The 115,343-nt window shown below is 62.8% G+C and carries 100 protein-coding genes, 1 tRNA gene and 1 pseudogene (2 of these 102 cut by a window edge); 48 read left to right on the top strand and 54 right to left on the bottom strand.

Features of this window, described 5'->3' with window-relative positions; all coding sequences use genetic code 11:
- The 12 genes from trpC to AC6I6U_RS06535 all read right to left on the bottom strand — a co-directional run.
- A protein-coding gene (trpC, locus tag AC6I6U_RS06590) for an indole-3-glycerol phosphate synthase TrpC (protein WP_497881226.1) crosses the window boundary here: on the bottom strand, positions 1 to 264 show its 5' end (the start). Its footprint begins 576 nt before the window's first position; 264 of the gene's 840 nt are visible here — the first part of the coding sequence; the start codon lies at positions 262 to 264; its stop codon lies beyond the left edge, outside the window.
- On the bottom strand, positions 261 to 1,310 hold the full coding sequence (gene trpD, locus AC6I6U_RS06585) for an anthranilate phosphoribosyltransferase (protein ID WP_497881225.1): 1,050 nt from the start codon (positions 1,308 to 1,310) through the stop codon (positions 261 to 263). The genes trpC and trpD overlap by 4 nt, the downstream gene beginning before the upstream one ends.
- 9 nt (positions 1,311 to 1,319) lie before the next feature.
- A complete protein-coding gene (locus AC6I6U_RS06580; protein ID WP_497881224.1) occupies positions 1,320 to 1,913 on the bottom strand; it encodes an aminodeoxychorismate/anthranilate synthase component II in 594 nt (197 codons plus the stop codon).
- 13 nt (positions 1,914 to 1,926) lie between these two features.
- On the bottom strand, positions 1,927 to 3,414 hold the full coding sequence (gene trpE, locus AC6I6U_RS06575) for an anthranilate synthase component I (RefSeq protein ID WP_497881223.1): 1,488 nt from the start codon (positions 3,412 to 3,414) through the stop codon (positions 1,927 to 1,929).
- Positions 3,415 to 3,485: 71 nt separating this feature from the next.
- Positions 3,486 to 4,304: a phosphoglycolate phosphatase gene (locus AC6I6U_RS06570; protein ID WP_497881222.1), complete on the bottom strand. Its 819-nt coding sequence runs from the start codon at positions 4,302 to 4,304 to the stop codon at positions 3,486 to 3,488.
- Entirely contained in the window at positions 4,301 to 4,975 is a 675-nt protein-coding gene (gene rpe / locus AC6I6U_RS06565; protein ID WP_497881221.1) for a ribulose-phosphate 3-epimerase, read from the bottom strand. The genes AC6I6U_RS06570 and rpe overlap by 4 nt, the downstream gene beginning before the upstream one ends.
- Positions 4,976 to 5,256: 281 nt before the next feature.
- The gene (locus AC6I6U_RS06560) at positions 5,257 to 6,081 is read right to left on the bottom strand and encodes an ABC transporter permease (protein ID WP_497881220.1); all 825 of its coding nucleotides are present in this window, start codon (positions 6,079 to 6,081) and stop codon (positions 5,257 to 5,259) included.
- A gap of 13 nt (positions 6,082 to 6,094) precedes the next feature.
- Entirely contained in the window at positions 6,095 to 7,342 is a 1,248-nt protein-coding gene (locus tag AC6I6U_RS06555) for an ABC transporter permease (RefSeq protein ID WP_497881219.1), read from the bottom strand.
- Positions 7,343 to 7,546: 204 nt separating this feature from the next.
- On the bottom strand, positions 7,547 to 8,590 hold the full coding sequence (locus AC6I6U_RS06550) for an ABC transporter substrate-binding protein (protein ID WP_497881218.1): 1,044 nt from the start codon (positions 8,588 to 8,590) through the stop codon (positions 7,547 to 7,549).
- Between the two features lie 70 nt (positions 8,591 to 8,660).
- Entirely contained in the window at positions 8,661 to 9,785 is a 1,125-nt protein-coding gene (locus AC6I6U_RS06545; protein WP_497881217.1) for an ABC transporter ATP-binding protein, read from the bottom strand.
- A gap of 248 nt (positions 9,786 to 10,033) precedes the next feature.
- Positions 10,034 to 10,663 carry a response regulator gene (locus tag AC6I6U_RS06540; RefSeq protein WP_497881216.1) on the bottom strand — a complete coding sequence of 210 codons (630 nt, stop codon included), beginning with the start codon at positions 10,661 to 10,663 and terminating at the stop codon, positions 10,034 to 10,036.
- Positions 10,664 to 10,666: 3 nt separating this feature from the next.
- Entirely contained in the window at positions 10,667 to 13,102 is a 2,436-nt protein-coding gene (locus AC6I6U_RS06535; RefSeq protein WP_497881215.1) for a PAS domain-containing sensor histidine kinase, read from the bottom strand.
- Positions 13,103 to 13,166: 64 nt separating this feature from the next.
- On the opposite strand from AC6I6U_RS06535, the gene AC6I6U_RS06530 reads away from it, so the two are divergent.
- Positions 13,167 to 14,159: an alpha/beta hydrolase family protein gene (locus tag AC6I6U_RS06530; protein ID WP_497881214.1), complete on the top strand. Its 993-nt coding sequence runs from the start codon at positions 13,167 to 13,169 to the stop codon at positions 14,157 to 14,159.
- 12 nt (positions 14,160 to 14,171) lie between these two features.
- Here AC6I6U_RS06530 and AC6I6U_RS06525 read toward each other — a convergent pair whose 3' ends face one another.
- The 3 genes from AC6I6U_RS06525 to AC6I6U_RS06515 are packed head-to-tail and all read right to left on the bottom strand — an operon-like array spanning position 14,172 to position 16,637.
- Positions 14,172 to 14,939 (bottom strand): TerB family tellurite resistance protein, encoded by a 768-nt coding sequence (locus AC6I6U_RS06525; RefSeq protein ID WP_497881213.1) that lies wholly within the window; start codon positions 14,937 to 14,939, stop codon positions 14,172 to 14,174.
- 1 nt (position 14,940) lies between these two features.
- Positions 14,941 to 15,615: an N-acetylmuramate alpha-1-phosphate uridylyltransferase MurU gene (gene murU / locus AC6I6U_RS06520; protein WP_497881212.1), complete on the bottom strand. Its 675-nt coding sequence runs from the start codon at positions 15,613 to 15,615 to the stop codon at positions 14,941 to 14,943.
- Positions 15,612 to 16,637: an aminoglycoside phosphotransferase family protein gene (locus AC6I6U_RS06515; RefSeq protein ID WP_497881211.1), complete on the bottom strand. Its 1,026-nt coding sequence runs from the start codon at positions 16,635 to 16,637 to the stop codon at positions 15,612 to 15,614. Before AC6I6U_RS06515 ends, murU begins: the two co-directional genes overlap by 4 nt.
- Before the next feature lie 130 nt (positions 16,638 to 16,767).
- Here AC6I6U_RS06515 and AC6I6U_RS06510 point away from each other — a divergent pair, with 130 nt between their 5' ends.
- From AC6I6U_RS06510 to AC6I6U_RS06460, 11 genes are all read left to right on the top strand, one after another.
- Positions 16,768 to 19,593 carry an LPS-assembly protein LptD gene (locus AC6I6U_RS06510; protein ID WP_497881210.1) on the top strand — a complete coding sequence of 942 codons (2,826 nt, stop codon included), beginning with the start codon at positions 16,768 to 16,770 and terminating at the stop codon, positions 19,591 to 19,593.
- The gene (locus tag AC6I6U_RS06505; RefSeq protein WP_497881209.1) at positions 19,568 to 20,890 is read left to right on the top strand and encodes a peptidylprolyl isomerase; all 1,323 of its coding nucleotides are present in this window, start codon (positions 19,568 to 19,570) and stop codon (positions 20,888 to 20,890) included. The genes AC6I6U_RS06510 and AC6I6U_RS06505 overlap by 26 nt, the downstream gene beginning before the upstream one ends.
- A complete protein-coding gene (pdxA, locus tag AC6I6U_RS06500) occupies positions 20,887 to 21,876 on the top strand; it encodes a 4-hydroxythreonine-4-phosphate dehydrogenase PdxA (protein WP_497881208.1) in 990 nt (329 codons plus the stop codon). The genes AC6I6U_RS06505 and pdxA overlap by 4 nt, the downstream gene beginning before the upstream one ends.
- Entirely contained in the window at positions 21,873 to 22,691 is an 819-nt protein-coding gene (rsmA, locus tag AC6I6U_RS06495; RefSeq protein ID WP_497881207.1) for a 16S rRNA (adenine(1518)-N(6)/adenine(1519)-N(6))-dimethyltransferase RsmA, read from the top strand. Before pdxA ends, rsmA begins: the two co-directional genes overlap by 4 nt.
- Positions 22,692 to 22,812: 121 nt before the next feature.
- Positions 22,813 to 23,193, top strand: coding sequence for a Co2+/Mg2+ efflux facilitator ApaG/CorD (gene apaG, locus AC6I6U_RS06490; RefSeq protein WP_497881206.1), 381 nt, complete (start codon positions 22,813 to 22,815; stop codon positions 23,191 to 23,193).
- Positions 23,193 to 24,068 (top strand): symmetrical bis(5'-nucleosyl)-tetraphosphatase, encoded by an 876-nt coding sequence (locus AC6I6U_RS06485; RefSeq protein WP_497881205.1) that lies wholly within the window; start codon positions 23,193 to 23,195, stop codon positions 24,066 to 24,068. Before apaG ends, AC6I6U_RS06485 begins: the two co-directional genes overlap by 1 nt.
- Positions 24,069 to 24,104: 36 nt before the next feature.
- Positions 24,105 to 24,434, top strand: coding sequence for a thiosulfate sulfurtransferase GlpE (gene glpE / locus AC6I6U_RS06480; RefSeq protein ID WP_497881204.1), 330 nt, complete (start codon positions 24,105 to 24,107; stop codon positions 24,432 to 24,434).
- Positions 24,435 to 24,735: 301 nt separating this feature from the next.
- The gene (locus AC6I6U_RS06475) at positions 24,736 to 26,658 is read left to right on the top strand and encodes a PrkA family serine protein kinase (protein ID WP_497881203.1); all 1,923 of its coding nucleotides are present in this window, start codon (positions 24,736 to 24,738) and stop codon (positions 26,656 to 26,658) included.
- Positions 26,659 to 26,797: 139 nt separating this feature from the next.
- Positions 26,798 to 28,069, top strand: coding sequence for a YeaH/YhbH family protein (locus tag AC6I6U_RS06470; protein WP_497881202.1), 1,272 nt, complete (start codon positions 26,798 to 26,800; stop codon positions 28,067 to 28,069).
- Positions 28,066 to 29,637 carry a SpoVR family protein gene (locus AC6I6U_RS06465; protein WP_497881201.1) on the top strand — a complete coding sequence of 524 codons (1,572 nt, stop codon included), beginning with the start codon at positions 28,066 to 28,068 and terminating at the stop codon, positions 29,635 to 29,637. The genes AC6I6U_RS06470 and AC6I6U_RS06465 overlap by 4 nt, the downstream gene beginning before the upstream one ends.
- A 62-nt stretch (positions 29,638 to 29,699) precedes the next feature.
- Positions 29,700 to 30,929 (top strand): multifunctional CCA addition/repair protein, encoded by a 1,230-nt coding sequence (locus AC6I6U_RS06460; RefSeq protein ID WP_497881200.1) that lies wholly within the window; start codon positions 29,700 to 29,702, stop codon positions 30,927 to 30,929.
- 65 nt (positions 30,930 to 30,994) lie between these two features.
- On the opposite strand, the gene folK is transcribed toward AC6I6U_RS06460, so the two are convergent.
- Together folK and folB are read right to left on the bottom strand one after the other, a co-directional pair.
- Entirely contained in the window at positions 30,995 to 31,558 is a 564-nt protein-coding gene (gene folK / locus AC6I6U_RS06455; RefSeq protein ID WP_497881199.1) for a 2-amino-4-hydroxy-6-hydroxymethyldihydropteridine diphosphokinase, read from the bottom strand.
- Complete coding sequence (folB, locus tag AC6I6U_RS06450) at positions 31,549 to 31,902, bottom strand: dihydroneopterin aldolase (protein WP_054057027.1); 354 nt, start codon at positions 31,900 to 31,902, stop codon at positions 31,549 to 31,551. The genes folK and folB overlap by 10 nt, the downstream gene beginning before the upstream one ends.
- A 74-nt stretch (positions 31,903 to 31,976) precedes the next feature.
- Here folB and plsY point away from each other — a divergent pair, with 74 nt between their 5' ends.
- Positions 31,977 to 32,546 (top strand): glycerol-3-phosphate 1-O-acyltransferase PlsY, encoded by a 570-nt coding sequence (gene plsY, locus AC6I6U_RS06445; protein ID WP_497881198.1) that lies wholly within the window; start codon positions 31,977 to 31,979, stop codon positions 32,544 to 32,546.
- A 42-nt stretch (positions 32,547 to 32,588) separates the two neighbouring features.
- Here the strand turns inward: plsY and tsaD are convergent, their stop codons facing one another.
- A complete protein-coding gene (tsaD, locus tag AC6I6U_RS06440) occupies positions 32,589 to 33,614 on the bottom strand; it encodes a tRNA (adenosine(37)-N6)-threonylcarbamoyltransferase complex transferase subunit TsaD (RefSeq protein ID WP_497881197.1) in 1,026 nt (341 codons plus the stop codon).
- A gap of 194 nt (positions 33,615 to 33,808) precedes the next feature.
- Here tsaD and rpsU point away from each other — a divergent pair, with 194 nt between their 5' ends.
- The 14 genes from rpsU to pqqE all read left to right on the top strand — a co-directional run bounded on the left by rpsU (position 33,809) and on the right by pqqE (position 51,706).
- Positions 33,809 to 34,024 carry a 30S ribosomal protein S21 gene (gene rpsU / locus AC6I6U_RS06435; RefSeq protein WP_002551877.1) on the top strand — a complete coding sequence of 72 codons (216 nt, stop codon included), beginning with the start codon at positions 33,809 to 33,811 and terminating at the stop codon, positions 34,022 to 34,024.
- 434 nt (positions 34,025 to 34,458) lie between these two features.
- Positions 34,459 to 36,447, top strand: a complete 1,989-nt coding sequence (dnaG, locus tag AC6I6U_RS06430) for a DNA primase (RefSeq protein WP_497881196.1) — start codon at positions 34,459 to 34,461, stop codon at positions 36,445 to 36,447.
- Positions 36,448 to 36,514: 67 nt separating this feature from the next.
- Positions 36,515 to 38,365: an RNA polymerase sigma factor RpoD gene (gene rpoD, locus AC6I6U_RS06425; protein ID WP_497881195.1), complete on the top strand. Its 1,851-nt coding sequence runs from the start codon at positions 36,515 to 36,517 to the stop codon at positions 38,363 to 38,365.
- Positions 38,366 to 38,481: 116 nt separating this feature from the next.
- Positions 38,482 to 42,225 (top strand): EAL domain-containing protein, encoded by a 3,744-nt coding sequence (locus AC6I6U_RS06420; RefSeq protein WP_497881194.1) that lies wholly within the window; start codon positions 38,482 to 38,484, stop codon positions 42,223 to 42,225.
- 15 nt (positions 42,226 to 42,240) lie between these two features.
- A tRNA-Ile gene (locus tag AC6I6U_RS06415) sits at positions 42,241 to 42,317 on the top strand.
- A gap of 215 nt (positions 42,318 to 42,532) precedes the next feature.
- Positions 42,533 to 42,994 carry an Lrp/AsnC family transcriptional regulator gene (locus tag AC6I6U_RS06410; protein ID WP_497881193.1) on the top strand — a complete coding sequence of 154 codons (462 nt, stop codon included), beginning with the start codon at positions 42,533 to 42,535 and terminating at the stop codon, positions 42,992 to 42,994.
- 326 nt (positions 42,995 to 43,320) lie between these two features.
- The gene (locus AC6I6U_RS06405; RefSeq protein ID WP_497881192.1) at positions 43,321 to 45,003 is read left to right on the top strand and encodes a flavin monoamine oxidase family protein; all 1,683 of its coding nucleotides are present in this window, start codon (positions 43,321 to 43,323) and stop codon (positions 45,001 to 45,003) included.
- Between the two features lie 14 nt (positions 45,004 to 45,017).
- Entirely contained in the window at positions 45,018 to 45,812 is a 795-nt protein-coding gene (locus AC6I6U_RS06400) for a carbon-nitrogen hydrolase family protein (RefSeq protein WP_497881191.1), read from the top strand.
- Positions 45,813 to 45,860: 48 nt separating this feature from the next.
- Positions 45,861 to 48,338, top strand: coding sequence for a pyrroloquinoline quinone biosynthesis protein PqqF (gene pqqF / locus AC6I6U_RS06395; protein ID WP_497881190.1), 2,478 nt, complete (start codon positions 45,861 to 45,863; stop codon positions 48,336 to 48,338).
- Between the two features lie 131 nt (positions 48,339 to 48,469).
- A complete protein-coding gene (gene pqqA, locus AC6I6U_RS06390; RefSeq protein WP_054057055.1) occupies positions 48,470 to 48,544 on the top strand; it encodes a pyrroloquinoline quinone precursor peptide PqqA in 75 nt (24 codons plus the stop codon).
- 75 nt (positions 48,545 to 48,619) lie between these two features.
- Positions 48,620 to 49,531 (top strand): pyrroloquinoline quinone biosynthesis protein PqqB, encoded by a 912-nt coding sequence (pqqB, locus tag AC6I6U_RS06385; protein ID WP_497881189.1) that lies wholly within the window; start codon positions 48,620 to 48,622, stop codon positions 49,529 to 49,531.
- A gap of 12 nt (positions 49,532 to 49,543) precedes the next feature.
- A complete protein-coding gene (gene pqqC / locus AC6I6U_RS06380; RefSeq protein ID WP_497881188.1) occupies positions 49,544 to 50,296 on the top strand; it encodes a pyrroloquinoline-quinone synthase PqqC in 753 nt (250 codons plus the stop codon).
- Entirely contained in the window at positions 50,293 to 50,568 is a 276-nt protein-coding gene (gene pqqD / locus AC6I6U_RS06375; protein ID WP_497881187.1) for a pyrroloquinoline quinone biosynthesis peptide chaperone PqqD, read from the top strand. The genes pqqC and pqqD overlap by 4 nt, the downstream gene beginning before the upstream one ends.
- A complete protein-coding gene (gene pqqE, locus AC6I6U_RS06370; protein WP_497881186.1) occupies positions 50,540 to 51,706 on the top strand; it encodes a pyrroloquinoline quinone biosynthesis protein PqqE in 1,167 nt (388 codons plus the stop codon). The genes pqqD and pqqE overlap by 29 nt, the downstream gene beginning before the upstream one ends.
- 20 nt (positions 51,707 to 51,726) lie before the next feature.
- Here the strand turns inward: pqqE and AC6I6U_RS06365 are convergent, their stop codons facing one another.
- The 4 genes from AC6I6U_RS06365 to AC6I6U_RS06350 all read right to left on the bottom strand — a co-directional run bounded on the left by AC6I6U_RS06365 (position 51,727) and on the right by AC6I6U_RS06350 (position 54,593).
- On the bottom strand, positions 51,727 to 52,047 hold the full coding sequence (locus AC6I6U_RS06365; protein ID WP_497881185.1) for a helix-turn-helix domain-containing protein: 321 nt from the start codon (positions 52,045 to 52,047) through the stop codon (positions 51,727 to 51,729).
- The gene (locus tag AC6I6U_RS06360; protein ID WP_497882996.1) at positions 52,031 to 52,396 is read right to left on the bottom strand and encodes a type II toxin-antitoxin system RelE/ParE family toxin; all 366 of its coding nucleotides are present in this window, start codon (positions 52,394 to 52,396) and stop codon (positions 52,031 to 52,033) included. The genes AC6I6U_RS06365 and AC6I6U_RS06360 overlap by 17 nt, the downstream gene beginning before the upstream one ends.
- A 218-nt stretch (positions 52,397 to 52,614) precedes the next feature.
- Positions 52,615 to 53,898: an aspartate aminotransferase family protein gene (locus tag AC6I6U_RS06355; RefSeq protein WP_497881184.1), complete on the bottom strand. Its 1,284-nt coding sequence runs from the start codon at positions 53,896 to 53,898 to the stop codon at positions 52,615 to 52,617.
- Entirely contained in the window at positions 53,895 to 54,593 is a 699-nt protein-coding gene (locus AC6I6U_RS06350) for an MOSC domain-containing protein (RefSeq protein ID WP_497881183.1), read from the bottom strand. Before AC6I6U_RS06350 ends, AC6I6U_RS06355 begins: the two co-directional genes overlap by 4 nt.
- A 102-nt stretch (positions 54,594 to 54,695) precedes the next feature.
- Here AC6I6U_RS06350 and AC6I6U_RS06345 point away from each other — a divergent pair, with 102 nt between their 5' ends.
- Positions 54,696 to 55,625 carry a LysR family transcriptional regulator gene (locus tag AC6I6U_RS06345; RefSeq protein WP_497881182.1) on the top strand — a complete coding sequence of 310 codons (930 nt, stop codon included), beginning with the start codon at positions 54,696 to 54,698 and terminating at the stop codon, positions 55,623 to 55,625.
- Positions 55,626 to 55,855: 230 nt separating this feature from the next.
- Here AC6I6U_RS06345 and AC6I6U_RS06340 read toward each other — a convergent pair whose 3' ends face one another.
- The 10 genes from AC6I6U_RS06340 to bioB all read right to left on the bottom strand — a co-directional run bounded on the left by AC6I6U_RS06340 (position 55,856) and on the right by bioB (position 68,506).
- On the bottom strand, positions 55,856 to 57,634 hold the full coding sequence (locus AC6I6U_RS06340) for an acyl-CoA dehydrogenase C-terminal domain-containing protein (protein ID WP_497881181.1): 1,779 nt from the start codon (positions 57,632 to 57,634) through the stop codon (positions 55,856 to 55,858).
- A 226-nt stretch (positions 57,635 to 57,860) separates the two neighbouring features.
- Entirely contained in the window at positions 57,861 to 59,657 is a 1,797-nt protein-coding gene (locus tag AC6I6U_RS06335) for an acyl-CoA dehydrogenase C-terminal domain-containing protein (RefSeq protein ID WP_497881180.1), read from the bottom strand.
- Between the two features lie 90 nt (positions 59,658 to 59,747).
- A complete protein-coding gene (locus tag AC6I6U_RS06330; protein WP_497881179.1) occupies positions 59,748 to 61,043 on the bottom strand; it encodes a GGDEF domain-containing protein in 1,296 nt (431 codons plus the stop codon).
- A 244-nt stretch (positions 61,044 to 61,287) separates the two neighbouring features.
- Entirely contained in the window at positions 61,288 to 63,093 is a 1,806-nt protein-coding gene (locus tag AC6I6U_RS06325; RefSeq protein ID WP_497881178.1) for a phenylacyl-CoA dehydrogenase, read from the bottom strand.
- Between the two features lie 365 nt (positions 63,094 to 63,458).
- Entirely contained in the window at positions 63,459 to 63,752 is a 294-nt protein-coding gene (locus AC6I6U_RS06320; RefSeq protein ID WP_497881177.1) for a pyrroloquinoline quinone biosynthesis protein PqqE, read from the bottom strand.
- 126 nt (positions 63,753 to 63,878) lie between these two features.
- On the bottom strand, positions 63,879 to 64,559 hold the full coding sequence (gene bioD, locus AC6I6U_RS06315; protein WP_497881176.1) for a dethiobiotin synthase: 681 nt from the start codon (positions 64,557 to 64,559) through the stop codon (positions 63,879 to 63,881).
- Complete coding sequence (gene bioC, locus AC6I6U_RS06310) at positions 64,556 to 65,368, bottom strand: malonyl-ACP O-methyltransferase BioC (protein ID WP_497881175.1); 813 nt, start codon at positions 65,366 to 65,368, stop codon at positions 64,556 to 64,558. Before bioC ends, bioD begins: the two co-directional genes overlap by 4 nt.
- A complete protein-coding gene (locus AC6I6U_RS06305; protein ID WP_497881174.1) occupies positions 65,361 to 66,092 on the bottom strand; it encodes an alpha/beta fold hydrolase in 732 nt (243 codons plus the stop codon). The genes bioC and AC6I6U_RS06305 overlap by 8 nt, the downstream gene beginning before the upstream one ends.
- Positions 66,085 to 67,275 carry an 8-amino-7-oxononanoate synthase gene (gene bioF, locus AC6I6U_RS06300; protein WP_497881173.1) on the bottom strand — a complete coding sequence of 397 codons (1,191 nt, stop codon included), beginning with the start codon at positions 67,273 to 67,275 and terminating at the stop codon, positions 66,085 to 66,087. The genes AC6I6U_RS06305 and bioF overlap by 8 nt, the downstream gene beginning before the upstream one ends.
- Before the next feature lie 175 nt (positions 67,276 to 67,450).
- A complete protein-coding gene (bioB, locus tag AC6I6U_RS06295) occupies positions 67,451 to 68,506 on the bottom strand; it encodes a biotin synthase BioB (protein WP_497881172.1) in 1,056 nt (351 codons plus the stop codon).
- Between the two features lie 88 nt (positions 68,507 to 68,594).
- Between bioB and AC6I6U_RS06290 the strand changes: the two genes are divergently transcribed.
- The 5 genes from AC6I6U_RS06290 (at position 68,595) to rarD (ending at position 74,521) form a co-directional block, all read left to right on the top strand.
- A complete protein-coding gene (locus tag AC6I6U_RS06290) occupies positions 68,595 to 69,335 on the top strand; it encodes a double zinc ribbon domain-containing protein (RefSeq protein WP_497881171.1) in 741 nt (246 codons plus the stop codon).
- Positions 69,336 to 69,390: 55 nt separating this feature from the next.
- Entirely contained in the window at positions 69,391 to 70,155 is a 765-nt protein-coding gene (locus AC6I6U_RS06285) for a TOBE domain-containing protein (RefSeq protein WP_497881170.1), read from the top strand.
- A 146-nt stretch (positions 70,156 to 70,301) separates the two neighbouring features.
- Positions 70,302 to 72,203, top strand: a complete 1,902-nt coding sequence (locus AC6I6U_RS06280; RefSeq protein ID WP_497881169.1) for a PhoX family protein — start codon at positions 70,302 to 70,304, stop codon at positions 72,201 to 72,203.
- A 255-nt stretch (positions 72,204 to 72,458) separates the two neighbouring features.
- Positions 72,459 to 73,433, top strand: a complete 975-nt coding sequence (locus tag AC6I6U_RS06275; protein ID WP_497881168.1) for a serine/threonine protein kinase — start codon at positions 72,459 to 72,461, stop codon at positions 73,431 to 73,433.
- Positions 73,434 to 73,633: 200 nt separating this feature from the next.
- Entirely contained in the window at positions 73,634 to 74,521 is an 888-nt protein-coding gene (rarD, locus tag AC6I6U_RS06270) for an EamA family transporter RarD (protein ID WP_497881167.1), read from the top strand.
- A gap of 216 nt (positions 74,522 to 74,737) precedes the next feature.
- Here rarD and AC6I6U_RS06265 read toward each other — a convergent pair whose 3' ends face one another.
- Complete coding sequence (locus tag AC6I6U_RS06265; RefSeq protein WP_497881166.1) at positions 74,738 to 75,256, bottom strand: glycine cleavage system transcriptional repressor; 519 nt, start codon at positions 75,254 to 75,256, stop codon at positions 74,738 to 74,740.
- 443 nt (positions 75,257 to 75,699) lie between these two features.
- On the opposite strand from AC6I6U_RS06265, the gene AC6I6U_RS06260 reads away from it, so the two are divergent.
- Positions 75,700 to 77,877 carry a malate synthase G gene (locus AC6I6U_RS06260; protein WP_497881165.1) on the top strand — a complete coding sequence of 726 codons (2,178 nt, stop codon included), beginning with the start codon at positions 75,700 to 75,702 and terminating at the stop codon, positions 77,875 to 77,877.
- 65 nt (positions 77,878 to 77,942) lie between these two features.
- Here AC6I6U_RS06260 and AC6I6U_RS06255 read toward each other — a convergent pair whose 3' ends face one another.
- Positions 77,943 to 78,386 (bottom strand): response regulator, encoded by a 444-nt coding sequence (locus AC6I6U_RS06255; protein ID WP_497881164.1) that lies wholly within the window; start codon positions 78,384 to 78,386, stop codon positions 77,943 to 77,945.
- Between the two features lie 309 nt (positions 78,387 to 78,695).
- On the opposite strand from AC6I6U_RS06255, the gene AC6I6U_RS06250 reads away from it, so the two are divergent.
- The 8 genes from AC6I6U_RS06250 (at position 78,696) to AC6I6U_RS06215 (ending at position 88,843) form a co-directional block, all read left to right on the top strand.
- Positions 78,696 to 80,630, top strand: a complete 1,935-nt coding sequence (locus AC6I6U_RS06250; protein WP_497881163.1) for a putative nucleotidyltransferase substrate binding domain-containing protein — start codon at positions 78,696 to 78,698, stop codon at positions 80,628 to 80,630.
- The gene (locus AC6I6U_RS06245) at positions 80,627 to 81,334 is read left to right on the top strand and encodes a 3'-5' exonuclease (RefSeq protein WP_497881162.1); all 708 of its coding nucleotides are present in this window, start codon (positions 80,627 to 80,629) and stop codon (positions 81,332 to 81,334) included. The genes AC6I6U_RS06250 and AC6I6U_RS06245 overlap by 4 nt, the downstream gene beginning before the upstream one ends.
- Positions 81,335 to 81,590: 256 nt before the next feature.
- Positions 81,591 to 82,109, top strand: coding sequence for an RNA polymerase sigma factor (locus AC6I6U_RS06240; protein WP_497881161.1), 519 nt, complete (start codon positions 81,591 to 81,593; stop codon positions 82,107 to 82,109).
- Entirely contained in the window at positions 82,106 to 83,086 is a 981-nt protein-coding gene (locus tag AC6I6U_RS06235) for a FecR family protein (RefSeq protein ID WP_497881160.1), read from the top strand. Before AC6I6U_RS06240 ends, AC6I6U_RS06235 begins: the two co-directional genes overlap by 4 nt.
- Before the next feature lie 314 nt (positions 83,087 to 83,400).
- The gene (locus AC6I6U_RS06230) at positions 83,401 to 85,830 is read left to right on the top strand and encodes a TonB-dependent siderophore receptor (RefSeq protein ID WP_497881159.1); all 2,430 of its coding nucleotides are present in this window, start codon (positions 83,401 to 83,403) and stop codon (positions 85,828 to 85,830) included.
- Positions 85,831 to 85,898: 68 nt separating this feature from the next.
- The gene (locus tag AC6I6U_RS06225; RefSeq protein WP_497881158.1) at positions 85,899 to 87,023 is read left to right on the top strand and encodes a PepSY-associated TM helix domain-containing protein; all 1,125 of its coding nucleotides are present in this window, start codon (positions 85,899 to 85,901) and stop codon (positions 87,021 to 87,023) included.
- A complete protein-coding gene (locus AC6I6U_RS06220) occupies positions 87,020 to 87,205 on the top strand; it encodes a hypothetical protein (protein ID WP_497881157.1) in 186 nt (61 codons plus the stop codon). Before AC6I6U_RS06225 ends, AC6I6U_RS06220 begins: the two co-directional genes overlap by 4 nt.
- 345 nt (positions 87,206 to 87,550) lie before the next feature.
- Entirely contained in the window at positions 87,551 to 88,843 is a 1,293-nt protein-coding gene (locus tag AC6I6U_RS06215) for an MFS transporter (RefSeq protein WP_497881156.1), read from the top strand.
- 188 nt (positions 88,844 to 89,031) lie between these two features.
- Here the strand turns inward: AC6I6U_RS06215 and creD are convergent, their stop codons facing one another.
- The 4 genes from creD to rloA2 all read right to left on the bottom strand — a co-directional run bounded on the left by creD (position 89,032) and on the right by rloA2 (position 93,151).
- Entirely contained in the window at positions 89,032 to 90,405 is a 1,374-nt protein-coding gene (gene creD / locus AC6I6U_RS06210) for a cell envelope integrity protein CreD (protein ID WP_497881155.1), read from the bottom strand.
- 87 nt (positions 90,406 to 90,492) lie between these two features.
- Positions 90,493 to 91,911 (bottom strand): two-component system sensor histidine kinase CreC, encoded by a 1,419-nt coding sequence (gene creC / locus AC6I6U_RS06205; RefSeq protein ID WP_497881154.1) that lies wholly within the window; start codon positions 91,909 to 91,911, stop codon positions 90,493 to 90,495.
- Positions 91,911 to 92,591 (bottom strand): two-component system response regulator CreB, encoded by a 681-nt coding sequence (creB, locus tag AC6I6U_RS06200; protein ID WP_497881153.1) that lies wholly within the window; start codon positions 92,589 to 92,591, stop codon positions 91,911 to 91,913. The genes creC and creB overlap by 1 nt, the downstream gene beginning before the upstream one ends.
- A 59-nt stretch (positions 92,592 to 92,650) precedes the next feature.
- Positions 92,651 to 93,151 (bottom strand): retropepsin-like aspartic peptidase RloA2, encoded by a 501-nt coding sequence (gene rloA2, locus AC6I6U_RS06195; protein ID WP_497881152.1) that lies wholly within the window; start codon positions 93,149 to 93,151, stop codon positions 92,651 to 92,653.
- 196 nt (positions 93,152 to 93,347) lie between these two features.
- Here rloA2 and yihG point away from each other — a divergent pair, with 196 nt between their 5' ends.
- Positions 93,348 to 94,235 (top strand): 1-acylglycerol-3-phosphate O-acyltransferase, YihG family, encoded by an 888-nt coding sequence (yihG, locus tag AC6I6U_RS06190; protein ID WP_497881151.1) that lies wholly within the window; start codon positions 93,348 to 93,350, stop codon positions 94,233 to 94,235.
- A gap of 68 nt (positions 94,236 to 94,303) precedes the next feature.
- Here the strand turns inward: yihG and AC6I6U_RS06185 are convergent, their stop codons facing one another.
- The 4 genes from AC6I6U_RS06185 to AC6I6U_RS06170 form a co-directional block, all read right to left on the bottom strand.
- Complete coding sequence (locus AC6I6U_RS06185) at positions 94,304 to 94,846, bottom strand: DUF2780 domain-containing protein (RefSeq protein WP_497881150.1); 543 nt, start codon at positions 94,844 to 94,846, stop codon at positions 94,304 to 94,306.
- Positions 94,847 to 94,968: 122 nt separating this feature from the next.
- Positions 94,969 to 95,628 (bottom strand): ATPase, encoded by a 660-nt coding sequence (locus tag AC6I6U_RS06180; RefSeq protein ID WP_497881149.1) that lies wholly within the window; start codon positions 95,626 to 95,628, stop codon positions 94,969 to 94,971.
- Complete coding sequence (locus AC6I6U_RS06175) at positions 95,628 to 95,972, bottom strand: type II toxin-antitoxin system Phd/YefM family antitoxin (protein ID WP_497881148.1); 345 nt, start codon at positions 95,970 to 95,972, stop codon at positions 95,628 to 95,630. The genes AC6I6U_RS06180 and AC6I6U_RS06175 overlap by 1 nt, the downstream gene beginning before the upstream one ends.
- 175 nt (positions 95,973 to 96,147) lie before the next feature.
- Entirely contained in the window at positions 96,148 to 96,393 is a 246-nt protein-coding gene (locus AC6I6U_RS06170; RefSeq protein ID WP_497881147.1) for a hypothetical protein, read from the bottom strand.
- A 211-nt stretch (positions 96,394 to 96,604) separates the two neighbouring features.
- On the opposite strand from AC6I6U_RS06170, the gene AC6I6U_RS06165 reads away from it, so the two are divergent.
- The gene (locus AC6I6U_RS06165) at positions 96,605 to 97,183 is read left to right on the top strand and encodes a hypothetical protein (protein ID WP_497881146.1); all 579 of its coding nucleotides are present in this window, start codon (positions 96,605 to 96,607) and stop codon (positions 97,181 to 97,183) included.
- Between the two features lie 408 nt (positions 97,184 to 97,591).
- On the opposite strand, the gene fdhA is transcribed toward AC6I6U_RS06165, so the two are convergent.
- From fdhA to AC6I6U_RS06130, 7 genes are all read right to left on the bottom strand, one after another.
- Positions 97,592 to 98,791, bottom strand: coding sequence for a formaldehyde dehydrogenase, glutathione-independent (fdhA, locus tag AC6I6U_RS06160; RefSeq protein ID WP_497881145.1), 1,200 nt, complete (start codon positions 98,789 to 98,791; stop codon positions 97,592 to 97,594).
- Positions 98,792 to 98,927: 136 nt separating this feature from the next.
- The gene (purU, locus tag AC6I6U_RS06155) at positions 98,928 to 99,785 is read right to left on the bottom strand and encodes a formyltetrahydrofolate deformylase (protein WP_497881144.1); all 858 of its coding nucleotides are present in this window, start codon (positions 99,783 to 99,785) and stop codon (positions 98,928 to 98,930) included.
- Between the two features lie 178 nt (positions 99,786 to 99,963).
- Positions 99,964 to 100,596 (bottom strand): sarcosine oxidase subunit gamma, encoded by a 633-nt coding sequence (locus AC6I6U_RS06150; protein ID WP_497881143.1) that lies wholly within the window; start codon positions 100,594 to 100,596, stop codon positions 99,964 to 99,966.
- 160 nt (positions 100,597 to 100,756) lie between these two features.
- On the bottom strand, positions 100,757 to 103,774 hold the full coding sequence (locus tag AC6I6U_RS06145) for a sarcosine oxidase subunit alpha (RefSeq protein ID WP_497881142.1): 3,018 nt from the start codon (positions 103,772 to 103,774) through the stop codon (positions 100,757 to 100,759).
- Entirely contained in the window at positions 103,771 to 104,106 is a 336-nt protein-coding gene (locus AC6I6U_RS06140) for a sarcosine oxidase subunit delta (protein ID WP_497881141.1), read from the bottom strand. The genes AC6I6U_RS06145 and AC6I6U_RS06140 overlap by 4 nt, the downstream gene beginning before the upstream one ends.
- Before the next feature lie 156 nt (positions 104,107 to 104,262).
- Entirely contained in the window at positions 104,263 to 105,513 is a 1,251-nt protein-coding gene (locus AC6I6U_RS06135) for a sarcosine oxidase subunit beta (protein ID WP_497881140.1), read from the bottom strand.
- Between the two features lie 23 nt (positions 105,514 to 105,536).
- The gene (locus AC6I6U_RS06130) at positions 105,537 to 106,790 is read right to left on the bottom strand and encodes a serine hydroxymethyltransferase (protein ID WP_497881139.1); all 1,254 of its coding nucleotides are present in this window, start codon (positions 106,788 to 106,790) and stop codon (positions 105,537 to 105,539) included.
- Positions 106,791 to 107,205: 415 nt separating this feature from the next.
- Between AC6I6U_RS06130 and AC6I6U_RS06125 the strand changes: the two genes are divergently transcribed.
- Positions 107,206 to 108,246: a threonine aldolase family protein gene (locus tag AC6I6U_RS06125; protein ID WP_497881138.1), complete on the top strand. Its 1,041-nt coding sequence runs from the start codon at positions 107,206 to 107,208 to the stop codon at positions 108,244 to 108,246.
- Between the two features lie 119 nt (positions 108,247 to 108,365).
- Here AC6I6U_RS06125 and AC6I6U_RS06120 read toward each other — a convergent pair whose 3' ends face one another.
- Together AC6I6U_RS06120 and AC6I6U_RS06115 are read right to left on the bottom strand one after the other, a co-directional pair.
- Positions 108,366 to 108,668: a cell division protein ZapA gene (locus tag AC6I6U_RS06120; protein ID WP_497881137.1), complete on the bottom strand. Its 303-nt coding sequence runs from the start codon at positions 108,666 to 108,668 to the stop codon at positions 108,366 to 108,368.
- Positions 108,665 to 108,895 carry a hypothetical protein gene (locus AC6I6U_RS06115; protein WP_497881136.1) on the bottom strand — a complete coding sequence of 77 codons (231 nt, stop codon included), beginning with the start codon at positions 108,893 to 108,895 and terminating at the stop codon, positions 108,665 to 108,667. The genes AC6I6U_RS06120 and AC6I6U_RS06115 overlap by 4 nt, the downstream gene beginning before the upstream one ends.
- Positions 108,896 to 109,174: 279 nt before the next feature.
- Between AC6I6U_RS06115 and AC6I6U_RS06110 the strand changes: the two are divergent.
- Positions 109,175 to 109,897: pseudogene (locus tag AC6I6U_RS06110) on the top strand (MCP four helix bundle domain-containing protein); the annotation flags it as partial.
- Between the two features lie 30 nt (positions 109,898 to 109,927).
- Positions 109,928 to 110,800 carry a methyl-accepting chemotaxis protein gene (locus AC6I6U_RS06105; protein ID WP_497882995.1) on the top strand — a complete coding sequence of 291 codons (873 nt, stop codon included), beginning with the start codon at positions 109,928 to 109,930 and terminating at the stop codon, positions 110,798 to 110,800.
- Between the two features lie 125 nt (positions 110,801 to 110,925).
- On the opposite strand, the gene gbcB is transcribed toward AC6I6U_RS06105, so the two are convergent.
- A complete protein-coding gene (gene gbcB / locus AC6I6U_RS06100; RefSeq protein ID WP_497881135.1) occupies positions 110,926 to 112,026 on the bottom strand; it encodes a glycine betaine monooxygenase reductase subunit in 1,101 nt (366 codons plus the stop codon).
- 310 nt (positions 112,027 to 112,336) lie between these two features.
- Between gbcB and gbca the strand changes: the two genes are divergently transcribed.
- Entirely contained in the window at positions 112,337 to 113,629 is a 1,293-nt protein-coding gene (gene gbca / locus AC6I6U_RS06095) for a glycine betaine monooxygenase oxygenase subunit (protein WP_497881134.1), read from the top strand.
- 144 nt (positions 113,630 to 113,773) lie between these two features.
- Here gbca and AC6I6U_RS06090 read toward each other — a convergent pair whose 3' ends face one another.
- Both AC6I6U_RS06090 and AC6I6U_RS06085 read right to left on the bottom strand, forming a co-directional pair.
- Positions 113,774 to 115,018: a metallophosphoesterase gene (locus tag AC6I6U_RS06090; protein ID WP_497881133.1), complete on the bottom strand. Its 1,245-nt coding sequence runs from the start codon at positions 115,016 to 115,018 to the stop codon at positions 113,774 to 113,776.
- A 10-nt stretch (positions 115,019 to 115,028) separates the two neighbouring features.
- Positions 115,029 to 115,343 carry the 3' end of a c-type cytochrome gene (locus AC6I6U_RS06085; RefSeq protein ID WP_497881132.1) on the bottom strand. The gene runs 1,557 nt beyond the window's last position, so the window shows 315 of its 1,872 coding nt (coding positions 1,558-1,872); its start codon lies beyond the right edge, outside the window; its stop codon occupies positions 115,029 to 115,031.

Raw genomic sequence — 115,343 nt, 5'->3', positions numbered from 1 at the left:
ACCCTTTTCGTAGCTGGCGGCAATTTCCGCCGGGATGAAGTTCTCACGGATCACACCCTTGCTCGGCGAGGCCTTCTTGATTTCGGCAATGACCGCCGGCTGCTTCAGCTTGGCCTGCTCAAGCAGCGCCCTGGCGAAACCGCGAGGTGCATCGGCGGCACGAGCCAGGTTTTCCAACTCGGCCAGGCTCAGGCGCGCACTGCGCTCGGCAACTTCCTCGGCCTTGCGGGCGAGGATCTTCTCCAGAACGGTTGGCACACTCATGCTTCATTCTCCTGCTTGAATACCGCGGTGAACGCGCCCAGCTCCTCGAGTTTTTCCCGGGCAAGGCCGGTATGCAAGGCATCATGGGCCAGGGCGACGCCTTCCTTGAGGCTGCTGGCATGGTCGGCGGCATACAGCGCGGCACCGGCGTTAAGCACGATCATTTCCGCAGCCTTCTGGCCATTCTCGGTCTTGCGGCGCCCCAATGCATCGCGGATCAGCTCCAGCGAGGCCGCCGGGCTTTCCACCACCAGGCCGAACAGACTCTGGCTCTTTATACCCAAGTCCTCGGGCTGGACCCAGTACTCGGTTATTGCACCATTTTTCAGTTCGGCGACGTAGGTCGGCGCCGCCAGGCTGAACTCGTCCAGGCCGTCCTGGGAATGCACCACCAGCACATGCTTGCTGCCCAGGCGATGCAGCACTTCCGCCAGTGGCCGGCACAACGCCTGGGTGAATACGCCCACCACCTGGTGTTTCACGCCAGCCGGATTCGTAAGCGGGCCAAGCATGTTGAACAGGGTGCGCAGGCCGAGGTCCCGACGCGGACCGGCGGCGTACTTCATCGCGCTGTGGTGGGTCTGGGCGAACATGAAGCCGATACCGACGTTATCGATGCAGCGGGCCACCTGGACCGGCGTCAGGTTCAGGTAGACCCCCGCCGATTCCAGCAGGTCGGCGCTGCCACTCTTGCCCGACACGGCGCGATTGCCGTGCTTGGCGACGGTGCAACCGGCAGCGGCCACGACAAAGGCCGACGCGGTGGAAACGTTGAATATGTTGGCGCCATCACCGCCTGTACCCACCACGTCGACCACGCCATCGAGGCTCTGCAGCTCGACCTTGTCCGCCAGTTCGCGCATGACCGAAACCGCGCCGACGATTTCGTCGATGCTTTCGCTCTTCATGCGCATGGCCATCATGAAGGCGCCGATCTGCGCCTCGGTGCATTGCCCGGTCATGATTTCACGCATGACATCGCGCATTTCCTCGGTGCTCAGGTCCAGATGACCGACGATCCGGCTCAGGGCTGTCTTGATATCCATGAAAACTCCTTAGCGCACGCCGCCGGTCTGTTTGAGGAAGTTGGCGAACAGCTCGTGACCCTGCTCGGAGAGAATCGACTCGGGGTGGAATTGCACCCCTTCGATATTCAATGTCTTGTGACGCAGGCCCATGATCTCGTCGACCGAGCCGTCTTCCAGCTGGGTCCAGGCGGTCAGCTCCAGGCACTCGGGCAGGGTCTCGCGCTTGACCACCAGCGAATGGTAGCGCGTCACGGTCAGGGGCAGGTTCAGCCCCTCGAAGACACCCTTGCCTTCATGGATCAGCGGGCTGGTCTTGCCATGCATCACCTGGCGCGCGCGCACCACGTCACCACCAAAGGCCTGGCCGATGGACTGGTGGCCAAGGCAGACGCCAAGAATCGGCAGCTTGCCAGCGAAATGCTTGATGGCTTCCAGGGAAATGCCCGCCTCGGTCGGCGTGCAAGGGCCGGGCGAGACCACGATGCGCTCGGGCTTGAGGGCTTCGATTTCGGCCACGGTCAGTTCGTCGTTACGCACGACCTTGACGTCGGCGCCCAGCTCACCGAGGTATTGCACGACGTTGTAGGTAAACGAGTCGTAGTTATCGATCATCAGCAACATGACAAAGAGTTCCTCAGGCGTCGGACGCGGGGGTTTGTTCAGCAAGGGCAACCGCACGGAACATCGCGCGACGCTTGTTCAGCGTTTCTTCCCACTCCAGCGCCGGCACCGAGTCGGCGACGATGCCACCACCGGCCTGCACATGCAGTTCGCCGTCCTTGATCACCGCAGTGCGAATGGCAATCGCGGTGTCCATGTTGCCGTTCCAGGCGTAGTAGCCGACCGCGCCGCCATACACGCCGCGCTTGACCGGTTCCAGCTCGTCGATGATTTCCATGGCGCGGATCTTCGGCGCGCCGGACAGCGTACCGGCCGGCAGGATCGCTCGCAGTGCGTCCATGGACGTCAGGCCGCTCTTGAGCTGGCCGGTGACGTTGGAAACGATGTGCATCACGTTGGAGTAACGCTCGATCACCATCTTCTCGGTGAGTTTGACCGAACCGATCTCGGAAACCCGGCCGGTGTCGTTGCGACCCAGGTCGATCAGCATCAGGTGCTCGGCGATTTCCTTGTCATCCGACAGCAGGTCATCTTCCAGCGCCCGATCGGCTTCCTCGGTAGCACCGCGCGGACGGGTGCCGGCGATCGGCCGGACGGTGATCAGGTTGTCCTCGACCCGCACCAGCACTTCCGGCGAACTACCGACCACGTGGAAATCACCGAAGTTGAAAAAGTACATGTACGGCGTCGGGTTGAAGCAGCGCAACGCCCGGTACAGATCGATGGGCGCAGCCTTGAAGTCGATGGACATGCGCTGCGACGGAACCACCTGCATGCAGTCGCCGGCCAGGATGTACTCCTTGATGGTATCGACTGCGCGCTCGTAGTCACCCTGGGTGAAACTGGAGCGGAACACCGGATCGGCCGCCGGTGAACGGTCGAGCTCCAGGCCCCGGCGCGGAGTGATCGGCTGGCGCAGTTGTTCGAGCAACTGCTGCAGGCGCGCCTGGCCCTGCTCGTAGGCGTTTTCCTGCGCCGGGTCGGCAAGGACGATGGCGTGCATCTTGCCGGCCAGGTTATCGAACACCACCACGGCGTCGGAGACCATCAACAGGATGTCCGGCACGCCCAGCGGATCAGGGTTCGGACACTTGCCCAGGCGTTTTTCCACATAGCGTACGCAGTCATAGCCGAAGTAGCCCACCAGGCCACCGTTGAAACGCGGCAGGCCGGGGATGGTCGGGACGTTGTAGCGTGCCTTGAATTCCTCGACGAAGGCCAACGGGTCTTCGGCTTCGCAGACTTCGATCTCGACGCCATCGTGGGTCACCCGGATCTGGTGGTCATGCACTCGCAATACGGTGCGGCATGGCAGGCCGATGATCGAGTAGCGGCCCCACTTCTCGCCGCCCTGCACCGACTCGAGCAGGTAGGAGTTGGGCTGGTCGGCCAGTTTCAGGTAGATCGACAGCGGGGTATCGAAGTCGGCCAGGGTTTCGCAGGCAAGCGGGATGCGGTTATAGCCGGCAGCGGCCAAACGCAGGAATTCTTCGCGGGTCATCATGTGCCTCGTGGCTTGAGGTTCAAACGGTCAGGTATGCAAACGCGCCGCACGGAGCGGCCAGGGAAATGTCAGGCGCGCCAACGCCAACGGGCCAAGGCCTTGATGACTTTCATCCAGAGTTTGCGAGTGACCACCACGATGGCGTTTCCAGGAGGGGATTGAGTACAGTCCGCCGACATTAGCTCAGCGCCGCCCTCCAGGCAACCGGGAATCAATGCGCGCAGGTCATCGATGACCAGTGCCGGCTGCTCTTCGGCGATCGGCCGGCCATGGTTGTAGCCATAGCTGAGGGCAATGCAGGCAACCCCGGCGGCCTTGGCCGCTTGCACATCGCTGCGAGAATCGCCGACGAACAGGCTCTGCGCCGCCGGAATACCGGCCATTTTCATCACATGAAACAGTGCCGCCGGATCGGGCTTGCGTTGCGGCAGGGTGTCGCCGCCAATGATCCAGCGGAAGAACCGTCCCAATTGCATCTCGTCGAGCAGGGGCGCGACGAAACGTTCGGGCTTGTTGGTGATCAGGGCCATTTCCACGCCCTGCTTCTGCATCCAGCCCAAGGCTTCCCGCACGCCGGGATAGACCGTGGTCTGGTCATGGCCGCCGTCATAGGCTTCCATGAACAACTCCAGCGCCTGTTCGGCGTCACTCTCGCTCACCGTCGAGTGATCGAGGCCACCGGCCAACGCCCGGCGCACCAGTACGGGGGCGCCGTTGCCAACCCATTCGCGTACCGCCCCCAGGCCGGCGGCGGGCCGTCCCAGGGCGAGCAGCATCTTGTCGACAGCGGCAGCCAGGTCCGGTACCGAATCGATCAACGTACCATCCAGATCGAACATCACCAGCTTGGGCAGCCCTCCCGCGAAGAGCTGCGCGAAGGCGCTCATGATCGAGCCAACGCCAGTTCCGCACGCATCTTCTCGATGACGTCACGGTAGTTCGGAGCGTTGAAGATCGCCGAGCCGGCGACAAAGGTGTCGGCACCGGCAGCGGCGATTTCACGGATGTTGTTCACGTTCACCCCACCGTCGATTTCCAGGCGGATGTCGCGGCCGGAAGCATCGATCAGCGCCCGCGCTTCACGCAGCTTGTCGAGGGTGCCGGGAATGAACTTCTGCCCGCCGAAGCCTGGGTTGACACTCATCAGCAGGACCATGTCGACCTTGTCCATCACGTACTTGAGCACATCCAGCGGGGTTGCCGGGTTGAACACCAGGCCGGCCTTGCAACCGCCGTCGCGGATCAGTTGCAGGGAGCGGTCGACGTGCAACGTGGCTTCTGGGTGGAAGGTGATGTAGGTCGCACCGGCCTCGATGAAGTCGCCGATGATGCGATCCACCGGGCTGACCATCAGGTGCGCGTCGATCGGCGCGGTAATGCCGTACTTGCGCAGCGCCGCGCAAACCATCGGGCCGATGGTCAGGTTGGGGACGTAGTGGTTGTCCATGACATCGAAGTGCACGATGTCGGCGCCAGCGGCGAGAACGTTGTCCACTTCCTCACCCAGGCGGGCGAAATCGGCGGAAAGAATCGACGGAGCAATTGCGAAGGGCTGCATGACGCACCTTTTTGAGCAGAATCACGGTGGCGCGCATTGTATACCTCATGTTTCGCCAAGCGCACCGTGACCGCGATAATTGGCCGCACATACAGCAGGCTCTTTTCTACGACTTTAGTCGTCCTCGCGCCGAACTCCCCGATGTTTGCACTACTCTTCCGTGGGAGCCGGCCTGCTGGCGATAGCGGCCCCCTGGACACCGCGATACTGACTGAATGGCCGCCTTTGGCGGATCGCCAGCAAGCAGGCTCCCACAAGAAGTTGAGTTCTTTCGGGCACCGTCAGGCCTGGGTGGTGCGCAGCTTCTCGCTACGCCCACGCAGCCACTCCAGGGTCAACAGCAGGACTACCGAGAAGGCGATCAGCAAGGTCGCCGCGGCGGCGATGGTCGGGCTGAGGTTCTCGCGGATACCGCTGAACATCTGCCGTGGCAGCGTCGCCTGCTCGGGGCCGGCGAGGAACAGCGTCACCACCACTTCGTCGAAAGAGGTGGCAAAGGCGAACAGCGCCCCGGAAATCACCCCCGGCGCGATCAGCGGCAGGGTCACCCGGCGGAAGGTGGTCAGTGGCGATGCCCCCAGGCTGGCCGCGGCACGCACCAGGTTGTGGTTGAAACCCTGCAAGGTCGCCGAGACGGTGATGATCACGAACGGTACACCCAGTACCGCATGCACCACGATCAGCGAAGTAAAGCTGTTGCCCAACCCCAGCGGTGCAAAGAACAGGTAGCTGGCCACGCCGATGATCACCACCGGCACCACCATCGGCGAAATCACCAGGGCCATCACCAGCGGCTTGCCGGGAAAGTTGCCGCGGGTCAGGCCGATGGCCGCCAGGGTGCCGAAGACCATCGCCAGCGCCGTCGCCGCCGGGGCGACGATGATGCTGTTCTTCAACGCCCGCATCCACTCGGCGGAGGCGAAGAAGTCCTGGTACCAGTGCAGGGAGAACCCTTGCAACGGATAGACCAGGAAGCTGCCGGCGTTGAACGACAGCGGCACGATCACCAGCACCGGCAGCACCAGGAACAACAGGATCAACCCGCACAGGATGCGCAAGCTGTAGAACCAGACCCGCTCGACGGGCGACATGTACGGACTGAGCATTTCGATTCTCTCCTTAACCCAGGCTCAGGCGGCTCGCGCCCACCAGCCGGCTATAGATCAGGTACAGCACCACGGTCGCCAGCAGCAGCAGGCCACCCAGCGCCGTCGCCATGCCCCAGTTGATGCTGGTGTTGGTGTAGAAGGCGACGAAGTAGCTGACCATCTGGTCGTTCGGGCTGCCCAGCAGCGCAGGGGTGATGTAGTAGCCGATCGCCAGGATGAACACCAGCAGGCAACCGGCGCCGACACCGGCATAGGTCTGCGGGAAGTACACCCGCCAGAAGCTGGCGAACGGGTGGCAGCCCAGGGAGATCGCTGCACGCATGTAGGTGGGCGAGATGCCTTTCATCACGCTGTAGATCGGCAGGATCATGAACGGCAGCAGAATATGCACCATGGAGATGTAGACACCGGTGCGGTTGAACACCAGCTCCAGCGGCTTGTCGATCACGCCCATGGCCATCAGCGCGCTGTTGATCAGGCCGCCCGACTGCAGCAGCACGATCCAGGCCGCGACCCGCACCAGGATCGAGGTCCAGAACGGCAGCAGCACCAGGATCATCAACAGGTTGCTCTTGCGCGCTGGCAGGTTCGCCAGCAGGTAGGCCAGCGGATACGCCAGGAGCAGGCAGATCGCGGTGATCACCAGGCCCATCCAGAACGTGCGGGCGAAAATATCGAGATAGATGGCCTGGTCAGGGGTGGCCGGGGCCAGCTCGCCGAGGTCGTCGATGCGATGATCGACAGCCGCCAGCAGGTAATAGGGGGTGACGCTACTGGTATTGCGGCGAATCGCCTGCCAGTACGCCGGATCGCCCCAGCGTTCGTCGAGGGCTTCCAGGGCTTCCTTGTAGGAAGCTGGTTCCGTCTTGAACGGCAGGGAACGGGCAGTCTTGGTCAGCAGGCTGCGGTAGCCGGCCAGTTCCATGTTCAGGCGCTTGGACAGGTCGCCCAGGTTCTGATTCTTGCGGGCTTCGCCCAGCTCTTCGCCGAGGGCCTTGTACACCGCCTCGCCAGGCAGGCCCTTGCCATCCCAGGCCGACACCGCCGCCACGGTACGCGGCAAGGCACTGACCACCTCGGGGTTGCCAACACTCTTGTAGAGCAGCGCGACGATCGGTACCAGGAACACCAGCAACAGGAACAGCACCAGCGGCGCGATCAAGGCCTGGGCCTTCCAGCGGTTGACCCGCTCGGCGCGCGCCAGGCGCTGCTTCAGGGTGGGACTGGTCCCCTCGTTCAGAGGAACGGTGATGGCCATGACGAACTCCGGAAATCTTTGATCAATCGAGAATGCAGCGACGGCGAGGGGGCTTGCACCCGTTCGGCTGCACAGCAGCCGTAAAACCATGGAATGCGGTGTACCTGATACACCGCAGGCACCGGTTTCAGGGCCGCTTCGCGACCCAACGGGGGCAAGCCCCCTCGCCACCCCGCTCACGCCTGCAAGAGGACGAGTTTGGGGTTACTTGGCCGCCCAGGCGTTGAAGCGCTGCTCCAGTTGCTCGCCGTTGTCAGCCCAGAAGCTGACGTCGATCTGCACCTGGTTGGCGATGTTTTCCGGAGTGGTCGGCATATCCTTGAGAATGTCCTTGGCCAGCAGCGGTACCGCCTGGGTGTTGGCCGGGCCGTAGGCGATGTTTTCCGAGTAGGTCTTCTGCTGCTGCGGCATGACCGAGAAGGCGATGAACTTCTTCGCCACGTCCGCCCGAGCCTTGTCCAGGCCCTTCGGAATGGCCCAGGCGTCGAAGTCGTAGATGCCGCCGTTCCATACCACCTTCAGGTTGCTTTCCTTCTGCACTGCGGCGATCCGGCCGTTGTAGGCCGAGCTCATCACCACGTCACCGGAAGCAAGGTACTGCGGCGGCTGGGCACCGGCTTCCCACCACTGGATGTACGGCTTGAGCTCGTCGAGCTTCTTGAACGCGCGATCCTGGCCATCCTTGCCGGCCAGCACCTTGTAGACATCCTTCGGCGCAACGCCGTCCGCCATCAGGGCAAATTCCAGGGTGTACTTGGCGCCCTTGCGCAGGCCGCGCTTGCCCGGGAACTGCTTGGTATCCCAGAAATCGGCCCAGCTGGTTGGCGCGGACTTGAGCTTGTCGGCGTTATAGGCCAGCACAGTCGACCAGACGAAGAAGCCTACGCCGCAAGGCTGGATGGCGCCTTTGACGTAGTCTTCGGTCTTGCCGAACAGCGCCGGGTCCAGTTGTTCGAACATGTCTTCGTCACAGCCGCGGGACAGCTCAGGCGACTCGACCTCGACCAGGTCCCAGGACACGCTCTTGGTGTCGACCATGGCCTTGATCTTGGCCATTTCGCCGTTGTACTCGCCGGCGACGATCTTGCCGTTGCCTGCCTCTGCTTCCCAAGGGGCATAGAACGCCTTGACTTGGGCCGCCTTGTTCGCGCCACCAAAGGACACCACGGTCAGGTCGGTCGCCGCCATGGCATTTGCCGCGCACATCAGCCCTACTGCGAGGGCACTGAATTTCAGGGATTTGAGCATTTATTCTTCTCTCCACGAGTGCAGGTTGGTGAAGCACGGGGCGATGAATTCGCCTCTTGGGGTACAGCAGTCAGCTGGCGTCGAGCAGCGGATCCAGCGCGCGAACGTGCTCGACCTGCCAGCCAAGGGGGACGACATCGCCGACCGCCAGCGCCGGATCGAGCTCGGCGATAGGCTGTTTCACGAAGAAGTCGGTTTTGCCGCAGACTTCCAGGCGCACACGAACGTGGTCGCCCAGATAGATGAATTCGGCCACCCGTCCGGAGAATCGGTTGACGCAGGATTCGCTGGAACCGTTGAGGCTGATGCGCTCGGGGCGGATCGACAGGGTTACCGGCTCGCCGGGCTTGCCGACATTCACCGCCAGGGCCTCGACCTTCTCGCCACGCCCCAGCTCGACCACGCAGCGATCACCACTGTGGCTGTGCAGGCGCCCGCTGAGGCGGTTGTTCTCACCGATGAAGTTGGCAACGAAGGTGTTGCGCGGCTCTTCGTAAAGCGTGCGCGGCGGCGCGATCTGCTGGATCTCGCCCTGATGGAACACCGCCACCCGGTCGGACATGGTCAGGGCTTCGCCCTGGTCGTGGGTCACGTAGACCACGGTCACGCCGAGACGCTGGTGCAGGTGCTTGATTTCCATCTGCATGTGTTCACGCAACTGCTTGTCCAGCGCGCCCAGCGGTTCGTCCATCAGCACCAGTTGCGGTTCGAACACCAGCGCCCGGGCCAAGGCCACCCGCTGCTGCTGGCCACCGGACAACTGCGCCGGGTAGCGCTGGGCGAACTTGTCGAGCTGGACCATGCCCAGTACGCGCTTGACCCGCTCGCTGATGTCGGTTTTGCTCAGGCCGCGCACGGTCAGCGGGAACGCCAGGTTCTCGGCCACGGTCATGTGCGGGAACAACGCATAGTTCTGGAACACCATGCCGATGTCGCGCTTGTGCGGCGGCACATTGTTGATGGAGCGACCGGCCAGCTGGATCTCGCCGGCGGTCGGGGTTTCGAAACCGGCCAGCATCATCAGGCTGGTGGTCTTGCCGGAACCGGAAGGCCCGAGCAAGGTCAGGAACTCGCCCTTGCGAATGTCCAGGTTGAGGTCCTTGACGATCAGGTTCTCGCCATCGTAGCTCTTCTGCACACCACGAAAGCTGACCAGGATGTCCTTGGCCCCAGCGCTTGAATCAACCTCGCTCATACCCACACCTTTTTGTTTTTGACTGCCGTGGTCTAAGCCTAGTGAAGGCTGCACACAGCGCAAATCGGGGGGCGAGAGAGATTGTCCTCAGCAGTCTGGAAGAGTTGCTGTAGGGATTGCCCTACAAGAATGACGCGATTGGATAAGTCAGCAGGCACTTTGCCACGTTCCGCCCTGTAGCCGCGCCAGACACCCACGCATCGTTGTCGCAAATGGATATGCTTGGGTTGTTTCCAGCGGAATCCATCTCAGAGCAACTTGTGCTCCATGGCGTACTTCACCAGTTCGGCCAGGGAGGTGATGTTGAGTTTCTGCATCAGCCGGGCCTTGTGGGTGCTGATGGTCTTGCTGCTCAAGGCCAACTGCTGGGCGATATCGTTTACGTTGGCGCCTTGGGCCAGGCGCTCGAACACCGAGAACTCACGCTCCGACAGCAGCGCATGCAAGGGCCGGGAATCGGTCAGGCCAACCTCGAATACCATCCGATCGGCCAGCTCGGGGTCGATGTAGCGCCCACCCGCCGCCACTTTGCGAATGGCTGTCAGCAGCAGCGACGGATCGCTGTCCTTGGTGGCGTAGCCGGCAGCACCCACCTTGAGGGCGCGGGCAGCCATCTGCGCCTCGTCATGCATCGACAGCACCAGGATCGCCGGTGGATCACTCAACGCCCGGATCCGCGGAATCGCCTCCAGGCCATTGACCCCCGGCATGGAAATGTCCAGCAGCACCACCTCGCAGGGTGTATGCCGCAAGGCTTCCAACAGTTGCTCGCCATTACTCGCCTCGCCCGCCACTTGCAGGTCCTTGGCCAGGCCGATCAATTGCTTGATGCCCTCGCGGACGATGGTGTGGTCTTCGGCTACCAGTACGCGGATCACGTCTTACTCCTGCTCGGTCAAAAGGCTCGCGGCCTGCGGCGGGTCCAACGGTACACGAACGCTCAGGGTCGTGCCTTCGCCGACATCGCTTTCCAACGACAGGCTGCCGCCCAACATCAACACACGCTCGCGCATGCCGACTACCCCGAATGAAGTTGGCCTACCGCTCGGAGTGACGAATCCCACCCCATCGTCGCTGATGGTCAGGCACAGGTCCTGCCCCTCGATGGCCAGCGTCAGTTCCACAGTATGCGCCTGGGCATGACGCATGACATTGGTCAGCGCCTCCTGGAGAATCCGGAACAGCCCGGTAGCCTTGGCATCACTGAGCGCCGGCAGGCTTTCCGGTACCTGCACCAGGCACGGGATCTGCGTCCGCGCCTCGAAACGCCGCGCCTGCCACTCGATAGCCGACGCAATGCCCGCATCGAGAATCGGCGGACGCAAGGCGGTCGCGACATCGCGCACCAACTGGAACAACTGCGCGATCAGCTTCTTCATGCTGTTCAGCCGCTCATTCAGGCCAGGGTCCAGTTGCGCATAGGCCAGCTCGCACATGGACGTTTCCAGCTTGAGCACCGTCAGCATCTGCCCCAGTTCATCATGAACCTCTCGGGCGATACGGGCCTTTTCCTCTTCCCGGACACTTTCCAGATGTGCCGACAGTTCGCGCAGTTGCTCACGGGAACTGGCCAGTTCCAATTCGATCCGCTTGCTTTCGCTGATATCCCAGACGATTCCGTCCCAGACGACCGTACCGTCTGTCAGCCGACGAGTGATCGCCTTGATCTCGGCCCAGCGCTGCCGGCCTTCGCGAGTCATGATCCGGCCCTGCCAGGCCCAATCGCTGTCCGAATCGATCGCATGGTCCTGGACCCGATGATAGTCGGCCCGGTCGTCCGGATGAACCAGGCTGCGCAAGCCTATATCCTGCTGGCGCAGGGTCGCGGGTGCATAGCCCACCAGGCTTTCGCTGCCTTCGCTGATATACGGGAAGTACAGCTCGCCAGTCTGCGGCACCCGCTCCAGGCGAAACACCAGGCCCGGCACATTCGCCGCGATCCCCTTGAGCCGCGCCTCGCTCTCCTGCAGCGCCGCCAGGGCCCGGCGGCGTTCGGTGACGTCATTGAGATAGACCACCAGGTACTCGCCATCGCGAAAACGCAGGAAACTGAGGGAGACATCGGCCGGCAGGATGCTGCCATCGGCACGCAGGCATTGGGTTTCGAAACTCTGCGCCGCTTCGTCGCTGGCGCGGGCCCGCTTCCACAGGTTCAGCCAGCGGTCCATGTGCAGGTTCGGCTCAACATCGATCAGCGGGCGGTCGAACAAGGCGCCAGGGGGATAACCGAGCATCTCCTCGGCCGCGCAGTTGGCATAACGCACGTGGCTGTCCCAGTTGACCCAGAGAATGCCCACGGTGCTCTGGTCGATGGAGAACTGGGTCAGGCGCAGCGCCTCCTCGCTGGCCTCGCGCCGGGCCAGGTCCTCGCGGGCGGCAAGCAGGGCCTGTTCCAGGCTGCGCTGCTGACGGCGCAACCAGAACACGATCGCCAGGCAGGCCAAAAACATCACCGCCAGCAACAGGCACAGGTTCTGCCAGAATCCAGGCGATGCCGACAGCCGCGGATACTTGGGCTGCAGCCAGCGCAGGTGAAGTTGATCGAGATCACGGGCCGCAATCGCGTGCAGCGCCTTCTCGACAATCCCGGCCAGCTCCGGCCAGTCGCGTCGACTCCCCACCCGCAGCAGTTGTGGCAACCCGATATCACCGACCACCGCCAGCCCGGCAAACTCCTCCTCGCCGGATAGCCGGCTGAGCTGCGCCTCGTCGACCACCGCATAACGGGCCTGCTGGCTCAGCAACAACTGCAATGCCTGGCGCTCGGCAGGCACACCCTGCAGGTTGAGATTGCTATAGGTGCTGCGCAGGTAATCGGCAATGGTGCTGGGCATGCGCACGGCAACACGGGGCTGGCTGTCGAGTTTTTCCAGCTCGACCGCTCCGGCACCATTGCGCTCGCCGACGACCAACTGCGGCACGCGCATGTAGGGATCGGAAAACGACCACAGGCGCAGGCCCGCTGGCGTCTGGGTCAAGCCCGGGGCGAGATCGATTTCGTCGTCGGCCAGGGCCTTCTCCAACTGCGCCTGGTCTGGAAAATTACGCCAGGTCAATTCGACATTCATCGCCTTGGCCAGCCACTGCATCAACTCGACATTGGCCCCCGACAGCCGCTGCAGGCGCCGGTCATACTGTGCATAGGGCGCCTGCAACACCAGGCCGACGCGCAGCTCCCGGTGTTCGTCGAGCCAGCGATGCTGCTCGGTGGACAACGCCAGGCCGTTGGCCGGTGGTGCCGGCACGGCCCAGGCCATCAAGGGGAGACACAGCCAGCCGATAACCCAAAGACAGCAAAAACGCATGATTCGACTCATCCACACTGACAAATACTGACCAACCCATTAGGCTGCCAGGATTACCTCTGGCCTGGAAAATCCGATGCCCCCTGTCTACCGCTCGGCACTGCCTGCGCTGTGCCTGTCGATGATCCTACCGCTTGGCACGCCGGTCCTGGCGGCAGACCCGGCACCTGCACCGGCGAAAGAAGCACCGGCCGAAAAACCGGTGGAACGCCAGTCATTGCCGGAACGCAGCCAGGAAGACGCCACCGCCCTGGAACGGCAACTGCCGCAACAGGAGCAACAACAGTTGCAGGCGGCCGGCGACACGTTCCTGGCCTTGTGGAAACCGGCCAACACGCCAACACCCAATGGCGCGGTGATCATAATCCCCGGAGCTGGTGAAACCGCTGACTGGCCTCAAGCCGTCGCGCCCTTGCGCAATAAATTGCCGGACGCCCACTGGAGCAGCCTGAGTCTGACACTCCCGGACCTGCAAAGCGACGCCTCCCTGCCGCGGGCCGTCGAAGCACCAAAACCCGCGGAACCGGCCTCGAGCAACAGCAAGGACGCCAGCACCACCAGCAAACCGATCGAACAGGCAGCCAGCGCGGAGGCCGAGGTACCCGACCAGGCTCCCGCAGCGACTGCGGAAGATCCGCTCAAGGGCGATGCCGAGCGGATATTTACCCGCATCGATGCGGCCATCGCCTACGCGCAGCAGCAGAACGCACACAGCATCGTCCTGCTGGGACATGGCACTGGTGCCTACTGGATAACCCGCTATCAGGTCGAGAAAGCCTCGCCACAAGTGCAAAAGCTGGTGTTGGTGGCCGCTCAGACTCCCGTCAGTGCCAAGGCGGACCTGGCACAACTGACACCTGAGCTTAAACAGGCGACTGCCGATTTCTTCTACCAGGACAAACCACTGGATCGCAAAGCCGCCCTCCAGCGCCTGCAAGCGAGCAAGCGCCAGAAAACGTCCCACTACACCCAGGTTGGACTCAAGGCGCTACCGGGCAACCCAGGCCAGGAACAGTTGGTACGTCGGGTTCGCGGCTACCTGAACCCGCAGGACCAGGATAGCCAGTAACCCTTTCTCGCTTCAGCGGAACGCCCGGCGCTCGCGGATCAGCGCGTAGGCCTGGTGCAGCTCGCGGGTCTTCTCGGTTGCGTCCTGCACCTGGGTCGGCGTGGCTCCGGCGCCAGCTACCTTGTCCGGATGATGGCGGCTCAACAGCCGCCGGTAGGCTCGCTTGATCTGCGCCGGTTCGCTGGTCGGCGTCACGCCCAGGACGCGCAAGGCATCCTGGTAGCTGCCGGCACTGCTCATCAGCGGTTTGCGACTGGGCTCGTAATCGCTGGCCAACGCCTGGATCTGTTGCGTTGTCCAACCCAGCCACTTGCCCCAGAGCATGATCAGTTCACGCTCTTCGCGCCCCGCGCGGCCGTCGGCCCAAACCATCCGCCAGCACGCCCGCAAGACACCTTCGGCCGCATGAGGCTGGGCCTTGAGATGGCGCAGGTAGCCGCGCAGGCTGTCCTCCCCCGACTTGCCGCGATTGAACGCGGCAATCGCGCGGCGCTGAGCCGCTTCCCCCATGTCCAACTGACGCATCTCCTGCCGGGCCTGTTGAATATGGCCGTCGACCACCCGCCCATCACTCTTGGCCACGCGACCGAGCAGGACGAACAACAGTTCGTCATTGCGCAACGCCGGCTTGCCCCCCAGTCGCTCGCGCAGGTGTGCCCAACTGTGCAATTGCAGGCGCCGATCCAGTGCCTGTCCTAGCAATGCGCCCAACATGGCCCCCGGAATGCTGGCGATGGCAAAGCCCGCCCCGGCTCCAATCAGAGTCCCTGGCCACAACATATCAGTGTCTCTCTTCCAACAATTGCTCGACTTGTGCGAGGCGTTCCACAGTACCGACGTCCACCCAATGTCCGTCGAGGCGCTCGCCGCTTACCTGCCCCTTGGCCATGGCCTCGCGCAGCAACGGTGCCAGCTTGAAGGCTCCGGCGGTACAGCCGGCAAACAGTTGCGGATGCAGCACGGAAATGCCGCTGAAGGTCAATTTAGGCACCTGCGGCTGGTCGTTGAAGATTCGACCGTCCAGCAGCGCAAAATCTCCCCCAGCCGGATGATGCGGCGGATTATCGACCATCACCAGATGAGCCAAAGCATCCAGGGGACGGCGCAACGCCGAGAAATCGCAATCGGTCCAGATATCGCCATTGACCACCAGGAAAGGCTCTTCGCCCAACAACGGCAGTGCGCGGAAGATTCCTCCACCGGTTTCCAGCGGCTCGCCTTCGGGCGAATAGGCGATACCCAGGCCATAACGTGAGCCGTCACCGAGGTAATCCTCGATCTGCTGCCCGAGCCAGGCGTGGTTGATGACAACTTCCCTGAAACCGGCCGCCGCCAGCGCTCGCAGGTGGTAGTCGATCAGCGGAACGCCGTTGGCCCGGATCAGCGGCTTTGGCGTGTGCAGGGTCAGCGGGCGCATGCGCTCGCCCTTTCCCGCCGCCAGGATCATCGCCTTCATGACACCGCCCCGACAGGCAGGCGCAGGCTATCGAGAAGCTCGCCCAACTCGACCAACTCCGGACGGCGCGCCATGACCGCCTCTATATAGGCAAAGAAACGCGGCACGTCCGCCAGGTAGCGGGGCTTGCCATCGCGATGGCAGATACGGGCAAAGATACCGATCACCTTCAAGTGACGCTGCACGCCCATCAGGTCGCTGGCCCGTCGGAAATCTTCGAAATCCGCCTGGACCGGAATGCCTTGCTGGCGAGCCCGCTCCCAGTATCCATGCAGCCAATCGGCGACCCGGGCTTCGGGCCAACTGAGGAAAGCGTCCTTGAACAGGCAGGTGATGTCATAGGTCACGGGACCGTAGACCGCATCCTGGAAGTCCAGCACACCCGGATTCGGCTGGCTCAGCATCAGGTTGCGCGGCATGTAGTCGCGGTGCACCAGCACCTGCGGCTGTGCCAGGGCACTGTCGATCAATAGGGTGCTGACCCGCTGCCACAGCTCCACTTGCCGTGGGCTGAAGCTGGCGCGCAACTCATGCCCCACATACCACTCGGGGAACAGTTCCAGCTCGCGACGCAGCAAGGCAACGTCGTAACGGGGCAGTTCGGCATCCATCGGCAGTTGCTGAAAGGCCAGCAAGGCGTCGATGGCATCGGCAAACAATGCATCGGCGTTTTCGCCGTCGATCACATCCAGGTAGGTCTGGTTGCCCAGGTCATTGAGCAACAGAAAGCCGTTTTCCAGATCCTGCGCGTAAATTTCCGGCACGTTTATCCCGGATTTCGCCAGCAGATGGGCGATATCCACGAAGGGCCTGCAGTTCTCCCGAGGCGGTGGCGCGTCCATCACAATGAAGCTGCGGGCATCGCCCCGCCAGCGGAAATATCGGCGGAAACTCGCGTCGCTGCTGGCCGCGATCAATGTGGCAGCAGGGACCGCGCCCCAGCCCCTGGCCAGGAACAGGGCTGCCAGTTGTTCATCCAGCCAAACTTTCAGGTGTTGCAAGCGTAGATCTTGGTCGGGCATTACAAGGGTCTCCGACGGCGCTAGCCGTCAAGCGGGTCATGCTTTATTATCCAGCATCTTTTTCAGACCATCGATAGGCGTGCGGCCCTTACCGCGGGCAGATGGCACGCAGGAAGCCCGGACTAATAAGATGGCATTGAAATCCCCCGCGTTTCGTAGAAAGTTTCCGTTGCTGGTTACCGGCAGTTTGCTGGCCATGCAACCTCTGGCCACTTCGTTCGTCGTTGCTGCTGAACAGTATGACTGTTCAGCCTCCGCTTCGGGCGCCTGGAATTGTGCGCCGAAGTCGACCACAGCCCAATTGCCGCCGCGCCCGGTGCATGACGCCGGCTCGGTCGGCGGCACCTCCCAGGCCACGGCAGACAGCGGTTCCGGCAGCGACAGCGCACCGGCGACCAAGCTGGTCACCGAGGCCAAGGGCCGCGGCCTGAAGTCCCGCAGTGCCGACTACAGCCACCTCGACTGGGTTCCCCGCGAGAAGCTGACGCCTGCCCAGTTGGCCGAGACCGGACCGTACTGCTCTGGTGCCTATATCGAACCGATTCGTCCTGGCATGAATGACAAGACGAATAAAAATGATGCGCCGACCTTCATCGGTGCCAAGGCATCGCGCTACGAGCAGGAACAACAGGTCGCCAGCCTGGCCGGTGACGTGGTCATGCGCCAGGGCAGCATGCAAGTCGAGGCCGACGAAGCGAACCTGTACCAGGCGGAAAACCGTGGCGAGCTGAGCGGCAACGTTCGGGTACGCGACAACGGCGCACTGCTGGTCGGCGATCACGCCGACGTCCAGCTGGACACCGGTGAAGCCAAGGTCGACAACGCCGAGTACGTTCTGCACAAATCGCGCATACGCGGTAGCGCGCTCTACGCCAAACGTGCCGAGAACGCGATCATCCGCCTCAAGGACGGTACGTACACCACCTGCGAACCGAGCAGCAACGCCTGGCAGCTCAAGGGCAACAACATCACCCTGAACCCGGCGACCGGCTTCGGTACCGCGACCAACGTGACCCTGCGTGTCAAGGACATCCCAGTCCTGTACACCCCGTATATCTACTTCCCGATCGACAACCGTCGTCAGTCCGGCTTCCTGCCACCGAGCTTCAGTTCGGATAGCGATAACGGCTTCACGCTGGTCACGCCTTACTACTTCAACCTGGCACCGAACTACGACGCCACGTTGTACCCGCGCTACATGACCAAGCGCGGCCTGCTGATGGAAGGCGAATTCCGCTACCTGACAGAGTCCAGCGAAGGTCAGTTCGGTGGCGCATACCTGAACGACGACAGCAATGATCGCTCGAAGCAGACCGACTCCGAAAAAACCCGCTACATGCTCAACTGGCAACACAAGGGCGGCCTGGATTCGCGCGTCCTGACCGAGGTCGACTACACCAAGATCAGCGACCCCTACTACTTCCAGGACCTGACCAGCGACCAGGTCGGCGTCAAGGATGCCGGTGCCTACGTCAACCAGCAGGGGGCCGTCAGCTACCGCGGTGACAGCTTCACTGCCAGGCTGAACCTGCAGGCCTACCAGATGGCCAGCGTGTCGAACATCACGCCTTACAACCGACTGCCGCAGATCACTTTCAACGGTGAACTGCCTTACCACCCTGAAGGTCTCGATTTCACTTACGAGACTGAGTCGGTGCGCTTCGAGCGGAGCCTGGAAAACGGCAATTATTTCGATAAGGATGGCGGTCCGTTCGATGCCGACGGAAACTCCGTGGGCACCCCGCGCCTGGACACCAACGTCGTTGGCCTGGCCCGCGCAAACGGCAATCGCCTGAACCTGAAGCCCGGTGTCAGCCTGCCGCTTAACTGGACCTATGGCTACGTGAAGCCATCGCTCAAGTACCAGTACACCAAATATGACCTGGACTTGGGCGCCAAGGGCCGGGACGACCTGGTCAACAATACGGGCAATGCCTCAGCACTCGGCGAGACCTTCAACAGCTCGCAAAGCCGTGGCGTACCGATCGCAAGCATCGACAGCGGCCTGTACTTCGACCGCGACACCAGCATGTTCGGCACCCACTATCGCCAGACCCTGGAACCGCGCCTGTTCTATCTCTATGTTCCAGAGAAAGACCAGAAGGACATCCCGGTCTTCGATACGGGTGAATACAGCTTCAACTACGCCTCGCTGTTCCGCGAGAACCGCTTCTCCGGTTCTGACCGTGTAGGCGATGAAAACAAGTTGTCCCTGGGCGTGACCAGCCGCTGGATCGAAGACAACGGCTTCGAGCGTCAACGCATCAGCGTCGGCCAGGCCCTGTACTTCAAGGACCGTACCGTCCAGCTGCCGGGTGTCGACTACCGTACCCGTGACGATGCCAAGGCCAACGTTTCGCCGTACGCTCTGGAATATGCCTACCGCTTCAACCGCGACTGGCGTGCGACAGCCGACTACAACTGGGACCCGGACAGCCACAGCCCACGCTCGGGCAGTGCGATGTTCCACTATCAGCCTGAAGACAACCCAAACAAGGTGGTCAACGCCGGCTATCGCTATCGCAACGACCAGGTCATCTACAACCAGAACACCGGCCAGTGGCAATTCGGTGGCGACTACGGCACTCCGGGCACCGCTGGCTACGTGAAGGACTACTACAAGATCCAGCAGCACGACTTCTCGGTCATCTGGCCGGTGCTGCCGCAGTGGAACCTGATCAGCCGCTGGCAGTACGACTACAACCGCAACCGCACGCTGGAAGCCTTTGGTGGTTTCGAGTACGACAACTGCTGCTGGAAACTGCGCCTGATCAACCGTTACTGGGTCAAGTATGACGAGTTCAGTCAAGAAGCCCCGCAGAACGAAAAAGGCGACCGCGGCATCTTCCTCCAAATTGTCCTGAAGGGTCTGGGCGGCGTTGTTGGCCAGAAAGTAGAAACCTTCCTCGACAAAGGCATCCAAGGTTATCGTGAACGTGAAGATCAAGCTTTCTGATTGTCTGCGCCCGCTGATGCTGGGCGCGCTGGCCCTGAGTGCCGCGGTTCACGCCGCGGTACAACCGCTCGACAATGTCGTGGCGATCGTCGACAACGACGTGATCATGCAGAGCCAACTGGACCAGCGTGTCCATGAAGTCCAGCAGAGCATTGCCAAGCGCGGCGGCGGCGTGCCGCCCAGCAGCGTCCTGGACCAGCAGGTCCTCGACCGCCTGATCGTCGAAAACCTGCAGCTGCAGATCGGCGAACGCTCCGGCATTCGCATTTCCGACGAAGAACTGAACCAGGCCATCGGCAGCATTGCCCAGCGCAACAACATGTCGATCGATCAGTTCAAGGCCGCCCTGGCCCACGACGGTCTCTCCTATGAGGACGCCCGTGACCAGGTCCGCCGTGAGATGGTTATCAGCCGCGTGCGTCAGCGCCGGGTAGCAGAGCGGGTGCAGGTGTCCGAACAGGAAGTGAAGAACTTCCTCGCCTCGGACCTGGGCAAGATGCAGCTCTCCGAAGAACTGCACCTGGCCAACATCCTGATCGCCACTCCGGACAGCGCCAGCTCGCAAGCCATCCAGGCTGCGGCGAACCAGGCCCAGGACATTTACCGGCAGCTCAAGCAAGGCGCCGACTTTGCCCAGTTGGCCATTGCCAAGTCCGGTAGCGACAACGCCCTGGAAGGCGGCGACATGGGCTGGCGCAAGCCTGCACAACTGCCACCGCCGTTCGACCACATGCTCAGCAACATGCCGGTTGGCGATATCACCGAACCGGCCCGCGCACCCGGTGGTTTCATCATCCTGAAGGTCCTGGACAAGCGTGGCGGCGAGACCCAGATGCGCGACGAAGTGCATGTGCGTCACATCCTGATCAAGCCGAACGCCATTCGCAGCGAAGCCGAAACCCAGGCCCTGGCCCAGAAACTCTACGAGCGCATCCAGGGTGGCGAGGACTTCGCTACCCTGGCCAAGAGCTTCTCGGAAGACCCTGGGTCGGCCCTCAACGGCGGCGACCTGAACTGGATCGATCCGAAAGTGCTGGTCCCGGAATTCCAGGAAGTGATGGCCAAGACTCCGCAAGGCGTACTGTCCAAGCCGTTCAAGACCCAATACGGCTGGCACGTGCTGGAAGTCCTCGGTCGTCGCGCCACCGACAGCACCAATCAGGCTCGTGAGCAACAAGCCATGACCGTGCTGCGCAACCGCAAGTACGATGAAGAGCTGCAAACCTGGCTGCGTCAGATCCGCGACGAAGCCTATGTCGAGATCAAGCTCCCTGGCGCAGACCAGGCAGCCAAGTGAAACCCAAGCGTTTCGCGCTGACCCCCGGCGAACCAGCGGGCATAGGTCCAGACCTTTGCCTGCTGCTGGCCTCGCAGCCACAGCCCCACCCCCTGATTGCCATCACCAGTCGTGACCTGCTCGCCGAGCGGGCCGCGCAACTGGCGGTGGCCGTCGACCTGCTGCCGGTAGGTCCGGACAGCTGGCCCGAGCATGCGGCTCCCGCAGGCAGCCTCTATGTCTGGGATACGCCACTGGCGGCAGCGGTGGTGCCTGGGCAACTGGACAAGGCCAACGCGGCCTTTGTCCTTGAAACCCTGACTCGCGCGGGTGAAGGCTGCCTCAGCGGCGATTTCGCCGGCATGATCACCGCCCCGGTCCACAAGGGCGTGATCAACGACTCCGGCATCGCCTTTTCCGGGCACACGGAGTTCCTCGCCGACCTGACCCATACCAGCCAGGTGGTCATGATGCTCGCCACCCGCGGACTGCGAGTGGCGCTGGTCACCACGCACCTGCCGCTGCGCCAGGTCGCCGACGCGATTACTCCACAGCGACTGGAGCGCGTCACACGAATCCTGCACGCCGATCTCAAGGAAAAATTCGGAATCGCCCAGCCGCGAATCCTGGTGTGCGGGCTCAATCCCCACGCCGGCGAGGGCGGCCATCTGGGCCACGAAGAGATCGACGTCATCGAACCCACCCTGGAGCGTCTGCGCAGCGACGGCATGGACCTGCGCGGTCCGTTGCCCGCCGACACTCTGTTTACCCCCAAATATCTGGAGCATTGCGATGCAGTGCTGGCGATGTACCACGACCAGGGCCTGCCCGTACTGAAATACAAAGGCTTCGGCGCGGCAGTCAATGTGACCCTGGGCTTGCCGATCATCCGCACTTCGGTCGACCACGGCACCGCCCTGGATCTGGCTGGCAGCGGCAAAGTCGAGACCGGCAGCCTGCAGGTCGCCCTGGAAACCGCCTACCAGATGGCCGAGACCCGTTTATGAGCGAGCAATACCAACACCGGGCGCGCAAGCGCTTCGGCCAGAACTTCCTGCACGATGCCGGTGTGATCGATCGCATCCTGCGGTCCATCCACGCCAAATCCGAAGACCGCATGCTGGAAATCGGCCCAGGACAGGGTGCCCTGACCGAAGGACTGCTGAGCAGCGGCGCGCAACTGGACGTGGTGGAACTGGACAAGGACCTGGTCCCGATCCTCAACCAGCAGTTCGCCAACAAACCGAACTTCCGGCTGCATCAGGGTGATGCGCTGAAGTTCGACTTCACCACGCTGAATGCCGCGCCGAACAGCCTACGGGTAGTCGGCAACCTGCCCTATAACATTTCCACGCCGCTGATTTTCCACCTGCTGGGCAATGCCCACCTGATCCGCGACATGCACTTCATGCTGCAGAAAGAGGTCGTCGAGCGCCTGGCAGCAGGACCGGGCGGCGGCGACTGGGGTCGCCTATCGATCATGGTCCAGTATCATTGCCGCGTGGAACACCTGTTCAATGTCGGTCCTGGTGCATTCAATCCTCCGCCCAAGGTCGACTCGGCAATTGTCCGCCTGGTACCGCATGCGGTGCTGCCACACCCGGCCAAGGACCACCGCCTGCTCGAACGCATCGTTCGCGAAGCCTTCAACCAGCGTCGCAAGACCCTGCGCAATACGCTCAAGGCACTGCTCAGCAGCGCCGAGATCGAAGCTGCCGGCGTCGATGGCGGCCTGCGCCCGGAACAGCTGGACCTGGCAGCCTTCGTGCGCCTGGCCGACAAGCTCAGCGAGCAGTCCATCGAGCAGCCGGCAACCGACTGACAACCCAACTCATCGCGCCCGGGTACTGCGCCGACGACCACGTCTGGCCTACTACCCGGCACTTGACCTAGACTGAGTGCCACCAGTCGCGTCTTTCGCTTTTGTTTCCAAGGCCTCTCGCATGTCCGATCCTCGCTATCAGGTCGACGTCAGCGTCGTCACCCGGTTCCTTGCTGAACAATCCCAGCCCGAACAGAACCGCTTCGCCTTTGCCTACACCATTACCGTGCAGAACAACGGCCAACTCCCCGCCCGGCTGCTTTCCCGTCACTGGGTGATCACCGACGGCGATGGTCATGTGGAGGAAGTCCGGGGCTCCGGCGTGGTGGGTCAACAACCACTGATCGAAGCCGGGGAAAGCCATACCTACAGCAGCGGCACGGTCATGACGACCAAGGTCGGCAACATGCACGGCAGCTACCAGATGCTGGCCGAGGATGGCCAGCACTTCGAAGCCATCATTGCCCCGTTCCGCCTTGCCGTACCTGGGGCGCTGCACTGATGGCAGTGTACGCCGTCGGCGACCTGCAAGGCTGCCTGGAGCCACTCAAGTGCCTGCTCGAACGGGTCGGCTTCGATCCCGCCAGTGATCGTCTGTGGCTGGTCGGCGACCTGGTCAACCGCGGCCCGCAATCCCTGGAAACCTTGCGTTACCTCTATCGCCTGCGCGACTCGCTGGTCTGCGTGCTCGGCAACCACGACCTGCACCTGCTGGCCGCTGCACAGAACGTCGAGCGCCTGAAGAAAAGCGACACGCTGCGCGAAATCCTCGAAGCCCCCGATGCCGCCGAACTGCTCGGCTGGTTGCGCCAGCAGAAGCTGCTGCATCACGACCCGGAGCGCAACGTCGCCCTGGTCCATGCGGGCATACCGCCGCAGTGGTCGCTCAAGAAGGCCCTCAAGCTTGCCGCGGAAGTCGAAGCCGCTCTGCGCGACGACCAGCAGTACCCGGTGTTCCTGGCCGGCATGTACGGCAACGAGCCGAACAAGTGGGATGGTGACCTGGAGGGCGTCACGCGCCTGCGGGTGATCACCAACTATTTCACCCGCATGCGCTTCTGCACCGCCGAAGGCAAGCTCGACCTCAAGGGCAAGGAAGGCGCCGATACCGCGCCGGCCGGCTATGCGCCCTGGTTCAGCTTCAAGGAGCGCAAGACCCGGGGCCTGAAGATCATCTTCGGCCATTGGGCGGCACTTGAAGGCCAATGTGACGAGCCAGGCATCTTCGCCCTCGACACTGGCTGTGTCTGGGGCGGAGCCATGACCCTGATGAACGTCGACACCGGCGAGCGCCTGGACTGCAAATGCGACAGCCAGGGTGGAGTCGCCCCCCCGCCGACCCTGGCCGAGCGATTCCGCGCCTGGCTCTATCGCTGACCCCCAAGACCTACACGCCCCAGACCGGAGCCCATGATGAGCGAATTCAAACGTATCCCCCCCGAACAAGCCCAGGCCCTGCGCGAGCAAGGTGCCGTGGTGGTCGACATCCGCGATCCGCAGGCGTTTGCCCTGAACCACATCACCGGGTCGAAGCACTTGGACAACCATTCGCTGCACGACTTCATTACCAGCGCCGACCTCGATAAGCCACTGGTGGTGTGCTGCTATCACGGCAACTCCAGCCAGAGTGCGGCAGCCTACCTGGTCGGCCAGGGTTTCTCCGAGGTCTACAGCCTGGATGGCGGCTTCGAGCTGTGGCGTACGACCTATCCTGCGGAAATCGCTCAGGATATTTCCGAATAATTTTTTTCTTCTGCTCCAGCCCGCATGAACCGCGGGCTAGAGCATTTCCTGACGAACGGTAAAGCGCAACTAATTGCGTATCCCGCCTTGACCTCCCTGATTCCGAACTATCCTTAAGTCCGAGGCCATCCAAATCAGGGGAGAGCCGGTACACCGGCGTACGGGTCATCGGTAGTAATTTTCAGGGCCATCGCTGCCTTGAAGGTGTTCTGGGGGGTAAACGGCAACGGCTCTACCGTTGCGTGCCAGCACTTGACTGACTGATCCGACACCGGCTCCAAGTATCGAGCGAGGTGACGTCATGAGCATATTCAGCCATTTCCAACAACGCTTCGAATCCACACGGCAGGAAGAACTCACGCTGCAGGAGTATCTCGAGCTGTGCAAAAAGGATCGTAGCGCCTACGCCTCGGCAGCCGAAAGGATGCTACTGGCAATCGGCGAACCCGAACTGCTGGATACGTCCACCAACTCTCGGTTGTCGCGCATTTTCTCCAACAAGGTGATACGTCGCTATCCGGCCTTTGAAGACTTCCACGGCATGGAAGAATGCATCGACCAGATCGTCTCGTATTTCCGCCATGCCGCCCAAGGCCTGGAAGAAAAGAAACAGATTCTTTATCTGCTCGGCCCGGTAGGCGGTGGCAAGTCCTCCCTGGCGGAGAAGCTGAAACAACTGATCGAGAAGGTACCCTTCTACGCCATCAAAGGCTCGCCGGTCTTCGAATCGCCGCTGGGCCTGTTCAACGCCACCGAAGACGCCGCGATTCTCGAGGAAGACTTCGGCATTCCACGGCGCTACCTGAACACCATCATGTCGCCCTGGGCGACCAAGCGCCTGGCCGAATTCGGCGGCGACATCAGCCAGTTCCGGGTGGTCAAGCTATACCCCTCGATCCTCAACCAGATCGCCGTGGCCAAGACCGAACCCGGCGACGAGAACAACCAGGATATCTCCGCGCTGGTGGGCAAGGTCGATATCCGCAAGCTGGAGGAGTTCCCGCAGAACGACGCCGACGCCTACAGCTACTCGGGCGCGCTGTGCCGGGCCAACCAGGGCCTGATGGAATTCGTCGAGATGTTCAAGGCACCGATCAAGGTGCTGCACCCACTGCTGACCGCCACCCAGGAAGGCAACTACAACAGCACCGAGGGCCTGGGCGCAATTCCGTTCACTGGCGTGCTGCTGGCCCACTCCAACGAATCGGAATGGCACACCTTCCGCAACAACAAGAACAACGAGGCGTTCATCGACCGGATCTACATCGTCAAGGTCCCGTACTGCCTGAGGGTCAGCGACGAGGTGAAGATCTACGACAAGCTGCTGCACAACAGCTCGCTGTCCAAGGCTCATTGCGCGCCCGACACCCTGAAGATGCTCGCCCAATTCACCGTCCTGTCGCGCCTCAAGGAACCGGAAAACTCGAACATCTACTCGAAAATGCGGGTGTATGACGGGGAAAACCTCAAGGACACCGATCCCAAGGCCAAGTCGATCCAGGAATACCGCGACTCCGCCGGCGTCGATGAAGGCATGAACGGCCTGTCGACCCGCTTCGCGTTCAAGATCCTGTCGAAAGTGTTCAACTTCGACCCTCACGAGATCGCCGCCAACCCGGTACACCTGCTCTATGTACTGGAACAGCAGATCGAACAGGAACAGTTCCAGGCCGAAACCCGCGAGCGCTACCTGCGCTACCTCAAGGAATACCTGGCACCGCGCTATATCGAATTCATCGGCAAGGAAATCCAGACCGCCTACCTGGAATCCTACAGCGAGTACGGCCAGAACATTTTCGATCGCTACGTGCTGTACGCCGACTTCTGGATCCAGGACCAGGAATACCGCGACCCGGAAACCGGCGAAATCCTCAATCGAGTCGCCCTCAACGAGGAACTGGAAAAGATCGAAAAACCGGCCGGCATCAGCAATCCGAAGGATTTCCGCAACGAAATCGTCAACTTCGTATTGCGCGCCCGGGCCAACAACAACGGCAAGAACCCGACCTGGCTCAGCTACGAGAAGCTGCGGGTGGTGATCGAGAAGAAAATGTTCTCCAACACCGAGGACCTGCTGCCCGTCATCAGCTTCAACGCCAAGGCCAGCAAAGAGGATCAACAGAAGCACAACGACTTCGTCACGCGCATGGTCGAACGCGGCTACACCGACAAACAGGTACGCCTGCTCTCCGAGTGGTACCTGCGGGTTCGCAAGTCGCAGTAACGGCAGCTGCAAGCGTCAGGCTGCAGGTCGTCGACACGTCAACCGGCGTGTCGACGACCGGCGCAGCCGACCGCTTGTCCCCGAGTTTCCAGCCCGGTGCTGGAAGCTTGTAACTTGAAGCTGCCCGGAGGGCTCCCCCATGAGCTATGTGATCGACCGACGCCTCAATGGCAAGAACAAGAGCACGGTGAACCGCCAGCGCTTCCTGCGGCGCTATCGTGACCATATCAAGAAGGCGGTCGAGGAGGCCGTTAGCCGCCGTTCCATCACCGACATGGAGCACGGCGAGCAGATCAGCATTCCCGGCCGGGATATCGACGAACCCGTGCTGCACCACGGGCGTGGCGGCAAGCAGACCGTGGTGCATCCGGGCAACAAGGAATTCACCAGCGGCGAACACATTCCCCGGCCCCAAGGGGGAGGCGGTGGTCGCGGCCCCGGCAAGGCCGGCAACTCCGGCGAAGGCATGGATGAATTCGTCTTCCAGATCACCCAGGAAGAATTTCTCGAATTCATGTTCGAGGACCTGGAACTGCCGAACCTGGTCAAGCGCAACCTCACCGGCACCGACACCTACAAGACCGTTCGCGCCGGGATCAGCAACGAGGGCAATCCCTCGCGCATCAACATCATCCGTACCCTGCGCTCGGCCCACGCACGAAGAATCGCCCTCTCCGGCAGCAGCCGGGCAAAGCTGAAGGAGGTCAAGGCTGAGCTGGAGCGACTCAAGCGCGAAGAGCCGGATAACTTCGGCGATATTCAGGAGATCGAAGCAGAAATCGAAAAACTCAGCGCGCGGATTCACCGTGTACCGTTTCTCGACACCTTCGACCTCAAGTACAACCTGCTGGTCAAGCAGCCCAACCCGAGTTCCAAGGCGGTGATGTTCTGCCTGATGGACGTATCCGGCTCGATGACCCAGGCGACCAAGGACATCGCCAAGCGCTTCTTCATCCTGCTGTACCTGTTTCTCAAGCGTAACTACGACAAGATCGAAGTGGTGTTCATCCGCCATCACACCAGCGCCCGGGAGGTCGACGAGGAGGAGTTCTTCTACTCACGGGAAACCGGCGGCACCATCGTTTCCAGCGCCCTGAAGCTGATGCAGGAAATCATGGCCGAACGCTATCCGACCAACGAATGGAACATCTACGCCGCCCAGGCTTCGGACGGCGACAACTGGAACGACGATTCGCCGATCTGCCGCGACATCCTGATCAACCAGATCATGCCATTCGTGCAGTACTACACTTATGTGGAGATCACCCCGCGCGAACATCAGGCCCTGTGGTACGAATACGAACGCATCAGCGAGGCGTTCAGCGATACCTTTGCCCAGCAGCAGCTGGTGTCGGCCGGCGATATCTATCCGGTCTTCCGTGAACTCTTCCAGCGCAGGTTAGTGACATGACCGCCAGAGAGCAGAAACAGCCCAAACGCCAACCCCTTTCCACCGGCTCGGAATGGACCTTCGAACTGATCCAGGCCTACGACCGCGAGATCAGTCGTATCGCCGAGCGCTACGCGCTGGATACCTACCCCAACCAGATCGAAGTGATCACCGCGGAGCAGATGATGGATGCCTACGCCTCGGTGGGCATGCCCCTTGGCTACCATCACTGGTCCTACGGCAAGCACTTCCTCAGCACCGAAAAATCCTACAGTCGTGGGCAGATGGGCCTGGCCTACGAAATCGTGATCAACTCCGATCCCTGTATCGCCTACCTGATGGAAGAAAACACCATCTGCATGCAGGCGCTGGTGGTGGCCCACGCCTGCTATGGGCATAACAGCTTCTTCAAGGGCAACTACCTGTTCCGCACCTGGACCGATGCCAGTTCGATCATCGATTACCTGGTCTTCGCCAAGCAGTACATCACCCAATGCGAGGAACGCCACGGCATCGATGCGGTCGAGGATCTGCTCGACTCCTGCCATGCCCTGATGAACTATGGCGTCGACCGCTACAAGCGCCCCTACCCAATCTCCGCGGAAGAGGAGCGGCGTCGACAGAAAGACCGTGAAGAACACCTGCAGAAGCAGATCAACGACCTGTGGCGAACCATCCCCAAGGGCGCGGATAAATTCAGCGAGAAGGACAACGCCCGCTTCCCTTCCGAGCCCCAGGAAAACATCCTCTACTTCATCGAGAAGCATGCGCCGCTGCTGGAGCCCTGGCAGCGGGAGGTCGTGCGGATCGTGCGCAAGATCGCCCAGTATTTCTACCCACAGCGCCAGACCCAGGTCATGAACGAAGGCTGGGCGACGTTCTGGCATTACACCCTGATGAACGATCTCTACGATGAAGGGCTGGTCACCGACGGCTTCATGATGGAGTTCCTCACCTCCCACACCAGCGTAGTGTTCCAGCCCGGCTTCGACAGCCCCTACTACAGCGGCATCAACCCCTACGCCCTGGGCTTCGCAATGTACCGGGACATTCGTCGGATGTGCGAGGAGCCTACCGAGGAGGATCGCCGCTGGTTCCCTGAACTGGCCGGCAGCGACTGGCTGTCGAGCATCAAGTTCGCCATGAGCAGCTTCAAAGACGAGAGCTTCATCCTGCAGTACCTGTCGCCCAAGGTGATCCGCGACCTGAAGCTGTTCAGCATTCTCGACGATGATCAACGCGACGACCTGCTGGTCCCTGCCATCCATGACGAAAGCGGCTATCGGACCATCCGGGAGACCCTCGCGGCGCAATACAACCTCGGCAACCGCGAACCCAACGTGCAGATCTGGAGCATCGATCGCCGCGGTGATCGTTCGCTGACCCTGCGCCATCAACAACACGACCGCAAACCCCTGGGCGACTCGACCGAGGAAGTGCTCAAGCACCTGCATCGCCTGTGGGGCTTCGACATTCACTTGGAGACCCTGCAAGGCGACCAGATCATGAAGACCCACCACGTGCCACCCAAAGGCGAGAGCAGCGAGAGCGAATACGGTCGACTGGACATGGCCGTGGTCCACCTCTGAGTTGCAGACCCCTCCGTTGGCGGACAACACAGGTTATCCTGTCTGGCTAACGGAGGTTTTTCATGCAAATCTATAAAGTCGGCGGCGCGGTCCGTGATCGCTTGCTCGGCCGCCCCGTCACTGATATCGACTGGGTCGTGGTCGGCACCACCAGCGAAGAAATGCTCGCCAAGGGTTTTCGCCCGGTGGGAGCCGACTTCCCGGTATTTCTCCACCCCAGGAGCGGCGAGGAATACGCCCTGGCCCGCACCGAACGCAAAAGTGGCCGTGGCTATGGCGGCTTTACCTTCCACGCCAGTCCCGAGGTCACCCTTGAAGAGGACCTGATCCGTCGCGACTTGACGATCAACGCCATGGCCGAAGATGACCACGGCACGCTGACCGATCCCTATCACGGCCAGGAGGATCTCGAAAACCGCGTTTTACGTCATGTTTCACCGGCGTTCGCCGAAGATCCGCTGCGCGTTTTGCGGGTTGCCCGCTTCGCCGCTCGTTATGCCAGCCTCGGGTTCAGGGTCGCGCCACAAACACTGGCACTGATGCGCCAATTGGCGGAGTCCGGAGAACTGGAGGCGTTGACACCCGAACGCAGTTGGAAGGAAATCTCCCGAGCTCTGATGGAGGAACAGCCACAGGTGTTCATTCAGGTCCTGCGTGAATGTGGCGCTTTGGCGGTACTGTTTCCCGAACTGGACGCCCTGTTCGGTATCCCGCAGCCTGCCGCTCACCATCCGGAGATCGATACGGGCCTGCACACCCTGAGCGTGCTGGAGCAGGCCGCGCACCACCAGCAACCACTGACCGTACGCTGGGCCTGCCTGCTGCACGACCTGGGCAAGGGACTCACCCCTGAAGAAGAGTGGCCGAGGCACATTGCCCACGAGGCCAGGGGCCTGGACCTGATCAAGGCCGTCAACGAACGCTACAAGGTGCCCCGCGATTGCCAGGAACTGGCCCTGCTCGTCGGCGAGTACCACACCCACAGCCACCGCGCCCTGGAACTGAAGGCTTCGACCTTGCTGGAGTTGCTGCAGAGCTTCGACGTCTATCGCCGTCCGCAACGTTTCGAGGAGTTCATCGCAGCCTGCGAAATGGACGCCCGTGGTCGCAAGGGGCTGGAACAGCGGGACTACCCACAAGCAGCCTACCTGCGCGGCGCGGCGCTAGCGGCCAAGGCCGTAGCGGTCCAGCCGCTGGTCGAAAAAGGCTTCAAGGGAGCTGAACTGGGCGAAGCACTCCGGCGCGAACGCCTGAATGCCCTCAAGGCCTACAAGGCAAAACACACCGCCTGAAAGTACTCTGAAGGCGATGTGGGAGCCGGCTTGCTGGCCATAGCGGCGTATCAGGCTCACCTATCTCATTGAATGGCCGCCTGCGGTTGATCGCCAGCAAGCCGGCTCCCACCGAGCAACGCCGTTGGCGTCAACGGCTCCCCGCGCCATTCGAACGCAACGGGAGCCAGCACCTGATCGATCCGCGCCTCACTCCACAAGGTTGCAAAACTCTTCCCGGCTTCAGGATGCAGCTTTTGTGGCGCAATCAACGACAATGGCCACAACACGAAGGCATTTTTAAGGACTTCCGCCCTAGGCAGGATCAGCCCGTCGAAATTCCCCACCTGCTCGCCATAGAGCAGAACGTCGATATCCAGTGGCAACCCCTTGCGATCCGGCGCATAACGGCCGTTGTCTGCCTCAATGAACTTCAATCGCCGATCCAGCTCCATCAGCGGCAAGTCGGTGTACCCCGACACCACCAGATTGAAGAACGGTCCGCTCTTGATCCCTACCGGCTGGCTCTCGAACACCGCCGAGCAATGCATATCCGACAAAAAGCCGGCCAGGGCATCCAGGCCTGCGCACAAATGGGTTTCGCGCTCGATGTTACTGCCGAGCCCGAGATAAACCTGAGTTAGCGACATCCGCGCTCGATCTCCACGCCCACGCCCCTGGCCGCCGCAACGGCCCCAGGCTTGGTCAACTTGAGGTGCAGCCAGGGAATCTGGAACTCGCTCATGAGCACTTCGGCCAGGCGCTCGGCAAAGGTTTCCACCAACTGGAACTGCGACTGCTCGGCAAAGGCCTGGATACGCGTCGATACGCTGGCATAGTCGAGCGCCAGGGTCAGGTCGTCTCCCGCTGCGGCCGGGCGATTATCCCAGGCGAAACTGAGGTCAAGGCGCAGGCACTGCCTGATGCCGCGCTCCCAGTCGTAGGCACCGATCACCGTGTCGACTTCCAGGCCTTCGATAAACACTCTGTCCAAGCACTCTTCTCCGCAGCACGACAAGGGCGCAATGCGCCGTTAGAATCAGGGCGTCCTCGCCCGGAATAGTTAGCATGTTTTGGTTACTGGCGATTCTCGCCTACCTGCTCGGCTCGCTGTCCTTCGCCATTTTGCTCAGCCGCCTGACCGGAACGCCGGATCCGCGAATGAGTGGCTCGGGCAATGCCGGCGCCACCAACATGCTACGCCTGGCCGGCAAGAAACTGGCGATCCTGACTCTGCTCGGCGACCTGCTCAAAGGCCTGCTGCCGGTACTGATCGCCGGACTCGCCGGCCTGACGCTGCAACAACAGGCCTGGATCGGCGTCTGCGCCGTTCTCGGCCATCTGTTTCCCCTGTACTTCCGCTTTCGCGGCGGCAAGGGTGTCGCGACAGCTGCCGGCATGCTGCTGGGGCTTTACCCGCCCGCCGCCCTGCTGGCCATCGCCACCTGGATACTGACCTTCTACCTCACGCGCACCAGTTCGCTGGCCGCCTTGATCGCCACACCCTTGACTCTGCCGCTGCTAGCCTGGCAGGAACCGGCAGCGCTGCTGCCGATGAGCGTGCTGACCGGCCTGATCGTGTGGCGCCACCGTGGCAATCTACGCGACCTCTTTGCCGGCCGCGAACGGCATTTCTGATACGGCCCGTGAAACGCCTGCAAGTCGCCGATAGGCCACCACTCAAAGCGGTGGCAGCTGTTCCATCGGCCAACGGGCCTGCACGCTGATTGCCAGACTCTCCTTCTGCCCGGCCTGCAGGCGCTGGCAACCGGCAAAGGCGATCATCGCGCCATTATCGGTACAGAATCTCGGACGCGCATAGAACACCTCGCCCTTCATGTCACCGAGCATCTTTTCCAGGGACAAACGCAAGGCCTTGTTGGCGCTGACGCCGCCAGCGATCACCAAACGTCTCATGCCGGTCTGCTTCAATGCACGCTTGCATTTAAAGGTCAGAGTCTCCACCACCGCCTGCTGGAAGGCCAGCGAGATGTCGCAACGGGTTTGCTCACCGTCGTCTCCAGCGCTGACGCACTGCTGCCAGGTATTGAGGGCAAAGGTCTTCAGGCCGCTGAAGCTGAATTCCAGGCCGGGACGATCACACATCGGCCGGGGAAACACGAAGCGACCGGGCACGCCCTGCTCGGCCAGCCGAGCGATTTCCGGACCACCCGGGTAATTCAGGCCGATCAGCTTGGCGGTCTTGTCGAAGGCTTCGCCGGCAGCATCATCCAGGCTTTCGCCCAGCACGCTGTACTGGCCGATACCTTCGACCTGCACCAACTGCGTGTGGCCACCCGAGACCAGCAAGGCGACGAAAGGAAACTGCGGCGGTTGCTCTTCGAGCATTGGCGCCAGCAGGTGACCTTCCATATGATGTACGCCCAAGGCCGGAATATCCCAGGCAAAGGCCAAGGCCTGGGCACACGAGGCGCCGACCAGCAAGGCACCGACCAGGCCGGGGCCTGCGGTATAGGCGATCGCATCGATCTCGGTCGGCGCACAGTCGGCCTCGGCCAACACCTGGCGAATCAACGGCAGCATGCGCTTGACGTGATCGCGCGAAGCCAGCTCCGGCACCACGCCACCATAGGCCCGGTGCAGGTCGATCTGGCTGAACAGTGCATCGGCCAGGAGTCCGCGCTCACTGTCGTACAGCGCGACGCCGGTCTCGTCGCAAGAGGTTTCTAATCCCAGTACTAGCATGGGTTTGCGCCCTGAGGCTGAATTCGAAGGCGCGCATGATAGTCGTCACTCCCCGGCCCGACCAGCGGTTTTCGATCAGAGGCTTTGCATTCCGCGTCCCGAGGGGTTAACATCCGCAACCCTTAAAAACCGATGATCTCCAGTGCGCTTTGCCTGAGGACATCTCCCCCGGTAATGAATGAAGGTAGCTCTGGATGCCAGCCGTCAAAGTTAAAGAGAACGAACCCTTCGACGTAGCTCTGCGTCGTTTCAAGCGCTCCTGCGAAAAAGCCGGTGTTCTGGCTGAAGTTCGTAGCCGCGAATTTTACGAGAAGCCAACTTCCGAGCGTAAGCGCAAGGCAGCTGCTGCTGTTAAGCGTCACGCCAAGAAAGTTCAGCGCGAACAGCGCCGCGCCGTTCGTCTGTACTAATACACAGACGTTCGCTGCAAGCTTCTGCCAAGCCCGGCCCTCAGCCGGGCTAATGGCATTTGCGGATATCGCTTGATGCTTCACTGTCGAAGCCGCTGATGCGGCCCAGACAAACCCGCTTCACCACGTCAGAACTGGCTTATAGCCAGCGGTGCACGTCTTTACTGACGAGCCTTCCAAGGCTACTGGCGAGCACACCCTTTCCAGCTTGCGGGCAATTCCGTGGTCACCTTGACCTCTAGCGGGCCCGACAGCGACATTGTACAAATCGAAACCTGGAAGACCGCGCTATTCAAGGTCCGCCAGTTTCGACAGATACACTTCCCGACGATGATTGAGCAGACGACGAACGGTCGCGCAGTGAACTGACCTGCATGCCTACGTCGACAGGCCCTTTCGGGATTTTCTAGCAGCGCAGCGACGACGAGAACGCCATGGCCGGGCTGATACCCCAGAGCTTCATTGACGACCTGCTGAACCGTACCGACATCGTCGATGTGGTCAGTTCGCGCGTGCAAATGAAAAAGGCCGGCAAGAACTACACCGCCTGCTGCCCGTTCCACAAGGAAAAGACCCCGTCCTTCAGCGTCAGTCCGGACAAGCAGTTCTACTACTGCTTCGGCTGCGGCGCCGGGGGTAACGCCCTCGGCTTCATCATGGACCACGACAACCTGGACTTTCCCCAGGCCGTCGAGGAACTGGCGAAAGCCGCCGGCATGGAAATCCCCCGCGAGGAAAGAGACAACGGCCGCGGACGCAAACCCCGCCAGCCGACCGACTCGCCGCTCTATCCGCTGCTGACCGCTGCTGCCGACTTCTACCGCCAGGCGCTCAAGAGCCACCCGGCGCGCAAGGCCGCCGTGGATTACCTCAAGGGCCGCGGCCTGACCGGCGAGATCGCCCGCGACTTCGGCCTGGGCTTTGCCCCACCCGGTTGGGACAACCTGTTCAAGCACCTGTCCAGCGACACGCTGCAACAGAAAGCCATGATCGACGCCGGCCTGCTGATCGAGAACGCCGAAACCGGCAAGCGCTACGACCGCTTCCGCGATCGCGTGATGTTCCCCATCCGCGACACCCGCGGACGCATCATCGCCTTCGGTGGCCGGGTACTCGGCGACGACAAGCCCAAATACCTGAACTCCCCGGAAACCCCGGTGTTCCACAAGGGCCAGGAACTCTACGGCCTGTTCGAGGCGCGCAAGAACAACCGCAATCTCGACGAGATCATCGTCGTCGAGGGCTACATGGACGTCATCGCCCTGGCCCAGCAAGGCCTGCGCAACGCCGTGGCGACCCTGGGCACCGCGACCAGCGAAGAACACATGAAACGCCTGTTCCGAGTGGTGCCCAACGTGCTGTTCTGCTTCGACGGCGACCAGGCCGGCCGCAACGCCGCCTGGCGCGCACTGGAAGCGACCCTGAGCAGCCTGCAGGACGGCCGCCGCGCGCGCTTCCTGTTCCTGCCGGAAGGCGAAGACCCCGATACCCTGATCCGCGCCGAGGGCACCGACGCCTTCCGCGCCCGGATCAACCAGCACGCCCAGCCGCTGGCCGACTATTTCTTCCAGCAATTGACGGAAGAAGCCGACCCGCGCTCGCTGGAGGGCAAGGCCCACATGGCCACCCTCGCCGCACCGCTGATCGACAAGGTGCCCGGTGCCAACCTGCGCATCCTGATGCGCCAGCGGCTGACGGAAATCACCGGCCTGAGCAACGAAACGGTCAACCAGTTGGCCCAGAGCGCTCCTGCGGAGATACCGCCGAGCTACGACCAGGGCATCGACTACGGCTTCACCCCGGACTACGCGGATCATTCGGACTACTCGGACTACCACCAGCAGCAGGAGGCCTACGCCCCCCAGCAGCAGGAATGGACACCGAAAAAATCCGGTGGCGGCGGCAAGAAATGGGACAAGAAGCCATGGGACAAGAACGGCAAGCGCGGCGGCGATCGCGAACAGCCACGTGCCCCGCGAGTGCCGGCGCCCGTCGAACCCCCCATACAATCGGCGGTGCGCACGCTCATCCATCACCCGCAACTGGCCGGCAAGGTCGAGACCGCCGGTCACTTCGCGGATGAGGACAACAGCACGACCCAACTGCTGGTGGCCCTGCTTGAAGCCGTACAGAAGAATCCTAAGCTAAGCTCAATTCAGATGCTTTCCCGTTGGCACGGTACCGAACAGGGCCGGTTGCTGACCCGCCTGGCGGAAAAGGAGTGGCTGATCGACGGAGAAAACCTTGAACAACAGTTTTTCGACACCATAACTAGCTTGTCAGCCCGCCAGCGCGAGCGAAAGCTGGAAACACTTCTCAGGAAATCGCGCCAGAGCGACTTGAGCAGCGAGGAAAAATCCCTGCTGCTCGAATTGCTCAAACGCGATGTTCCTGCATCAAACCCGACCTCAACTGGCGCGTGAGGTCATAGCTCAGGTATAATCCTCGGCTTGTTTTTTGCCCGCCAAGACCTTCAGTGGATAGGGTGTTATGTCCGGAAAAGCGCAACAGCAGTCTCGCCTCAAAGAGTTGATCAGCCGTGGTCGTGAGCAGGGTTACCTGACTTACGCGGAGGTCAACGACCACCTGCCGGAGGATATTTCAGATCCGGAACAGGTGGAAGACATCATCCGCATGATCAACGACATGGGGATCAACGTATTCGAGAGTGCTCCGGATGCGGATGCCCTTTTGTTGGCCGAAGCCGATACAGACGAAGCCGCTGCCGAAGAAGCAGCGGCGGCGCTGGCGGCCGTGGAAACCGACATCGGTCGCACTACCGACCCGGTGCGCATGTACATGCGCGAAATGGGCACGGTAGAGCTGCTCACACGTGAAGGCGAAATCGAAATCGCCAAGCGTATCGAGGAAGGCATCCGTGAAGTGATGGGCGCAATCGCGCACTTCCCTGGCACGGTTGACTACATCCTCGACGAATACAATCGCGTCACCAGCGAAGGTGGCCGCCTGTCCGACGTTCTCAGTGGCTACATCGACCCGGACGACGGCATCGCGCCGCCTGCCGCCGAGGTTCCACCACCGGTCGATGCCAAGTCCGGCAAGGAGAACGAAAACGACGACGATGACGAAGAATCCGAAGGCGGTGACGACGAGGAAGAGGCCGAAAGCGGTCCGGATCCAGTCGTTGCAGCCCAACGTTTCGGTGCCGTCGCCGATCAGCTGGAAGTCACTCGCAAGGCCCTGAAAAAGCACGGTCGCAGCAACAAGGCGGCCATTGCCGAACTGCTGCTCCTGGCCGAGCTGTTCATGCCGATCAAGCTGGTTCCCAAGCAGTTCGAAGTCCTGGTCGAGCGTGTTCGCAGTGCCCTGGATCGTCTGCGCCAGCAAGAACGCGCCATCATGCAGCTGTGTGTGCGTGATGCCCGCATGCCGCGTGCCGATTTCCTGCGCCAGTTCCCGGGCAACGAAATCGATGAAAGCTGGACCGACGCCCTGGCCAAGGGCAAGAGCAAGTACGCCGAGGCCATCGGCCGCCTGCAGCCGGACATTATCCGTTGCCAGCAGAAGTTGACTGCACTCGAGGCCGAAACCGGCCTGACGATCGCCGAGATCAAGGAAATCAACCGTCGCATGTCGATCGGCGAGGCCAAGGCCCGCCGCGCGAAGAAAGAGATGGTTGAGGCCAACCTGCGTCTGGTGATCTCCATTGCCAAGAAGTACACCAACCGCGGCCTGCAGTTCCTCGACCTGATCCAGGAAGGCAACATCGGCCTGATGAAGGCGGTGGACAAGTTCGAATACCGTCGCGGCTACAAGTTCTCGACCTATGCCACCTGGTGGATCCGTCAGGCGATCACTCGCTCGATCGCCGACCAGGCCCGCACCATCCGTATTCCGGTGCACATGATCGAGACGATCAACAAGCTCAACCGTATTTCCCGGCAGATGCTGCAGGAAATGGGTCGCGAACCGACGCCGGAAGAGCTGGGCGAACGCATGGAAATGCCTGAGGACAAGATCCGCAAGGTATTGAAGATCGCCAAGGAGCCGATCTCCATGGAGACCCCGATCGGTGATGACGAAGACTCCCATCTGGGCGACTTCATCGAAGATTCGACCATGCAGTCGCCAATCGATGTCGCCACCGTTGAGAGCCTCAAGGAAGCCACCCGCGAAGTGCTGTCCGGCCTCACTGCCCGTGAAGCCAAGGTACTGCGGATGCGTTTCGGCATCGACATGAATACCGACCACACCCTCGAGGAAGTCGGCAAGCAGTTCGATGTAACCCGTGAGCGGATTCGCCAGATCGAAGCCAAGGCGCTGCGCAAGCTGCGTCACCCGACGCGAAGCGAACATCTGCGTTCGTTCCTCGACGAGTGATAAACACAACCCCCGGCCTGCCGGGGGTTTTGCTTTTCAGGGGGGCACAAAAGCCTCCTCCCTCCCCCACAGCCCGTCTACACTCGAATCAATCCCCGTGCCATAACGAGACCGTTATGCCCAGACTGCCAGCCCTGCTACTGCTGTCGCTGCTCACCTGGACCGCAACGGCTGGCGCGTTGAGTCTCACCGAAGAGGAACGTAGCTGGCTTGCAGCCCACCCGGACCTGCGCCTGGGCATTGATTCTTCCTGGCCGCCATTCGAGTTTCGCGACGAAGACGGACGCCACCACGGACTGTCTGCCGACTACATTGCCCTGGTGGAAAAACGCCTGGGCATCCAGCTTACCCCCGCCGAGCCCATGAGCTGGAGCACTGTGCTGCAACAGGCACGCAACAATCAGCTCGACCTGTTACCCGGCGTCATGTCCACCCCCGAGCGCCAGGCCTACCTGGCATTCACCCGCCCTTACCTGGACTTCCCGATCGTCATCCTCGCCCATGAGGGAGGTGCCAAGCCGCGTAACCTGCGCGAGCTGTATGGCCTGAAAGTCGCCGTAACCGAAAACTATGCCCCTCACGAGTTGCTGCGCACCCACCATCCCGACCTGAACCTGGTTGCCCTGCCCAACGTCAGTTCGACCCTTCAGGCCCTGGCCACCGACGAGGTCGATGCGGTGGTCGGCGACCTCGCCTCCACCGTCTGGAGCCAGCGCGAACTCAAGCTCGACGGTCTGTATGTCAGCGGCGAAACGCCCTACCGCTACCAACTGGCAATGGGGGTGCCGCAGGGCCAGAAAATCCTGGCGGGGATCATCGACAAGGTCATGGCCGACATGAGCCCTGCGGAAATCGATGCCATCCAGAAGCACTGGGTTGGCAACGTATTGGCTACCCCCTCCGACTGGGCCGATATCCTGCTCTACGGCCTGCCGGGCGTCCTGCTGCTGGTCACCGTGCTGGCCGTGGTGATCCGCATCAATCGGCGCCTGAGTTCGGAAATTTCCAGGCGGGTAGCCCTCGAGCAGGAACTGCGCAGCAGCGAGTACCACTACCGTGGCCTGGTGGAGAGCCTCTCGGCGATTGCCTGGGAAGCGCGAATGAGCGACTACAGCTACACCTACGTATCGCCCCACGCCGAAGCCCTGCTCGGTTATCCAATGGCGCACTGGCTAGTGCCGGGCTTCTGGCGCAGCATCACCCATCCCGCCGACCTGACCCGTGCCCACGCCTTCTTCGACCATGAGGTGCTGGCCGGTCGTGACCACAGCCTCGACTACCGGGTCATCGCCGCCGACGGCCGAACCCTTTGGGTCCGCGATATCGTCAGCCTGATCGAACAGGGCGATGAACTGCTCATCCGCGGCCTGATGATCGACATCAGCGAAACCAAACACACCGAAGAGGCGCTGCGTCTGTCGGAACAGAAATTCGCCTCGGTTTTCCAGCAATGCCCGGACATCCTGGTGATCGCCCGGCTTTGCGATGGCTGCCTGCTGGAAGTCAATGAAGCGTTCGAGGCACAGATCGGCCTGAACGCTACACAGGTCGTCGGTCGGACAGCCACCGAGCTCAATATCTGGGGCATCGAAGGGGTTGGGCCGGGCCTCCTGCAGCGCTTGCAAGGTGGCAACATCCGCAACCTGGAAATGCTGTTCCGCCGCAGCAACGGACAACTGTTCACCGGGCTGATTTCCGCTGAAGTGTTCGAACTCGACACCACCCCTGCACTCGTGGTCGTGGTGCGTGACATCAACCGGCTCAAGGAAACCCAACAGCAACTGCAGACCTCCGAGGAAAAGTTCGCCAAGGCCTTCCATGCCTCACCGGACGGCATGCTCCTGAGTCGCCAGCGCGACGGCCTGCTGATGGAGGTCAACGATGGATTCAGCCGCCTGACCGGCTACAACAGCGCCAGTTCGCTGGATCACACGGCCCTGGACCTGGGCCTGTGGGTCAACCTCAACGAACGCAAGCACATGCTCGAAGTGCTGCAGCGCGACGGCTTCGTCCGCGACTTCACCTGCCATATCCGCCGCAGCGATGGACAGGTGCGTCTCTGCGAAGTCTCCAGCCGGCCACTGCTCATCGGCGGTGAGGATTGCATGCTGACCATCGCCCGAGATATCACCGAACGCCACCTGATGCAGGAAAAGCTGCAACAGGCCGCCACGGTCTTCGAAAGCACCGCCGAGGGGGTGCTGATCACCGATACCCAGCAACACATCAGCGCGGTCAACCGAGCCTTCACCGAAATCACCGGCTACAGCGAAACCGAGGCCTTGGGCAACACGCCGCGCCTGCTTGCTTCAGGCCAGCATGACAGCGCCTTCTACGTTGCCATGTGGCACCAGTTGAGCGCCGACGGCCACTGGCAGGGCGAAATCTACAACCGGCGCAAGAACGGCGAGCTCTATCCCAGTTGGCTGACCATCAGCGCCGTGCGCAACCGCGACAGGATCATCACCCATTTCGTCGCCGTGTTCGCCGACATCTCCAGCCTCAAGCATGCCCAGGCCCGACTCGACTACCAGGCCCACCACGACCCATTGACCGGCCTGCCCAACCGTACCCTGTTCGAAAGCCGGCTACAGGCAGCGCTGAACAACCAACAGCAGAATGGCGGCCAGGGCGCGGTGCTGTTCCTGGACCTGGACCGTTTCAAGCATATCAACGACAGCCTTGGTCATCCGGTGGGCGACCTGCTGCTCAAGGGCATTGCCCAGCGCCTGAAGGAACAGTTGCGGGATATCGACACCGTGGCCCGGCTGGGTGGCGACGAATTCATCATCCTATTGCCAGGCCTGCATCAACCCAGTGATGCCGAACACCTGGCCAACAAGCTGCTGGACTGTTTCGGTGCTCCGTTCCAGGCCGGCGAACACGAGTTCTTCATCAGCGCCAGCATCGGCACCAGCCTCTACCCCAGGGATGGCAACGACGTCGCCACCCTGGTCAAGAACGCCGATGCGGCGATGTACCGCTCCAAGGCCAAGGGCCGCAACCGGGTCGAAAGCTATACTCGGGACCTCACCGCCCAGGCCAGCGAACGGGTAGCGCTGGAGCACGAACTGCGCCGCGCCATAGAACGCCAGGAGCTGCAGCTCTACTACCAGCCCAAGATCAGCCTCGAGACCGGCAACCTGCTGGGCGCCGAGGCACTGATCCGCTGGCGCAATCCAACCTTCGGCGACGTCCCCCCCGAACACTTCATCCCGCTGGCGGAAGACAACGGCATGATCCTGCAACTCGGCGACTGGGTCCTGGAGCGCGCCTGCCGCCAGATGCAACGCTGGACCGCCCGTTACGGCGACTTCGGCGCGCTGTCGGTCAACCTCGCCGGCGCACAACTGCGCCAGCCGAACCTGCTGGCGCGTATCGAACAACTGTTGAAAGACAACCATCTGCGCCCGGAACGCCTGCAACTGGAAATCACCGAAAATTTCATCATGAGCCAGACCGAAGAAGCCCTGGAGGTGCTGCACCAACTCAAGCGCCTGGGTGTGCAGTTGGCCATCGACGACTTCGGTACCGGTTATTCATCGTTGAGCTACCTCAAGCGCCTGCCGCTGGATGTACTCAAGATCGACCAGTCGTTTGTCCGCGGCCTGCCGGATGACCCCCACGACGCCGCCATCGTCCGCGCCATCATCGCCCTGGGCCGCAGCATGCAATTCACGGTGATCGCCGAGGGCGTGGAGAACCTGGCGCAACAGGAATTCCTTGCTGCCGAAGGCTGCGAACAGATCCAGGGCTACATCGTCAGCCTGCCGCTGTCGGCCGACGAATTTGCCGCCACCTTTCTTCACATGACGCTTTCGGAGTTTTCGGATAGCACAGGAGAGAAACCGTCGTTATAATTCGCGGCCAACTGAGGGCCTATAGCTCAGTCGGTTAGAGCAGAGGACTCATAATCCTTTGGTCCACGGTTCGAGTCCGTGTGGGCCCACCACCTTTGAAAGCCGCGCATTGCGCGGCTTTTGCATTTCTGGCTCCGGTGAACCGCCGTTCAGGAAGCTGGAAGCCACCACTCCCTGCCTTGTAGTCGAGGCCGCATGAGTTCGGCGTTTTCGTAACTGGACGATAAACCGTATAGCTCCCACAATCGGCTCAATCCGTGAGCCGAATAGACAATTTATTCGGCTCACACCCAACTGGAGCCCCATCTTGCACGACAGCCGCAGCATCGCCCTCGACGACATCGATCGCCAACTGATCGCCGCCTTGCAGATCAATGCCCGTGAAAGCGTGGCGCTGCTTGCTCGGAACCTGGGCATTGCCCGCACGACAGTGACCTCGCGCCTGGCGCGCCTGGAGAAGGCCAAGGTGATCACCGGCTACGGCGTACGCCTGGGTCAGCGGGTGGTCGATGGCGGATTGCAGGCTTACGTCGGGATCACGGTACAACCACGCTCCGGCAAGGATGTGGTGCGCAAGCTCAGTGCCATGGCACAGATCCAGCAGCTCTGCGCGGTGAGTGGCGAATTCGACTACGTGGCATGGCTGCGTAGTGACTCACCGGAACAGTTGGATCAGTTGCTCGACCAGATTGGCAGTGTCGAAGGCGTGGAGAAAACCACGACCTCGATCATTCTCAGTAGCAAGGTGGATCGCGGGCAGCCGGTTTAGCAAGAGGCCGGAACAGTCTGAAAGATTTCTGGGCCCCTTCGCGGCGGTCCGACACCTCGGTAAATCCGGCTCCCAGTAAGGTGTCGCGGTGACACCCAGTCCCGTGAGCGCCGGAAAACTGTGGGAGCCGGATTTATCCGCGAAAGAGCCAGCCCGATCACTACAAAATGCACATAAGACTCGTCATAAAGCATCACAACTCAACGAATCGACGATACTTTGCGTCTTATTTACGTACTCCGCGCTCCCTACAATGGCGTCAGTCTTTTCCTATCTATACTCCAGCCGGGTAACGCTCCCGCTGCGAGTCGCCAGCAAGGTCCGCCATGAACAAGAAGAACCGCCACCCAGCCGACGGTAAAAAACCGGTCACCATTTTCGGCCCGGACTTTCCTTTCGCCTTCGATGACTGGATCGAGCACCCAGCCGGCCTGGGCAGCATTCCCGTGGAAAACCATGGCGCCGAAGTCGCCATCGTCGGCGCCGGTATCGCGGGCCTGGTGGCCGCCTACGAATTGATGAAGCTGGGCCTCAAGCCAGTGGTATACGAAGCCTCGAAGATGGGCGGGCGCCTGCGCTCCCAGGAGTTCGAAGGCGCCAAGGGCATCATCGCCGAGCTGGGCGGGATGCGCTTTCCGGTGTCGTCCACCGCGTTCTATCACTATGTCGACAAGCTCGGCCTGGAAACCAAGCCTTTCCCCAACCCGCTGACCCCGGCCTCCGGCAGCACGGTGATCGACCTCGAAGGGCAAACCCACTACGCGGAAAAACTCGCCGACCTGCCGGCGTTGTTCCAGGAAGTCGCCGACGCCTGGGCCGATGCCCTGGAAGACGGCTCACGCTTCGGGGATATCCAGCAGGCTATCCGCGACCGCGATGTGCCGCGCCTGAAGGAGTTGTGGAACACCCTGGTGCCGCTGTGGGACGACCGCACCTTCTATGACTTCGTCGCCACCTCGAAGGCCTTCGCCAAGTTGTCGTTCCATCACCGTGAAGTGTTCGGCCAGGTCGGTTTCGGTACCGGCGGCTGGGACTCGGACTTCCCCAACTCGATGCTGGAAATCTTCCGCGTGGTCATGACCAACTGCGACGATCACCAGCACCTGGTGGTCGGTGGCGTCGAGCAGGTACCACTGGGTATCTGGCGACATGTGCCGGAGCGCTGCGCCCATTGGCCGGCCGGCACCAGTCTCAGCTCGCTGCAACACGGCGCACCGCGGACCGGCGTGAAACGCATCGCCCGCGCCGCCGACGGCCGCTTCGCCGTGACCGACAACTGGGGCGACACCCGTCACTACGCCGCCGTACTGACCACCTGCCAGAGCTGGCTGCTGACCACCCAGATCGAGTGCGAGGAATCGCTGTTCTCACAGAAGATGTGGATGGCGCTGGACCGCACGCGCTACATGCAGTCGTCGAAAACCTTCGTCATGGTCGACCGGCCATTCTGGAAGGACAAGGACCCGCAAACCGGTCGCGACCTGATGAGCATGACCCTGACCGATCGCCTCACTCGGGGCACCTACCTGTTCGACAATGGCGACGACAAGCCGGGCGTGATCTGCCTGTCCTACTCGTGGATGAGCGATGCGCTGAAAATGCTGCCGCAGCCCATCGACAAGCGGGTCAAGCTGGCCCTGGATGCACTGAAGAAGATCTACCCGAAAGTAGATATCGCCGCACGCATCATCGGCGACCCGATCACCGTGTCATGGGAAGCCGACCCGCATTTCCTCGGTGCCTTCAAGGGCGCATTGCCCGGCCATTACCGCTACAACCAGCGGATGTACGCGCACTTCATGCAGGCCGACATGCCGGCCGAACAGCGTGGCATCTTCATCGCCGGTGATGATGTGTCCTGGACCCCGGCCTGGGTCGAGGGTGCGGTCCAGACCTCGCTCAACGCGGTGTGGGGCATCATGAATCACTTCGGTGGCCGCACCCACGCCGAGAACCCTGGCCCAGGTGATGTGTTCGCCGACATCGGCCCGATCGCCCTGGCCGATTGAATGGAGTCGATGCCATGCGCGTAGCGCTCTACCAATGCCCACCGCTGCCCCTTGATGTGGCGGGCAACCTGCAACGATTGCAGCAACTGCTGGGCGAAGCCCATGGTGCCGATGTGCTGGTGCTGCCGGAGATGTTCCTGACCGGCTACAACATCGGCCCCGAGGCCGTCGCGGCGCTGGCACAACCCTACGACGGCGCGGCGGCGCAACACATCGCCGCGCTGGCCAGGGCGGCGAATGTCGCCATCGCCTACGGTTATCCGGAACGCACGGAAGACGGCAATATCTACAACGCAGTGCAATTGATCGATGCCCAGGGAAACAGCCTGTGCAACTACCGCAAGACCCATCTGTTCGGCGACCTCGATCACTCGATGTTCAGTGCCGGGCCGGACGAGTTCCCGGTGGTCGAACTCAATGGCTGGAAACTCGGGCTGCTGATCTGCTACGACGTGGAGTTCCCGGAAAACACCCGGCGCCTGGCCCTGGCCGGCGCCGAACTTATCCTGGTGCCTACCGCCAACATGGTGCCGTTCGACTTCGTCGCCGACGTAACCATCCGCGCCCGCGCCTTCGAAAACCAGTGCTACGTGGCCTATGCCAACTACTGCGGCCACGAGGACGACATCCACTACTGCGGCCAGAGCAGCATCGCCGCACCGGACGGCAGCCGGATCGCCCACGCCGGACTTGATGAAGCGTTGATCATGGGCACCCTGGATCGTGCCGCGATGCAGCAATCGCGGGCCAGCAACCGCTACCTGCTGGACCGCCGCCCCGCGCTCTACGGCCACCTCGGCCGGGACTGAACCGGCGTTATCCGCTAGCATGGGCGCTTCTCTGAAACGGAAGTGCCCATGTCTGCGCCCACCACCCAAGCCCCCGAACGCGCCCTCCTGGCCAATGGCCTGCGGGTCTCGCTGCGCCATGCGCCACAACTGAAACGGTGCGCGGCGAGCTTGCGGGTTGCGGCGGGCAGTCATGACGGGCCGGCGCAATGGCCAGGCCTGGCACACTTTCTCGAACACCTGTTGTTCCTCGGCACCGAGCGCTTTGCCGCCACTGACGGGCTGATGGCCTACGTCCAGCACCACGGTGGCCAAGTGAATGCCCAAACCCGTGAGCGCAGCACCGAGTTCTTTTTCGAACTGCCGCCCCAGGCCTTCGCCGGCGGGCTTGAGCGCCTGTGCGACATGCTTGGCCGGGCACGCCTGGCACCGGATGAACAACTGCGCGAACGTGAAGTACTGGAGGCGGAGTTCATCGCCTGGTCGCGAGACACGGTGGCCCAACGGCAATTCCAGCTTTACGCCGGATTATCCGAGCGTCATCCGCTGCGTGGCGTGCATGCCGGCAATCGCGCCAGCCTGCAGGTCGAAGACCCGGCCTTCCAACAGGCGCTGCTCAGCTTTTACCAAGGCTTCTACCAGACCGGGCAAATGACTCTGGGCCTGGTCGGACCGCAGTCGCTGGATGAACTGAAGTCCCTGGCGCAAACCCTGACCGCCAGCCTTCGCCCAGGCCAGGCGATCGAGCAGAAAGCGCCGCCGGCACTGTTCGAAAATGGCAGCCGAAGTTATCAACAGGCCAACGAACAACAGCTCGACCTGCTCCTGGGCTGGGAAGATCTGCCCGAGGGCGCCTGGCAGGCCGTGGACTTTCTCTGCACCTGGCTCAACGACAGCCAGCCCGGCGGGCTCTCGGCGGCGTTGCGCGAGCGCCTGTGGATAAATTCGCTGAAGGCCACGCCGCTCTATCAGTTCGCCGGCCAAGCGCTCGTACGGATCGAAGTCGAACTGACACCTGAGGGTGCCGGCCAGAGCGCCGCAATCCAGGGCCTGCTGGACGAATGGCTGGCCTTCTTCGCCAGCCACGCCGACTGGCCCGGGCTGCGCCGGGAATACCGCCTGTTGCAGAACCGCAAGATCCGCAGCAGCACGGCCCTGGAACAGGCACGACGAGACGCTGGCGACGCCGCCTCGGAGTTCTCGGAGACCGCCCTGTACGCCCTCAAGGCCATGCTGGGCCGGAACAGGATCGCCTCTGTGGATAACTCGACGATGGCCTGGCGACTGCCTCCAGCCAACCCCTTCCTGCGTTCCAGCGCGCCAGCCGAACATCCGGGCCTGATCCGCGGGCAGACCAGCGCCCACCGCGGTCTGCGCACTTTCGCCCAGGATCGCCTGCACAAACGCCGCGACTCGTCTGCCATCACCCACATAGAGCTGCCGGCGAACGACAGCGGCGAGGCATCCGTCTACCTGCGCTGGCAACTGGATACCCCGAGCGATACCACAACCCTGCATGCACGGCTGGACCAGAGCCTGCACAACCTGCGAGCCCAGGCGCGGCAGGCCGGCGTCGAAATGTCCTTCACGGTCCAGGCCGATGCCTGGCAACTCCAGCTCAGCGGTTGGCGCGAACCCATTCCGGCAATTCTCGAACAGGCCCTGCGCGGCCTGGTAAACCCCGCCGAGACGATCTGGCAGGCGCCAATCGAACAACCCAAGCCACTGATCCCCATCCGCGAACTGATCAGGCAGTTGTCCGAGCAGGCACAGCCCGCCATTGAGTCCACATGGGATACCGAACGACTGGGCGCACTCTGGGCCAACGCCAAATGGCAGGGACTGGCCATCGGTTTCCCCGCCGCCCAACCGGCCCTCAACAATGCCTTGAGCCGCGCCCCCGGCATCCCGACACGGCAAGTGCCTCCACGGCACGTGGTGCCGGGTGAAAAGCGCTGGCAAACCGTGCCCTGCGCAAGCGGCGAACAGGCCTTGCTGCTGTTCTGCCCTGTCGCCAGCGATAGCATCGTCGACGATGCCTGCTGGCGCGCACTCGGCCAATTGATCCAGGCGCCGTTCTACCAGCGTCTTCGGGTCGAACTGCAATTGGGCTACGCGGTGTTCAGCAACGTCCGTCAGATCCAGGGGCGCACCAGTCTGCTGCTCGGCGTGCAGTCTCCCAACACATCGCTGGCCGACCTGCTCGGACACTTCGAAGATTTCCTGGCAAGCCTTGCCGAACGGGTCGACAACCTCGACGACAGTGCCTGGCACGCCCAGCTTGAAGCGCTGGCCGCGCAGTTCAACCTGGCTGATCTGCCCCTGGGGCAGGCCGCCGAGCTGCTCTGGCAGGCGCATCTGGCCAACCACTCGTCGGATTATCTCGAATGCCTCGCTTCGGCGATTCGCAGCCTGGAACGCGAGCGGCTGCAAACCGCCGCCAAACAACTCAACCAGGCCACCGGCGGCTGGCTGTGCCTGGCCAACGGCCCAGCGCCGCGGCCCGGTTGGCCGGCGGCGAGCGGATCATTACCCGGCCTGCAATGAGCTTTCTCCAAGAAAACGGTCTACTTACCCGGTAAGATTCAGTAACATTAGCTTGCTAAGCATTTGAACATCTCCTCGCGGAGGTGGACTATATGTAGAGACACCCATCCACCCAACCGAAGGAGTCACTCATGGCCTGGACCAAACCCGCCTACACCGACCTGCGCATCGGCTTCGAAGTCACCATGTACTTCGCCAACCGTTGATCCGTTGGTATGCAGCGCAACGCCTCGGTTCGCCGGGGCGTTTTCATTTTCAGTCCCTGAGTGAGTAACAGCGTCATGTTCGTCCAGATTCTCGGTTCCGCCGCCGGCGGCGGCTTTCCCCAGTGGAACTGCAACTGCGCCAACTGCGCGGGCTTTCGCGATGGCAGCCTGAGGGCCACCGCACGTACCCAATCCTCCATCGCCCTCTCTGATGATGGCGTGAACTGGGTACTGTGCAACGCCTCGCCGGATATCCGCGCCCAACTCCAGGATTTCGCCCCCCTGCAGCCCGGCCGGGCACTGCGGGATACCGGCATCAGCGCGATCATCCTGATGGACAGCCAGATCGACCACACCACCGGCCTGCTCAGCCTGCGCGAGGGCTGCCCGCATCAGGTCTGGTGCACCGACATGGTGAAGGAAGACCTGAGCACCGGCTTCCCCCTGTTCAAGATGCTGACCCACTGGAATGGCGGCCTCGACTGGCAACGCATCGAACTCGAAGGCAACTTCACCATCCCGGCCTGCCCCAACCTGCGTTTCACTCCGCTACCTCTACGCAGCGCCGCCCCGCCCTATTCGCCACACCGCTTCGACCCGCACCCGGGCGACAACATCGGCCTGATCGTCGAGGACCTGCGTACCGGGGGCAAACTGTTCTACGCTCCAGGCCTGGGCAAGGTCGACGAACCGCTGCTGCGGATCATGGCCGAAAGCGACTGCCTGCTGGTCGACGGCACCCTGTGGGATGACGATGAAATGCAGCGCCGCGGCGTCGGCACCCGTACCGGCCGGGAAATGGGCCACCTGGCGCAGAGCGGCCCTGGCGGCATGCTCGACGTGCTGGAGCAACTCCCGGCACAGCGCAAGGTCCTTATCCATATCAACAACACCAACCCGATTCTCGACGAAGACTCGCCGCAGCGCGCCGAACTGCTACGGCGCAATGTCGAGGTTGCCTACGACGGCATGAGCATCGAGCTGTAGGAGCACCACCGCATGAGCGACACCCCGCTGTCCCGCGCCGAGTTCGAACAGGCGCTACGCGCCAAGGGCGCCTATTACCATATTCATCACCCCTACCATGTGGCGATGTATGAAGGCCGCGCCACCCGCGAACAAATCCAGGGCTGGGTCGCCAACCGTTTCTACTACCAGGTCAACATTCCCCTCAAGGACGCGGCGATCCTGGCCAACTGCCCCGACCGGGAAATCCGTCGCGAGTGGATCCAGCGCCTGCTCGACCATGATGGCGCCCCCGGCGAGGATGGCGGCATCGAAGCCTGGCTGCGCCTGGGCCAGGCAGTCGGCCTTGATCCCGAGCAACTGCGTTCCCAGGAACTGGTGCTGCCCGGCGTGCGTTTTGCCGTGGACGCCTATGTCAACTTCGCCCGTCGGGCCAGTTGGCAGGAAGCCGCCAGCAGTTCGCTGACCGAGCTGTTCGCACCACAAATCCACCAGTCGCGCCTGGACAGCTGGCCACAGCACTACCCCTGGATCGATCCCGCCGGCTACGAGTACTTCCGCACCCGTCTGGGCCAGGCCCGGCGCGATGTCGAGCACGGGCTGGAGATCACCCTGCAGCATTACACGACCTATGAAGGGCAGCAACGCATGCTGGAGATCCTACAGTTCAAACTGGACATTCTCTGGAGCATGCTCGATGCCATGAGCATGGCCTACGAGCTGCATCGTCCGCCCTACCACAGCGTGACCGACCAGCGGGTCTGGCACCGAGGAATCGCCCTATGAGCTTCGATCGCGGCATGACCCCCAAATGGCGCCCCGGCTATCGTTTCCAGTACGAACCGGCACAGAAGGGCCATGTACTGCTGTACCCGGAAGGCATGATCAAGCTCAACGAGAGCGCGGCCCTGATTGGAGGGCTGATCGATAGTCAGCGCAATGTGGCGGCAATCATCGCCGAACTGCAAAAGCAGTTCCCCGATGTCCCGGAGCTTGGCGAGGATATCGAGCAGTTCATGGAGGTCGCCCGTGCAGAGCACTGGATCGAACTGGCCTGATTCCAAACTGCCGCCCAAACCGGAAGTCGGCCTGCCACTATGGCTGCTCGCCGAATTGACCTATCGCTGCCCGCTGCAATGCCCGTACTGCTCCAACCCGCTGGACTTCTTCGGACAGGGCCAGGAACTGGACACCGAACAGTGGTTCAAGGTGTTGCGCGAGGCACGGGAAATGGGCGCCGCCCAGTTGGGTTTTTCCGGGGGCGAACCCCTGGTGCGCCAGGACCTCGTCGAGCTGATCGCCGAGGCGCGTCGGCTGGGCTTCTACACCAACCTGATCACTTCCGGCATCGGCCTGACCGAGCAGAAGATCAGCGACTTCCGGCAGGCCGGCCTGGACCATATCCAGATCAGCTTCCAGGCCAGCGACGAGCAGGTGAACAATCTGCTGGCCGGCTCGAAGAAGGCTTTCGCGCAAAAGCTGGAGATGGCCCGGGCCGTGAAAGCCCATGGCTACCCGATGGTGCTGAACTTCGTCACCCATCGGCACAACATCGACCGGATCGACCGCATCATCGAGCTGTGCCTGGCCCTGGAGGCGGACTTCGTCGAACTCGCCACTTGCCAGTTCTACGGCTGGGCACAGCTCAATCGCCAGGGCCTGTTGCCGACCCGCGAGCAACTGCAGCGCGCCGAGCGCATCACCAATGAATACCGTGCCCGGCTGCAGGCTGAAGGCAACCCCTGCAAACTGATTTTCGTCACCCCGGACTACTACGAGGAACGCCCGAAAGCCTGTATGAATGGCTGGGGCAGCCTGTTCCTCACCGTCACCCCGGACGGCACCGCACTACCCTGCCATGGCGCACGGCAACTGCCGGTGCAGTTCCCCAATGTGCGCGATCACAGCCTGCAACACATCTGGTACGACTCGTTCGGTTTCAACCGCTTTCGCGGTTACGAGTGGATGCCCGAACCCTGCCGCTCCTGTGACGAGAAGGAAAAGGATTTCGGCGGCTGTCGCTGCCAAGCCTTCATGCTCACCGGAGACGCCAGCAATGCCGACCCTGTATGCGCCAAGTCCCATCACCACGACGTGATCCTGCAGGCCCGCGAAGAAGCCAACCTGGCTGGCCCGGCCATTGAACAGCTGGTATTTCGCAACGAGCGCAACTCGCGCCTGATCGCCAAGGGCTGAGCACCTCGGCGCGGCTGCGCTCAGGCGAGTATCTGCAGGCCGTGCTTCTGGACGATGCTCAGCAGCTTGAGCGCCATGCCGCTGGGCTGCTTGTCGCCAGCCTCCCACTGCTTGACCGTCGACACGCTGGTGTTCAGGTAACGGGCGAACACCGGCTGGCTGACATGGTTGCGCTCACGCAACGACTTGATCTGCTCGGGCGCGATCTCATCCGGCACCGCTGCCAGGCACGACTCGTCGAACTCACGCATGGTCGCCTTGTTGATCGCGCCGACGGCGCGCAGGGCGCTGGCCGACTCATGGACCGACGCCAAGGCCTCGGATTTATACCGCTTGCTCATACGCTATCTCCACAAACTCTCTCATATCCAGCAGTTGCCGAATCTGCCGGCTGTTCAGGTTCTCATAAGCCTTCGCCAATGCCTTGAAGGCCTGGAGTTCCTGCTGGCTGATATTGCCCTGGTCACTCTTGGCGAACAGAAACTGGAAGACCCAGTAACACCGGCCCCGGGCCAGGACGATGGAACGGTGGCGATTTTCGTTCAGGCGCTTTTTCCACACCCCGCCACCCAGGTTGTCGGCCTGCCCCCTGATCACCGCGCCCATCGCCAGCACCAGTTCGGCGTCGTCGATCTTTGCCTTTTTGGCGCTGGCGGCGAATCCCCTGGTTTTGAAAACCCTGTATCGCATGGAAATCCTTCTCCATAAAACATACCACCAGGTGGTACATAAATTCAATTCCATCACGCCTCTTTCCGCCCAAAGGCAACTGCGCTCGATTCACAGGGAAGACAAGCTGGAACGCCGCCCAGAAAAAAACACCCCGTGCCAAAAGAGTCAGGCACAGGGCGACGCGTTATACCGCGAGACGGTTCGGAAACAGGTTCAGGAAAAGGCAGCGGGCTGGGTCAGACGGCGATACCCTTGCGGCATTGCACCTGGGCGGTACGCACCCGGGAAAAGGCGCGGGCCAGGCGCAGCAGCATTTCGTCGATGGTGCTCTGACTGACGGTCAGGGCCGGGGAAAAGCGCAGGCTGTCGCTGGTGGGCGCATCGAGCAACAGGCCTTCCTGCAGCGCAGCCTTGACCACCGCATCCGCCGAGGCATCGCTCAAGGTCAGGCCCCAGAGCAGTCCTGCACCACGCAAGCCGCCCTGTTCGTAACGCCGCGCCAGCCGATCGAGGCCCTGCCGCAAGTACTCGCCGCGCTCGGCTACTTCGGCGAGAAAACCGTGCTTGAGCAGCGTCTCGAGTACCGCCAGGCCGGCCGCGCTCATCAGCGCATTGCCGTGATGACTGCCGCCGATCTCCCCGGCCTCGAAACAACATGCCGTACCCCGTGCCAGCAGCGCCGACAGCGGTGCACCGCCACCCAGGCCCTTGCCGAGGACGATGATGTCGGCGCGCACCTCATACAGTTGCTCGGCCAGCAGGCTGCCACAGCGACCAATGCCGGTCTGCACCTCGTCGAAGATCAGCAGGATGCCCAACTCCCGACACAACCGCTCAACACCCTGGAGATACTCCCGGGTCGCCGGGGTGACGCCGGCGGCACGCTGGATGGGTTCGAGCATGATCGCCACGGTCTTGGCGTCCACTGCGACATGCAACGCATCAAGGTCGTTGAACGGTACCTGGCTGAAGCCCGGCAACTGGGGCTCGAAACGGTTGCCGAAGCAATCCTGGCCGGACGCCGACATCGCACCAAAGCTGCGACCATGGCAGGCATTGCTCGCGCTGATGATCCGGTAGGCACCGCCGCGATGCAGCTGACCCCACTTGCGCGCCAGCTTGATCGCCGCCTCGCAGGCCTCCGAGCCGCTGTTGAGGAAATGCACCTGGTCGCTGCCAGTGGCGCGACACAGACGGTCGGCCAATTTCGATTGCACCGGGTTATGGAAGCCCGCCCCGACATTGATCAGGCTGTGAGCCTGGTCTGCCAGTGCATGGGCCAGCACACCGGGACTGTGGCCGAGGCTGTTGCTGCCGCCGCCCTGGCTGAAATCCAGGTAGGCCCGCTCTTCGCTGTCCCACACCCAGGAACCCTGGCCGCGGACGAAAACCGGGCTCGGCCGTTCGGTGGCGGGCATCAAGTGCTCGCTGGGCGCCTGCTCGTGCCGGGTGCGGGGTTGATAGTCGGCGGTCAGGTCATCGAGGCTCGGCTGCGGCCGGCGCAGTTTGAACAGATTCATGCGCGCAGACCTTCCAGCGGCAACCCGAGCAGCCGAGCAGACCAGTCCTCGACCCGGCCGCTGCGCAAGCGGCGAATGGCAATGTCGCGCCAGCGCGAGGACAGCGCCGGACAGTCCACCAGTTTCTTCAGCCCGGCATGCTCCAGCGGTTCAACATAGAACGCGTGCAGCGCCCAGGCCACGCTGAGGCCCGGATAGCTGCGCTGGAGCAGTTCGAATGGTTGGTCGGCGCTGACGAAACCGGGCTTGAGCACCCGATAGAACCAGCCGCAGCGCCCGCTGTCCTGGGCCTGCTGTGGCAGTTCGGGCAGGCCCCAGCGGTGGCTCAGGCGATAGCACGGCGAACGGGGCTGGCTGACCTGCAGCAACGCACCGCCCCAGCGAAACAGATCGCCGAGGCACACATGCTCTTCAGTCAGGCCATGGGTCGAGAGGTTCTCGCCAAAGGCCGGTGCTGCCCATTCGAACTGCGGATACCGTTTGCGCCAGTGGTCATAGTGCTCGGCGGGGTAATGATGCAACGCCCGCTCCGGGCCGCTGTGGAAACGCGGATCCCCCTGCTCGTCGCTGCCCAACCCCTGTGGCCACAACCAGAGCCGGCTGGCAACCCGGTGTTTATCCGTATCGCTGACCAGACCCTGCCCAAGATTTTTTGCCTTGCCTATGTAAACACCATCCACGCAAACGGTATTCATCGCACGCTCTGGCCCTGTAAGCCCTTTGAATTGGGGTTAGACTAGGGCCCCGAGGCATTCACGGCCATTTCGTTTTTCGAGCATTTTCGATAAGTATCACTTATGGATTTCAAGCAACTGCGTTATTTCGTCGCGGTGTATGAAGAAGGCCACGTCGGGCGTGCCGCCGAACGGCTATCGATCTCCCAGCCAGCCCTGTCGCAACAGATACGCCACCTGGAACACAACCTCGACGTCAGCCTGTTCGAACGCAGCAGCAAGCGCCTGCTGCCGACCCTGGCCGCGCACACGCTGTACAACCATGCCCTGCCGCTGCTAGACGGCATGCAGCGGGCCCGTGAAGCCCTGCGCAACTTCCAGGGGCAGGCGCTGCGCACACTCGCCATCGGGGTGCTGCAGACCGTGCACACCAGCCTGGTGCCGCAGATGCTCGAACGGGTGCGCAAGGCCCATCCGCACCTGGTGGTGCAGATCTACGAATTGACCGGCCTCGAAATCGAACGACGGCTGCTCAACGGCTCGCTGGATATCGGCATCAGTTATCTGCCACCACGCCAACCGGGACTGCATGGATTACCGCTGTACGAAGACGAGCTGCAACTGGTGATTCCCGCCGAGCATCCGTTGCGCGAATTCAAGAAAGTCTCGCTCGGCCAGGCGGCCGAACTGCCAATGCTGCTGCTCGGCGAAGAGTTCCAGATCCGCCAGATCTGGCAGGCGCAACTGGCCAACCTCGGCCGTCGCCCACAGGTCCAGGCCGAACTGAACAACATGGCGGGGATTCTCGACAGCCTGCCCCATACCCGGTTGGCCACCGTGCTGCCGGGGCGCTCGCGGGACGAACATGATGACCATGACCTGCTGTGGAAGCCGCTCACGGAACCACGGGTGTCGCTACGGGTCGGCCTGGTGTGTCGGGACGTGCAACGCCAGCAGGCATCGCTGGAGCTGCTGCGGGTGCTGCTGGACGATGTGATGAACAGCCCGGTCGCCCACCTGCCGGGAGCTGCGGGGCTCGAAAGCCTGGGCTGAAGAAACTTTTTCGCGGGCAAAAGAAAACCCCGCCGAAGCGGGGCTTTGCAGACTGTTTCCCTGACATCCATTTCGCTCCACCATCCTGGCGGAATCCCTACGTGTCCGTGTTTTGCTTTGAGCTTCCTGCTCGACGTCCTTCATATGTAGATTACCGCTGGATCCAAAACGACGATATGGGCAAACAGCAGCGCGTCATGTAAGCAAATGCTTACATGACGCATTCAGTATCAAAACTGCTCCGCATCGAGCAGGAACAGCGATTCGCTGCCCGCTTTTACCGACGCCGTCAGCGAGTGAATACGCGGCAGCAGGCGTGCGAAATAGAAGCGCGCGGTGCCCAGTTTGCTCGCGTAGAACGTCTCTTCCTGCTCCTTGCCCAAGGCTGCCCTGGCCATCAGCGCCCACATGTAGGCGTATGCGGTGTAGCCGAAGGTGTGCAGGTATTCGACTGATGCCGCACCGATCTCGTCGGGGTTGCTCCTGGAGCGGTCGAGCACCCAATTGGTCAGCTCGTCGAGGTTGTCCACCGCGGCCGCCAGGGGTTTGGTGAACTCGGCCAGGTCGGCGCTCGCGGTGTCGATGAAGTGCCGCACTTCCTCGGCGAACAACCGATAGTAGGCGCCGCCGCTGCCAACGATCTTGCGGCCCACCAGATCCAGCGCCTGGATACCGTTGGTACCTTCGTAGATCTGGGTAATGCGCACGTCACGCACCAGTTGCTCCTGGCCCCACTCACGCACATAACCGTGGCCACCGAAGACCTGCTGGCCGTGAACCGTGGTTTCCAGGCCCAGGTCGGTGAGGAACGCCTTGGCCACCGGCGTCAGCAAGGCCACCAGTTCATCGGCACGCTTGCGGGCCGCAGCGTCCTCGCTGAACTTGGCGGTGTCGAGCTGCATCGCCACATAGGTAGAGAATGCCCGGCCGCCTTCGTTTGCCGCCTTCATGGTCAGCAGCATGCGACGCACGTCCGGATGCACGATGATCGGGTCGGCCGCCTTGTCCTTGGCCTTCGGGCCGGTCGGTGAACGGCTCTGCAGACGGTCACGGGCATATTCGATGGCGTTCTGGTAGGAACGCTCGCCGGAAGCCAGGCCCTGGATACCAACGCCCAGGCGTTCGTAGTTCATCATGGTGAACATCGCCGCCAGCCCCTTGTTCGGCTCGCCCACCAGGTAACCCACGGCCTCGTCGAAGTTCATCACGCAAGTCGCCGACGCCTGGATCCCCATCTTGTGCTCGATCGAACCACAGGTCGCCGGGTTGCGCGCGCCCAGGCTGCCGTCGGCATTGACCAGGAACTTGGGCACCAGGAACAGCGAGATGCCTTTCGGACCGGCCGGTGCATCCGGCAGCTTGGCCAGCACCAGATGGATGATGTTCTCGGTCAGATCGTGCTCGCCACCGGTGATGAAGATCTTGGTGCCGCTGATCTTGTAGGAACCGTCCGCCTGCGGTTCGGCCTTGGTACGGATAATTCCCAGGTCGGTGCCGGCATGGGGTTCGGTCAGGCACATCGAACCGGCCCAGGCACCGGCGTACATGTTCGGCAGGTAGGTTGCCTTGAGCTCTTCGCTGGCGTGGGTGTTGATCGATACGCAGGCACCGGAAGTCAGCATCGGGTACAGGCCAAAGGCGAGGCTGGCCGAGTTGATCATCTCCTCGACCTGGGCCGACACGGCCTTGGGCATGCCCATGCCACCGAACGCCGGGTCGCCGCCGACGCCGACCCAGCCACCCTCGGCATAGGTCTGGTAGGCCTGCGGGAAACCGCTGGGCGTGTTGACTGCGCAATTGTCCCAGCGGCAGCCTTCTTCGTCGCCAATCCGGCTCAGGGGCGCGATGCTCTTGGCAGTCACCTTGCCAGCTTCCTCGAGAATCGCCTCGACGGTTTGTGCGTCGACGGTCTCGGCCAGGGCAGGCAATTGGGCCCAGAGGTTGGCGACCTCGAAGACTTCATTGAGGACGAAGCGCATATCGCGCAGGGGCGCTTTGTAGTCAGCCATGGCAAACCTCGCAGGATCTAGAACGATGTGGTCCGTGCGGGACCGATTTACGAAGGCTTGAGTGTACCTTAACAACTTTTCAGACACATAGGGTCATCACGTGACGTTTTTGTTATCTTTAGTCACGCACCTGCAGACGGATCGTCCCGGTGGATGCCGAGGCCTCTTCGCGGCGGTACGGCGACCCGACTCGCCCGCGAAGAGGTCCATCACGGCAAATCATCAGCTACAGGGCAAACAACTCCGCCGGCAACCGCATCAGACTTTCGCTCCCCGCCTCCACCGCCGCCCGATGACTGGAGGTGCGCGGCAACAACCGCTTGAAGTAGAACTCGCAGGTTGCCAGCTTGCCCTGGCAATAATCCACATCGCCGCTGCCCTCCGCCAGTTGTGCCTGGGCCACCAGCGCCATGCGCAGCCACAGGTAGGCGAGGACGATGTAGCCGCTGTACATCAGGTAATCCACCGCCGCCGCCCCCACTTCATCCGGGTTCTGCATGGCCGCCTTGCCGACCAGCAGCGTCAGGTCGCCCCACTCGCGGTTCAACTGGTCGAGTTGCGCTACGTAGGCGCCAAGCTGCGCATGTCCGGAATGAGCCTCGCAGAACTTGTGCACGATCCGGGTAAAGCCGCGCAACAGCTTGCCCTGGCTGCCGAGTACCTTGCGCCCCAGCAGGTCCAGCGCCTGGATGCCGTTGGTACCCTCGTAGATCGGCGCAATCCGGCAATCACGTACCAGTTGTTCCATGCCCCACTCGCGAATGAAGCCGTGGCCACCAAATACCTGCATGCCGTGGTTGGTCACCTCCAGCCCGGTTTCGGTCATGAACGCCTTGCAGATCGGCGTCAGGAACGCCAGCAGGTCCTCGGCCTCCTGGCGCTGCTCGGGCTGCGCGGCGCGGTGGGCGATATCGAGCCACTGCGCGGTGAAGTAGGTCAGCGCGCGGTTGCCTTCGTTGAACGCCTTCATGGTCAGCAGCATGCGCCGCACATCCGGGTGGACGATGATCGGGTCCGCGGCCTTGTCCGGTGCCTTGGGCCCGGTCAGCGAGCGCATCTGCAAGCGGTCGCTGGCGTAGCGGACCGCGCCCTGGAAACTGGCCTCGCCCAGGCACAGGCCCTGCATTCCGGTCCCCAGGCGAGCATGGTTCATCATGGTGAACATGCAGTTGAGGCCCTTGTTCGCCTCGCCGATCAGGAAACCCTTGGCGGAGTCGAAATTCAGCACGCAGGTGGCCGAGGCCTTGATGCCCATCTTGTGTTCGATGGAGCCACAGTTCACGCCGTTGCGCTCGCCGGCGTCGCCCGCCGCATCGGGCAGGAACTTGGGCACGATGAACAGCGAGATGCCCTTGGTGCCGGCCGGCGCGTCCGGCAACTTGGCCAACACCAGATGAACGATGTTGCGGCTCATGTCGTGCTCGCCGGCGGAAATGAAGATCTTGCTCCCCGACACCGCGTAGCTGCCATCGGCCTGGGGCACGGCGCGGGTCTTGATCAGCCCCAGGTCGGTGCCGCAATGGGCTTCGGTCAGGCACATGGTGCCGGTCCATTCGCCGGCGGTCAGCTTGCCCAGGTAGGCCTGTTTCTGCTGTTCGGTGCCGTGGGCGTGGATCGCCGACATGGCGCCGTGGGTCAGACCGGGGTACATGCCCCAGGACGTGTTGCTGGAACCGATCATCTCGCTGATCACCAGCCCCAGCGACTGCGGCAGGCCCTGGCCGCCATAGGCCGGATCGGCCGCCAGGCCATGCCAGCCGGCTTCGACGTACTGGGCAAAGGCCTGCTTGAAACCCTTGGGCGTGGTCACCACGCCATTGTCGAAATGGCAGCCCTCTTCATCGCCGGAGCGGTTCAGCGGCGCCAGCACCTGTTCGCAGAATTTCGCGCCTTCGTCGAGGATCGCCCCGACCATGTCCGGGCTGGCATCACTGGCACCGAGGCGTTCGTAGTGGGCATGGAAGTCGAAAACATGGTCGAGCAGAAAGCGCATGTCGCGTAGCGGGGCTTTGTAGTCAGGCATGGTCGTTTCTCCGGCAGCAGATGATTCAACCTACTGTCGGCGCCCGCCCCTGGGCAATCACAGTCCAGCCGCTGAATGCTCCACCATCACTCAGCCCACGGCCTCGCCAGTGCGTACCGCGCCACGCTTGGCGGTCTGCCCGGCAGCCATCACGCAGTTACGCCCGGCGCCCTTGGCGGCATAGAGCGCCTGGTCGGCAGACTTGAGTACTTCCTCCGGCGTGCGCTGGTCCGCCTGGCGTTCGGCGACGCCGATACTGATCGTCACCGAGACGCTGGTCGCGCCGCTGCCCGCTCGGCGCTGGCGGCCTTGCTGGTCGTCCTGCGGGCGGCTCTCCGGGTTGCGCAGGTGAATGTTGTAGTTGGCGATGACCTCGCGAATCACCTCCAGGTGCGGCATGCACTCCTCCAGGCTCTTGCCGGCGAACACCACGGCGAACTCCTCGCCACCGTAGCGATAGGCCCGGCCGCCGCCGCTGACTTTCGCCAGCTTGCTCGCGACCAACCGCAAGACCTGGTCCCCTACGTCGTGGCCGTGGGTGTCGTTGAATTTCTTGAAATGGTCGACGTCAGTCATCGCCAGCACATAGTTGCGCCCCAGGCGCTGCATCCGCTCGTTGAGCGCACGACGACCGGGCAAGCCGGTCAGCTCGTCGCGGAACGCCATCTGATAGGCCTCGTGGGCCACCGCCGCAGCGATCATCAACATCACCTGGCTGCACATGATATTCAGGGTGAACGGCAGGATGAAGGTCATCGGCAGCATCCAGAACAACCCCAGCAAGCCGATCAACTGCGCTGCATGCAGCGGTCGCGGGTTACGCCAGTACTGCACCGTCAGCAGCACGAATGCGGCGAGGAACACCGGATAGGACAACTGGATCAGGTTCATCCAGGCGCCGTGCAACGCCGGCCAGCGAATTTCCGCCAACCAGTCGAGCAGGGCCTCCGGGTAACTCTGCTCCAGCCCCAGCGCCACGCTGCCTACCGCCAGCAGTACGGCGAATCGCGCGACCATGTCCTGGAACAGGTGGGTGCGCTCCTGCCAGGCAGCGAAGACGCCAAACAGCAACGGCAACAGCAGGCAGACAAGATGGAAAACCACTGCCGCGTCCTGCCGGACCTTGCCATGGTCGCGGTAGTAATCAGCCTGTGTAGAAAGCAGGAAATAGGCGATATACACCGTGATCATCAGGAACAGTTCGCGCTGGCGCCGATAGACCGCGCAATAGGAACCGCCCAGCAACAGCACCAGGGTCGGCAGAACGTTGAACAGAGAAGTGAAGAAGACGTTGAGGTCCCGGACGTAGGCTGCCGCGAGCCCCGCAAGCAACAACATGAGGGAGGGTAGAAAGTGGCTGGCATGTACAGCAGTAGAACGCGGCAAGGGTAAAGCTCCGACCGGCAGATTCAATAGATGGCATTGTGCCTTTATTTGTGCGAGTAAAGCACAAAGAATGTGACAGAGATCACGAATGCACTCTCTTTAACGGCAGGTATCGGCTTCTTCTTAGCGTTTCAGTCAGGAATTTTCACTTTTGACGCCAATAATTCGGCAATAGGAATCGCGCCCATGAAAAAGCCGCTTCCCCCGAAGGGAAAGCGGCTTTTCGAAGTCACTCCGGCCGGGCTCAGTAGCCCAGGCTGAAGTTCTCTTCTTTCATGTCCATCAGGTTGTTGGCACCCGACAGCATGGTCGCCACATGGGTACGGGTACGCGGCAGGATACGCTGGAAGTAGAAGCGCGCGGTCTGCAGCTTGGCGGTGTAGAACGCTTCGTCGGAGGTACCCTCGGCCAGCTTCTCGGCAGCCAGGCGCGCCATGTCGGCCCAGAAGTAGGCCAGGCAGGCGTAGCCGGAGTACATCAGGTAGTCCACCGAAGCGGCACCGACTTCCTCGCGGTCCTTCATGGCGGCCATGCCGACTTTCATGGTCAGTTCGCCCCACTCCTTGTTCAACGCGGCCAGTGGCGCAACGAACTCGCTGACGGCCTCGTTGCCTTCGTTGGCCTGGCAGAACTTGTGGACGATCTTGGTGAAGCCCTTCAGCGCTTCGCCCTGGGTCATCAGCACCTTGCGACCCAGCAGGTCGAGAGCCTGGATACCGGTGGTGCCTTCGTACAGCATCGAGATACGGCTGTCGCGAACGTTCTGCTCCATGCCCCACTCGGCGATGAAGCCGTGGCCACCATAGATCTGCACGCCGTGGTTGGCGGCCTCGAAGCCGACTTCGGTCATGAACGCCTTGGCGATCGGGGTCATGAACGCCAGCAGTGCGTCAGCCTTCTTCTTCTCCTCCTCGTCCTGGCCGTACTTGACGATGTCCACCTGCTTGGCGGTGAAGTACACCATCGCCCGGTTGCCCTCGGCGAAGGCCTTCATGGTCAGCAGCATGCGACGCACGTCAGGGTGAACGATGATCGGGTCGGCAGCCTTGTCCGGCGCTTTCGGGCCGGTCAGGGAACGCATCTGCAGACGCTCGCGAGCGTACTTCAGGCCACCCTGGAAACCGATCTCGGCGTGGGCCAGGCCTTGCAGCGCGGTACCCAGGCGAGCGGTGTTCATGAAGGTGAACATGCAGTTCAGGCCCTTGTTCGGCGGACCGATCAGGAAGCCGGTGGCGCCGTCGAAGTTCATCACGCAGGTGGCGTTGCCGTGGATGCCCATCTTGTGTTCGATGGAGCCGCAGGACACGGCGTTGCGCTGGCCAACCGAACCGCCGGCGTTAGGCAGGAACTTGGGCACGATGAACAGCGAGATGCCCTTGGTGCCGGCCGGTGCATCCGGCAGGCGTGCCAGAACGATATGGACGATGTTGTCGGCCATGTCGTGTTCACCGGCCGAAATGAAGATCTTGGTCCCGCTGACCTTGTAGGAACCGTCGGCCTGAGGCTCGGCCTTGGTACGCAGCATGCCGAGGTCGGTACCGCAGTGCGGTTCGGTCAGGCACATGGTGCCGGTCCATTCGCCGGAAACCAGCTTGGTCAGGTAGGCCTCCTGCTGTTCAGGGGTACCGTGCTCGGAAATGGTGTTCATCGCGCCATGGGACAGGCCCGGGTACATGCCCCACGACCAGTTGGCTTCGCCGACCATCTCACTGACCGCCAGGCCCAGCGACTCCGGCAGGCCCTGGCCGCCGTGCGCGACATCGTGGGCCAGGCTTGGCCAGCCACCCTCGACGAACTGCTTGTAGGCTTCCTTGAAGCCGCTCGGGGTCTTCACACCCGACTCGCTCCAGGTGCAGCCTTCGGTATCACCAACACGGTTCAGCGGAGCCAGTACCTGTTCACAGAACTTGGCGCCTTCTTCAAGGATGGCGTCGACCATGTCCGGAGTTGCCTCCTGGCAAGCCGGCAGGCTCTGATAGTGCGCTTCGTAGCCAAGCAGTTCGTCACGAACGAAGCGAATATCACGCAAGGGGGCCTTGTAGTCAGGCATAGCGATAAACCTCTGCTGATGAAACCTGGAATAAGCGACCGCGTCGATTTGCCACGCCGGTCAAACAGTTGTTTGAAACATACGTTTTGCGCCCCAGCCTTGTCAAGCATCGTTCATACGCCATTGGTCATGCGACGCACGACACGGGCAGGAAATAGCCTTCCGCCTGGACGCCAGTAACTGACGACAAGGAAAGAATAGTCGAGAGAGAAGGATGATCTATCGGACAGGCGCAATCAGCTACGAGGCTGCAGCTGCATCAGCCATCAGGGGAATCAAGGGGAATCAAGGGGAATGTACCGACACGCGAACCGGCGTGTGGCGAAACGGCAGGAGAGGCGGTTCTACCGGAACCGCCCGAGCGATCAGGCGTAGGTGTCGATCAGCGTACCGAGGGCCTGGTCCGCGGCCTTCTCGACCTTGGCGCCCAGTTCGACCTGGAGCTTGCCCTGGGACAAGTCGACCAGACTGTTCGACAAGTCCTGCTGGCTACGATCCACCGAAAGCAGGCGCTCGACCTGGGAGTCGGAAGACTGGCTCTTCAGCGAACGTTCGACAGTGGTGTTGGCGATCTGGCCGGCAGCCTGATCGACACGGTTCTGCCCGGACTGAATAGTGCTCAGACCGGCATAAAAAGCGGTACTTCCTGAGATTTCCATGGGCGAACTCGACTGTGAAAAACCATTACGGCTTGCATTGAAGCAGAAGACGGGCAAAAACGCCCGTCAAAAACACTAATGGCACAATGCCTAGCAATAGGCAAAAACTAGCGCCAACGCTTGCCATCAATCCAGCAGATCCATGTGCAAGTGCTCTGCCACGGCCTGTGCGGAGGCTGTCTTGAGCTTTGGCACGCGTCCCAGGCAAGGCGCCGGCAAGCGCTCGGCCAACGTCGCGAGGTTCTCTTCCAGACGAGAGGTCTTCGGATCGATGATGTTGGCGACCCAACCGGCCAGTTGCAGCCCGTCGCGGGCAATCGCCTCGGCGGTCAGCAAGGCGTGACTGATACACCCCAGGCGCACGCCCACCACCAAAATCACCGGCAACCCCAGGCCGCAGGCCAGATCCGACAGATTGGCCTGGTCCGCCAACGGCACTCGCCAGCCGCCCGCCCCTTCGATCAGGGTGAAGTCGGCCTGCAAGGCGAGAATTTCACGCATCGGCTCCAGCAGCGATTGCACTGTCAACGCGACACCGGCCTCACGCGCCGCCAGGTGCGGGGCAATGGCCGGCTCGAATGCCAGCGGGTTGACCTGCGCGTAGCTCAGCGGCAGCGAGCATTCGGCCAGCAGCGCCAGCGCATCCGCGTTGCGCAGGCCCTTGGGCGTCACTTCGCAACCGGAAGCCACCGGCTTGCCCGCCGCGGTGCTCAACCCGGCGCTGCGGGCGGCATGCAGCAGGCCGGCAGCGATGGTGGTCTTGCCGACATCGGTGTCGGTCCCGGAAATGAAATAGGCGGCACTCATAGCGGTTTCTCCAGCACGGCATAGACCACTTGGTAGGTCGCTGGTAGACCCTGCGCCTGGCGAAATTGTTCATAGGCGTCGATCAGGCCGAGCAGCCGTGCCCGTCCGGTCAAGCCGCCTGGCCGGCCGGGGTTGAGGTTATGCGCGCCCAGGGCCTTGAGTTCGTGGGTCAGGCTGCGCACGTCCGGGTAGAACAGCACCTGTGGCCGGCTTTCCAGGCTCAGCACGCGCAGGCCGCTGGCCGCGCACAGCCGCTGGTAATCGGCAAACTCGCGGAAGCGATTGACGTGCACCATGCCGTCCACCGCCCGCCAGCTTTCGCGCAGCTCATGCAGGGTGCCGACACACAGGCTGGCGAACGCCATCACGCCACCGGGTCGCAGTACCCGCCGCGCCTCGCCGAGTACGCAAGCGAAATCGGCGCACCACTGCACGGCCAGGCTGGAAAATACCAGGTCGCAACACTGCTCCTGCAACGGCAGGCGCTCGGCATCGCCGGCAATGAAGTGACGCGCGCCACCGAGGGGCCGGGCGTGTTCGAGCATGCCCTGGGCGATATCCAGGGCAATACCCTGTTCTTCACCGAAGCGGGTGCCCAGGGCCCGACTGAAATAGCCGGTGCCACAACCGACATCGAGCCAGCGCGAAGGCTTGCTGCCAGCGGGTAGGCGCCGCAGCAGCTCGTCGCCGACATCCCGCTGCAATTGCGCAACGCTGTCATAACTGGCGGCGGCCCGGGAAAACGACGCCGCGACCTGGCGCTTGTCGGGCAGGCTGCCCGGCAACGGCGGATGGGAAAGATCAGTCATCACCAGACTCGTGCAAAAAGGCCTGGATAGCCCCGGCCAATCCATGGGGGTCCTCCAGAAGAAACGCATGGCCGGCCTGTTCGATCAGGCCGACTTCGACATCCGGCAACAATGCCAGCAGTTCGCCCGCCGCCTCGGCCGGCACCAGGCCGTCGAGCCCGGCGAACAAGTGCAACTGCGGCCCACGATAGGTTTGCAGCGCCTCGCGGGTATCCAGTTGCGCCAACACTTCGAGCCCGCTGAGCAATACCTCCGGGCTGCCGTGAGGGGCGCCGCCCAGCAGAACGCGCGACTGCCCGCGCGGGTCCGCCGAGCCTTGGGCACACAGCAGGCTGAAGCGCTTGAGGGTCGCCTGGGGCTGTTCGCGGCAGCCGCCGAGGAACTGCTCGAAGGTCTCGCGGGCCATGGCGCTGGGCCAGCCATGACCGGCCACGAAACGCGGGTTGCTCGCCAGCGTCAGCAGGCCGCAACAGCGATCACCACGGCGGGCCGCCAGCTCTGAAGCCAGCATGCCGCCGAGCGACCAGCCACCCAGCCAGGTGTTGTCGGGCAGGCTGGCATCCAGTTCTGCGATCCACTCCGCCAACTCGCCGGTAGCGAGGTCCGGCAACGGCTCGATCTCCACCCGCAGGTGTTCGTCCAGTCCGCGCAAGGCCGCCGCCAAGGGTTCCAGCGGCGAAATGCCGAGGCCCCAACCAGGTAACAGAATCAGACGGTCACGCATGAGGTGGCTCCAACGGTTCATGGGGCCCCAGCAACCTGGAACACTCGGCCAACGCTTCTAACAATAGCCGCACCTGCGCCTCGCTGTGGGCCGCGGTCAGCGTGACCCGCAACCGCGCACTGCCGGCCGGGACGGTCGGTGGTCGAATTGCCGTGACCATCAACCCACGCTCGCGCAGCAGTTGCGAGAAGCGCAGCGCCCGCCCGGCATCGCCGATCAGGATCGGCTGGATCGGCGTGAAGCTGTCCATCAACTCCAGGCCGATCTGCCCGGCACCCACGCGGAACTGGCGGATCAGTGCGTTCAGGTGTTCCCGGCGCCAATGCTCGGTGCGCAGCAGCTCCAGGCTTTTCAGCGTGGCGCAGGCCAATGCCGGCGGCTGGCTGGTGGTGTAGATGTAGGGCCGGGCGAACTGCACCAGGCTTTCGATCAGTTCTTCGCTACCGGCAACGAACGCGCCCGCCGTACCGAAGGCCTTGCCCAGGGTGCCGACCAGCACCGGCACGTCTTCCTGGCTCAGGCCGAAATGCTCGACAATACCGCCGCCATGGGCACCGAGCGGGCCGAAACCGTGGGCATCGTCGACCATCAGCCAGGCTCCGCGGGCACGGGCTTCACGGGCCAGGGCCGGCAAGTCGGCGATATCGCCATCCATGCTGAACACCCCGTCAGTGACCACCAGCGTGTTGCCGGTGGCCTTCTCCAGGCGCTTGGCGAGACTGGCCGAGTCGTTGTGCAGATAACGGTTGAAGCGCGCGCCCGACAGCAGCCCCGCATCCAGCAACGAGGCATGGTTGAGGCGGTCTTCCAGCACCGTGTCACCCTGCCCGACCAGCGCCGTGACCGCGCCGAGGTTGGCCATGTAGCCGGTGCTGAACAACAGTACCCGAGGCCGTCCGGTGAGGTCGGCCAAAGCCTCCTCCAGCTCGTGGTGCGGACCGCTGTGGCCAATCACCAGGTGTGACGCGCCACCGCCCACGCCCCAGCGCGCGGCGCCGGCCTGCCAGGCTTCGATGACCTGTGGATGGTTGGCCAGGCCCAGGTAGTCATTGTTACAGAAAGCCAGCAGCGGCTGGCCATCGACCACCACTTCCGGGCCCTGGGGGCTTTCGAGCAATGGCCTGTGGCGGTAGAGGTTTTCGGCACGGCGGGCAGCCAGGCGTGCGGACAAATCGAAGGACATGGGCGCCTCGCAGGGTGCAATCTGAAGAACACCACCGCCCCCTTCTGTAGGAGCCGGGCTTGCCCGCGAAGGCGTCCTCAAGATCGCTAAAAGCTTCGCGGGCAAGCCCGGCTCCTACAGGGGAGGCGGTGGTGCCAGGGAGCTGGCGGTATTTCTGTTGGAATAGCGGTACTCGTCAGACCGCCGCGTTATAGAACTGCTCGCTGCTCTTCTGCTCCACCAGCGCCTGCTCGATCGCCGCCTGATGCACTTCGTCGGCATGCTCCTCGCGGGCTTCCGGCTGGATACCGAGGCGGGCGAACAACTGCATGTCCTTGTCGGCCTGCGGGTTGGCGGTGGTCAGCAACTTGTCGCCGTAGAAGATCGAGTTGGCGCCGGCGAAGAACGCCAGGGCCTGCATCTGCTCGTTCATCGCCTCGCGGCCCGCCGACAGGCGCACGTGGGACTTGGGCATGAGAATCCGCGCCACCGCCAGCATGCGGATGAAGTCAAACGGATCGACATCCTCGGCGTTCTCCAGCGGCGTACCGGCAACCTTCACCAGCATGTTGATCGGCACCGACTCCGGATGCTCCGGCAGGTTGGCCAGCTGGATCAGCAGACCGGCACGGTCATCGAGGGATTCGCCCATGCCGAGGATGCCGCCGGAGCAGATCTTCATCCCGGCATCGCGCACGTAGGCCAGGGTCTGCAGGCGCTCGCTGTAGGTACGAGTGGTGATGATGCTGCCGTAGAACTCCGGCGAGGTATCGAGGTTGTGGTTGTAGTAGTCCAGGCCGGCGTCGGCCAGGGCGGCGGTCTGCTCCTGGTCGAGGCGCCCCAGGGTCATGCAGGTTTCCAGGCCCATGGCCTTCACACCCTTGACCATCTGCAGCACGTACGGCATGTCCTTGGCAGACGGGTGCTTCCACGCCGCGCCCATGCAGAACCGGGTCGAACCGATGGCCTTGGCCCGGGCCGCCTCTTCCAGCACCTTCTGCACTTCCAGCAGCTTTTCCTTTTCCAGCCCGGTGTTGTAGTGCCCGGACTGCGGGCAGTACTTGCAGTCTTCCGGACAGGCTCCGGTCTTGATCGACAGCAGGGTCGACACTTGCACGCGGTTGGCGTCGAAATGCGCGCGGTGCACGGTCTGTGCCTGGAACAGCAGGTCGTTGAACGGCTGTTCGAACAGTGCCTTGACCTCGGCCAGGGACCAATCGTGACGCAAAGTGGCGGTGATGCTGGCACTCATCGCTGGAGTTCCTTGTTTTATGCTGGGCAAGCGGTCGGGCCGACAGCCACGACCACGACACGGATGCCGGCATCTTTAAGGAAGCGACATGGACTGTCAACCACATAACAAGCAGCAGGTTTACATCTGGCTAAAAAACAGACAACCCTGTCTGCTCTGCGACGAACCCAGCGACAACCCCCACCCACTCTGTTCCCCCTGCGAGAGCGAGTTGCCCTGGCTATTGGAATACTGCCAGACCTGCGCCCTGCCCTTGCCGATGGCCGGCCTGACCTGCGGCCAATGCCTGAAGCAGCCGCCCAACTTCGAGCAGGTCATCGCACCCTGGACCTACCACTTCCCGGTCGACAGCCTGATCACTCGCTTCAAGCACCAGAGCCAGTGGCCACTGGGGCGCTTGCTGGCCGAGCTGCTGGCCCTGGCCCTGCGTGAGCGTTTCGACCACGGCCTGCCCCGCCCGGACCTGCTGCTGCCGGTGCCCATGGCCGTGAAGCGCCAGCGCCAACGCGGCTACAACCAGGCCGCGATGCTGATGAATTGGCTAGGCAAAAGCCTGGAGATCCCGACAGATGAACACCGCTTGCTGCGTATCCAGGACACCGTCGCCCAACAGGAACTGGACGCCAAGTCCCGCAGGCGCAACCTGCTGCACGCCTTCGCCCTGGCCCCCGGCGTCGCAGTCGATGGCTTGCATCTGGCCCTGGTCGACGATGTGCTGACCACCGGAGCCACCGCCGAAAGCCTGGCACGCCTGCTGCTCAAGGCCGGCGCCCGGCGCGTCGATGTCTATTGCCTGGCGCGCACGCCCAAGCCCGGCGACCCGGCTTGACGCCCGCCGCGCCAGCGGGCACTTTCAAACACACTGCCACCATCCGAAGCCGCCCATGTCCCTGCCCGTCCTGCTGACCCAATACATCGCCCGCCGTCCGCAGCGTATTGCCCTGCTGCAACATATCGCCGAACAGGGCTCGATCACCCGCGCAGCGAAAAGTGCGGGCCTGAGCTACAAGGCCGCCTGGGATGCCATCGACGAATTGAACAACCTCGCGCAAAAACCGCTGGTGGAACGCAGCGTGGGTGGCAAGGGCGGGGGCGGGGCAAGGCTGTCGATCGAGGGCGAGCGGGTATTGCGCCTGTATCAGCGCCTGCAGGTGATCCAGGCGCAGGTACTGGAAGCCGCGGAGGACGCCAGCGACCTCGACCTGCTCGGCCGCCTGATGCTGCGCACCAGCGCCCGCAACCAGTTGCACGGCACCGTGGTCGGCATCGACAGCCACGGCCGCAATGACCTGGTCCGCCTGGAACTGGCCGCCGGCCTGACGCTGCAGGCACAGATCACCCACGACAGCACCCTGCGGCTGGAACTGGAAGTCGGCACCCAGGTCGTGGCGCTGATCAAGGCCGGCTGGCTGGAGCTGCTCGCCCCCGAGGCTGTTGCAACACCTGGACACAATTGTCTGGACGGTGTCGTCGAGGAAATTCTGGAGGACGAGAACGGCCCTTTCGAGATCAGAATTGCCCTGCCGAATGGGCAGACGCTTTGCGCCCTCAGCGCTGCGGAAAAAGTTGAGGCCCTTGGCCTGGCAAGCGGTAGCGCGGTGCGGGCGCAGTTTGCGCCGTCCTTTGTATTGCTCGGTACGCCACTTTGACGCTTTCGCGGGCAAGCCGCGCTCCTACAGGGGCAGGGGTCGTCCTGTAGCCGGTGGTGTGCAGGAGAAACATTCCGACTTTTTCCTGCAACAAATCCGTCATCCGCGCTGATTAAGGTGACTGCCTAACCGCAGGGAGCCTGATGATGAGCCTATTAGAAGAAAACCAATCCACCGACCTCGAACAGATGGTCGGCCTCAGCCGCCGTGGCTTCATCAGTGCCGGCGCCCTGTGCGGCGCAGCGCTGTTCCTCGGCGGCAACCTGTTGACCCGCAGCGTGATGGCTGCCAGCGCTGGCACCCCTGCGGGCAAGCTGCTGGGCTTCGACAGCATCGCCGCCGCCACCAGCGACAGCCTGAGCCTGCCACCGGGCTACACCAGTTCGGTGCTGATCAGCTGGGGCCAGCCGCTGGAGAAGAACGGTCCGGCCTTCGACCCGAGCGGCAATGGCACGGCCCAGGCCCAGGAAGTCCAGTTCGGCGACAACAACGACGGCATGAGCCTGTTCCCCTTCCCCGGCGACGACAATCGCGCGCTGATGGCGATCAACAACGAATACACCAACTACCGCTACCTCTACGCCCACGGCGGCCAGCCGCAGTCGCTTGAAGACGTGCACAAGGCCCAGGCCAGCGAAGGCGTCTCGGTGATCGAGATCCAGCGCAAGGACGACCAGTGGCACTTCGTCCAGGGTTCGCCCTACAACCGGCGCATCCACGGCAACACGCCGATCCGCATCGGCGGCCCGGCAGCCGGCCATCCCTGGCTGCAGACCCGCGCCGACAAGCAGGGCCGCAAGGTGCTCGGCACCTTCCAGAACTGCGCCAACGGCAAGACGCCCTGGGGCACCTACCTGACCTGTGAAGAGAACTTCACCGACTGTTTCGGCAGCAGCAATGCCGAACAGAAGTTCGACGCCGCGCAGAAACGCTACGGCGTGGTCGCTGCCAGCAAGGAAATCGGCTGGCACAACCACGATCCACGTTTCGACATGGCACTGAACCCCAACGAACTGAACCGCCATGGCTGGGTGGTGGAAATCGACCCGTTCGACCCGCAGTCCACCCCAGTCAAACGCACCGCCCTCGGCCGCTTCAAGCACGAGAACGCCGCCCTGGCCGAAACCCGCGACGGCCGCGCCGTGGTCTACATGGGCGACGACGAGCGTGGCGAGTTCATCTACAAGTTCATCAGCCGCGACAAGATCAACCACAAGAACCCCAAGGCCAACCGCGACCTGCTCGATCACGGCACCTTGTACGTGGCGCGCTTCGACAACGGTGACGGCAACCCGGATCGGCCCAAGGGCACGGGCGAGTGGGTCGAACTGAGTTTCGGCAAGCATGGCATCAATGCCGACAGTGGCTTTGCCAGCCAGGCCGAAGTGCTGATCCATGCCCGCCTGGCGGCCAGCGTGGTCAAGGCCACGCGCATGGACCGCCCGGAGTGGATCGTCGTCAGCCCCATCGACGGCCAGGTCTACTGCACCCTGACCAACAACGCCAAGCGCGGCGAGGACGGCCAGCCGGTGGGCGGGCCGAACCCTCGGGAGAAGAACGTCTACGGCCAGATCCTGCGCTGGCACGCCGCCAGCAACGACCATGGCGCCCAGACCTTCGAGTGGGACCTGTTCGTGGTCGCCGGCAACCCCGGCGTGCATGCCGGAACGCCCAAGGGTGGCTCGTCGAACATCACCCCACAGAACATGTTCAACAGCCCGGACGGGCTCGGCTTCGACAAGGCCGGGCGGCTGTGGATCCTCACCGATGGCGACTACAGCAATGCCGGCGACTTCGCCGGCATGGGCAACAACCAGATGCTCTGCGCCGATCCGGCGAGCGGCGAGATCCGTCGCTTCATGGTTGGGCCTGTGGCATGCGAGGTCACCGGGATCAGCTTCTCGCCAGACCAGAAGACCCTGTTCGTGGGGATCCAGCATCCGGGCGAAACCGGCGGATCGACCTTCCCCGAGCACCTGCCGAACGGCAAGCCGCGCTCTTCGGTAATGGCGATCCGGCGCGAGGACGGCGGGATCATCGGCGCCTGACACTCCAGTGGTGAGCGAGGTTGCGCTTGTGTGCATGGGCCGTTGTGGCGAGCAGGCTTGCCTGCGTTCGGCTGCAGAGCAGCCGCCAGTCCGGTGCCCCCGTTGTGCCTAACACGCCGCGCCTGCAGGTTTCAGGGGCGCTTCGCGCCCCGGCGCGGGCAAGCCCGCTCGCCACATGAGTCGATCACCTTTGCGGCTCATCGTGCGCTAAGATGCCTGGCCGGACGCGGCAACCTGCCGCGCGCAGGAGCCATCATGTCCCACCCGTTTGAAACCCTCACCCCCGACCTGGTCCTCGACGCCGTGGAAAGCCTGGGCTTTCTCAGCGATGCCCGGGTCCTGGCGCTCAACAGCTACGAAAACCGCGTCTATCAGGTCGGCATCGAAGACAGCGAACCGCTGATCGCCAAGTTCTACCGACCGCAGCGCTGGAGCAACGAGGCCATCCTCGAAGAACACCGCTACACCTTCGAACTGGCGGACTGTGAAGTGCCGGTGGTCGCACCGCTGCAGCACAACGGCGAAAGCCTGTTCGAACACCAGGGCTTTCGCTTCGCCCTGTTCCCCCGGCGTGGCGGACGTGCGCCGGAGCCGGGCAATCTCGACCAGCTCTATCGTCTCGGCCAACTGCTCGGCCGCCTGCACGCCGTCGGCGCGACCCGGCCATTCGAACATCGCGAAGCCCTCGGCGTGAAGAACTTCGGCCATGATTCCCTCGCCACCCTGCTCGACGGCAACTTCATCCCCCGCAGCCTGCTGCCGGCCTACGAATCGGTGGCTCGCGACCTGCTCAAGCGGGTCGAACAGGTCTACAGCGACACCCCGCACCAGAACATCCGCATGCACGGCGACTGCCATCCCGGCAACATGATGTGCCGCGACGAGGTGTTCCACATCGTCGACCTCGACGACTGCCGCATGGGCCCGGCCGTCCAGGACCTGTGGATGATGCTCGCCGGCGATCGCCAGGAATGCCTCGGACAACTCTCGGAGCTGGTCGAGGGCTACAGCGAGTTCCACGATTTCGACCCCCGCGAACTGGCGCTGATCGAGCCACTGCGCGCCCTGCGCCTGATGCACTACAGCGCCTGGCTGGCCCGGCGCTGGGACGACCCGGCGTTCCCCCGCAGCTTCCCGTGGTTTGGCAGCGAGCGCTACTGGGGCGACCAGATCCTCGCCTTGCGCGAACAGCTTGCGGCCTTGAATGAAGAACCGCTGAAGCTGTTCTGATCGACCACACGGACGCAGCCAGCCGAGATCCCTGTAGGAGCGGGCTTGCCCGCGAAGGCGTTGGATCAGTCAGCATCGTTGCTGAATGCCACAACGCTTTCGCGAGCCAACTCGCCCCCAGGGATATGCGCCACCCACTCCAAACCCGACAAATCTCCTTACAATCGCTTTTCTGTCAGCAGCCCAAGCAAGGATTCTGCATGCACGCCGCCAACCCGCGCCGCGGGTACATACTCGGCCTTACCGCCTACATCATCTGGGGTCTGTTCCCGATCTACTTCAAGCTCATCGCCGCCGTACCGGCCGTGGAAATCATCATCCACCGCGCACTCTGGTCAGCCCTGTTCGGCAGCCTGCTGCTGATAGCCTGGAAACATCCCGGCTGGTGGCGCGAGTTGCGCGAGAACCCGCGCCGCCTGGCGATCCTGGCCCTGAGTGGCACGCTGATCGCGGCCAACTGGCTGACCTACGTGTGGTCGGTGAACAACGGGCGCATGCTCGAAGCCAGCCTCGGCTACTACATCAATCCACTGGTCAACGTGCTGCTGGGCATGTTTTTACTGGGCGAGCGCCTGCGCCGCCTGCAATGGGTCGCGGTCGGCCTGGCGGCCATCGGCGTGGCCCAGCAGGTCTGGCTGGTCGGCAGCCTGCCGTGGGTGTCGCTGGTGCTGGCGCTGACCTTCGGTTTCTACGGGCTGATCCGCAAGCAGGCGCCGGTCCAGGCGCTGCCCGGCCTGGTGGTGGAAACCTGGATGCTGGTGCCACTGGCTCTCGGCTGGCTGCTGTTGCACCCGGAGGCGAGCACCGCCCACCTGGAATTCTGGAGCAGCTCCCAGGCCTGGTGGCTGGCGGCCGCCGGCCCGGTAACGCTGGTCCCGCTGGTCAGCTTCAACGCTGCCGCCCGCCACCTGCCCTACACCACCCTCGGTTTCCTGCAATACCTGGCGCCCACCCTGGTCCTGCTGGAAGCGGTGCTGTTGTTCGACGAACACCTCTCATCGAGCACTCTGACCGCCTTCATGTTCATCTGGGCTGGCCTGGCGGTCTACAGTGTGGATATCTGGCTCAGCCTGCGCAAACGCGGCTGATCAGAAAACGTACAAAAGCCTGCACGCCACATATGACAAGGGCTGCAGGCTTCCATCCCAAGGTTATCCACAAGCCGGTCCACGCCGTTTGTGCACAAGACCTTGAAACTGCTCGTTTTTTGCTCAGATCTCGGCAAGCCCCGGTTCATAAGGCCGGGCGCCGTGTCTCCCCAGCTTATCCACAGGCCCGTCCCCGGTTAACTTGGATAAGCCAGCTCAGCCCTCGCTGCGCAACACCAGCTCCACCATCAGGTCGTCCGCCAGGGTTTCCAGGCTGGCCTGCAAGGTATCCAGGGACAGGGTCAACGGCACTGCCAGGATCGCCTCGGCATGGAACAACGGTTCGCTGCTCATCGGCGCCGGGCGCACGTCGGTCACCAACCGCTCCAGATTGACGCCTTGCTCGCTCAGCAGGCGAGTGATGTCGCGGACGATCCCCGGACGGTCGTTGCCCACCAGTTCCATGGCGATGGGTTTCCAGGTACAGGCCTGCTCGATGCCGGTTTCGGCGATCAGCACGCGAATACCCTGGCTGGAAAGCGCTTGCAGGGCATCGATCAGTTCATCATGGGCTTCGGCCGGTACGCCGATACGCAGAATCCCGGCAAACTGTCCGGCCAGGCGCGACATCCGGCTTTCCAGCCAGTTGCCACCATGGGCGGCAATGCAGTGGGCAATCCGCTCGACCTGGCCGGCCTTGTCCGGGGCGAATACAGTCAGTACGAGATGGTCCACGGGGTAACCCTCTGGCGATTCATCGATCCAGTATAGGCAATGCCCGAGCGACAGCATGATCCTCCACGCCCGACGACATTCGCCACGGTGGCAGAATAGCGCGCGACAAATTGTGTACCATTTTCAGATTTATATGGAACAACCCATGCTTTTCTTGAGAACATTGATGTCTGCTGCGTGACCAGACGGAACCGATTGGTCGCAGAACGACGTATTTAGTCTAATTTTCACAACCGCAATGCATCATGTAGTATGCCCGATCGCGCACTACATAATCCTCGATGGGTTCGCCGGAGTGCCTGCGAAATCACGGAAAACCCCGCCGGCGCGGCTTGGCGGGGCCAGCCCAGCCGTCCGCGAGGGCATGTTCTGGTACTGTGTTTAGAGAAGCACGCAAGGCTTTAAATAAAAGAGCTGAATAGCTGAGCAGAGTGAGGCAAGCAATGACTGAACACGTTCAAGTCGGTGGCCTTCGGGTCGCCAGAGTCCTGTTCGACTTCGTGAACAACGAAGCCATTCCCGGCACCGGTCTGACCGCCGACCAGTTCTGGGCCGGTGCCGACAAGGTCATTCACGACCTGGCACCGAAGAACAAAGCCCTACTCGCCAAACGCGATGATTTCCAGGCCCGTATCGACGCCTGGCACCAGTCGAGAGCCGGCCAGGCTCACGATGCCGTGGCTTACAAAGCCTTCCTGCAAGACATTGGCTACCTGCTGCCAGAAGCGGCGGATTTCCAGGCCACTACCCAGAATGTCGACGACGAGATCGCCCGTACCGCGGGTCCGCAACTGGTCGTCCCGGTGATGAACGCCCGTTTCGCCCTCAATGCCTCGAACGCCCGCTGGGGTTCGCTGTATGACGCCCTGTACGGCACCGATGCCATCAGCGAAGCCGACGGCGCGGAAAAGGGCAAGGGCTACAACAAGGTCCGTGGCGACAAGGTCATCGCCTTCGCCCGTGCCTTCCTCGACGAAGCCGCGCCCCTGGCCGCCGGCTCCCATGTCGACTCCACCGGCTACAGCATCGTCGCCGGCAAGCTGGTGGTCGCCCTCAAGGGCGGCAGCAACAGCGGCCTGCGCAACGATGCCCAACTGATCGGTTTCCAGGGCGATGCCGCCAAACCGACCGCAATCCTGCTGAAGAACAACGGCCTGCATTTCGAGATCCAGATCGATGCCAGCAGCCCCATCGGCCAGACCGATGCCGCCGGCGTGAAGGATGTGCTGATGGAAGCCGCCCTGACCACCATCATGGACTGCGAAGACTCGGTCGCCGCCGTCGACGCCGATGACAAGGTGGTGATCTACCGCAACTGGCTCGGCCTGATGAAGGGCGACCTGGCGGAAGAGGTCGCCAAGGGCGGCACCACCTTCACTCGCACCATGAACGCCGATCGTCGCTACACCGGCCTGGATGGCAACGAACTGAGCCTGCACGGCCGCTCGCTGCTGTTCGTGCGCAACGTCGGCCACCTGATGACCATCGATGCGATCCTCGACAGCCACGGCAACGAAGTGCCCGAGGGTATTCTCGACGGCCTGGTCACCAGCCTCGCGGCGATCCACAACATCAATGGCAACACGGTACGCCGCAACAGCCGCACCGGTTCGATCTACATCGTCAAGCCGAAGATGCACGGCCCCGAGGAAGTGGCGTTCACCAACGAGCTGTTCGGCCGCATCGAAGACGTACTGAATCTGCCACGCAACACCCTCAAGGTCGGCATCATGGACGAGGAGCGCCGCACCACGGTCAACCTCAAGGCCTGCATCAAGGCCGCCAGCGAGCGCGTGGTGTTCATCAACACCGGCTTCCTCGACCGCACCGGCGACGAAATCCACACGTCCATGGAAGCCGGCGCGGTGGTGCGCAAGGCGGCCATGAAGGCCGAGAAGTGGATCGGCGCCTACGAGAACTGGAACGTCGACATCGGCCTGAGCACCGGCCTGCAAGGTCGGGCCCAGATCGGCAAGGGCATGTGGGCGATGCCCGACCTGATGGCGGCGATGCTTGAGCAGAAAATCGCTCACCCACTGGCCGGCGCCAACACCGCCTGGGTCCCGTCGCCGACCGCAGCCGCGCTGCACGCGCTGCACTACCACAAGGTCGACGTGTTCGCCCGCCAGGCCGAACTGGCCAAGCGCGCCCGGGCTTCGGTGGACGACATCCTGAGCATCCCGCTGGCCAGCAACACCGACTGGTCGGCCGAAGATATCCGCAACGAGCTGGACAACAACGCCCAGGGCATCCTCGGCTACGTGGTGCGCTGGATCGACCAGGGCGTCGGTTGCTCGAAAGTGCCGGACATCAATGACATCGGCCTGATGGAGGACCGCGCGACCCTGCGCATTTCCAGCCAGCACATCGCCAACTGGCTGCGTCACGGTATCGTCAGCCAGGCCCAGGTGCTGGAGAGCCTCAAGCGCATGGCGCCGGTGGTCGATCGGCAGAACGCCGGCGACGCGCTGTACCGTCCACTGGCACCTGACTTCGACAGCAACATCGCCTTCCAGGCGGCGCTTGAGCTGGTGATCGAAGGTACCAAGCAGCCGAACGGCTACACCGAGCCGGTGCTGCATCGTCGCCGTCGTGAATTCAAGGCCCGCAACGGCCTGTAGTCACTCGCGCAATAAAAAGGCCCTGACCGGCGACGGTCAGGGCCTTTTTTATGCAAGCGGCTCGATCAGGCAATCATGCCCAGTTCACGCCGGGCCAGTTTCAGCAACTGCTCGGCATTGATCGGCTTGAGCAGGAAGTCCACCACGCTCAAGTGCATGGCATCGATGGCATCACGCACCTGGGCATTGCCGGAAACGATAATGATCGGCAGCGCCGCCCGCTCGGAACCGCGCACCTTGCGGATCAGGTCAAGGCCATCGTCGGCCATGCGCAGGTCGGTGATCATCAGGCCGATGGAGCGATTGGCCTCCAGCAACTCGAACGCCGCACTGCCGCTAGCCGCGGTGAGGCAATTGATCCCATTGATGGCAAAAATCTCCGACAACAGCTCGCGGGCGTCCTGGTCGTCATCGACGATCAGCACACGCTGCGGTGGCAACTGGGGAGCATGCATCACCTGAAGTAATGCCTCGCGCTCGGCATCGCTCAAAATATCGTGGTCGGTCATACGGTTCTCAGGCTTCCCTTGGCCATCCAATCCCCTGGCAATGTGGTCAGACATCGCGAAGCGGATGCTCAATGTGCACTTCGTCGGAAATTTTTCCAAGAGGTTCAGCATCAAGAACCCGACGAGTTAACTGTAGGTTATTTCCCAAACTGAAGGGGCCACACCCGTACTGGCCCGGCAGTGATCCGTAACATTTCCTACGGACCCTAGACTTACGTCCAATGGGCACCCGCCACCAAGCGTCCGACCATGGGTGAAAACAGCGACAACGCGCGCCAAGAACAACAACGGACAACAGCGGTAGCGGTCATGAGCAAAGCGGATGCCTTCACCCAGGCAGGGAAGACCGCGGTGTTGCAAAACATCCACGGCACCATGCAGTTCCTGCAGCGTTTCCCCCCGTTCAACCAGATGGAACACGCCCACCTCGCCTATCTGGTCGAGCAGTGCCAACTGCGCTTCTACAGCCAGGGCGAAAGCATCATCAAGCCCGCCGATGGCCCGGTGGAGTACTTCTATATCGTCAAGCAGGGACGTATCGTCGGCGAGCGTCCGCACACCGCCAGGGGCGGTACCCAGACTGTCTTCGAAATCGCCACGGGCGAATGCTTCCCCCTGGCAGCGCTATTGGGCGAACGCGCGACCCGCACCGAACACCTGGCCGGCGAAGACACCTTCTGCCTGCAACTGAACAAGCCGGCATTCATCAAGCTGTTCTCGCTTTCCGACTGTTTCCGCAACTTTGCCCTGCGTTGCGTCAGCAGCCTGCTCGACCAGGTCAACCAGCAGGTCCAGCAGAAGGCTGTGGAAACCCTCGGCACCCAGTACTCGCTCAACAGTCGCCTCGGCGAGTTGGCCATGCGCCACCCGGTCACCTGTGGCCCGCTCACCCCGCTGCGCGAAGCGGTGACGCTGATGCACGAACAGCAGGTTGGCAGCATTGTCGTGATCGATGACGCCAAGGCGCCGCTGGGCATCTTCACCCTGCGCGACCTGCGCCAGGTGGTGGCCGACGGCGTCGGCGATTTCAACCAGAGCATCGACCGGCACATGACACAGGCGCCGTTTGCCCTGACCCCGGAACACAGCGCCTTCGACGCAGCCATCGCCATGACCCAGCGGCATATCGCCCATGTCTGCCTGGTGAAGGACCAGCGCCTGTGCGGCGTGGTGTCCGAGCGCGACCTGTTCTCCCTGCAACGGGTCGACCTGGTGCATCTGGCACGGACCATACGCTCCGCCGCCCGCGTGGAGAACCTGGTGAACCTGCGCGGCGAGATCGGCCAACTGGTCGAGCGCATGCTCGCCCACGGCGCCTCCTCGACCCAGATCACCCACATCATCACCCTGCTCAACGACCACACCGTGTGCCGGGTGATCGAGCTGACCCTGGCCGAACGCGGCGACCCCGGCGTGCCCTTCAGTTGGCTGTGCTTCGGCAGCGAAGGCCGCCGCGAACAGACCCTGCATACCGACCAGGACAACGGCATCATCTTCGAAGCGCGCGACGCCGTGCACGCCGCCGAGATCCGCGGCAAGCTGCTGCCGCTGGCCCAGCAGATCAACCAGGGCCTGGCACTGTGCGGATTCACCCTGTGCAAGGGCAACATCATGGCCGGCAACCCCGAGCTGTGCCTGTCCCGTGCCGAATGGGCCCGACGCTTCGCCGCGTTCATTCGCGAGGCCACGCCGGAGAACCTGCTGGGTTCAAGCATCTACTTCGACCTGCGGGTGGTCTGGGGCGAAGAGCAGGCCTGCCAGCAACTGCGCCAGGGCATTCTTGCCCAGGTCGCCGACAACCGCCTGTTCCAGCGCATGATGGCCGAGAACGCCCTGCGCAACCGGCCGCCGGTCGGACGCTTCCGTGAATTCGTCCTCAGTCGCAAGGGTAGCGACAGGGCCACCCTGGACCTGAAGGTCCAGGGCCTCGCCCCCTTCGTCGACGGCGCCCGCCTGCTGGCGCTGACCAACGGCATCGAAACCAACAATACCCTGGAGCGCTTGCAACAGCTGGTCGCACGGGAAGTGATCGACCCGCTCGATGGCGCAGCCTATGAAGAGGCCTATCACTTCATCCAGCAGACCCGCATGCAGCAGCACCAGTTGCAGACCCGCAGCAACCTGCCCTACTCCAACCGGGTCGACCCGGAAAGTCTCAACCACCTGGACCGGCGTATCCTGCGCGAATCACTGCGCCAGGCCCAACGCCTGCAGGCCAGCCTGGCCCTGCGGTACCAGCTATGAGCCTGTTCTCCTGGTTCAAGGCCAGCACACCGCAACTGGGGCCCGAACAACTGGAGCGCCTGCAACAGCTGTCAGCACCGGCACCGCTACAGGAATGCTCGCTCCGCGCACAACGCTGGGTGGTGGTCGACCTGGAAACCACCGGGCTCAACCTGAACCGCGACCAGGTGATCTCGATTGGCGCGGTGGTGATCGAGGATGGCGCCATCGACCTGGGCCAGTCGTTCGAACGCACCTTGCAGCGTACCGAACGGACCGTCAGCCCCAGCGTGCTGATCCACGGCCTGGGCCCCAGCGCACTGGCGGCCGGCAGCGACCCGGCCGAGGCGCTGCTGGACTTCATGGCGTTCGTCGGCGACAGCCCGCTGCTGGCCTTCCATGCACCCTTCGACCAGCACATGCTCGGCCGGGCGCTCAGGGAGAGCCTGGGCTATCGCCTGCAGCACGCGTTTCTCGATGTCGCCGACCTGGCGCCACTGCTGTGCCCGCAGGCCAACTTCCGCGAAGCCGGGCTGGACGATTGGATCGGTCACTTCCGGCTGCAGGTCGAGGAACGCCACCACGCCAGCGCCGATGCCCTGGCCACCGCAGAACTGGCGCTGATCCTGTTCAGCCGGGCACGCCAGCAACAACTGGACAGTCCACTGGCCCTGCAACAGCGGTTGGGGCAGTGGAAGCGGCGAAAGCAGGCGCCTTCGTTCTGAAACTGCGCGGTGCTTCTTTGCGGATAAACCGGGGCGCCGGACCGCCGGCTCCCACAGAGTTCGGTGCTGCTCACGGATTTTTTGAGCAACTCAAGATGGTGGGAACCGGATTTACCGAGACGTCGGACCGCCGCGAAGAGACCATCAGCCCAACCCCATGATGGCAATCCGACCAGCAGCCATTGCACCTTTTCCGGCGTCCTGACACAATCGCGAATAATTCTCGTTAATTTAAACTTCCTGTCGGTAATCTCCCGTGTCGTCAGTCCGAAGCCCGCACAATGAGCTTGTTGGCGCCTTGTATCGCGACCATCGCAGCTGGCTGCTGGCGTGGCTGCGACGCAACATTGCCTGCCCCCAACGCGCCGAGGACCTGAGCCAGGACACCTTCGTGCGCCTGCTCGGCCGGGACGAACTCAAGGCGCCCCGCGAACCCAAGGCGTTCCTGGCGGCCATTGCCAAGGGCCTGCTGTTCGACCATTTCCGCCGCGCCGCACTGGAGCAGGCATACCTCAACGAACTGATGCTGGTCCCGGAGTACGAACAACCGTCCCTGGAAGAACAGCAACTGATCCTCGAGGACCTCAAGGCCATCGACCGGATGCTCGGCAAACTCTCGAGCAAGGCCCGCGCGGCCTTCCTCTACAACCGACTGGAAGGCCTGGGCCATGCCGAAATCGCCGAGAAGCTCGGCGTCTCGGTGCCCCGCGTGCGCCAGTATTTGGCCCAGGGCATTCGCCAGTGCTACATCGCGCTGTATGGCGAGCCGACATGAATCCGTTCAACAACAAACCGGTCTCCGCCCGCGTCCTCGACGCCGCCATTGCCTGGCAACTGTGTCTGGAAGGCAGCGGCCGCAGCGCCGTGGAGCAAGCCGAGTTCGAGAAGTGGCATGCGGCCAACGAAGAACATGCCCGAGCCTGGCGCCAACTGGGCATGCTCGACCAGCGTTTCAGCGGCACCAGCGCACCGGCCCGCAGCGCCCTGCTGAAATCCCGTGACGGTGCCCATCGGCGAATGCGCAAGCTCGGCAGTGGCCTGGCCAGCGTGGTGCTGGCCTGCGGCCTGGCACTGCTGCTCGGAAACCGCTACCTGCCGATCGACTACTGGCTGGCCGACCAGCGCACCGCCACCGGAGAACAGCGCACCCTGCACCTGGCCGATGGCACCGTCATCCAGCTCAATACCCACAGTGCGCTGGATGTGCGTTTCGATGCCAAGACCCGCCGGGTCGTGCTGCGCGACGGCGAGATCCTGATCGAGACCGGTCATGGCGATGCCCGTCCGTTCATCGTCGAGACCGACGATGGGCGCATGCGCGCGCTGGGTACGCGGTTCCTGGTCAAGCGCGAAGACCAGGGCACGCGCTTGAGCGTCCTGCAATCGGCCGTCGCCGCCCGCCCCGAGTCGCAGCACGACGAACAGATCCTGCATGAAGGCCAGCAGGTGCTGATGCAGCATGATCGCCTCGGCCCGCTGCAAGCCCTCAACCCCGGTGCCGACGCCTGGACCCGGGGCATGCTGGTGGTGGACAACGTCCGCCTGGCGGACATGCTCGACGAGCTGGGCCGTTATCGACGCGGCCACCTGGGGGTCGACCCGAAAGTTGCCGACCTGCGGATCACCGGCAGTTTCCCGCTGCACGACACCAACCTGGCACTGACCGCCCTGCTGCCGACCTTGCCGGTGCAGATCGAGCGACATACGCAGTGGTGGGTGACGGTACAGGCCAAGGCCGACACCAAGCTCTGAATATACCGTCCCGATGTGGGAGCAGGACTCATCCGCCAGAAGGCCCTTACGGCCGCTAAGAACTTCGCGGATGAATCCTGCTCCCACGGTTTTTTGGTGTTCACAGGACTCATGACCGCCGCTGAACCTTGCGGGAGCAGGATTTATCCGCGAAGGCGTCCGCACTGACAGCGCAAGTCTCAAAAGCCCATTCGCCGACGAGCCCTATTCCCACATCCAACGTGAATCTAAATTATTTTCAATCAGCCCTATCACTTTTTGAATCTTGTTCGGCCCATAGGCATTGAGAAACATTTCCATTCAGGAATCCGCCCATGACCCGCACGCTCGATACCCTGCTTCGCCCCAGCCTCCTGGCCGCCGCCATTGCCCTCGGCACGCCCCTGCTCAGCCCGTCGCTGATGGCCGCCGAACAGGCCTCCAGCGTGCGCGCCTACAACCTGCCGGCCGGCCCGCTGGGCGCAGTCCTGAGCCAGATCGCCAGCCAGTCGGGCATGACCCTGAGCCTTGACCCGGCCCTGGCCGCCGGCAAGACCTCGGCCCCGGTCCAGGGCCAGTTCGACACCCTTACCGCGCTGCACACCGCGCTGAATGGCACCGGCCTGCAACTGGTGCAGAGCAGTGCCGGGACGTATACCCTGATTCCTGTCGTCACCGGCGCCCTCGCCTTGCCGGAAACCAGCATTACCGGCCAGGGCAGCGGTGAAAGCGCCTGGGGTCCGGTCGAAAGCTTCGTCGCTACCCGCACTGCGGCCGGCACCAAGACCGACACCTCGCTGGTAGAAGCGCCACGCTCGATCTCCGTGGCAACCCGCGAGCAGATGAAACAGCGCAACGTACAGAACCTCGACGACGCTGTGCGCTACATGCCGGGCATCGTCGCCAGCAGCTTCGGCAGCGACAGCCGCGCCGACTGGCTGCTGGTCCGCGGTTTCGAACCGACCCAGTTCCTCGACGGCCTGCCACTGCCCAAGGGTGTGTACGCCAACCCGAAAATGGATACCTGGAACCTTGACCGCGTCGCCCTGCTGCGCGGTCCGGCCTCCTCGGTCTACGGCCAGACCCCGCCAGGCGGCCTGATCGACATGGTCAGCCGTCGCCCCAGCGCCGAAGCCAGCCATGAAGTCGAAGTGCAGTACGGCACCGACAACCATCGCCAGATCAACTTCGCCAGCACCGGCAAGATCGATGACGACGGCCAGTTCCTCTACAACGTCAGCGGTGTGGTGCGTGACGGCGGTACCCAGATCGAAAAGATCGACGACAAGCGCTACAACATCACCCCCAGCCTGACCTGGAACATCGACCCCGACACCAAGCTGACCCTGCTCTCGCAGTTCACTCGCGACGATACCGGGATGACCAGCCAGTTCCGGCCGATCCAGGGCACCAAGATCAAGATGCCGTTCGGCGATATCTCCCGTGACAAGAACCTCGGCGACCCGAACTGGGAATACTACGACCGCACGTACTACTCCCTCGGTTATGCCTTCGAGCACCGTTTCAACGATACCTGGCAGTTCCGCCAGAACTTGCGTTACACCAAATCGGAACTGTCCTTCCAGGCCATCACGCCCACTTCCTACCCCTATGGGCTAGTGGACAATCAGGGCAATCTGTCCTCGCGCACCACCACGAGCACCGACGAAGACATCGGGCAGATCGCCCTCGACAACAACCTGCAGGGCAACTTCAACACCGGCGATATCGCCCATACCCTGCTGCTCGGCCTGGACCATCAGCGCAGCGACACCACCTACACCTCGATCTTTGGCTCCGCGCCAGGCATCAACGTGAACAATCCGACCTACGGGTTGGCGATCACCCGCCCGGCGCGCTCCACCGCCTACTACGACTACAACCAGAAAACCAACCAGACCGGTCTCTACATCCAGGACCAGATGGCCCTGGACCAATGGCGCCTGACCCTCGGTGGTCGTGAAGACTGGGTCCACAGCGGCACCACCTACTTCAACAAGAACGACGTCACCAACACCCAGCGTGACAAGGCCTTCACCGGCAACGCGGCGATCAGCTACGTGTTCGACTCGGGCCTGGTGCCCTACCTGTCGTATGCCGAGTCGTTCCAGCCGGCCAGCAACGCCAGTGCTTCGCCCACCGAAACCTTCAAGCCGACCGAAGGCAAGCAGTGGGAACTGGGTGTGAAATACCAGCCACCGGGCAGCAACACCCTGCTCACTGCCGCGGTCTATGACCTGACCCAGAAAAACGTCCAGGTCACCGACATGGTCGGCAATACGCCAGTCACCAGCCAGACCGGTGAAGTGAAGGTCAAGGGCCTGGAGCTGGAAGCCACCTCCGACGTTACCGAGAACCTCAAGCTGATCGCCAGCTACACGCTGTCCAAGTCCGAAGTGCAGAAAGGCATCTACAAGGGCAACCGCCTGCAACGGATGCCTGAGCAGCAGGCCTCGCTGTGGACCGACTACACCTGGCACAGCGGTATCCTCGACGGCTTCGGCGTCGGCGCCGGCGCCCGCTACACCGGCAACACCTATGGCGACCAGGCCAACACCTGGCTCGGCAAGGCCGATGGCTACACGGTCTTCGACGCCTCGGTCCACTATGACCTGGGCCGCGTGGACAATGCCCTCAAGGGTGCCACCGTGGCGGTCAAGGCGACCAACCTGTTCGACAAGGAATACCTGTCCACCTGCGATAGCTACTACTGCTACTACGGTGACCAGCGCAGCGTGGTCGCCAGCGTGAACTACAAGTGGTAAGCCGCTAGTTTCACCGCGTCGAAACAAGGGTCACGAGCAACCGTGGCCCTTTTGCATTTGGGAAAACCATGAAAAGCCAAACCATCCGCCGCTGGTCCTTCATCCATACCTGGACCAGCCTGATCTGCACCCTGTTCCTGCTGATGCTGGCACTGACCGGGCTGCCGTTGGTCTTCCACCATGAGATCGACCATCTGCTGGGCAACGAGCCCGAGCTCAGGCAGATGCCCGCCGACACCCCGCAGTTGAACCTGGAGCAACTGGTCCAGGCCGCCCAGGCTCATCGCCCAGGCGAAGCCATGCAATACCTGGCCTGGGACGACGATGACCCGAACGGGGTGATCGCGATCATGGCCGCCACCGCCGGCACCGAGCCCAACTCGTCGCACTCTTTCATGCTCGACGCCCGCACCGGCGAGGCGCTGGAAACCCCGGCGGCGAATGGCGGGCTGACGCTGTTCCTGCTGCGCCTGCATGTCGACATGTTCGCCGGGCTGCCCGGCAAGCTGCTGCTGGCGTTCATGGGCGTGCTGTTCGTGCTGGCGCTGGTCTCCGGCACCGTGCTGTATCTGCCGTTCATGCGCCGCCTGAAGTTCGCCAGCGTGCGCCAGGACAAATCCACCCGCCTGCGCTGGCTCGACCTGCACAACCTGATCGGCGTCGTCACCCTGACCTGGTGCCTGGTGGTCGGCATCACTGGCGTGATCAGCGCCTGCGCCGACCTGATCATCGACGCCTGGCGCAGTGAAAGCCTCGGCGCCATGATCGAGCCCTACCGCAACGCCCCGCCGCTGACCCAACTCGCGCCGGCCAGCGACCTGCTGAAAATCGCCGAACAGGCCGCGCCCGGCATGCAGCCGGACTTCATCGCCTTCCCCGGCACGCGCTTCTCCAGCGAACACCACTATGCGGTGTTCATGAAGGGCTCCAGCCAACTGACCTCGCACCTGCTCACGCCAGTGCTGATCGATGCCAGCAGCCTGCAGGTCACCGCAGTGGCCGAGCGGCCCTGGTACATGGATGCGATGGGCATGTCGCAGCCGCTGCACTTCGGCGACTACGGCGGCATGCCGATGAAGATCCTCTGGGCCCTGCTCGATGTACTGACCATCATCGTGCTCGGCAGCGGCCTGTACCTGTGGTGGGTCCGCCGCCACGCCAAGACGGCCGCGACGACGGAGGCCAGCCGATGAAGCCGCGAGCGTCGAGTTTCTGGAAGGTCTTCGCCATTCCCCTGCTGATAGCCCTGCTCACGGCCATCGGACTGTTCACCGCCCTGCTCGGCGATGGCCTGTGGGACGCCCTCAGTTGGCTGGGGCTGGGCATTCCTGCCGTGATCGGCATCCAGGCCCTGCTACGCCGCCGCCCACGCTGACCCCAGAGTCATACGACAACACCAAAAGCGCCCAGCGGTCATAAACCGCAACTGGGCGCTTTTTTATTTGAAATCCCGATTGACAGCCGCTCTCGACAGTCCTTATAAAGGCGCTAGTCATACGACGACATACAACGAAACAAATTCGCTCCAATAAAAATAATTCAAAGAGTGTCAAAGCAAATGACCGGATTCATTGCTCCTTCCGCAGGCCCCTGCGCCTTGCACGCCACGTTTTCACCGACGGCCCCTGCGCCGCCTTCCTGATATCCCCGTAGTACGGCTCCCCGTTCGAGCACGGGGCACGCGCACCACCTCGACTCCAAAAACAACAATGGTGAAGTGATGAAAATCAAAGGCATCCGCTGGTGGATGATCGGCCTGGTCACCTGTGGCCTGATGGTCAACTACCTGGCTCGCAATACCCTGTCGGTGGCCGCACCGACGCTGATGAGCGAGATGAACGTTTCCACCGAGCAGTACTCGCATATCGTTGTCGCCTGGCAGATCGGCTATGCACTGATGCAGCCGATCGCCGGCTACATCGTTGACGCCATCGGTACCAAACTGGGCTTCGCGATCTTCGCCATCGCCTGGTCCCTGGCCTGTGCCGCAGCGGCCCTGGCCAGCGGCTGGCAGGGCCTGGCGTTCGTGCGCGGCCTGCTCGGCATCACCGAGGCGGCCGGCCTGCCGGCGGCGGTCAAGACCACCACCGAGTGGTTCCCGGCCAAGGAGCGCTCCGTCGCCATCGGCTGGTTCAACATCGGCTCGTCCTTCGGCGCGCTGCTGGCACCGCCGCTGGTGGTCTGGGCGATCCTGCAGAGTGGCTGGCAACTGGCATTCATCATCGTCGGCGCCCTGGGCATCGTCTGGAGCCTGACCTGGCTGTGGCTGTACAAGCACCCGCGGGACCAGAAGCGCCTGAGCGACACCGAGCGCGACTACATCCTCAGTGGCCAGGAAGAACACTTCAAGGAAGCCGGCACGAAAAAGGGCAGCTGGAAAAAGGTGGTCATCAGCCGCAACTTCTTCGCCATCGCCAGCGCGCGCTTTCTCTCGGAGCCGGCCTGGCAGACCTTCAACGCCTGGATTCCGCTGTACCTGATGACCGAACGGCACATGAACATCAAGGAAATCGCGATGTTCGCCTGGCTGCCGTTCCTCGCCGCGGACCTTGGCTGCATTCTCGGCGGTTACCTGAGCCCGTTCTTCCACAAGCACCTGAAGGTCAGCCTGTTCACCTCGCGCAAGATGGTGATGTTCCTTGGCTGCAGTTGCATGATCGGCCCGGCCTGCATCGGCCTGGTGGAAAGCCCCTACACCGCCATCGCCCTGCTCTGTGTCGGCGGCTTCGCCCACCAGACCCTGTCCGGCGCACTGTACGCGATCACCTCCGACTCCTTCGGCAAGAACGAAGTGGCCACTGCCACCGGCGTCGGCGGCATGTTCGGCTACTTCGGTGCGGCGTTGTTCACCATGGTGCTGGGCATCATGGTGACCAAGGTCGGCTACAGCCCGCTGTTCGTGGTCCTGGCGATCTTCGACATCGTCGCCGCGCTGCTGGTGTGGAACGTCGCCCGGCCGATCAAGGCGGTGCCAAACGAACCCACGCTGAACGGCACTCCAGCCACGGCATGATACTGAGGTAAGGCTCAAGGGCCCCTTCGCGGGCAAGCCCTGCTCCTGCAAGTGCGCTCCCCTGTGGACCGCCGCCCCTCGTAGGAGCAGGGCTTGCCGCGAAGCTCTTGGCGACCTCAAGGACGCCCTCGCCAATCAGCCGTGCCAACTCCATCCCCCACTGCTGATCCTCGCGCAACCCCAGCGACCTACTCATGGGCCACCTCGCCGGCAACCGGCTGGTCATTGGTAGCCCGTGCCTGCCCGATCCCGTACCAGTCGAGCTTGCGGGTCAGCACCATGAACACGCCAAGCAGACAGAACAGCAGCAGCGAGCCCATCAGCAACGCATAGTCCTCGGCGCTCAGCAATCCATACAGCAGGCCGTAGAGAGCCGCCAAGGCCGCGGCGAAGCCCAGGCCGTGCCCCAGGCTGCGCAATACATGGCTGGCATAGAAACCGATCAGCCCGACACAGGCCCCTGCCGACACCAGGTACGCCAGGCCAAAGCCCAGGTGCTCGGACAGCGACAGCAGCAGCAGGTAGAACAGCGCCAGTGCCGCACCCACCAGGGCATACTGGATCGGGTGCACCGCCAGCCGCTTGAGCACTTCGAACAGGAAGAAACCGGCGAACGTCAGGGCAATGAACAGCAACGCATACTTGATCGAGCGATCGGACTTGAGGTACTGGTCCACCGGATCGATCAGGCTCACGCCGAAACTGCGGTCATTGAAAGCCTCGCAACGGTTGGTGTCCACGCAGCTGCTCATTGCTTCATGCAGGTTGGTAGAGAAGAACGAGGTCTGCCAGTTGGCCGTGAAACCCTGCTCGGTCACTTCACGCTGGGCCGGCAGGTAGTTGCCGATGAAGCTCGGGTGCGGCCAGTCAGCCGCCAGGTGCACATTGCTGGTCTTGCCCACCGGGATCACCTGCAACTGGCCAGTGCCTTGCAACGCCAGGTCGAATTCGAAGTCCAGGCGCTGCTGCAGCCGACCGTCGACCCGTGGCAGGTTCACATGCACGCCATCGCCCAGCCAGTTCACCTGGGTCCCCGGCATGAACTCCAGTTGCCGGTCGCCCAGCTGCAGCGTCAGGGCGTTCTCGATACCACGAATATCGCTGATGCCGACCGCCAGGAAAGGCTCGTCGAAGCGGTAATCGGCAAAGTCTTCATCGATACCCAACTGCGCCGGCAAGACGAAGGTGCCGCTGATGTGGTTATTGGCGTGAAACAACCGCGCTTCATAAATGCCACGCGCCCGGCGTTCGGTCTGGACCTTGCCATCGAGGACGAAACGCTCCGGCAGCAAGTAGAGGCGCCCGCTGACTTCCTTGCTCTCCTGGGTACGCTTGCCCTTGGCATCGGTCTTCCACTCGCGCACGGTCTGGCGATAGGGCACCACCAGCACCGGCCCGCTGATCAGTTGGCTATTGCTGGAGCTGCGGGCGATATCTTCCAGGACACCATCGCGCAGGTACTGTCGCTCGCTGATCAGGCCGTCGATCATCATCAACGGGATCAGCAACAACAGCATCAGTAGGGCAATCGCCCCGAATTTTATCGCCAGACTGCGGTTCATGGGTCTCTCTCCCTGATTGGTATGGGAGAAAGTCTGGGGCCGCCATGTGGGCCGTTGATGGAGCCCATGTGGAGACTGTGTGGAGATTCATGGCAGGCGCAGCGTTACCTCGACCCCACCCTCGACGTTGCCGATCAGCAACTGGCCGCCGTGCAGCTTTACCACTTCCTCGACGAAGTTCAGCCCCAGCCCGGTGCTCTTGCGCCCGCTGGCAGGGCGCGGCAGCGAATAGAAGCGCTCGCTCAGGCGTGGCAGGGCGTAGTCGGGAATCGCCTCGGCCTGGTTGAACAGGCTGAAACGCAGCTGCTGGCCGTCCCGTTCGGCGCTGAAGCGAATCACTCCGCCAGCGGGCGTGAAGTCCAGGGCATTCTCCAGCAGGTTGCCGATGGCCTGGCGCAACAGGAAGCGTTCGCCGAACAGGCGCAGGTCGGCAGCGATCCGGCGTTCGATCTGCAGGCCGGCTTTTTCGATCCGCGCGGCCTGGGCCAGCAGCACTTCGTCGACCAGCGCCGCCAGCGGCACCTCGACCTGCTCTTCCAGCACCTGCCGTTGCTCCACCAATGCCAGGTTCAGCAGCCGTTCGATCAACTGCTGCATGCGGGCACTTTCGCTTTCGATATTGCCGACGAACCGCTCGCGCTGGGGCTCCGGCATCTCTGCGTGCAACAGCTCGGCAGCACCCCGAATCGCCGCCAGCGGACTTTTCAGCTCGTGGGTCAGGGTGTGCACGTAGCGCTCGACGTAGGCCTTGCCCTCCAGTTGCGTGCGCATGTGTTCCACGGCATTGGCCAGCTGCTCCATTTCCCCGCCGCGATAATGCGGCAGTTCGGCACGCCGCCCCTCGCTGACCGCCTGGGCATAGGCGGTCAGGCGTCGCAACGCCGCGCTCAACCACCAGGACAACAGCGCCCCGAACAGCAGGCCCAGGGCAATCAGCCCGGCGCCCCAGAGGATCAGGCGATGTTCGGTGCGATCGACATAGGGTTGCAATGAACTGTTGGGCTTGGCCACGGTGACCACGCCGATGATCTCGCCATGGTCGGTGATCGGCGCCCCCACGTGCATCACCGACGAGTTGGGGTCGTCGGGATCGGAGCGGGTCGAGCGCGCACCGTAGTCGCCGCGCAGGGTCAGGTACACGTCATTCCAGCGCGAATAGTCCTGCCCCAACGCCAGCCCGGCGGAGTCGAGCAGGACGATGCCCTTGGCGTCGGTCACGTAGATGCGGTGGTTGACCTGGTTCTTCGGCAACCCCCAGATGTTCGCCGCCGGCTTGCGCTGGCCGTAGGCCTTGAGCACCTCGGGCAGGCGACTCTGGCCGAGGGTGCCGGCCTTGACGTCGTCGTGGAGGATTTCCGCCAGCAGGTTGGCGGTGTCCACCAGGGTTTCCTCGGTGGACTGGCGCACACCGGGGCGGATTTCCTTCATCACCGTACTCAGCACGAAATAGCCGGTCAGCCCGACGAACAGGAAATACACCAGGAAGATCCGCAGCCCCAACGGCATCAGCTGTGACTCGGGCTGTAGCTGTAGCCCAGGCCACGGTGGGTCTGGATCGGCTCGGCATCGCCGGCCACCAGCCGCAGCTTGGCCCGCAGGCTCTTGATGTGGCTGTCGATGCTGCGCTCATAGCCGGCATCCGCCGCGACCCCGACGGCGTCGAGCAACTGCTCGCGGCTGAACACCCGCTCGGGCTGTTCCAACAGGCAGGCAAGCAGGCGGAACTCATGGCGGGTCAGGCTCAAGGCCTGGCCGCGATAGCTGATCTGTACCCGTTCGTGATCGACCACGAAGCGCTCACCGGCAGCCGCTGCTGGCGCCGTCGGCACCACCCGCTTGAGAATTGCCCGGACCCGCGCCGCCACTTCCCGCGGGCTGAACGGCTTGACCACATAGTCGTCAGCGCCGATCTCCAGGCCGACCACACGATCGATCTCACCATCACGGGCACTGAGGAACATCACCGGCACTTCGGTAAAGCGCCGCAACTGCTTGCAGACCTCAAAGCCGCTGATGTCCGGCAGGCCGATGTCGAGAATCAGCAGATCGGCCGGCGTGCTGCGCTGGTACTCGACCGCCGCGCCGCCAAGGTTCAGCCAGGTGGTGGTGAAACCCTCGCCCTGCAGGGCATAGACCAGGGTATCGGCAATCGCCGCTTCGTCGTCGACTATCAGGATATGGGGCATGGCGTCCGAGCACTGTGGGCAATGTGCGCAACGGTGCCGGACGCGTGCCGCCCCGTCAATCAGCAGTCGGGCTGGTCGGCGGTATAACGCCGCGCCGGGTTCACCGCCGCGCCGAACTCGCGCAGGGCCTTGGCGCCAATCAGCAGCGGGTAGTTGAAGCTGCTGCGGTTGGTCAGGTTGACCTCCACCGTGCGCTTGACGTTGCCCAGGCACATTTCCAGATCGACCACCGGGCGCTTGCTCGGGTCGGCGACTTCGCCGTCCTCGTCCTCTTCGGAGCGAGTCTTGATCTTGCTGATGCGCGAGACCTTGTGTTCGTAGACCTTGTTGTCGGCGTCGGCGGTGCCGAGGCGGAAACGTACCCAGTCCTCGCCGTCACGCTTGAACAGCTCGATGTCCTTGGCCGACAGCGACGCGGTGAGCGCACCGGTGTCCATCTTGGCCTTGAAGGTCTGGCCGATCTCCGGCAGGCGAATGTACTCGTAGCGCCCGTAGAGGGTCGGCTCGGCGGCCATGACCGGCAGGGCCAGGAGGGACAACAGGGCAAGAACGGATTTCACTTGGGCTGCACCTTTGAGTGGACGCGCATGAGGCGTGCATTTTAGACCGTGCCGTCGTCATTGGTTCATGAACAATCGGCTAAATGACGGCTAACCTAGGCCATCGTGCGTGAAACATTCGTCGAACGGCCGATTTGGCGTCTGCCCCCCGCGCCTTTATCATGGCCCGCCCTCTCGCCCTGAAAAGAGTTCCTGTATGCGCCGCCTGCTCACCGGCAGCCTCGTTACGCTGCTGTTATTGCTCAACACACTGGTGCTGTTCGGCCCGCTGATGGCGTTCGCCCTGCTCAAGCTGGTGCTGCCCGGCCGCCTGCGTGACCACGCCAGCCGGGCAGTGATGTGGATCGCCGAAACCTGGGCCGAGATCGACAAGCTGATCTTCTCGCTGTGCATCCCCACTCGCTGGGACATTCGCGGTGCCGACGGCCTGCGTAGCGACACCTCGTACCTGGTGGTGTGCAACCACCAGAGCTGGGTCGACATCCCGGCGCTGATCCAGACACTCAACCGCCATACGCCGTTCTTCAAGTTTTTCCTCAAGAAGGAACTGATCTGGGTACCGTTCCTCGGCCTCGCCTGGTGGGCGCTGGACTACCCGTTCATGAAGCGCTACTCCAAGGCCTTCCTCGACAAGCATCCGGAACTCAAGGGCCAGGACCTGGAAATCACCAAGGCCGCCTGCGAACTGTTCAAGCGCCAGCCGGTGACCGTGGTCAACTACCTCGAAGGCACCCGCTTCAGCGAGGCCAAGCGCCAGCAGCAGGCGTCACCATTCAAGCACCTGCTCAAGCCCAAGGCCGGCGGCGTGGCCTTCGTCCTCGCGGCAATGGGCGAGCAACTGGACGCGGTGCTCGATGTCACGGTGGTTTATCCACAGGAGAAGATCCCCGGTTTCTGGGACCTGATCAGCGGCAACGTGCCCAAGGTGATCATCGACTTCCAGACCCACGCCATGGACCCGAGCCTGTGGCAGGGCGACTACGAGAATGACCCGGTGCTGCGCAAGCGGGTCCAGGACTGGGTCAACCAGCTCTGGAGCGAGAAGGACCAGCGCATCGCCACCCTGCGCAGCGAGCGCGACTAGAGACAAGCACGAGCGAAACACACCGGGCCCTCGCGCGGCCCGGTGCGTCGGCCAGCCAGGAGTGCGCCTTAGCTGCCGCTACCCCAGATACCGCCAAGGCTCTGCAACAGTGGGCCACCTACCCCCTGGTCGCCCAGATACTTGAGGATGATCGGCGCAAACTGGCCGACCATGCCACTGTCCATGCCCAGGGCGCCGAAGGCGTTGTTCAGGTCGCTGGTGTTCTTCACGTTACCCAGCGCGTTGCCCACCGCCGACGAGCCGCCGGACTGGCCGAGCAGGCCGCCGAGCCCGGCCAGCGCGCCGCCGCCCGACAACTGGTCGAGCCCCGGCACGCTCTGGCTCAGTTGCGAATAATCGTTGCCGCTGAGCTGGTTCTTCGCCAGCCCGAGCATCGCCCCGGTGCCGCCGATGGCCTGCTCCGGGGTGACGTTCAGTTGCGACCCCAGGGCGCTGAGCAGGCCACCCTCCGGCGCCGTGGCGTTGCCATTCTGACCGCCCTGAATGGCCGACAGCGCATTGGCTGCATCATTCAGGCTGAACGCCGCGAACACCGGCGTGACGGCGAAGGTCAGGAGCGAAGCCAATACGACACCGCGTGGAATTTTCATTGCAGCCACCTCACAAGTCATCGAAGGCCGACCGCTGGCCAGCGGTCGGCACTGGCCATTGGAGTGGAAAAAGCCGGGCTTGTTCCGCCCCACGCCCCGGCAGGGCGGAACCTGCCTTGTCGTCAGCACGGCAGCCGTTCGATCGCCGCCTGAACCAGGGGTCGCGCCCATTCGGGCGTCGCTTGCAGCGCCTGGGCGTCCTGCGGGTCGGGGCCGAGCAGTTGGCCGTCGGCCATTTCCAGCACCAGCAGCGGGTCGGGAATGTCCTCGCCGGGCTCGACGTCGGTGCTGTTGTCGAATACCTGCAAGTGCGCCAGGCAGGGCATCAGGGCCACCAGGTTGGCCCGCGACTTGACCCAGCGCTCGCGGATCTTCGGTTCGGGGATGTCGTGGCCCCCGCGTGCCACCCGCAGTTGCACCCGGCGCAGGTGCTGCTCCGGCGAGGACAGGCCGCAAAACAGCATGACCACGTCGTGGGTGCGTGCAGCCTGGGCGAGCATCCGGGCGATGGTGTTGCCACCCAGGGTGGTTTCAAACGCGTAGTTGCGTCCCTCGCGCAGGGCGTCTTCCAACTGCCTGCGACCCTGCTCCCAGGCCAGGCCGTTGGCCCGCTGCGGGTCGATGCCCAGGCTGTTCGTCAGTTCGCGGGCAAAGCTGTCGGGGTTGAACCAGTCCAGGCCATTCTCGGCCAGCAGTGCCCCGCCCACCGAACTCTTGCCAGCGCCGTTGACCCCGGCCAGGACAAAAATGAACGGACGTTCGCCGGTCGGCGTCGCGCCCATCAGAACGTGGAGCCGGCTTTAGGCCGCTTGCCCAGCTTGCCCTTGGCCGCCAACAGCGAGCGCACGCCCTGCGCCGCCTGGGGCTGCTGCAGACTCTGCAGGCGCGCGTCGAAACGCTGGGTCAACTCGTCCAGGGCGGACTGCTCGCGATCCTTGTAGGCCTGCACCTGGGCGGTCAGTCGCTGGTAGGTCTCGGCATCCAGCAGGACCATCTCCACGGTGGAATGATTGGTCACCGCGACACTGCCGGACTGATGAACCAGGCGGACGACATCGGCCCACTTGTTCTTCACCTGGGAGGCGTTCTGGCGTGGCAGATCGAGGAGGTCAGGCAAGGCAATCATGGCGTGTGCTCGCAGACAGGGAAGGCCCATCCACTATAACAACCGCCGGTTATTTTGGCTATTTTTGCCATATTGACCCGAAAGTGGGTCCAGGCCTCCTTCCCGGAGGCGTGAAGGCCAGGCAGTAGGGATGAGGCGGCTACCTGCGGTGCGGCGCAGGCAGCCGTTCGAGGGGTTAGCGGGCGAACTCGACGAAGGCTTGGCACAGGGTGAGCAGATAGCGCTCGTCGTCGGCATCCATGTCACCGTCCTCATCCATGTCCACGCGGACATTGACGGTGTCGTAGGTCTTGTTCTCGCCAGACGAGGAAACGGCGGAAGCGAAGACGAGTTCATTGCCTTCGTAGAACTCTACCAGCACCTCCGGGCTGCCATTGCTGTCGATGTCTTCCAGGGAGAGTCGGATTTCCTTTTTGGCCATGAGGCACCTCTTTATCGAGTGATGTGATGGGGTGCCTATGGTGAGAGGCGCACGGCGTGGCGAACATTGCCCGGCGGCGACAGCCGACAGCGGAAAAGGCGCCCTGCCCCAGCGGAAACCCACGAGTAGATGCAGGGAATCGGCAACGGCGATCTGTGCGTGTGGCAGGGCATTTGGCGTAAAGTGGCTACCCCTGAGGGAGAGTGCGTGCATGAACGTGAAAATCGGTGGAACCGCCCTGGCAATCATCCTGGTCGGCCTTGGCATCGCCTTCGGTGTACACGAGTGCCAGCGTGGCCCCCTGACCCCCGAACTGCCCGACAGTCTGGGCGACGAGCAGCGCGCCTGGCTGACCCTCGAACACCGCGTCAAGCGTAGCGACCCGGCGCTGACCGAGGTCAGTCGCGACCAGCAGACACTGACCCTGCTCTACCAGCCGCAGAAGCTTGCCGATGACGACGAGGCCTGGGTTCCCCGCATGCTGCGTACGCTAGGCCAGGGCCTGGCGGCGGTGAATGGCGCACCGGGCGGCAAGCAATACACCCAGGTGACGGTCAAGGCGCGGATCATCGCCGCCGATGACGTCGAACTGGTGTATGGAATGGACGGTTTCGACGCGATCAAGACCCAACAGGGCGGCTACACCACCTTTGCCAGCATGCCCCGCGAACTGAAGTTCAGCCGAGAAACCCTGGGCCAGGCCAGCGACTACTGCCGCGGTCCGAGTGGCCAGGGGTTCTATCCGGAGTTCTGCCAGCGGGTGAGTGCGGCCAAGGCGGTTCAGCGCTGAGGGTTTGAACGAGGGCTTGCGTCTGCGGGCACGTAGGGCCTTGCCTATCCGGAAGATCACCGGTGATGCCACTGGCCTTTTCGCCACGGTCCGACGCATCCTGCAAAGACAATCTGCGACTACGTGGGGCCGGGCATGGCGGACCTGCGGCTGGCGCCCAAGGCCTTTGAGAACCGGCAACCCGCCCAGGACACTAGACTATGTACGAAATAGCCTGAAACCTGGTTATGCGGCGTTAAAAACCGGCTCGGAATGCTCATTGACAGCCAGTCAAGTCGGGCGCGACCCCGGCCGTTCCTCGCCGGTTTTTGCCTTGCCTAACCTGCGTTTCAAACTATTTCTTACACAGCCTAGACACCGGAAAACAGAAAGGGCGACCGAAGTCGCCCTTTCTGGCATGCCGCCTACTTACGCCGCACTGAACAGCTTGTGCGGGTCGATCACGAATTTCTTCGGCACACCGGCATCGAACTCGCCATAGCCCTTCGGCGCGTCATCCAGGCTGATGACCTGCACGCCCACGACTTCTGCGATGTTGATGCGGTCCCACATGATCGCCTGCATCAGTTGGCGGTTGTACTTCATCACCGGCGTCTGGCCGGTGTGGAAGCTGTGGGACTTGGCCCAGCCCAGGCCGAAGCGGATGCTCAGCGCACCGATCTTGGCCGCGGCGTCCACCGCCCCCGGATCTTCGGTCACGTACAGGCCCGGAATACCGATCTTGCCGGAAACACGGGTGACCTGCATCAGCGAGTTGAGCACGGTGGCCGGGGCCTCGTGCTTGGCGCCTTCATGACCGTGGCCACGGGCTTCGAAGCCGACCGCGTCGACTGCGCAATCCACTTCCGGCTCGCCCAGCAACGCGGCGATCTGCTCGTGCAGCGGGGTGTCCAGGGACAGGTCGGCGATTTCGAAGCCCTGGGCCTTGGCGTGCGCCAGCCGTGCAGGGTTCAAGTCACCGACGATGACCACGGCCGCGCCCAGCAGGCGGGCCGAAGCAGCTGCCGCCAGGCCGACCGGACCGGCACCGGCGACATAGACGGTGCTGCCCGGACCAACGCCCGCGGTGACCGCACCGTGGAAACCGGTAGGCAGGATATCGGACAGGCAGGTCAGGTCACGGATCTTCTCCATGGCCTTGTCGCGGTCCGGCAGTTTCAGCAGGTTGAAGTCGGCGTACGGCACCAGCACGTACTCGGCCTGGCCACCGGTCCAGTCGCCCATGTCGACGTAGCCATAGGCACCGCCGGCGCGGGCCGGGTTGACGGTCAGGCAGACGCCGGTATGCATTTCCTTGCAGGAACGGCAGCGGCCGCAGGCAACGTTGAACGGCACCGAGACCAGGTCGCCGATTTTCAGGTTCTCGACATCGCTGCCCTTTTCAACCACCTCGCCGGTAATTTCATGGCCCAGCACCAGGCCGACCTGAGCGGTGGTGCGGCCGCGAACCATGTGCTGGTCGGAGCCGCAAATGTTGGTGGAAACCACGCGCAAGATCACGCCATGCTCGATCTTCTTGCCACGCGGGTCCTGCATTTTCGGATAGTCGATCTTTTGTACTTCTACCTTGCCAGCACCAAGGTATACCACTCCACGATTGCCAGACATGCTTTCACCTCGCTGTTGTTTTTATGTAGCGACGCGTTGCCGGGAGGCAACGCGCTGATTGCTCGGGTTGTGCTTGTGTCTTTTTTACTGCGTTGTTATTGGGGTCGCGAAGGGCGCTCAAGAGCGCCCCGAAAAATCAGAGAACCACCGTCCGGTTGGCGTTGAGGAACACCCGCCGCTCGATGTGATAGCCCACCGCTCGCGCCAGGGTCAGTCCTTCGATGTCCCGGCCCTTGGCGATCAGGTCCTCGGGGTAGTGGCTGTGATCCACCACCTCCACGCCCTGGGCGATGATCGGCCCCTCGTCCAGGTCGTTGTTGATGTAGTGCGCCGTGGCCCCCACCAGCTTCACACCCTTGTTGTAGGCCTGGTGATACGGCTTGGCGCCCTTGAAACCGGGCAGCAACGAGTGGTGGATGTTGATGGCGCGACCATCGAGCTTGCGGCACAGCTCCGGCGACAGCACCTGCATGTAGCGGGCAAGAATCACCAGCTCGGCGCCGGACTCCTCGATCACCTGCCACACCTGCCGTTCCTGGCCCGGTTTGTCATTGGGGTCGAGGGGGAAATGGTAGTAGGGAATGTCGTGCCAGTCGGCCAGAGGCTTGAGATCGGGATGGTTGGACACCACCGCGACCACGTCCATGGACAGTTGGCCAATGCGCTGGCGGTAGAGCAGGTCATTGAGGCAGTGATCGGCCTTGGAGACCATGATCACCACTTTCGGCCGGTAGTTCGGCGCGGTCAGTTCGAAAGTCATGCCGAACGCCTTGCCGCGCTCGGCCAGGCCGGCGCGGAACGCCTGCTCGTCGAAGCCTTCGGACTGGCGGAATTCCACGCGAATGAAGAAACGCCCCGAAAGGCGGTCATCGAACGAATGGTGCTCGGTGACATAACAGCCCTGCTCGAACAGGAAGCGGGTCACCGCATCCACCGTGCCGAGCACGCTGGGGCAGTCGGCGGTCAAGATCCATGTATCGGGGGCGCGGCTCATCGGGTGACTCCTGTTTTTATGGGGCAACCGCCAGGCGGTCGATCACGAAATCCCTGCCCTCATGTACGACCTAAATCCTGTAGGAGCCGTCTTGCTGGCGATGGCATCACTGCGGCGTACCGAAACACCGAGTCGCCCGGATCGCCAGCAAGCCGGCTCCCACAGGTCAAACAAACACTCAAGCCTGGACGTTCAGCCCGTACTCCGCCGCCGCATCCTGCAGCCACAGCCACCAATAGTCCGAGAAGCTGCGACGGATCACCAGTTCCCAAGTGTCCTCTGCGGTGTGGCGGATGATCAGTTGCGACTTGGCGAACACCGTGCCGACCGCCTTGCCCACCGGGAAGTTGTTCGGGTGCACGTCATAGCTGGTGGACTTCATCAGCACCTGGCGCACGTTAGGGCCGCTCAGTTCCAGCAGTTGCTGACCGCCGCTGACGTTGACGATGGCAATGTGCAGGTCGCCCAGCGCTTCGCGCAGGGCCTTCTCGGCAGCGAACTCCTCGCCACTCGGCACCACCAGCAGCCACTCGTCCGGGCCGAGCCATTGCAGGCTGGTCTCGCCCTTGGCAACCACCGTCAGCGCCACGGGCAGCTCCAGGCCCAGGGCCTTGTGTACACCGGCAGCGAACGCCGGGTCATGGCCGTCGCCACGAATGGTCAGGTGACCAAGCAGTTTCTTTTCCCGCACGGTCACGCCGGCGTTCTTGCGGCCCTTGCCCACCAGGCTGGCGAGATCGGCATGGTGCAACGACGACTCGGCCTTGGCCCCGGAAGTCGGGCGTTGCTGGTAAACGTTGGCTGTGCTCATGTGAAACACCTGTATTGAATTCTGTCTTGGCGGTGGCCAGTGCCTGACCCCACCTCATGAACAACCGTGAACCTGTAGGAGCCTGGCTTGCCAGCGAAGGGGCCCTCAGGCCGCCAGAAGCTTCGCGGGCAAGCCCGCTCCTACAAGGAGTTGTGTCACATCAGATGTTCTGGCGATCGCCCTTAGGATCGAAGAACACCGAGGACACGATCTCCGCCTCGATCACGCTGCCATCGGCCAGCGGTGCGAACACCCGCTCACCCATGCGCTTGAGCCCGCCCTTCACCACCGCCATCGCAAACGAATAGCCAAGCGAGTTATGGGCGTAGCTGGAGGTCACGTGACCGACCATCTTCATCGGGATCGACTGCTTGGTGTCGAACACCAGTTGCGCACCTTCCGGCAGCCACTTGGTCGGATCGATCGGCTTGAGGCCCACCAGTTGCTTGCGATCTTCGCGCACGCAGTCCTCGCGGTTCATACCGCGCCAGCCGATCCAGGAGAACGGCTTGGTACGACCGACACACCAACCCATGTTCAGGTCGTCCGGGGTCATCGAGGCGTCAGTGTCCTGGCCGACGATGATGAAGCCCTTCTCCGCCCGCAGCACGTGCATGGTTTCGGTGCCGTATGGGGTCAGGTTGTACTTCTTGCCCGCCTCGACGATCTGCTCGAGCACACCCATGGCGTAGTCGGCCTGGATGTTGACCTCGTAGGAGAGTTCGCCGGTGAAGGAAATCCGGAACACCCGCGCCGGTACACCACCGACCTGGCCTTCCTTCCAGGTCATGAACGGGAACGCGTCCTTGTCCAGGTCGATGTCGGTGACTTCACTCAACAGCTTGCGACTGTTGGGGCCGGACAGGGTCAGGGTCGCCCAGTGGTCGGTAACGGAGGTGAAGTACACCTTCATTTCCGGCCATTCGGTCTGGTGGTACAGCTCCAGCCACTGCAGGACGCGAGCCGCGCCGCCGGTGGTGGTGGTCATCAGGAAGTGGTTGTCGGCCAGGCACGCGGTCACGCCGTCGTCGAAGACCATGCCGTCTTCCTTGCACATCAGGCCGTAACGGGCCTTGCCCACGTCGAGCTTGGTCCAGGCGTTGGTGTACACGCGGTTGAGGAACTCGCGGGCATCCGGGCCCTGGATGTCGATCTTGCCCAGGGTCGAGGCGTCGAGCAGGCCTACGCTGTCGCGCACGGCCTTGCACTCACGCTTGATCGCCGCATGGATGTCTTCGCCGTTGCGTGGGAAGTACCACGGACGTTTCCACTGGCCGACGTCCTCGAACTTGGCACCCTGCTTCACGTGCCAAGCCTGCAAGGCGGTGTAGCGCACCGGCTCGAAGATGTGCCCGCAGTGACGACCGGCTACCGCACCGAAGGTGATCGGCGTGTAGTTCGGACGGAACATGGTGGTGCCCATCTGCGGGATGGTCACGTTCAGCGAACGGGCGGCGATGGCCAGGCCGTTGACGTTGCCCAGCTTGCCCTGGTCGGTACCGAAGCCCAGTGCGGTGTAGCGCTTGACGTGCTCGACCGACTCGAAGCCCTCGCGGGTCGCCAGTTCGATGGCGGCGGCGGTGACGTCGTTCTGCAGGTCGACGAATTGCTTCGGCGCCCGTGCGGTACCTTTTTCATGAGGCACCTGGAACAGCGCCAGGGTTGGCTCTTCCTGGCGGGACAGGGCTTTGGGCAGCACGCCTTCAACCGTCTTGAAGCCGGCTTCGCTGGCTGCGCGCGCGCCGCCTTCGAAACCATCGGCCAGGGTGTCGGCCAGGCTGTAGACGCCGTTCAGGCCACCGACGCACACGCGTTTCTGCGGTGCTTCACCGGCAACGAAACCGAGGATGTCTTCGCGCCAGACCGGCTTGCCACCCAGGTGCGAAGCCAGGTGCACCACCGGGCTGTAGCCGCCGGAGCTGGCAATCAGGTCGCAATCCAGCCATTCACCCGGGCTGGTCACCTTGTGGGCGCGCACGTCGATCGCGGCGACGCGGGCAGCGGTGACACGCTTGCTGCCACGGGCTTCGATCACGGCACTGCCGGTGAGGATACGAATACCCTTGGCACGGGCCTCTTCCACCAGCGCACCGCGTGGGTTGCTGCGGGCGTCGGCGATGGCCACCACCTGCAGGCTGGCGTCGAGCCAGTCCAGCGCAACGCGGTAGGCGTGGTCGTTGTTGGTGGTCAGCACCAGCTTCTTGCCCGGCGCCACGCCGTAGCGGCGCACATACACCGAGACGGCGCCGGCGAGCATGTTGCCCGGCACGTCGTTGTTGCCGTAGACCAGCGGACGCTCGTGGGCGCCGGTCGCCAGGACCACGCGCTTGGCGCGCACCCGGTGGATACGCTGGCGAACCTGGCCGATCGGGGCGCGGTCGCCGAGATGGTCGGTGAGGCGCTCGTGGATGGTCAGGAAGTTATGGTCGTGGTAGCCGTTGACGGTGGCCCGTGGCAGCAGCAGCACGTCCGGCAGCGACTTCAGCTCGGCGATGACCGTGGCGACCCATTCGGCCGCCGGCTTGCCGTCAAGGCTTTCGCGGGAGTCGAGCAGGCTGCCGCCGAACTCTTCCTGTTCATCGGCGATGATCACCCGCGCACCACTGCGCGCAGCGGCCAGCGCTGCGGCCAGGCCGGCAGGGCCGGCGCCGACGATCAGCACGTCGCAGTGCTGGTTCATGTTGTCGTAGGTATCGGGGTCGTTCTCGGTCGGCGAACGGCCCAGGCCCGCCGCCTTGCGGATGTACTTCTCGTAGGTCATCCAGAACGACTGCGGGTACATGAAGGTCTTGTAGTAGAAACCGGGTGGCATCAACTTGCCGCCGACCTTGCCGAGGATGCCCATCACGTCGTTGTTGACGCTCGGCCAGCCGTTGGTGCTGGTAGCGACCAGGCCCTGGTACAGCGCCTGCTGGGTGGCCCGCACGTTGGGAATCTGGGTGGCTTCGGTGGCACCGATCTGCAGCACCGCGTTCGGCTCTTCGGCACCGGCGGCAAAGATGCCGCGTGGACGCGAGTACTTGAAGCTGCGGCCGACGATGTCGACGCCGTTGGCCAGCAGTGCGGCGGCCAGGGTGTCACCTTCGTAGCCCTTGTAGCTCTCGCCGTTGAAGGTGAAGCTCACGACCTTGTTGCGATCGATACGACCGCCGTTGGACAGGCGATTGACCTGGCTCATACCTTTTCTCCCACGGCCAACTCGGGCGCTTTCGAACTTTCCGCCTTGCCGGCAGCGGTGAATTGAGGCTTCTCGCCGATCTTGTAGGTTTCCAGGATCTCGTAGGTCACCGTGTCACGAGTCACGTTGAAATACTGGCGGCACCCGGCGACGTGGTCCCAGAGTTCGTGGTGCAGGCCGCGCGGGTTGTCGCGGAAGAACATGTAGTCGCCCCACTGCTCGTCGGTGCAGGTGTTGGGGTCCAGCGGGCGCGGGATGTGCGCCTGGCCGGAAGCATGGAATTCCTCTTCGGAGCGCAGTTCGCCGCAATGAGGACAGAAGATATGCAACATGGGGATTTCTCCTCTCAAGCCTCTTGAAAACGTAGCGAGCGAAGGCAAGACAAGGCAAAAACAGGTGAGAAAGCGGAGCTTAGTTTACTAAGTGAGCATTTCGAGCCTGTTTTTAACGCCGTATTGCCGAGCGCAGTAGTTTTCATGAGGTCTTTGTTAGTGGGCGACCGCTGCTGCGCCATGTTCATCGATCAACGCACCGTTATGGAAACGGTCGATGGAGAAAGGGGCGGCCAGTGGGTGCATTTCACCCTTGGCCAGGCTCGCGGCAAAAACGTTGCCCGAACCCGGGGTGGCCTTGAAGCCGCCGGTGCCCCAGCCGCAGTTGAAGAACATGTTCGGTACCGGGGTCTTCGAAATGATCGGGCAGGCATCCGGGGTGGTGTCGACGATGCCGCCCCACTGGCGGTTCATGCGTACGCGCGACAGCACCGGGAACATCTCGACGATGGCCTGGATGGTGTGTTCGATCACCGGGTACGAACCCCGCTGACCATAACCGTTGTAACCGTCGATACCGGCACCGATCACCAGGTCGCCCTTGTCGGACTGGCTGATGTAGCCGTGTACGGCGTTGGACATGATCACGCTGTCGATGATCGGCTTGATCGGCTCGGACACCAGCGCCTGCAGCGGGTGGGACTCGAGCGGCAGGCGGAAGCCGGCCAGTTTCGCCATGTGCCCGGAGTTACCGGCGGTGACTACGCCGACGCGCTTGGCGCCAATGAAGCCCTTGTTGGTTTCCACGCCGATGCACACGCCGTTTTCCTTGCGGAAGCCGATCACTTCGGTCTGCTGGATCAGGTCGACGCCCAGGGCGTCGGCACCACGGGCGAAGCCCCAGGCCACGGCATCGTGACGGGCCACGCCGCCGCGACGCTGGACGGTCGCGCCCAGTACCGGGTAGCGGGTGTTCTTCGAACAGTCCAGGTACGGAATCTCGTCCGCCACCTGCTGGGCGTTGAGCAGTTCGCCATCAACGCCATTGAGGCGGTTGGCGCTGACCCGACGCTCGGAATCGCGGATGTCCTGCAGGGTATGGCAGAGGTTGTAGACGCCACGCTGGGAGAACATCACGTTGTAGTTGAGGTCCTGGGACAGACCTTCCCACAGTTTCATCGCGTGTTCGTACAGGTGCGCCGATTCGTCCCACAGGTAGTTGGAACGCACGATGGTGGTGTTACGGGCGGTGTTGCCGCCGCCCAGCCAGCCCTTCTCGATCACCGCGACGTTGGTGATACCGTGTTCCTTGGCCAGGTAATAGGCCGTGGCCAGGCCGTGGCCGCCACCGCCGACGATGACCACGTCGTAGACCTTTTTCGGCGTCGGCGTGCGCCACATGCGCTGCCAGTTCTCATGATGGCTGAGAGAATGCTTGAAGAGGCCGAAGCCCGAATAGCGTTGCATAGTCATTTACTCCAAAACCGCTCTCAGCGATAAACCGGGAAATCCGCGCACAGGGCCGCCACATGCTTGGCGACATTCGCTTCGACGTCGGCATCGCCGAGGTTGTCGAGGATGTCGCAGATCCAGCCAGCCAGTTCGGTGCACTGGGCCACCTTGAAGCCACGGGTGGTGACCGCCGGGGTACCGATACGCAGGCCGGAGGTGACGAACGGCGACTGCGGATCGTTCGGCACGGCGTTCTTGTTCACGGTGATATGGGCACGGCCCAGGGCGGCATCGGCGTCCTTGCCGGTCAGGCCCTGGCGAATCAGGCTGACCAGGAACAGGTGGTTATCGGTGCCACCGGACACTACATCGTAGCCACGTTTCACAAACACGCCGGCCATGGCCTGGGCGTTGTCGATCACTTGCTGCTGGTAGGCCTTGAAGCCCGGTTCCAGCGCTTCCTTGAAGCACACGGCCTTGGCGGCGATCACGTGCATCAGCGGGCCACCCTGGGCACCGGGGAATACCGCGGCGTTGAGCTTTTTCTCGATCTCTTCGTTGGCCTTGGCCAGGATCAGGCCGCCACGCGGGCCGCGCAGGGTCTTGTGGGTGGTGGTGGTGACCACGTCGGCGAACGGAATCGGGTTCGGATACAGGCCGGCGGCGACCAGGCCGGCGACGTGGGCCATGTCGACGAACAGCAGCGCACCGACCTTGTCGGCGATCTGGCGGAAGCGTGGGAAATCGAGGGTTTTCGAGTAGGCGGAGAAACCGGCGACGATCATCTTCGGCTTGTGCTCGACCGCCAGGCGCTCGACTTCATCGTAGTCGATCAGGCCGGTATTGGTGTCGATCCCGTATTGAACGGCGTTGTACAGCTTGCCCGAGGACGACACCTTGGCACCGTGGGTCAGGTGGCCGCCGTGGGCCAGGCTCATGCCCAGGATGGTATCGCCGGCCTGCAGCAGGGCCAGGTATACGGCACCGTTGGCCGAGGAGCCGGAGTGCGGCTGGACGTTGGCGTAGTCGGCACCGAACAGCTGTTTGGCGCGCTCGATGGCCAGGGCCTCGACCTTGTCCACGTGTTCGCAGCCACCGTAGTAGCGCTTGCCCGGATAACCTTCGGCGTACTTGTTGGTCAGGCCACTGCCCTGGGCCTGCATGACGCGCTTGCTGGTGTAGTTTTCCGACGCGATCAGTTCGATGTGATCTTCCTGGCGCTGCTCTTCGGCGTTCATGGCGGCCAACAGTGCATCATCGTAACCCTGGATCTGGTCTTGCTTGCTGAACATCGCGTCTCTCCCAGCGGCAGTGCGCCATTTCTTTTTGGTGGGGCACAGCCGTTCGGCGGTGTCCTTTGATAGCGATGGTATGACCGGCGCAGACGCTTCAAATGCCTACGCACGCCTTGCAAGGGTGCGTTTACGACATGTCATGTCGCCAAGGATGAACAAGCACGGACCTGTGGCGAGCGGGCTTGCCCGCGCTCGGGTGCGAAGCAGCCGTAAGGCAGGCAACCTCGGTTTATCTGATGTACCGAATTTCCAGGTTTTAGGGCCGCTTCGCGCCCCAGCGCGGGCAAGCCCGCTCGCCACAGGGGTATTCTTTAACCATTAAGCAGAAGGATTTTCCTACAGCAACTGTGCCTGTGCGCTGACGTCGAATCTGGTTACAGTGCAGCTCGTAAACGATCATAAGGACCGGGCCATGACCGACAAGAGCCAACAATTCGCCAGCGACAACTATTCCGGTATCTGCCCCGAAGCCTGGACCGCCATGGAACAGGCCAACCACGGCCACCAGCGCGCCTATGGCGACGACGAGTGGACCCAGCGCGCCGCCGACGGTTTCCGCAAGCTGTTCGAAACCGACTGCGAAGTGTTCTTCGCCTTCAACGGCACCGCCGCCAACTCCCTCGCCCTGTCGTCGCTGTGCCAGAGCTACCACAGCGTGATCTGCTCCGAGACCGCCCACGTCGAGACCGACGAATGCGGCGCGCCGGAGTTCTTCTCCAACGGTTCCAAGCTGCTCACCGCACGCACCGAAAACGGCAAGCTGACCCCCGAGTCAATCCGTGAAATCGCCCTCAAGCGTCAGGACATCCACTACCCCAAGCCCCGCGTGGTGACCCTGACCCAGGCGACGGAAGTCGGCAGCGTCTACACCCCGGACGAAATCCGTGCCATCAGCGCCACCTGCAAGGAGCTGGGCCTGCACCTGCACATGGATGGCGCGCGCTTCTCCAACGCCTGCGCCTACCTCGGCTGCTCACCGGCCGACCTGACCTGGAAGGCCGGGGTCGACGTACTGTGCTTCGGCGGAACGAAAAACGGCATGGCCGTGGGCGAGGCGATCCTGTTCTTCAACCACGACCTGGCGGAAGACTTCGACTATCGCTGCAAGCAGGCCGGGCAACTGGCCTCGAAGATGCGTTTCCTGTCGGCGCCGTGGGTCGGCCTGCTGGAAAACGACGCCTGGCTCAAGCACGCCCGCCATGCCAACCATTGCGCGCAATTGCTGAGCAGCCTGGTCAAGGACATTCCCGGCGTGGAGCTGATGTTCCCGGTCGAGGCCAACGGCGTGTTCCTGCAACTGTCGGAACCGGCAATTGCCGCCCTGACCGCCAGGGGCTGGCGCTTCTACACCTTCATCGGCAAGGGCGGGGCACGCTTCATGTGTTCGTGGGATACCGAGGAAGCGCGGGTGCGGGAGCTGGCGGCGGCGATCCGCGAGGTCATGGCAGCCTGAAAGGCCAACTGATTGCAGCGCGCCCGTGCAAGGCGGGCGTGCTGCTGGAATCGGGGCGAGGCGGGCACCCGTCTATCTCGCTGCCTTATCGTCGATAGACGGGGGGCCCACGTCCGGGCTCAACCCTGTTCGATGGTTTTCGCGATCACTTCGACCGTGGCGCTGACTTGCTCTTGATAACGGTCGAGTTCCTCACGGTGCTGATGTTGCTCCTCGATCCGTTGGGAGCAAAGGTTCAGCGCAGTCAGGACCAGCAATTGCTCGCCGATCAGCGTGGGAAACTTCTTCTTGGTATCGACCAGGGCGGTCTTGAGCATCTGCGTCGCCTCTTGCAGCGTCTGCTCATAGCCTGCCGGCGCCTTGATCGAGTAGTCCTCGCCAAGGATCGAGATGACGGTCACACCGTCGTTACTGGCTCTCATGCGCTCACGGGACCTGCGCTGACGCGCTCGACCAGCGCCTGGATACGCGCGGCGGTGGCGCCGTGTTTCTCTTCCTGCTCCATCAGGTTCAACTGCAGGCTTTCGTTTTCATCCTTGGCCCGGGCCAGTTCGGTCGTGAGTTGAGCGTTGGTGGCCAACAGCTCCTGCTTCTGCTGCACCAGCTCGCTGACCAGTTGTTCCAGTTGGTTGAGGGAAGTCTCCAGCATGTTCTTGATCTCTCGGGCAGTTTCAAAGGGCGCGTACGATAAAGAAAAGCCCCTCGGTTTGCCAGGGAAAAACGCTCGCAAAGCCTTGATTTTCCTGGCACGGGACTTCTCGTCGCCCCTTAGGGACTGCGATTGGCGAAACATGTTCCGAACCTTCCGTCGCAAAGCCCGTTCTGCGACAAATCCGCACATGCACTCTAGACTTTAGTCGCATGACCGATAACCCAGGTAGACCTTAATCCCAAAGGCCGCACGGAACGCGCTTTTCCAGGAAATATCATGTCCCTACGCACAATGAATATCGCTCCCAGAGCGTTCCTCGGCTTCTCCCTGATCGGCGCACTGATGCTGATCCTCGGCGTGTTCTCGCTGAATCAGATGAGCAAGATCCGCGCAGCCGCCGAGCAGATCACGGTCAACAACGTGCCCAGCATCAAGGCCCTGGACGACTTCACCCAGTTGACCCTGCGTCTGCGCGTGCTCTCTTATCGTCTGCTGACCAACCGCGAGGCCGATGTCCAGGCCAAGACCCTGGAGCTGTTCACCCAGCGCAACCAGCAGATCGACAAGGCACGGGTCACCTACGAGAAGCTGATCGCCAGCCCCGAGGAACGTTCCGCTTACGAGCAATATGTGCAACTGCTGGGACAATACCGACAGATCGAAGAGCGCCTGAAAACCTTCTCGCGCAACAACCAGATGACCGAGCTGACCGCGCTGATCAACAATGAACTGCTGACCAACTCCGAGCAGGTCAACAGCGCCCTCGACCGCCTGTTGCAGATCAATACGCAGCAGACCAACGACACTAACCAGCAGGCAAGCGACCAGTACAGTTCTGCATTCAACCTGGTAGTGGCCCTGCTGCTGCTCGCCACCGCCCTGACCTTCCTGTTCGCCTGGCTGCTGACCCGTAGCATCACCCAGCCGATCGACCAGGCCCTGAAGGCCGCCGAACACATCGCCGAAGGCGACCTGACCCATCCGATCACGGTCGACGGTACCGATGAAGCCGGCCGCCTGCTGCAGGCGATGCTGAAGATGCAGCAGAAGCTGCGCGACACTCTGCAACGTATCTCCGGCTCGGCGACCCAACTGGCTTCCGCCGCCGAAGAGCTGAACAGCGTCACCGACGAAAGTGCGCGCGGATTGCAGCAGCAGAACAATGAAATCGAACAGGCGGCCACTGCGGTCAATGAAATGACCAGTGCCGTGGAGGAAGTCGCGCGCAACGCCGTGAGCACTTCCGAAGCGTCGAAGAACGCCACCGCTTCGGCCGGCGACGGTCGCGACCTGGTCCAGGAAACCGTCACCGCCATCGAGCGCATGAGCGCCGACGTGCAGGGTACTGCGACGCTGATCGGCAACCTCGCCGAAGAGTCGCGGGATATCGGCAAGGTGCTGGATGTGATCCGTGGCCTCGCCGATCAGACCAACCTACTCGCACTGAACGCGGCGATCGAGGCGGCACGAGCCGGCGAAGCCGGGCGTGGTTTTGCCGTGGTGGCCGATGAAGTCCGTGCGCTGGCCCATCGGACCCAGCAGTCGACCAGCGAGATCGAACGGATGATCGGCAGCATCCAGGGCGGTACCGAGCAGGCGGTGGATTCGATGCGCAACAGCACCGAGCGTGCCGAATCGACCCTGAACATCGCCAAGGGCGCCGGCCTGGCGCTGGACACCATCAACAGTGCGATCGTCGAGATCAACGAACGCAACCTGGTGATTGCCAGTGCAGCCGAGGAGCAGGCCCAGGTAGCCCGCGAAGTGGATCACAATCTGGTGAACATCCGCGACCTGTCGGTGCAGTCGGCCACCGGCGCAGACCAGACCAGCGCGGCCAGCAACGAGCTGTCGCGCCTGGCGGTGGACCTCAACGGGTTGGTGGCGCGGTTCAGCCTGTAAAACCGAGGCGCGCCCTTCGCGGGCAAGCCCTGCTCCTACAGCCCTGTGTCGTTCACAAACTCTGTGCGCGCCACCATTCTGTAGGAGCAGGGCTTACCCGCGAACAGCCCCCCTTTTCAGCTCAATCAATACTCGACCCGCACGTCGCCTTTCGGCACGCTGCAGCACGACAGGATGTAGCCCTCGGCCACATCTTCGTCGGTAATCCCGCCGTTGTGCTCCATCTCCACTTCCCCACCCAGCTTGAGTACCTTGCAGGTCCCGCAGATGCCCATGCCGCAGGCCTTGGGAATCATCAGGCCGAGCTTGGCCGCTGCGGCGTGCACGGTCTCGCCCGGTGCCACGCGAATGCTCTTGCCGGTGGCGGTGAACTCCACCTGGTGCAGGTCGGCGGCATCCACCGGTGGTGCATCGGCCGCCTGTTCGGCCTGTTCCACCGCATCGGCACGGGCCTCCGGTGGCGTCGCGCCAAAGGACTCCTCGTGGTAGCGGCTCATGTCGAAGCCAGCCGCTTCCAGCAGACGCTTCACCGCATTCATGTAGGGCGTCGGGCCGCAGCAGAACACTTCGCGCTCGAGGAAGTCCGGTGCCATCAGTTCCAGCATCTTGTGGTTCAGGTAACCGCGGTAGCCGGCCCAGGGTTCGCCCAGTCCATGCTTCTCGCAGATCAGGTGCAGGCTGAAGTTGTCGATCCGCGATGCCATGTGTTCCAGCTCGCGGTGATAGATGATGTCCTTGGGCGACCGGGCGCTGTGGATAAACACCATGTCAACGTTGGCATTGGTGTCGTAGAACCAGCGGGCCATGGACATTACCGGGGTGATACCGACACCGCCGCTGAGGTAGAGCATCTTGGGGCTGGGGAAGTCGATGGCATTGAACAGCCCCACCGGACCGTGCACCGCCAGTTCCTGGCCTTCGTGCAAGGTGTCGTGCAGCCAGTTGGAAACCTTGCCCCCCGGCACGCGCTTGATGGTCACCGAGAAGCTATAGGGCACCGACGGCGAGCTGGAAATGGTGTAGGAGCGCATGATCGGCTGCCCTTCGATTTCCAGCTCCAGGGTGACGAACTGCCCCGGCTTGAAGAAGAACATGATCGGCTGGTCGGCCATGAAGCAGAAGGTGCGCACGTCCCAGGTTTCCTGGATGACTTTCACACAACGCACGATATGCCGACCATTGGCCCAGGTCTGGGTCGTTACCGGATTCAGGAAGTTGTTGGACATGTTGTTCTCCACCGCCGACTGTCAGCTCTTATGGTGGCGATTCTGCGCAAGCCCCGAGCCCCCCGTTTACCTATCCGCGACATTGGCATGCTTATCGCGACCAGCCCCCAACCACCGGGGCTTGCGCGTCGGGAACGGATTCGGCCGTGTCGCCCATGGATAAGGTCCTGGTCGCTGCCAGCCCCACACTCCGTCGCAAATGACCCGCTGTATTTCTGTCTTGCGTCGCAACCGTGTGGTCCGCGCCCGCTGCATCGACCACTTAGCCAATATTCGTCGGCCACACTGCATGGCCCTGAGGACCTGAACCATGGACACCACCACCCTGAGCCTGGGCGACCCACTGGAGCCCGCACGCAAGGCCACCGCACAGATGCTGCAGGAACGCGAGCGGACCTTCTCCCTGCCGCAGCCGTTCTATTCGGACCAGCGCCTGTTCGATATCGACATGCAGGAGATCTTCCACAAGGAATGGCTGATCGCCGGCATGACCAGCGAGATCCCGACCAAGGGCAACTACCTGACGCTGCAGATCGGCAAGAACCCGGTCATCGTCATCCGCGGCGCCGATGGCGTGGTCCATGCCTTCCACAACGTCTGCCGCCATCGCGGCTCGCGCCTGTGCACCGGTGAAAAGGGCAAGGTCGCCAAGCTGGTCTGCCCCTACCACCAGTGGACCTATGAACTCGATGGCCGCCTGCTGTTCGCCGGCACCGAGATGGGCGCCGACTTCGACATGAAGCAATACGGCCTCAAGCCGATCAACGTGAAGACCGCCGGTGGCTACATCTTCATCAGCCTGGCCGAGAATCCGCCGGCGATCGACGAGTTCCTCAGCACCCTGAACCACTACATGGAACCCTATGACATGGAGAACACCAAGGTGGCGGTGCAGACCACCTTGATGGAAAAGGCCAACTGGAAGCTGGTGATCGAGAACAACCGCGAGTGCTACCACTGCAACGGCTCCCACCCGGAACTGCTGAAAACCCTGCTGGAGTGGGACGACGTCACCGACCCGCGGGCCGACCAGGCGTTCAAGGACCACGTGGCCGCCTCCGCCGCCGCCTGGGACGCCGAGAAGATCCCCTACGCCCACGCCAGCTTCGGCCTGCGCAACCGTATCGTGCGCATGCCGCTGCTCAAGGGCACGGTATCGATGACCATGGACGGCCAGCCGGGCTGCAAGAAACTGATGGGGCGGATCAAGAACCCGGACCTGGGCTCGATGCGCATCCTGCACCTGCCGCACTCGTGGAACCACTGCATGGGCGACCACATCATCGTCTTCACCGTGTGGCCGATCAGCGCCCAGGAAACCATGGTCACCACCAAATGGCTGGTGCACAAGGATGCGGTCGAGGGTGTCGACTATGACGTGGCCCGCATGCGCCAGGTCTGGGATGCGACCAACGACCAGGACCGTCGCCTGGCCGAGGAAAACCAGCGCGGCATCAACTCCACCGCCTACCAGCCTGGCCCGTACTCGAAGACCTACGAGTTCGGCGTGGTCAACTTCATCGACTGGTACAGCGAGCGCATGCTGAGCAACCTGGGGGCGGAGCCAGCGCCGTACCTGAAGGGCGTGCCGGTGCACGGTTAAAAGCAAAAAGCTTCGCGGGCAAGCCCGGCTCCTACAGTTCCGCGTCTAACGGAAGTTTTATAGACGAAGCTGACCTGTAGGAGCCGGATTTGTCGGGCCGCCGAACCGCCGCGAAAGCGCCCTCAAGAGCGCGCCAGCCAGACCCTACCCATTCGAGGTCCAGCGCACCGAACCGTCCTCGCCAATAAACTCCTCGACGATATTCGCCCCACTCAGCCGCACCCGCGCAAACCCATTGAGCACCCGCTCCGGATAGGCCGGATCAGCGGCATTCTGCGTCTCGGAAAACAGCACCCGCCGGTTCCCGTCCAGCTCGCTGGTGACCCCATAGGGAATCGCCCCGTGCCCGGCACAACGGGCCTTCAGCCCATTCAATTCGGCATAGACGATGCCATTGTGCAGATGCCCCCAGTACCAGTAGTCCGGCACCCGCCCGAGGGCATCGCTCACCTGCTGGTACAAACCGTTCGGATTGTGCCCGCTGATGTCGAACCCCTGGTGATGGGTGAGCACCAGCAACCTGTTGCGCTTGGGCAAGGTCTTCAGCCAGTCGATCTGGGGCTGGTTCAGGACGCCGTCCATGTACAGGTTCAGCGGCGCGGCGGCGTAGGCCGAGTCCAGCCCGACGATCAGCCAGTCATCGTTGTACAGGGCAAAGTAGCTGGTGCCCTGCTGCACCGGAAACCGCCCGTTGAGTTCGGCGAAATAACCGTGGGCGCCGCTGTACATCTCATGGTTGGAGTTGAGCGTGAAGGCGCCATGCCGGCCTTTCGGCCACCCCGACATGTCGACATCCTCCTCGGAGCCGGTGCCGGCGTAATAAACGTCGCCCAGGTGAATGGTGAAGTCAGCCTGGTGCAGGCTCATCTGATTGGCGACGCTGACCGCCGGCGCATGGCTGTCGAACGGTCCCGTGCCCCAGTCGCCGGCAATCGCCAGGCTCACCTCGCTGTCGATCTTCAGCACCGCCGGCGTGGTGATGAACGTCGCATGGCGGCGCAGGTTCTCGATCCACTTGATCAGCGCCTCGCTCCAAAGCAGGTCCAGCAACTCCCACTTGCGACACCCGAGCAGCGTGCCGTCCTTGAGCACCCGGGTTGGCAACTCCGTTTCCGAGGTCGGCAGCGCCTGAGCCTGGCCCAGGTGCAGGATCGACAGCCCGTGGGACAACTCCCAGGGCACCGCCGGCTCGGCGCCCGGCAGCTCGCCATGCTCCAGCACGTAATGGGCCTGGTCATGCCCGCGCTGCAGCAGTTGCTGGATCGCCTGGAACTCCTCCGGCTCGATATCGCTGACCAGCTTCTTCCAGGACAACTCCAGCCGGGCCTTCAGGCCGCTGAGCCGGACCTGGATCTTCGCAAGCTCATGCTCCAGATGGTGCAGATTCATGGCGCTCTCCCTACAAGGTCTTCATGAATTCGATCAGCGCCCATTTCTCGGCGTCGGTCAGTTGCGTGCCGTACAGGTGGCCACTGTTGTGATTGCCTTCCAGGCGGGTGTCGTACTTGAAGTAGCCCGGCGCCTGTACCTGCGGACCGCTGGTGGCGAAGCCGACCTTGACCGGGTCGTACACGTCCGAGCCGGTGCTGAAGGTCACCGGACGCTTGTCCGGGTTCTGCAACAGGTCCCACAGGCTCGGCACCGAGCCGTTGTGCAGGTACGGCGCGCGCATCCAGATGCCATCGGTGGGGGTGTTGCTGTAGCTCTGGGTCTT

Source organism: Pseudomonas sp. UTLPPB19802, assembly GCF_059730225.1.
Note: the sequence above shows the minus strand (reverse complement) of the source record. Positions and strands in the feature narration are given on the sequence as shown.

Coding starts and splice junctions, on each gene's coding strand:
- AC6I6U_RS06560 (WP_497881220.1), bottom strand. CDS start 6,081: ATGCTCAGTCCGTACATGTCGCCCGTCGAGCGGGTCTGGTTCTACAGC.
- AC6I6U_RS06250 (WP_497881163.1), top strand. CDS start 78,696: ATGAGCAAAGCGGATGCCTTCACCCAGGCAGGGAAGACCGCGGTGTTG.
- AC6I6U_RS06465 (WP_497881201.1), top strand. CDS start 28,066: ATGACCGCCAGAGAGCAGAAACAGCCCAAACGCCAACCCCTTTCCACC.
- yihG (WP_497881151.1), top strand. CDS start 93,348: ATGCGCCGCCTGCTCACCGGCAGCCTCGTTACGCTGCTGTTATTGCTC.
- gbca (WP_497881134.1), top strand. CDS start 112,337: ATGGACACCACCACCCTGAGCCTGGGCGACCCACTGGAGCCCGCACGC.
- AC6I6U_RS06470 (WP_497881202.1), top strand. CDS start 26,798: ATGAGCTATGTGATCGACCGACGCCTCAATGGCAAGAACAAGAGCACG.
- AC6I6U_RS06245 (WP_497881162.1), top strand. CDS start 80,627: ATGAGCCTGTTCTCCTGGTTCAAGGCCAGCACACCGCAACTGGGGCCC.
- creC (WP_497881154.1), bottom strand. CDS start 91,911: ATGCCGTTGGGGCTGCGGATCTTCCTGGTGTATTTCCTGTTCGTCGGG.
- AC6I6U_RS06325 (WP_497881178.1), bottom strand. CDS start 63,093: ATGCCTGACTACAAGGCCCCCTTGCGTGATATTCGCTTCGTTCGTGAC.
- folK (WP_497881199.1), bottom strand. CDS start 31,558: ATGTCGCTAACTCAGGTTTATCTCGGGCTCGGCAGTAACATCGAGCGC.
- AC6I6U_RS06290 (WP_497881171.1), top strand. CDS start 68,595: ATGGACTGTCAACCACATAACAAGCAGCAGGTTTACATCTGGCTAAAA.
- pqqD (WP_497881187.1), top strand. CDS start 50,293: ATGAGCTTCGATCGCGGCATGACCCCCAAATGGCGCCCCGGCTATCGT.
- gbcB (WP_497881135.1), bottom strand. CDS start 112,026: ATGTCCAACAACTTCCTGAATCCGGTAACGACCCAGACCTGGGCCAAT.
- AC6I6U_RS06285 (WP_497881170.1), top strand. CDS start 69,391: ATGTCCCTGCCCGTCCTGCTGACCCAATACATCGCCCGCCGTCCGCAG.
- AC6I6U_RS06220 (WP_497881157.1), top strand. CDS start 87,020: ATGAAGCCGCGAGCGTCGAGTTTCTGGAAGGTCTTCGCCATTCCCCTG.
- AC6I6U_RS06355 (WP_497881184.1), bottom strand. CDS start 53,898: ATGAATCTGTTCAAACTGCGCCGGCCGCAGCCGAGCCTCGATGACCTG.
- AC6I6U_RS06525 (WP_497881213.1), bottom strand. CDS start 14,939: ATGTTGTGGCCAGGGACTCTGATTGGAGCCGGGGCGGGCTTTGCCATC.
- AC6I6U_RS06215 (WP_497881156.1), top strand. CDS start 87,551: ATGAAAATCAAAGGCATCCGCTGGTGGATGATCGGCCTGGTCACCTGT.
- bioB (WP_497881172.1), bottom strand. CDS start 68,506: ATGAGTGCCAGCATCACCGCCACTTTGCGTCACGATTGGTCCCTGGCC.
- AC6I6U_RS06510 (WP_497881210.1), top strand. CDS start 16,768: ATGGCATTGAAATCCCCCGCGTTTCGTAGAAAGTTTCCGTTGCTGGTT.
- purU (WP_497881144.1), bottom strand. CDS start 99,785: ATGAGCCGCGCCCCCGATACATGGATCTTGACCGCCGACTGCCCCAGC.
- AC6I6U_RS06400 (WP_497881191.1), top strand. CDS start 45,018: ATGCGCGTAGCGCTCTACCAATGCCCACCGCTGCCCCTTGATGTGGCG.
- glpE (WP_497881204.1), top strand. CDS start 24,105: ATGAGCGAATTCAAACGTATCCCCCCCGAACAAGCCCAGGCCCTGCGC.
- AC6I6U_RS06150 (WP_497881143.1), bottom strand. CDS start 100,596: ATGAGCACAGCCAACGTTTACCAGCAACGCCCGACTTCCGGGGCCAAG.
- bioC (WP_497881175.1), bottom strand. CDS start 65,368: ATGACTGATCTTTCCCATCCGCCGTTGCCGGGCAGCCTGCCCGACAAG.
- bioD (WP_497881176.1), bottom strand. CDS start 64,559: ATGAGTGCCGCCTATTTCATTTCCGGGACCGACACCGATGTCGGCAAG.
- AC6I6U_RS06345 (WP_497881182.1), top strand. CDS start 54,696: ATGGATTTCAAGCAACTGCGTTATTTCGTCGCGGTGTATGAAGAAGGC.
- pqqB (WP_497881189.1), top strand. CDS start 48,620: ATGTTCGTCCAGATTCTCGGTTCCGCCGCCGGCGGCGGCTTTCCCCAG.
- AC6I6U_RS06530 (WP_497881214.1), top strand. CDS start 13,167: ATGCCCCCTGTCTACCGCTCGGCACTGCCTGCGCTGTGCCTGTCGATG.
- creD (WP_497881155.1), bottom strand. CDS start 90,405: ATGAACCGCAGTCTGGCGATAAAATTCGGGGCGATTGCCCTACTGATG.
- AC6I6U_RS06130 (WP_497881139.1), bottom strand. CDS start 106,790: ATGTTCAGCAAGCAAGACCAGATCCAGGGTTACGATGATGCACTGTTG.
- AC6I6U_RS06125 (WP_497881138.1), top strand. CDS start 107,206: ATGACCGACAAGAGCCAACAATTCGCCAGCGACAACTATTCCGGTATC.
- AC6I6U_RS06105 (WP_497882995.1), top strand. CDS start 109,928: ATGCTGAAGATGCAGCAGAAGCTGCGCGACACTCTGCAACGTATCTCC.
- fdhA (WP_497881145.1), bottom strand. CDS start 98,791: ATGTCTGGCAATCGTGGAGTGGTATACCTTGGTGCTGGCAAGGTAGAA.
- plsY (WP_497881198.1), top strand. CDS start 31,977: ATGTTTTGGTTACTGGCGATTCTCGCCTACCTGCTCGGCTCGCTGTCC.
- AC6I6U_RS06550 (WP_497881218.1), bottom strand. CDS start 8,590: ATGCTCAAATCCCTGAAATTCAGTGCCCTCGCAGTAGGGCTGATGTGC.
- dnaG (WP_497881196.1), top strand. CDS start 34,459: ATGGCCGGGCTGATACCCCAGAGCTTCATTGACGACCTGCTGAACCGT.
- AC6I6U_RS06225 (WP_497881158.1), top strand. CDS start 85,899: ATGAAAAGCCAAACCATCCGCCGCTGGTCCTTCATCCATACCTGGACC.
- apaG (WP_497881206.1), top strand. CDS start 22,813: ATGTCCGATCCTCGCTATCAGGTCGACGTCAGCGTCGTCACCCGGTTC.
- creB (WP_497881153.1), bottom strand. CDS start 92,591: ATGCCCCATATCCTGATAGTCGACGACGAAGCGGCGATTGCCGATACC.
- AC6I6U_RS06350 (WP_497881183.1), bottom strand. CDS start 54,593: ATGAATACCGTTTGCGTGGATGGTGTTTACATAGGCAAGGCAAAAAAT.
- AC6I6U_RS06260 (WP_497881165.1), top strand. CDS start 75,700: ATGACTGAACACGTTCAAGTCGGTGGCCTTCGGGTCGCCAGAGTCCTG.
- rpe (WP_497881221.1), bottom strand. CDS start 4,975: ATGCAGCCCTTCGCAATTGCTCCGTCGATTCTTTCCGCCGATTTCGCC.
- AC6I6U_RS06180 (WP_497881149.1), bottom strand. CDS start 95,628: ATGGGCGCGACGCCGACCGGCGAACGTCCGTTCATTTTTGTCCTGGCC.
- AC6I6U_RS06535 (WP_497881215.1), bottom strand. CDS start 13,102: ATGAGTCGAATCATGCGTTTTTGCTGTCTTTGGGTTATCGGCTGGCTG.
- murU (WP_497881212.1), bottom strand. CDS start 15,615: ATGAAGGCGATGATCCTGGCGGCGGGAAAGGGCGAGCGCATGCGCCCG.
- AC6I6U_RS06340 (WP_497881181.1), bottom strand. CDS start 57,634: ATGGCTGACTACAAAGCGCCCCTGCGCGATATGCGCTTCGTCCTCAAT.
- AC6I6U_RS06090 (WP_497881133.1), bottom strand. CDS start 115,018: ATGAATCTGCACCATCTGGAGCATGAGCTTGCGAAGATCCAGGTCCGG.
- AC6I6U_RS06230 (WP_497881159.1), top strand. CDS start 83,401: ATGACCCGCACGCTCGATACCCTGCTTCGCCCCAGCCTCCTGGCCGCC.
- AC6I6U_RS06175 (WP_497881148.1), bottom strand. CDS start 95,972: ATGATTGCCTTGCCTGACCTCCTCGATCTGCCACGCCAGAACGCCTCC.
- AC6I6U_RS06320 (WP_497881177.1), bottom strand. CDS start 63,752: ATGGAAATCTCAGGAAGTACCGCTTTTTATGCCGGTCTGAGCACTATT.
- AC6I6U_RS06555 (WP_497881219.1), bottom strand. CDS start 7,342: ATGGCCATCACCGTTCCTCTGAACGAGGGGACCAGTCCCACCCTGAAG.
- AC6I6U_RS06485 (WP_497881205.1), top strand. CDS start 23,193: ATGGCAGTGTACGCCGTCGGCGACCTGCAAGGCTGCCTGGAGCCACTC.
- AC6I6U_RS06275 (WP_497881168.1), top strand. CDS start 72,459: ATGTCCCACCCGTTTGAAACCCTCACCCCCGACCTGGTCCTCGACGCC.
- tsaD (WP_497881197.1), bottom strand. CDS start 33,614: ATGCTAGTACTGGGATTAGAAACCTCTTGCGACGAGACCGGCGTCGCG.
- AC6I6U_RS06580 (WP_497881224.1), bottom strand. CDS start 1,913: ATGTTGCTGATGATCGATAACTACGACTCGTTTACCTACAACGTCGTG.
- AC6I6U_RS06405 (WP_497881192.1), top strand. CDS start 43,321: ATGAACAAGAAGAACCGCCACCCAGCCGACGGTAAAAAACCGGTCACC.
- pqqF (WP_497881190.1), top strand. CDS start 45,861: ATGTCTGCGCCCACCACCCAAGCCCCCGAACGCGCCCTCCTGGCCAAT.
- AC6I6U_RS06185 (WP_497881150.1), bottom strand. CDS start 94,846: ATGAAAATTCCACGCGGTGTCGTATTGGCTTCGCTCCTGACCTTCGCC.
- AC6I6U_RS06360 (WP_497882996.1), bottom strand. CDS start 52,396: ATGCGATACAGGGTTTTCAAAACCAGGGGATTCGCCGCCAGCGCCAAA.
- AC6I6U_RS06120 (WP_497881137.1), bottom strand. CDS start 108,668: ATGAGAGCCAGTAACGACGGTGTGACCGTCATCTCGATCCTTGGCGAG.
- AC6I6U_RS06515 (WP_497881211.1), bottom strand. CDS start 16,637: ATGCCCGACCAAGATCTACGCTTGCAACACCTGAAAGTTTGGCTGGAT.
- AC6I6U_RS06570 (WP_497881222.1), bottom strand. CDS start 4,304: ATGAGCGCCTTCGCGCAGCTCTTCGCGGGAGGGCTGCCCAAGCTGGTG.
- bioF (WP_497881173.1), bottom strand. CDS start 67,275: ATGTCCTTCGATTTGTCCGCACGCCTGGCTGCCCGCCGTGCCGAAAAC.
- trpD (WP_497881225.1), bottom strand. CDS start 1,310: ATGGATATCAAGACAGCCCTGAGCCGGATCGTCGGTCATCTGGACCTG.
- AC6I6U_RS06145 (WP_497881142.1), bottom strand. CDS start 103,774: ATGAGCCAGGTCAATCGCCTGTCCAACGGCGGTCGTATCGATCGCAAC.
- rpsU (WP_002551877.1), top strand. CDS start 33,809: ATGCCAGCCGTCAAAGTTAAAGAGAACGAACCCTTCGACGTAGCTCTG.
- AC6I6U_RS06335 (WP_497881180.1), bottom strand. CDS start 59,657: ATGCCTGACTACAAAGCCCCGCTACGCGACATGCGCTTTCTGCTCGAC.
- rarD (WP_497881167.1), top strand. CDS start 73,634: ATGCACGCCGCCAACCCGCGCCGCGGGTACATACTCGGCCTTACCGCC.
- trpE (WP_497881223.1), bottom strand. CDS start 3,414: ATGACCCGCGAAGAATTCCTGCGTTTGGCCGCTGCCGGCTATAACCGC.
- AC6I6U_RS06365 (WP_497881185.1), bottom strand. CDS start 52,047: ATGAGCAAGCGGTATAAATCCGAGGCCTTGGCGTCGGTCCATGAGTCG.
- AC6I6U_RS06135 (WP_497881140.1), bottom strand. CDS start 105,513: ATGCAACGCTATTCGGGCTTCGGCCTCTTCAAGCATTCTCTCAGCCAT.
- AC6I6U_RS06545 (WP_497881217.1), bottom strand. CDS start 9,785: ATGAGCGAGGTTGATTCAAGCGCTGGGGCCAAGGACATCCTGGTCAGC.
- AC6I6U_RS06280 (WP_497881169.1), top strand. CDS start 70,302: ATGAGCCTATTAGAAGAAAACCAATCCACCGACCTCGAACAGATGGTC.
- AC6I6U_RS06305 (WP_497881174.1), bottom strand. CDS start 66,092: ATGCGTGACCGTCTGATTCTGTTACCTGGTTGGGGCCTCGGCATTTCG.
- AC6I6U_RS06460 (WP_497881200.1), top strand. CDS start 29,700: ATGCAAATCTATAAAGTCGGCGGCGCGGTCCGTGATCGCTTGCTCGGC.
- AC6I6U_RS06140 (WP_497881141.1), bottom strand. CDS start 104,106: ATGTTGCATATCTTCTGTCCTCATTGCGGCGAACTGCGCTCCGAAGAG.
- rsmA (WP_497881207.1), top strand. CDS start 21,873: ATGAGCGAGCAATACCAACACCGGGCGCGCAAGCGCTTCGGCCAGAAC.
- pqqC (WP_497881188.1), top strand. CDS start 49,544: ATGAGCGACACCCCGCTGTCCCGCGCCGAGTTCGAACAGGCGCTACGC.
- AC6I6U_RS06165 (WP_497881146.1), top strand. CDS start 96,605: ATGAACGTGAAAATCGGTGGAACCGCCCTGGCAATCATCCTGGTCGGC.
- AC6I6U_RS06235 (WP_497881160.1), top strand. CDS start 82,106: ATGAATCCGTTCAACAACAAACCGGTCTCCGCCCGCGTCCTCGACGCC.
- AC6I6U_RS06475 (WP_497881203.1), top strand. CDS start 24,736: ATGAGCATATTCAGCCATTTCCAACAACGCTTCGAATCCACACGGCAG.
- AC6I6U_RS06170 (WP_497881147.1), bottom strand. CDS start 96,393: ATGGCCAAAAAGGAAATCCGACTCTCCCTGGAAGACATCGACAGCAAT.
- AC6I6U_RS06420 (WP_497881194.1), top strand. CDS start 38,482: ATGCCCAGACTGCCAGCCCTGCTACTGCTGTCGCTGCTCACCTGGACC.
- AC6I6U_RS06255 (WP_497881164.1), bottom strand. CDS start 78,386: ATGACCGACCACGATATTTTGAGCGATGCCGAGCGCGAGGCATTACTT.
- AC6I6U_RS06115 (WP_497881136.1), bottom strand. CDS start 108,895: ATGCTGGAGACTTCCCTCAACCAACTGGAACAACTGGTCAGCGAGCTG.
- rpoD (WP_497881195.1), top strand. CDS start 36,515: ATGTCCGGAAAAGCGCAACAGCAGTCTCGCCTCAAAGAGTTGATCAGC.